Source organism: Acinetobacter sp. CIP 64.2 (genome assembly GCF_000369645.1).
In the GTDB taxonomy this organism is placed as follows: Bacteria; Pseudomonadota; Gammaproteobacteria; order Pseudomonadales; family Moraxellaceae; genus Acinetobacter.
In genome coordinates, this window is sequence record NZ_KB850122.1 from 1,559,242 (window position 1) to 1,674,584 (window position 115,343).

A 115,343-nucleotide genomic window follows, 5' to 3' on the forward strand; every position below is an offset into this window, starting at 1 on the left:
TTGTTACCCGCATTGATGCCTGTAGAACTGATGCTTGGACTATTCGCAATCGCTGTACCTGTGCCATCAACAAACTTGACACCATCTTTACTTATATTAATGCCACCAGCCGCATCTTTAATAACTAAACCACTGTTATCTAATTTACTATTCCCAGTGGTAACAGAAGTAAAGTTAGGGTTATCGCTGGTTGCAACGGTGATATCCTTACCATTTTGCGTAATTGCAACATTCTTACCTGCAATAAACTTCACTTCTTGGTCTGGGGAAACCTGCGTTGAAGCATTACCTGATACGGTTCCACCAGTTATAGCGCCAGTGTTAACTTTCCAACCTTTATTTGCATTACTTGCAACATCACTTACGATTTTTAATTGGTCTTCTGTTGCTGCTTGACCAGATGTGGCTGTACCACTCCAAGCCTTATTCGTTAATCCGCTAACTGTACCTGTTGTACCATTAATCGTTACAGGGTTCGTTCCGGCACCACTACCGATGGTAATGTTGTTCGCTAGGCCAAGTTGAACACCGCCTGCAACTGTTGTGCTGGTGATGTTACCGTCGCCTTTAACATTAATATCACTGCCCAACGCATAGTTGTTCTTGCCTGTTGTGCCACCAAAGTTGATGCCTTTATCTGCTGTTGTTTTAGCTGCGTCTGCTGTGCTTTTTACACTCGTGATCGCACCATCAATGGTGTTCGAGCTTGTGCCACCAATGTTACTTGTGGTGATTGCACCCGTCGTTGCATCAATGGTCGTGTTGCCGCCAATTGCGGTCTTAACACTATCCGCTACGCCTTGTAACTGACCACCATTCACCGCATCTTTAGAACCAGATGTTATCGCGCCATTCGCAACATTACTGATCTTATTGTTACCCGCATTGATGCCTGTCTTACTGATACTTGGACTATTGGTAACAGGTGTTGTTCCATCTGCCTGTACAAAACTCAAACCATTGTTGTTAATAACTGTACCACCAGCATTAACACTATCAAATTTTACAGAGTCTGCTGTTGCAACAGTAATGCTAGTTCCTGTCCGAGAAAGCTTAATATTTTTGCCATCAATAAATTTAACTTCTGCGTCTTTACCTACGACTGCAGCAGTATCCGAATTGGTGTTTAACTTCCATGTCTGATTTTCTAAGCTAGTTGTACGATTATCAATATTCGTAATAGCATCACCAACATTCGTTTTTGTAGTACCACCTACATTATAAGTTGGGGTTGTAACTGCCCCCGTCGTTGAATTATAAGTTGAACCACCACCTAAAGCAGCAGCAGTATCAGCACCTTGCTTATCTGTTATTACTTTGAATTGTTTTAATTGCGCAACTGTTACGCCATCAGAGTCTACGGCACCATCTGCCAAATTAGTTAGACGACGTTTAACATTGTTAGTGCCATCACCAACTGAAATTGTTCCTTGTGTTGTTGCCCCTACATTTGTTAAAAATGAAGAGCCTGTTTGTGCGGAAGCAACTGATTTTTGCCCTAATGCAATACTATTATCACCTGTGACTTTTGCCTCTGCTCCAATAGCAACACCTGACGTAACACTACTACCAGCTCCTCGCCCAATAGATACAGCATCCGTTTTTGTTGCAATAGAACCACTACCAATTGCAACAGAACCTTCTCCACTTGCTAACGATGTACTACCTATAGCCAAGGCATTATTTGCTAGTGCAGCTGTTGCAGTACCAATAGCAATCGCACGCTGTCCTAATGTGACTGACCCGCCGTGTCCTAAAGATTGATATAATGCATTCGCTTGTTCAGCGGTTAAAGTTTGTCCGTTGTATGATCCACCAGTAATCGCACCAACTGTACCTGTCGTTGCATTACCAGTTCCAGCAGCCTGATTAATTGTTATTGCAACACCATCCACTGTTCCAGTTAGCGTACCGGCAGTCCCTCCTAGGGTATCTTTTACTGTATTAGAACCATTAAAAACTCGAGAACCGACCGTTTTATTAGTTATTGTACCTTGCCCTAAAGACGTTGCTAATTGAATAGGTGCATTTGTACCGCTTGTAACATTCGTTGCACCATTACCAATAGATAAACTTTGTTGTCCCAATGCGGCACCACGGACACCAACCACTGCTGCACCTTGTTCTGTTGCACCAGAGAAGGCCCCTATAGTCATCCCTTCATCTTTTAACGATTGAGAACCACCACCAAAAGCAATTGCGTCCCGCCCAGATGCTTTCGTTTGCCCAACAGTTTGATATGCTGCCCCAGCTTGGCCAGCAACTACAGAAGCATTATCAATATCAGGTGAACCAATCGCAATACCACGATAACCTGTAGCTGTTGCTGAATGGCCAATAGCAAGAGCACCAGTTCCTGTTGCTGCAGCTACATTACCTATAGCTTGAGCATAATCTGCAGTTGCAGCAGATTGACGACCAATTGATAAAGATGTATTTCCTGTCGATAAAGCCGCGGCACCTATTGCTACTGCAGCAACATTATTTGCAGTTGCGTATGTCCCTATAGCAGTAGCTAATCCCTGATTTGCATTTCCAGCAGAAGCACCTGTACCAATCGCAGTATTACCACCAGATGTAGTATCAAAAGTTACTCTGCTGTTACTAGTACTAGTATTATATGGATTGGATCTATCCGCAATTACAGAGTCCTTTGCTCCAGCAATACTAGAACATCCTATTGCTACTCCATTTGTAGTAGTCGCAGATGCTGTACAAGTATTAATATTGGTAATATTAGACCCACTTTTAGTCGGGGTTCCACTAACCTCAGTACCTGCATAAACCCAATTAGGGGCAACAATAGTAATTACTGCTAATGATAAAGTCTTTAAATTTATTGTTTCGGAATGACTCTTCTCATTAGACTCTTCTACAGTCGAAATTCCCCCAACCTTCCCGTTACTACCTTTTACTTTTCCCTTAGCAAGTTCCGAAACCGCTACCCAAGCACCCAATGAGGCGTTCCATACAACCTTATAAACCTTATTCATAATATTTTTCCAAACGCAGATAAAAGTTACAACGTGTTCTGAACCGTACCGGGTTTGTCGGAGACTCAATATTCTGAGAGACTATTCCGATGAAAAAACCAAACTATACCCCCGAAATTAGAGAAAGAGCGGTTCAATTACTAATTGAATCTGAAAAAGATTATCCATCGAATTGGGCAGCAGTTTCCGCAATTGCTCCTAAAATTGGCTGTACTCCTGAAACACTTCGTGTTTGGTATCAAAAATACTTAGATCAACAAAATCCCGCCAAAGTACAACAGGTATCTGACCAAGAAAAAATGAAGCAAATGGAACGTGAAATTAAAGAATTAAAACGTGCCAATGAAATTCTACGTAAAGCAGCCGCTTTTTTCGCCCAGGCGGAGCTCGACCGCCCACACAAATAATGGTGGATTTTATCCATAACAATAAGGCGTTATATGGTGTTGAAGCGATTTGTAGAATTTTACCGATTGCAGCTTCGACCTATTATCGGGCTTTAGATTTCGTTGATAACCCAGAACATCGAGCGAAACGTGCTCTGCATGATTTACATCATGCAGAGCAAATCAAACGTATTTGGAAAGAAAGTTCAGGTCGATATGGTGTACGTAAAGTTTGGCAAAAATTGAAACGTGAGGGTTATGTTATTGCACGTTGTACAGTTGCTCGATTGATGCAAAAGCTAGGTATACAAGGTGTTTGGCGTGGTAAGAATAAACAAACCACCCGTAGCCGAGATGATCAAAAACGAGCAGATGATTTAGTGAAACGGAATTTTAGTGCTGATCGACCTGACCAATTATGGGTCAGTGACTTTACGTATATTCAAACACATTCAGGCTGGGTCTATACCGCCTTTATTATTGATGTGTTCTCACGAGCAATTGTTGGATGGAAAGTATCTACACGGATGAATACAGATATGGTGCTCGATGCATTGGAGCAAGCATTGCACGATCGAGGCATGCCAAAGAATGTGATTCATCATTCCGATAGAGGTGTTCAATATCTTTCTATTCGCTATACCAATCGTTTAGATGCTGCAAATTTACGAGCATCAGTCGGTACGACAGGTGATTCATACGATAATGCTCTGGCTGAAACGGTGAATGGCTTATACAAAACAGAGGTGATTGAATATTTAAAAGCAGATTGGCAAGGTTTAGCAGATGTACAACTTGCGACACTAAACTGGGTAGATTGGTTCAATAAAAAGCGTGTACACAGTGCACTGGGTTATGTATCGCCTTTTGAGTTTGAAGCAATGTACTATGATAAGATTAACCCGTTAGGTCAGGTGGCCTAACTTAAATAAAAAAGTCTCCGACAAACCCGGTACGGTTCAGTCTTTCTTGGTTGAAACTTCGTAGTTAGTACTACCATCTTTATTGGTCGTCTCTTTAACAACAATGTTGTCGCCTTCAGTCACTGTAGTTTTCGCTTTAGTTGCAGCGTCTTTCACATTGCTGATTGCATCATTGATGTTGTTTTCACCTGTACCACCAATGTTGTTGGTGCTGATGCTGCCATCTGGATTAACTGTTGTGTTTCCACCAATGCTGTTCTTGATGCTGTCAGAAATATTCTTGATCTGACCACCATTCACCGCATCTTTTGAACCATTCACAATTGAACCATCAGCAACATTGCTAATGACCTTATTACGAGAACTTTTGATTTGGTTTTTGTTTTGCTTTTTGCGAGTTCTGATGTTGCAACCCATGCGCCAATCGATGCATTCCAAACCACTTTATATACTTTATTCATAAAAATTCTCAGATAATTACTACAGTTATTGATGGTCTAAAAATGCCAATGAGCATTTTTAGTTCGGTGCTAAAAAAAGAGTCGCGGATGCTAATAAAACCAATGAAACTGGTAAAGTATGAATAAACATTTTTATCTATAAAGTGAGATATATTTCTCATATTAACAAAACAAACAATTGATTAAATATTTGATTAAAATAATAAAAATAATTATTTGTTTCATTTTGTTTTTATTGTGTTTTATTTTATAAAGAACATGAAAAATAGAGTAATTACTCTTTAATGTATTAATAAATAATATTCAATACCTCAAACACCCATTAATTATTGGAATAAATAATTAAAACCATATTTGTTAGAATAAATACAGATTGATATATAAGTTATTAATTTTACTTAAAAGTATAAAAAGCTTTGATTTTAGAATTCAGACAGTAAATCAGGTATGATTGCCTTTACCTCAAAACAGTTTTTTTAAACCTTATGAGTCAGACATTAAACACATTAAGAAAACAACTCCGTTCAAAAAGAAGACAACTCTCTCATTACGAACAAAAGAAAGCTGAACAACGTGTTTTGGTTCAACTTAGACAATTTACTCGATTTAAATCCGCATCAAAAATTGGACTTTATTTACATGCCTTTGGTGAAGTACATACCGATCAACTGTTAAAGCTTTGTTTTAGGCAAAATAAACACGTTTACTTGCCCATGATTTGTAATATGAATCAGCATTTAGTTTGGGTAAAAGTGAGCTCGAGACAATATTTAAATAGGAGATTTTCCCATCACCCCCTAGGAATGAAAGAGCCGATGGCAAGTCGTGGCAAACATGTTTCATATTTAGACTTACTCATTATGCCTTTATTGGCTTGTGATCAGTTTGGAACACGTATTGGCATGGGCGGCGGCTATTATGATCGAACCTTGGCATCAGCCAAACATCGTCCTTATCGTCTTGGTCTTGCTCACACATTTCAATATGTTGACACCCCGCTATTAAGGCAGAAATGGGACCAACCATTAAATGCCTTACTTTGCCCTAAAAAGTTTTATTATTTCATGCCTTAGCATGCTTTTTTTCTTATTTCCGCAATGAATCTTGAGTAATTTAGTCTTTTTTTTATATTTTCTAATCCCACCCCCTTGTATTTTTTCAAATGCACATCACTATAAAAAACATGGCAACACCGTTGTCACTCATTAGGAGTGCCCATGTCTGAATATATCTTAAACAATGAAACTAGCTTAGAGCCACAGGTTCCAAGTGTATTACCACTATTAGCGTTACGTGATGTTGTGGTGTATCCACACATGCAAATCGCGCTATTCGTGGGTCGTGAAAAATCGATCAATGCAGTGGATGTGGCTCGTAACAGTGACAATTTAGTATTTGTAGTTGCGCAAAAAGATTCGCTCACAGAAGAAATTGATCACGATAATCTCTATCAATATGGAACCGTGGCTAAGATCGTACAAGTAGTCAATCATGAAAATGATGAAAACTGCATTAAAGTACTTATTGAAGGTCTACATCGTTCTAAGTTAGAACGCATTATTGACGGAGAAGAATACTTAACAGCTGAACATCATTTAAGCCCAATGACATTACCTTTGGACGAAGAGACCCAAGAGACTCGCTTAAATGAATTACGTACCCTATTCGCTCAATATGCAGAAGCGAAACTACGTAATGCACGTGAACTCGTTGCAGCAGCAAACAAAATCGAAGACTTATTGCAATTGATGTTCTTCGTTGCAACTCGTGTACCTTTAAATATTGAAGTGAAACAAAAATTTTTAGAGCACGACGAGTTTGAAGATCACTTACAAGAGTTAATGAGCTATTTGATGAATCAATCTGCTGAACAGCAAATTGAGCAAACGCTGCATGACAGTGTAAAACGCCAAATGGAAAAGAACCAACGCGAATACTTTCTAAATGAAAAGATGAAAGTCATTCAACGTGAGCTTTCCGATATGAATGGCGGTGCTGAAGATGACGTTGCCGAAATTGAAAAACGTCTTGCTGAAGCTGATTTACCTGAACACGTCCGCAAAAAAGCTGAAGCTGAGTTTCGTAAACTGAAAGCGATGCAACCTGCGTCTAGTGAAGCGGCGGTGGTACGTAACTATCTAGAAGTGATTTTAGATACACCTTGGAACAAAGCCAGCAAAGTCAGTATTAACCTTGCGAAAGCCCAGGAAATTCTGGATACAGATCACTACGGCTTAGATGACGTTAAAGATCGTATTGTTGAATACTTGGCGGTTCAGTCTCGCGTTAAGAAACTCAAAGGCCCGATCTTATGCTTGGTCGGCCCTCCAGGGGTTGGTAAGACTTCTCTGGGTGAATCCGTTGCCAAAGCAACTGGTCGTGAGTTTGTTCGGATGGCACTCGGTGGTGTTCGTGACGAAGCTGAAATTCGTGGTCACCGTCGTACTTATATAGGTGCGATGCCAGGTAAAATCGTACAGTCATTGACCAAGGTTGGGGTGAAGAACCCATTATTCTTGCTCGACGAAATCGACAAGATGGCTCAAGACTACCGTGGTGATCCAGCTTCTGCATTGCTTGAAGTCCTTGATCCATCACAGAACAGTAAGTTCAATGATCATTACTTAGATCTTGATCTTGACCTTTCAGAAGTGATGTTCATCTGTACAGCGAACAGTATGAATATTCCTGAAGCCTTACTGGATCGTATGGAAGTGATTCGTCTACCGGGTTATACCGAAGATGAAAAAGTGAATATTGCTGAACGTTACCTTGTTCCAAAAGCAATCAAGAACAATGGCCTACGTACAAAAGAGCTAACTGTTCATGAAGAAGCAATCCGCGATATCGTACAACGTTATACACGTGAAGCCGGTGTCCGTAGCTTAGAACGTGAAGTCTCTAAAATTGCCCGTAAAGTCGTGAAAGAGGCCGTCAGCAAAAAGTCTAAAAACTTACAGATTGACGTCACTTCTGCCAATCTTCCTGAATACCTAGGTCCACATAAGTTTGACTTCGGTATTGCAGAAGATGAAGCACAAGTGGGTCGTGTCAATGGCTTGGCTTGGACTTCAGTCGGTGGTGAGTTACTCACTATCGAAGTAGCAGCAGTAAAAGGTAAAGGTAAATTCATTACTACCGGTTCACTCGGTGATGTCATGAAAGAATCGATTACCGCTGCGATGACTGTGGTACGTACCCGTGCCGATGAATTGGGAATTGAAGCATCACGTTTTGAAGAAACAGATGTCCACGTTCACTTACCTGAAGGTGCAACACCAAAAGATGGTCCATCTGCTGGTTTGGCACTGACCACTGCCCTTGTTTCGGCATTTACAGGTATTCCAATTCGTCCAGATATTGCGATGACAGGTGAAACGAGTCTTGGTGGTCGTGCGATGCGTATTGGTGGCTTGAAAGAGAAACTTCTTGCAGCTCACCGAGGTGGAATTAAACTGGTGTTTATTCCACAAGATAACGTCCGCGATTTAGCCGAGATTCCTGACAATGTGAAAGAAGGACTAGAAATCAAAGCAGTGAAAAGCATTGATGAAATCCTACCTTTAGCTTTGACAGACACGCCAAAACCTTTACCGAAGACACCTATTGTGAAACCGGTAGAAGATGCGAAAGCTGCACGTCACTAAGTAAATGATTGTAAATAAAAGAGAGCTTCGGCTCTCTTTTTTTGTTACACAATGCGGTTGAAAAACAACCAATATCTTGCATAATAAAATAGAGTCGATAAAAATAAAGGCTAAATTTGACTCTGAACTCATTTTAGCGTCATCCGAACTCCAGACGGATGACACTTTGATCGCAGCTCATACGCATTTTGAGCTGCGTTTTTTATGAGTCATTTATTTGAGTCTTTTGTATTATTTATGACTAGATAAACCACGCCCTTCCGCCATAAACCAGTAACAGCGTTATAATAGCTGTCATTTCTTTAATCAAACGCGCTTATGAAAATTCGCATTCTCACCATTGGTCAAAAAATGCCGGCTTGGGTGTTAACTGGGTTTGAAGACTATTTCAAACGTATTCAACCCTTTGTGCAAACGCAAGTCATTGAGCTCCCAATGGCAAAGCGTGGGAAAAATGACTCTGCAGCCGATATTTTAAAATATTGCCAAATTGAGGGTGACAGCATTTTAAATGCACTTAAGCCCAATGAGACTTTGATCGCTTTAGAGGTGGGTGGTCGCGAACTGAGTACAGAAAAACTAGCTGACACGATGAAGCAATGGATGCTCGAAGGCAACGATATTGCGCTTGCGATTGGTGGACCTGATGGTCATTCCGAAGCTGTCCGTAAAACTGCAGCTTGGCATTGGTCACTGTCAAAACTCACCATGCCACATCCAATGGTTCGAATTCTTCTCATTGAACAGCTTTATCGTGCCATGAGTATCAATCATAACCACCCTTATCATCGGGCTTAAACTGTTCTGATTTTAGAACAATATGTTGAATTTTAAGGGATATCATTGCTGTACAGAATTTGTCAGGATAATCATATATCCCCTTTCAGGTGTTTATTTATGGACTTGCAGACTTTACCCGGATTATTTATTTCTCATGGTTCGCCCATGCTGGCACTTGATCCCGAACAAGTGGGTCCTGCACTGTATCGCCTGAGTAGCAACTTACCCAAGCCTCAAGCAATTATCGTCATGTCAGCACATTGGGAAAGCCAAGCTTTAGAAGTCAATACCTCAACACGCCCAGAAACCTGGCATGACTTCCGCGGCTTCCCACCTGAGCTCTACAATATCCGCTATCCTGCAGCGGGTGCACCCAAACTGGCAGAAGAAATATTAGCTTTATTTGCCGAAGCGGGTATTCCAGCTCATGCAAATAGTACTCGTCCACGAGATCACGGCGTTTGGATGCCGCTTTTACACATGTATCCAAATGCGGATATTCCCGTGATTGAAATTTCACTGCCTCTTTATATGAGTGCTGATGATATCTACCGTATTGGAGAAGTGCTTTCACCTTTACGAGCACGACAAATTCTGTTGATTGGTTCAGGCAGCATCACGCACAATCTAGCTGAGTTATCATGGCATGCTGATGCCGATGTACCTACATGGGCCAGTACGTTTCGCAATACTGTCGTCAGTAAACTTAGTCACCAAGATTTTGATGCTGTACTGAATTGGCCATCATTGCCTTATATTGAGCGTAATCACCCAAGCCTTGAGCATCTTGCACCACTATTCTTTGCAATGGGTACGGGTCATCGTTTCAATATTGTGCATAGTAGCTTCTCGATGGGTTCATTGGGAATGGACATTTATCGTTTTGACTAAATAACCAACTACATCACAAAATTACAAAATAGGCTTGAACCAAATAGCAGCAAGCCTATAAATCTTCTATATTTTCCAAAATTTTACAAATAGAAACATTTAACGAACTTAACTCCTAAACGGATACCATGTTCTCTTTTTAAGAATACTTTAAGCTTATGTCTGTTATTTACTTATCGTTGTTTTGAATATGAAAATCAAATATTTAGTTCTTGCATTAATTCCGCTTTCGTTAATGGCGTGCCAAACTGTGCAAAATGTGACTGATAATGTAATTTCTCAAATTAATACAACTGCTGCAAAAAACTTAGTTGAATATAACTGGACTTATCAAGGTTCTAAAGCATCAAAACCTTTGGTTTTATCATTTAATGCTGATCAACAACTTGCAATCCAAACAGGTTGTAATAACCAAGGTGGTACTTGGAAAATTGAAGGCAATAAAATTGTAACCTCTCCACTTGTATCTACCATGATGGCTTGTGCTGATGATTTAATGCAGCAAGAACGTTTATCTGCTGACATCTTTAGTGAGAAAAAGGTACCATTTGAAATCAGCACAGTGAATGGTCAAGCTATTTTGACTGTAACAGATAGCAAAGGTCAAAAACATGTATTTACAGGTGCAAAAGTGGCAAATAGCAATGTATTAACCAACTACACATGGTCATATCAACCTGCTGATACTAAACGCCCGATCGTATTAAGCTTCTTGGACAATGATCGTTTATCTGTAAACACAGGTTGTAACCGTCTCAACACATCATGGAAAGTTGAAAATGGTTTGATCGTTACAGGTGATGGCGCATCTACATTAATGGCATGTGAGCCAGCATTGATGAAGCAAGAACAATTTGCAGGTGAGCTTCTACAAAAACGTCAAATCGCGTTTGAAGTCAATGCAGCGAATCCAGAGCAACCAACCTTAGTGATTGCTGATGCCAAAGGTCAAAAATATACTTTTGTAGGTAAAATGACACCTGAAGCAAAATACCAGTCTGAAGGTAAAACAGTTTTCCTCGAAATTTCACCAGAAACTAAATCATGCACAGGTGTTGCACCACAAACCTGTATGCAAGTTCGTGAAATTAAATATGATGACAAAGGTTTAAAAACTTACGCAGACAAAAACTGGTCATTGTATTACGGTCAAATCGAAGGTTTTGAGCACAATCCACAACAACGTGTGATTGTACGTGTTAAACGTTTTGACATTAAAAACCCTGCTGCTGACCAATCAAGTATTGCAGACGTACTCGATATGGTTGTTGAACAAGAAATTGTGAAAAAACCATAATTTAATCGTATATATAAAAAATCCGATGCTTTGTCATCGGATTTTTTATGGCAATCCCTCTTTAATAAAGAAGGATTGAGAGAGATTTTTAATAAATTCCCTGCGCGAGAATGGCATCGGCAACTTTTACAAAACCCGCAATATTCGCACCATCGACATAGTTGATCGTACCATCTTGCTGAGTCCCATATTTGACACAGTTGCGGTGAATCTCTTTCATAATCGCATGCAAGCGTTCGTCGACCTGTTCAAATGACCAGCCCAAACGATTCGCATTTTGCGACATTTCCAGACCCGAGGTTGCAACACCACCCGCATTCGAGGCTTTCCCTGGCGCATACAAAATCTTTGCTGCAATAAATTTTTCAACGGCAGCAAGCGTTGATGGCATATTGGCACCCTCTGCAACACAGATAACACCATTTGCCAATAAAGTTATAGCATCCTCAGCATCCAACTCATTCTGAGTTGCACAAGGGAGCGCGATATCAACTGGAATATGCCACGGTGTTTTTCCTTCAAAGTATTCAAAACCATGTTTCGAAGCAAACTCGGAAATACGACCACGTTGGATGTTTTTCAGATCCATGACTTCTTCCAGCAACGCTTTAGTAAAGCCATTTTTTAAATAAACCGTGCCATTTGAATCCGATAGCGTAATGACTTTAGCCCCTAAGAACATCGCCTTTTCAGCAGCATACTGTGCAACATTGCCTGAACCTGAAATCGATACTGTTTTATTGGCAAAGCTCTCACCACGGATTTTCAACATTTCTTCAGCAAAATATACTGTGCCATAGCCTGTCGCTTCTGGTCGTGCCAATGACCCCCCAAATGAAATCCCTTTGCCCGTGAATACGCATGAGGTGTCATTACTGAGCTTCTTCATCATGCCTGTCATATAGCCGACTTCACGACCACCGACGCCAATATCTCCTGCCGGGATATCTGTATTCGGACCTAGATGTCGATATAACTCAAGCATCAAAGCTTGGCAAAAACGCATAATCTCAGCTTCAGATTTGCCTTTAGGGTCAAAATCTGCCCCTCCTTTGCCACCGCCCATAGGTAAAGTTGTTAGTGAATTTTTAAAGGTTTGCTCAAAACCTAAAAACTTTAAAATAGATAAATTAACAGAAGGATGGAAACGCATCCCGCCTTTATATGGCCCAATCGCTGAATTGTATTGCACACGAAAACCACGATTGACATGAGTCTGGCCTTGATCATCCATCCATGACACGCGGAATTGAATCACCCGCTCAGGTTCAACCAATCGCTCTAACAAACCATACTGAGCATATTTAGGGTTCTTCTCAATAAATGGCCACAAGCTGGTCATGACCTCTTCAACCGCCTGTAAAAATTCAGGCTGATAAGGATCTCTTGCTTTAACATAATCCAGAAAGTCATTTAAGCTATTGTATTTCAACATTCACCCCCGAGTTAATGAATTATCTTGGTGCGAAAAATGCACCAAAACAGGATTCTGTCCCTATTAAATACAGATTACTATTTCATCACAATATTTTTTTTACATTCAACTTTTTTATCAATCAAAATCATAAACTTGAATCAAAAAATGTTCGTTATTTATATAATAAATATAAGTAAATTCAGTTTAAAAAATACCAATATTTTCATACCACAGCTCAAGAAACTCCATTTATACATAAAAATGCACCAAAAATTTTCACTATTAGCACCATTGTTAAGCATTCCATTTTTTCTATTTTTCATTTTGATATTTGAGATTGCGTCGCCGTGCTAAAGCATTATTTGCTATACTAAGCTCCCTATTTTTTTGCTTCATTCTTGATACATGTCACCTTCTGCACAACACGCACTTATTGTCCAAATTGACCAGCTTTTACCACAGACACAATGTGGTTTATGTGGACATCGTGACGGCTGTTTACCTTATGCAAAATCAATTGCTGAAGGTGAAGAAGCAAATAAATGTGTGCCTGGTGGACAGCCCGTTGCAGATGCACTCGCAGCGTTATTAAAACGTGCTCCCCTAACAGCTGAACCGAGTGTTTGGGATATTCAAGCTGATGGTCGACCACAACGGATCAAGGCAGTCATTCGTGAAGATGAATGCATTGGCTGTACCAAATGTATTAGTGCCTGTCCTGTCGATGCGATTATTGGTAGCGGCAAATTAATGCACAGCATTTTGACTGACCTGTGTACTGGTTGTGAATTATGTATTCCACCTTGTCCTGTGGATTGTATTGATCTGGTTGCAGATACCAAGCCATTACCAACCACAGACCAACGTACAGCTGAACAGGATGATTTAAGACAGCGTTATTACGCCCATATCCAACGCGAAGAAGCACGCCGTCTCAGCCGTAAAGGGCCAATTGTTCGTGCAGAAATTGATGTTGAATTCTTTGCTCAGTTCTCTCAAGCATTGAACAATGTTCCTGTGATTACCCTGACGGAGAAACCCAAAGAAAGCACGACGTTGGATGCAAAAACAACCATTGAACTGGCTAAACTACGCACCCAAGTTAAAAAACTGGAAAAGCAGCTCAGTGTTCGTGCCGATGAGTCAAAGCAAGCACAATTGCTTGCTTTACAACAACGTTTAAATGAATTGCAGGACATCTAAATGCCCGTAAAAAATATGACCAAAAAGCAGATTCAGACTTTTTTTGAACGTTTGCGTGAACAACGACCTCATCCACAGACTGAGCTGAACTATTCCTCTCCTTTTGAGTTACTGATCGCTGTGTTGCTGTCTGCCCAAGCAACCGATGTTAGTGTCAATAAAGCAACGGATAAACTCTATCCTGTTGCCAATACCGCTCAGGCTATATTGAATCTTGGGGTCGATGGGCTAAAACAATATATCAAGACCATTGGCTTATATAACTCCAAAGCCGAAAATGTGATTAAAACCTGTCAGATCCTGGTCGATCAATATCAAGGACAAATCCCAGAAACACGCAAAGAGCTGGAAGCCCTACCAGGCGTGGGACGTAAAACAGCAAACGTCGTGCTTAATACTGCCTTTGGTCAACCGACCATGGCCGTTGATACCCATATTTTCCGTGTAGGCAACCGTACCGGACTCGCGGTTGGAAAAAATGTTTTAGAAGTGGAAGATCGCTTGATTAAAGTGATTCCGAAAGAATTTATCATTGATGCACATCACTGGCTGATCTTGCATGGACGTTATTGTTGTATTGCACGTAAACCCAAATGTGGCGAATGTATCGTTTCCGATGTTTGCAATTGGCCTGATCGATTTGAGTTTGGCGCCAATAAAACCATTGCAATAAAAAACCTCAGTTAATCCTGAGGTTTTTTTTGCTGTTGCAGTTTTGGATGCAACTGGCGGGTTTTGCCATTTTTCTTATTTTCTAAAGCTTGCTGCTGTTGTACATGACGCAGCATTTTTTGGCTTTGATATAACAAAAATAAGAGTAATACAAAACTCAGGATAACCACTAAGATCAGAACAACTTTGAGCACGGGTTTTCTCCAAATAAAAAGAGCCCTACGTTAAGAGCTCTTTTAAAAATCAATAGCTTAAATTATTTATCTAAGATTGCAAATAAATCAGCTTGAACATTTTCAATTGGACGTAAACCATCTAACTTGTCATACGTCGGCGCATTTTCACCAGAAGCAGCACGGCCTTGATAGAAGCCAACCAATTGCTCAGTTTCGCTGTGGTAAGAGCCAAGACGCTTACGAATCGTTTCTTCTTGGTCATCTGGACGTTGAACAAGGTCTTCACCTGTTTCATCATCTTTACCTTCCACTTTTGGTGGGTTGTAAACGATGTGATAAACACGACCCGATGCTGGGTGTTGACGACGACCAGAAAGACGTTGCACGATTTCTTCGTCAGGTACAGCAATCTCAATCACGTGATCAATGCTAATTCCAGCTGTTTCTAATGCTTCAGCTTGTGGAATCGTGCGTGGAAAACCGTCAAAGATACAACCATTTTCACAGTCAGGCTGAGCAATACGTTCTTTAACCAAGCCAATAATCAGCTCATCAGAGACCAAACCACCTGACTCCATGACGCTTTTCGCTTTTAAGCCAAGTTCAGTACCTTCACGAATTGCAGCACGGAGCATATCACCGGTTGAAATTTGTGGGATATTGTAGCGCTTACAGATCAACTGAGCTTGAGTACCTTTGCCTGCCCCAGGTGGTCCGAGTAAAATAATGCGCATAAAAGAACATCCTCATTTAAAAACAATAAATCTTAAATTGAGCAATATCATACAGACTTATCACTCAACCAACATCAAATTAATTATAAGAAAGCAACAAATAAGTGAATTAAACCAGCAAAGAAACCAGTTACTCCACCCAGTACAATCAAGATCCACTCATCTTCTTGGAACGCAGGACGCAATAGGTTCTGGAACTCTTTCGGTGTTAGTTCACGGATGCGGTCTCTAAACATTTGAAAGATCTTCTGCGCGCGACTTGCATTCAGAGCTGGGTCACATACTGGTCCCATGGTAATTTCAATTGAGCGATCAATCAAGTCGGTCTTGAGTCTAGCATACTCTCTTGGCCCTAATGATAGCTGTAATGAGGTTCTGACCAATGGAGTTTCCATGATTTCATTGATATGACGCTTGACAATACGACGTGTTTTGTCTTTTTTACTGCCGTACATCATTTCTGTCATGATTGACTTTAAAGTAATTAAATCTTCAGTCACGACACTGGCAAACACATCTGAAACCTCCTCCTGACGCTTCATAAAGGCACCTTGAACATTATAAGTACCAATCTTCAAGACAGGCACAATCCAAGGAAATTTACGATCTTTAGTCAAGCGGAAAATCTGTGGGTAACGAATATAGTGCGGCTCAATTGGGTTAAACACCATCCAGATGGCAATCCAGTTGGTTAAAAAGCCCCAGATCGCCGCCCAAAACGGTACGGTCCAGTGCCAAGGCACCACAAACCATACGATCATTTGAAAAATACCAAAGAACATCCCGATTAAGGCGCTGATATGCCAAATAAAATTGATCTCTTTCTGACCCACTTTCAGAAACATTCGCACCATTAAACGGCGGTCACCTTCCATTTGGCTGACCACCATTTCACGCATATCCACCAGTGACTCAACGTTCATGGTCAGCTCAGTCACTAGTTCTCTTAAGGTATTTGGTAATTGTTTATGGGCTTGTGCATAGATACGGCGTTTAATTGAATAAGGCAGGTTTTCCCAGAGCACCGCATTGCGATCAATCATCACCTCATCAATCAGATGCTCAAGTTCAAAACCGACTTGTTCACCAATAATCATTGCCATATCTTCTGGGTCCATGGCTTCTAAAAATTCACGCAAGGAACCCAGTTTAGATAAAGTATTATCGGTAATAATGCCTGAAATACGTCCAGCTTTCCGTGGCACAATCCCTTGCCAACCTACAGGTAATGGTCCTAAATGGAATCCCCAAAAGTTGATTGGGTAAAATACCATTTTCAATGCCATCCACACGTGCGCCCATGTTACAAAGGCGGTCACAGGGATGATACTCAAGACTGCCAGATGGTCAGGTCGATTTAGGAAAATCTGCCACAATTCATTGACGTAATCAAACATGCATGACTCTCTGAATTATTGATACATGATGGCCTATAAAAGGATGAACGTTAATTTCCTCTTATAAACCAAAACTTAAGGTATAAGAAAACTGAAGGACCGGCTCGGATTTTTTCACCGTATTGCCATTGCCGTCTTCTATTTTTTCTCGTACCCCTGCGCCCACACTGAATGTACTAATACGTTCACTATTCAACCAAACATAAGCAATATCAGCACCCACACCTAAATTGCCCTTTTGCTTACCGCCGTAGTTCTTACTGTCGAGATGTCCCGCATAGACGCCCAGATAATAGCCATTTTTATCTGTTCCCGTTAAATAGTATGGATAGCGGAAGCCAACTTGCGCACCAGGCTCATTGTCATCATTTAAAAATGCGCCTGCTTTGGCATAAGCAATACCATAAGGATTTACCCATTCAAGGTTGGCATGTAATAACTTTTTGGTAAAACCAGCACCCACATTCCATGTTGAAACGTTTGCATCTTTTAATTTAGGCTCAGGCTTAAACGGATTTTCGTCAGCATGGGCTAAGCCTGTAAGTGTTAAAACCGATAATAAAAGGCAAATTTTTCTCATTATTTTCTCCATTTTCCCTAAGAGTGTATTGGAAAATCCTATTTCGAATAGTTTGTGACTTTAACAGAATTATTTTGCTTCTAATATACAAGACCATACAATTTTCATGTCTGCAAAGTCAAAAACTGTCGCAGCATCATTTGCATGATTTGTTGAAAATTCTACAGTATGATCATGCAACTTACGTTAAAATGCGTAGCCTTGTTCCTCTCTCCATTTTTGTAATTAAGTCGACACCCTATGAAACAGCACTTTCCTTTAAAAAATATGCAACAAGAAAAGCGCATTTATAAGGGTCGTATCTTTTTTGCAATCTTTCTGGTGGCGATTTTTCTACTTTTGCTCATCTGTCGTTATGCATATTTACAGATTGTTCATTACGATGATTTTACAACCGCCTCAGATAAAAACCGGATTCGTTTACAGCCTCTAGCACCGGCACGTGGTTATATCTACGATCGTAATGGCGTATTACTTGCCGATAACTACCCAGTGTTCACAGCAACACTTAGCCGTGCCGATGTAGCAGATATTGATGAAACCATTAACCGTTTAATTCCAGTTTTAGGTTTAACTCAGGATGATGTTGATCGTTTTAAAAGCCGTGTCAAAACCGCTCGCAAAACAGAACGTCTTGCAATTAAGCTAAATTTAACGGAAGCGGATATTGCCAAATTCAGTGAAGTCAAATATGCCTTTCCTGGAGTCAAGATCGAAACCCAAATGACGCGTTACTATCCACATGGTGAACTGTTTGCACATGTGATTGGTTATGTGGGTCGTATCAATGATAAAGAACTGAAATCGATTGATAAGGACTTATATGCGGGCACCAACCTGATTGGTAAAATCGGGGTCGAAAAAAGTTATGAAGACTTGTTGCATGGGACGCCAGGCTATGAATCGGTCGAAGCTGATGCACACGGCAATGTCTTGCGTAATTTAGGCCGTCAAAATCCAGCACGTGGTAATGATCTGTATTTATCACTTGATTATGGTCTGCAAACCATTGCAGCAAAACAATTGGCAGATCGTCGTGGCGCAATTGTAGCAATGGATCCACGCACAGGTGAAATTCTGGCTCTCGTCTCTAGTCCAAGTTTCAATCCGAACCTCTTCGTGACAGGCATTAGCTCCAAAGACTATAGCGGCCTCCGTGACAACCTCGACCAGCCCCTCTATAACCGTGCGGTTCAAGGTGCTTATCCACCAGGTTCAACGATTAAACCGATGTTTGGTTTAGGGGGGATTCATTATGGTCTAGTCGATTGGAGTACTGCAATTTCCGATCCAGGTTATTTTTCACTGCCAGGTGACAGCCATCGATTCCGTGACCATAAGAAGACGGGTCATGGTTCAGTGAACATGCATAAAGCTCAGATCGTTTCTTGTGATACTTATTTCTATGTCCTGTCTTATCGAATGGGTATTGAAAAAATGAATGACTGGATGCGTCAATTTGGTTTCGGTGAAAAAACAGGTGTCGACTTGCCAAGTGAAAGTACAGGTCTCTACCCAAGTCCAGAGTGGAAAATGCGAACACGCAAATCCAAATGGCTTAAAGGTGAAACCATCTCAGTCAGTATCGGGCAAGGCGCCTTTACCTCCACGCCTTTACAACTGGCAATGGCAACCGCCATCACTGCCAATAAAGGTTCACATGTGACACCACATGTGCTCAGAGAAACTAAAGGTGCGAAAAAATTTAACGTCCACAATGCACCTGATGGCAAAATTAACTTCAATGGAACAGAACAAGACTGGATCAATATGCATGAAGCCATGGTCGATGTCATTCAATCGGGTACAGGTCGTGGTATCAAAGGCGGATTACAATATTCAATTGCAGGTAAAACAGGAACCGCACAGGTTAAAAGTATTGCCCAAGGTAAACGCTATAACGAAGCTGCGCTGTCTTCTCGACAATGGGACCATGGTTTATTTGTTGGCTTTGCTCCCGCTGATAACCCAGAAATCGCGATTGCCGTGGTATGGGAAAATGGTAAGCATGGTGGTTCAGCCGCCCAACTGGCACGTCCAATATTTGACTACTGGTTAGTAACACGTAAAAAGAACCCACTTCGCCCTGCAGGCCATCAAGTCAGTGGAGGATTAATGACGGCAGGAATTAAACCTGGCGAACTACCAAGTGGCAGTATTGCAACGACGGAACAAAATACACAGGCTGCATCAAGCCCTGTAACGTCTGTATCTGCGGCGGCCTCTAGCCCTGCTGCGAATAATATGCCTCAACCCGCGGATGGAATCACTGAATAATGAAAAATCAATTGCGTATTATTGGTGGTGAATGGAAACGTCGTAGCCTTCCTTTTGCGAGTATTGAAGGTTTACGCCCAACACCAGACCGTGTCCGTGAAACATTATTCAACTGGCTCATGTGGGATATTCAAAATGCACAGGTTTTAGATCTGTGTAGCGGTTCGGGTGCACTCGGCTTTGAGGCACTCTCTCGCGGCGCAGCAAAAGTCGTTATGATTGAGCCCAATCCAGCCCAAGCACGCTTTTTAAAAGATAATATTCAACTGTTAAAAGCAGAAAATTGCCAGTTGCTGGTCACAACAGCACAGTTGGCATTAAACAAGTTAAAAAATAACTTTGATGTCGTATTTCTTGATCCACCTTATGACCTTGATTTATGGCAAGAGCTTGCTGAACTTAGCAATCCGTTGATTAGTGATAAAGCCTTGATTTATGTCGAAGCTGATCGCGACCTAGCGCAACTCAACTTGCCCGCAACATGGCACAAAATCAAAGAAACCAAAGCGGGGATCGTCAGAGCGGGTTTGTATCAAAAAATCAGTTAAAAAATCCGTAACCAGAAAAACCGGATCAGTTGTCCACGATCAAAAGGAAAACTGGACAAATATTCATAACCGATCCGGTTGGTCTGATTCAGTTGATACATCATTCCATAGCCCACTGAAATCGAGAAATCATCCAGAGAAAGACTGCTGGTATCACCCGTCAACATCTTATGGTTAAAATGATTGGTTTGATACGCAGTATAGTTATAGACTCGCCAACGTTCATTTTGAAAAAACTGGTTATGCAAAACGGAATATTCTGTTTTCATCTGAGGATAAGCTGAATCAAACATTTCTTCGGTATCATCATGATCCTCTGCAAAAAAATTGTAGCCATCTGCATAAGACCAAGTCGTGAGGCTGCTCAATAGAGCAAATAAAAAAATGTACTTCAGTTGCATAATCCAGATATTGCTAACGGCGCTTATCTAGCATAACGCTAAAAATTATTTTGTATCAATCAATTAGGGCTTGTTGAGAATTAACAAAGGGTACTGATTAATTTATAATAGTACTATGGATAGATACATACTTACTGATGCCCAATGGGCAAAAATGGAACCTTTTTGCCTAGGTAAAGTGACTGATCGAGGTCGTAGTGGAAAAGATAATCGATTATTTTTAGAAGCAGTCCTATGGATTGCCCGTACAGGCAGTCCATGGCGTGATCTACCTGCTCATTTTGGTAAATGGAATACCGTCTTTAAAAGATACCGTGATTGGGTGAAAGCTGGTGTATTTGAAGCTATTTTTGCATCTGTAAATGAAGATGTTGATTTGGAATACGCCATGATTGATGGAACGATTGTTAAAGTTCATCGACATGGCCAAGGTGCAAAAGGGGGACTTTCAAACAGTCTATAGGTAAATCTCGAGGTGGAATGAGCTGTAAAATTCTTGCCTTAGTGGATAGTCTAGGCAACCTCATTAAGTTTCGATTAATGCCTGGTCAATATCACGATTTAGTAGAAACCAAACCTTTAATCGAAGATGTTGATTTTCAAGCATTACTAGCGGATAAAGCATTTGATGCAGATTGGCTCATCCAAGAACTCAATGAACGTAAAGTGAAAGTGGTGATCCCACCTAAATCTAATCGAAAAGTAATGAGAGCATTTGATACGATTATGTATAAATGGCGTCATCTCATTGAAAACTATTTCTGTAAGTTAAAAGAATTTAAACGTATAGCGATGCGTAGTTGTAAAACAGATACGAGTTTTGAAGCCATGATTCAATTGTGCGCGAGTTTAATTAACTCTCGGTAATTCTCAACAGACCCTAAATCTATTTTTTATCTTTACATCTTGAACCGATTGAAATTTTGCTTAGATCAAATGACTGAGCATCAAAATTTTATCGTGTCAGACATAAATAATTAATTTATAAAATTCATCATATATACAATAATAGCCCCTTTAAAATTTCACTTGATCGATCATGAAACTTTTGTACTTGCTCATTGTCACTGTGGGCTTAACCGGTTGTCTGTTTGGAAAATCAAACGAGGTAAAACGTGCAGAAAAAGTCCTACAGAGTTTTCAATGTAATAATATTGAATCTAGTGAGTTAGCAAACTCATCTATCTCAAATTTTTATCAGCAATCATTGGCTGTCAACAAGGAAAAAGCGGCGTCTTATATCGAACAATATAAAAATGGTGAAGATCTTTTTGACATTCCACTCGATGAGGTTGTAAAACAAAAATATCAACTCTATAAACAAGCATGTCAGGCACTCGGTGGCGTCTCTACAAATAAGGAAAACGTCACTGTAATGGCAACAGAGTAAGCACTATAAATAATTTGCCTGACTGTAACTTAGGATACAGCATGATCGAAAAACAACTGGGGTTAAAACATTATCTTGCACTTGTAACTGTACTTCTGGCGGTTGCGATTGCAAGTATTCAGCCTCTTGAGTTTGAAGCCTATTTACTCCATCAAGCCGGTACCGTTTTGATGCTGATCATACTCATCATCGCGATGAAAAAGATTGGTCTCAGCTTTTATTGTTTTTGTCTCTACCTCGGCTTTCTTCTGATCCATATTTTGGGCGCGCACTACTTATATTCTTATGTCCCGTATAATGACTGGATTGGACAGATTTTTGATTTTGACTTGAATAAAAGTATGGGTTGGTCACGCAACATGTATGATCGGCTGGTTCATTTTGCGTATGGACTTCTGCTCTACCCTTTCTTTTACCGTGGCTTTCAAGTCTGGTTACCTTCAGCCAAATCATTGACCCTATTTTTACTTGTTATTCAATTTGTCATGGCATCCAGCATGTTTTATGAATTGATTGAATGGTGGATAGCAATCAGTTTGTCCCCTGAAGATGCTGAAAATTATAATGGTCAACAAGGCGATATTTGGGATGCACATAAAGATATGTTGCTTGCAACCATCGGGGCAATCTTGATGGGTAGCATCCAGCTACTCAAAGATAAAACGCTTATTCAAAAATAAGCGTTTCTATAGGACATCAGTTAAATAATGGAATGTTGCAGCACGGCCAGTTGATCCAGCGGATCCACCTTGACGGTTTGTGCATAATCAGAATGAACCAAAGCAGAATTACTTGTATTTGTTGTTACAGGCGTCACATTGTGGTTGCTAAGCAGTTGATCCAAAACGCTATCCAACTGATTTGATGTTTGAACTGAAGAAGGTAATAACTCATTCAAATTCGCTTTTTCAGTATTCATCACTGCAGTCTCTGGCAGATTACCGTGAAGCGAATTCAGATCAACCGTATCTGCCAAAGATGCTTTAGCAACGGGTGCCACCACATTAAAACTAAATGCATCACTGACTTCACTTATATTTCCCGCAGCATCAGTCAATGTTAAAGTAATTTTATGTGTCCCTAAACTTAAATCCTGATTAACATTAAAGCTCCATTTGCCATTATCTCCAACCGTTACAGTTCCAATTGGCTGACCATTATCATAGACCGTCAGTAGCGCCTTTGCTTCACCTATGCCTGATAAGGTTGGCTTTGTATCATCGGTATCACCACCAGCAACAATCGGGCCTTTTACTGGGCCAACGTCATCTGTCACCGTTTGTAGTATGGGTTTATTCGGTGCAATCGTGTCTTTTGTTCCAATAACATCAGTCGCATCAGAACGATTGCCGGCAGCGTCTATGATGTAAATTTTACCGATATTTTTATCGGTTAGCGCCGATGATAACGTAATCGTAAACTTTCCGTCTGCTCCCACCGTACCTGAACCATACAATGTTTTACCATCAGCACTTCTAATTTCAATCTTACTGTTTGCTTCTGCCGTTCCAGTCACAGTATCCCCAGCCGCATTGATTTCAGCAACAGCTTTATCAGGGGCAATGGTATCTTTTCCGGCTGTTATTTCAAGTGGCTTAGACTGATTGCCCGCAGCATCCTCTACAACAAGAGAAGCTTTTTGATCCGTCGTTAAGGCAGGTGAAAGTGTAATCTGAAATTTGCCTTGGGCATCTGCCGTTCCACTACCGATAATTTGTCCATCTGCATTTTTAATTTGTATTTTGCCATTGGCTTCTGTCCGCCCCTGAATAGAGTTCCCTTCTTTATTAACCTCAACTAGCGGTTGGTCTGGTGCTACAGTATCTTTTCCAGCAAAGACCTGAGAAGGTTTTGACTTGTTTCCGGCAGCATCTTCAGCAATAACGGTTCCGCCTTTTTCACTTGTTAATGCTGGTGACACATTGATTGAATATAAACCTTCTTTATTTGCGGTGACAGAGCCAAGGAGTTTACCGTCAGCATCATAAATGGATACTTTGGCATTTGCTTCTGCCTTACCTGTGACAATGGTACCGTCTGCATTGAGTTGTGCTGTTGGTGCGTCGGGTGCAATGGTATCTTTATTGCCTGTTACCACAGTTGCTTTCGAGACATTGCCTGCATTATCGACGGCAGTCACACTCACCTTTCCACCATTGACCAAAGGCTGATCCAATTTAACACTATAGTTTCCTTCTGCATCGGCTTGGCCAGTTGCAATCACTTTACCTACAGCGTCTCTAATTACAATTTTTGCTTGGGCTTCTGTTTTACCTGTAATCGTTTGAGTATCTGCACCTAAGTTTGCAGTTGGGGTAACTGGTGGTGTAATGTCAATTGGTTGCGTACTTTTGTTCTTGCCTGCATCATCATCTTTTACAGCCCATAGATACACACCTTCAGCGGCTAAGGCTGCCAGACCAACTTTGAGCAACTGTGATTTACTAATCCCCGATTCATCAGCAGCAGCCGAAGCAGATGCAGCTTGTGTCGTCATCGCTGTATGTTGAAGCTGAGTCGCTTGTGTCATCGTTGAATAACGCACAAACTTTCCTGAATCATCGAACTCCGCAACAGCATAAGTCCCATCACCTTTAGAAAGGGCCAAACTGTGCTCTGTGAGATTGGCTTCGTTATAAAAATCACTGACAATGATTTTCTCACCACTTTTTAGCGTAATAACAAGATCATTACCCTGTTTGACAATTGATTTAATATCACCCTGATTTACACCAATTTGCACAATTGAGGGCTGGTCTAATAGCACTTTTTGCAATTGCGCATCCTGTAAAACATTCGAGTTTTTCTTTGAAAAAACAACGACTCTTGTCATTATTATGCTCACTTATCAATTATATTTTTAAGTACTTTTTAGATTAATGAATAATTAAGTAATTCATCTTGCAGTTAAAATATCAAATGATCTGAATTGCCACAATCTCTTCGATCAAAAGTTTTGTCATGTTTGTTTAATTCACCAAACATTCAAATCCCAAGCATAAAATATACAGAAATTGATTCTGACTAAATAAAAAAACCAGCCCGATAGTACTGGTTTTTTAGCAAATTCGAATTAGAATTTTGGATCACGCATTTGTACCAGTGTACTGTTGGCTTTAGCTAAGCTATCTGTAATTTTACCCATGACAGCAGGAATCAAGTTCTCAGCCATTTGAGCCGCCTGTAAACCTAGTTTTTCACCCAAAGTTGGACGTTTACGCGTATTAATCACATAAATATCATGCTTGCCAAGCAAGCTTAATAAATACTCATCAGAGGTTTGCAGTTTGTCCACCAAATTCAACTCACGTGCATCCTCACCATACCAGTGTTCACCCGTTGCCACTTTTGCAACGTCCAACTGCGGACGATATTTTTCAACGAAGTGTTTAAATAGTGAATGTGTCTGCTGTAACTCTTCTTCAAACTTCGCTTTACCTTCTGGGGTATTTTCACCGAACATGGTCACAGTACGTTTATACTCACCAGCCGTGTAAAGTTCAAAATCGACATTATGCTGCTTGAGCAAACGATTGAAGTTTGGTACTTGTGCAACCACACCAATCGACCCAACAACTGCGAAAGGCGCAGAAATGATTTCATTGGCGATACATGCCATCATATAACCGCCACTTGCCGCCACTTTATCTACACAAATAGTGACATGGAACCCTGCGTCACGTAAGCGCACCAACTGAGCTGCAGCCAGACCATAGCCATGCACCATACCGCCTGGGCTTTCCAGACGAACCACAACACGGTCATGCCCTGCTTTCGCAGTTGCCAAAATCAAAGTAATTTCTTCACGAATGGTATCAACAGCGGAAGCCTGTACATCGCCCTTAAAATCGAGGACATAAATTTTTTGATCATTCTTTTTACGAACTTTCGCTTCTTTCGCTAATTGTTGAACCAGCTGTAATAACTCCAGACGAGATGCTGTAGTTTGCGCAATTTTTTTTCTTTGTTCATTCACACGCGCATTTAAATGACTAATACGTATTTCAGCAGGAAATTTAGGTAAATGGAATAACATAAAGTATGTGCTCTATAAGTTCGGCATTATTTACCTAAGATGTGGTCTGCTCAATAAAAATTCAATAGCGATTTTGCAAAATAGACTCATTTTCATCGCTATAACAAAAAAGGGCCCGCAGGCCCTTTGATTGATCTGATCCAGATTAACCAAAACGCCCTGTAATATAAGCTTCAGTTAACTGATGATCTGGTTGAGTAAATACTTTTTCAGTCGAGTTCACTTCAATCAAGTCACCCAAATGGAAATAAGCAGTACGGTCAGAGACACGCGCCGCTTGTTGCATTGAGTGCGTTACAATTGCAATCGTAAATTGTTCTGACAACTCAGAAATCAACTCTTCAATTTTTGCTGTTGCAATTGGATCAAGTGCCGAACATGGTTCATCCATCAAGATCACTTCCGGGCTCACGGCAATGGTACGCGCAATACATAACCGCTGTTGCTGACCACCTGACAAACCTGTACCTGGCTGGCTTAAACGATCTTTAACCTCATCCCATAAGCCTGCTTTACGCAAGCTATTTTCCACGATTTCTTCTAAATCATATTTATCACGTGCTAGGCCATGCAATTTAGGGCCATAAGCAACATTGTCAAAAATAGACTTTGGAAATGGATTTGGCTTTTGGAACACCATGCCCACTTGAGCACGCAGCAACACCACATCAAGGTTTGGATCATAGATATCTTGATTATCTAAAGTGACCTTACCCGTCACGCGACAGCTATCAATAGTGTCATTCATACGATTCAAGGTACGCAAGAATGTCGATTTACCACAACCTGATGGACCAATGAAAGCAATCACTTCATTTTGGTAGACATCTAGGTCAATCCCTTTAATCGCTTCAGAATCACCATAGTAAACATGAACATCTTTGGTACTGATTTTCACTTCACTGGTTTTTGGCTTTTTATTCGAAGCAGCCGTTTCGAACTGAGAAACAAATGCCGTGTTCGATTGCTGAACTTGCCCTTCAGGTGAAGTAAATTCTGTTTGCTGTGGATTCACTGATTTATCCTTTTCTACGGCGTTCATAATATCAATCGTATTCATTGTACTCTCCTCTATTACCAACGCACTTCAAATTTCTTACGGAGCCAAATAGCAAGGCCGTTTAAACCAATCATGAGTGCAAGTAATACAATAATCGCTGCTGCGGTACGTCCTTCAAAGAAGTTACGCAATTCATTACCTTGCCATAAATAAATTTGTACAGGTAAGGCCGTTGCTTGATCCAGCGGTGTGGCAGGGATATTGGCAACAAATGCACTCATCCCAATTAACAGTAATGGTGCTGTTTCACCCAAAGCTTGAGCGACACCAATAATTGCCCCAGTTAAAATACCTGGCAATGCTAATGGCAAGACATGATGGAAAATGGTTTGTACTTTTGATGCCCCAAGACCAAGTGCGGCTTGACGAATCGATGGCGGTACGGCTTTTAATGAGGCGCGTGTGGTAATAATCACAGTAGGCAAGGTCATTAAGCTAAGCACCAGCCCCCCCACCAATGGTGCAGATAGCGGTAAATGCATCCAGCCAATAAAGATAGCAGCACCTAACAAACCAAATACAATCGAAGGAACCGCAGCCAAGTTGTTAATGTTAACTTCAATGATATCGGTCATCATATTCTTGGGTGCAAATTCTTCAAGATAGATTGCACTCGCAACACCAATTGGAATCGAAATGGCAATAACAATGAGCATCATGAATAACGAACCCATGAAAGCACCAGCCAAACCACTTGTTGCTGGCGAACTTCGTGAGTCTGGACTGACAAATAAATTGGTATTAAAAGTACTCTTGATGATTCCTTCTGCTTTCAATTTATCTGCGAGTTGACGTACCTCAGGTTCAAGTTGCTGCTGATCATCTGGCAATGAACGATCAATATTGCCTGCTAACCAAACATCCACATTGGCATCAGCCAAGAATTTGATCTCTTGCTTACTGCCAACTAAAGCTGGATTTTTCAATACCATATCACGTAAACGATAGGCCTCAGAACTGGTATATAAACTGCCCAAATAATCGCGCTGAGATTCTAAAGTTTTATCTTTCGCCACCATACCATTGACGATTAAAGCATCCCAGTCCACCATCCCCATCTCAGTTTGCCAAGCCACAAAACGCTCTTCGAAATGTGCAGGTGTTTCACCTGGCGTTGGTTTTGGTTTTGCACCAGCATTGATAATGGCTGGGTCAAAATAGATAGGTACCGTAATACTGTTTTGCCAAAAGGCAGGTAAACCTTTACTTAAAATACTACTGAAGAGTAAAGCAACAAAGGCTAGACCAATCACAACTGCGGAGAAACCCGCAAAACGAAATGTTTTTTCACGGCGATGACGCTTGGCTAAAGAGCTTTGAATTTTTCTTTTGCGCTGTTCACGTTGTTCAGCAGCCACTTGTGGATCTAAGCTATTCGGATCCAGAGAAGTTGTATTTGATGAACTCATTCGTATTGCTCACGATATTTACGCACGATGTACAGTGCAATAATGTTTAAACCCAACGTGATGACAAACAACGTCAGACCAAGGGCAAATGCCACCAGTGCTTGTGGGCTGGCAAAATCAGTATCGCCAGTTAACTGGTTCACAATCGTCACTGTAACCGTAGAAACTGCTTCTAATGGATTAACGTGTAGTAATGGGCTATTTCCGGCAGCGAGTACCACAATCATGGTTTCACCGATTGCACGGGATGCCGCTAATAAAAATGCGCCAACAATCCCGGGTAATGCGGCAGGTAAAACTACCTGACGAATCGTTTCTGATTTTGTTGCCCCTAAGCCCAGTGAACCATCACGTAACGCACGAGGAACTTGCGTAATAATGTCGTCAGACAGTGATGAGACAAACGGGATAATCATAATCCCCATCACAAAACCTGCGGTGAGTGCACTGGTTGCATTAATATGTAATCCAACATGCTCCCCCAGCATTTTGAAGAATGGACCAATAATCATCAGTGCAAATACACCATAGACGATAGTTGGAATACCCGCCAACACTTCAATCGCAGGTTTAGCCCAAGAACGTAAACTTGATGATGCATATTCAGCCAAGTAGATTGCAATCATTAAGCCAATCGGCACGGCCACAAGTAAGGCTATACCACTCACCATCAAGGTGCCCCAAATTAAGGGTAAAATGCCATAACTGCCTTCTGCATTGCCTGATGTACTGAAACCTGGATTCCATTCAGTCCCGAAAAAGAAATCAAATGGACTAACAAAACGGAAAAAATGCAAAGCTTCATTCAACATTGATAAAACGATTCCGATCGTTGTCAAAATCGCAACACCAGAACACAGGATTAAGCCGACATTAATGGCTTTTTCAACTTGATTACGTGCACGGAATTGCTGGCTCACATGACGTTTTGCCCAGACCAAACCTGCAAGAGCTGCACTGATCACCACTGCGATCTTTGCAAAAGAACCAATCGTTTGAAATTTTGCCAGTTGTTGTGCTGCTACAATCTCATAAGCTGCAGGCTGGTCAGTCACCCCAAAACCAGATGCAATTGCCTTTACTCGACTGGTCAAGACATCGCGCCCTGCACCATCCAGAGTCGAACTTACAGAAGCTGGGATATTATTGAAAATAATATGTTGTAAAACGCTCGGTTCTACCAAGTTCCAAATGATCAAAATTAAAAAAGCAGGAACACCACACCACAAAGCAACCAATGTCCCATAATAACCAGGGCGAGAATGTAGTGCTGCTGAGTTATTTCCCTTACCTGCTAGGTTACGGCTTTTGCTCAGCCCGATTTGATATGCAATGGCCACAAGGGCTAATAACACACCGATAAGTAGCAGATTCATGTAATCTCCACTGTTTTCTCAATTTTCATGATTTGAAAAAACTTAGCTAGACAAAAAGGCTGATGAACCTAAGTCTCACCAGCCTCCCTTTTAACAATGTTACTTAACTGATTTACCGGCTTTGAAATCAGCAAGGATTTTGGCACGCTCTTTGTCGCTTAAAGGAATCAAGCCCGCTTTTTCTAACTTAGAACCTTTACCAGAAATTTTCTTGTTCAAGAAGAATTCTGCATATTGAGATAAGCCCTTGATCGATTTCAAATGTTCGCCTTTTACATAGAAAAATAACGGGCGAGAAACGAGATAGCTACCATCCAGTACAGTTTTCTCAGACGGTGTTACACCGTTCACTGTTGCTACACGTAACTTATCACGGTTTGAATCATAGAAACCTAAACCAAACACGCCCACCGCACTTGGAGAAGTTTTTAAGCGAGCAAGTGTTTCAGTATAGTCACCTGAAATTTCAATCACACGACCGTCTTTACGGAAGTTAGAGCATGCTTTCTTTTGCTCTTCTTTATCCAGGTTTTTAAAGTAATCAAATGATTCACAACCCGCATCGATCATTTTTTCTTGGAATACTTCACGAGTACCATGGTTTGATGCAGGAATAACCAAAGTAATTGGTTCATTTGGTAGTGATTTGTCGATTTGGTTCCAAGTGGTATATGGGTTTGGAACTAATTTACCATTTGAAGGTAATTGTGCTGCCAATGCAGTGAATACATGAACAGGTTTTAGTTTATATGCCGCTTTTTTTACATTTGAAGCGAATACAATCCCGTCGTAACCTACTTTGATTTCTTGTACTTGGTTTACGCCAGATTTTTTACACGCATCAAGCTCTGTATCTTTAATTTTACGCGAAGCATTTGCGATGTCGATGGTGTTATCGCCCACACCTTGACAGAATTGTTTCAAACCACCACCTGTACCGCCTGAGCCAACAACAGGTGCTTTAAACTGAGGGAAAGTATTGCCAAACTCTTCAGCAACAATACTTGCAAAAGGTAATACAGTAGATGAACCAGCAATTTGAATCGTTTCACGAGCTGCATTTGCAGTCGTTACAACAGTTGCCCCTGATACAGCTAATGCAATTGCGATGTGACGTGGATTTAAGCGCATTCTATTTTCTCTCATTTATGCAATTTGGTTTACAACTCTTTTCAAGTTAAGTGTTGTACTTTGGTTAACTGCATTTTGAGCAGATAATATGACAATTAAGTGACAACTTTATGACGCTTTTGTGATAGCCATTTTTCACAATTAGCTTTTGGCAAGTTATTCGTCACAAATGCTTGTTTTTCACTCCACTTTTGCAGTAAAGATGTTTTAGAGTCATTTAAAACAGATGATTAACAATTGATTTTATTGATAAATATAAAACTTAACATATATCTTTCTTCACAGAAAGCACCTTAATAACTGTGACTAGTTTATATATGTTTTATGACAATTCTCTATAAAAAAGGACAGCTACAATGCTAAATCCTGTCACAATTGAAACACAAATGCTGATTCGTAAACCCACCACCCAAGTTTTTACAGCCTTTATTAACCCTGAAATCACGTCAAAATTCTGGTTCAGTGCATCGACTGGTAAATGGCAAGGTGTTGAATGGACATGGAAAAAATATCAGCTTTCAACACCCATCTTTGTGAGGAAAATCATTAGCAATGAATTGATTCAGATTCAGTGGGGTGAACCGAGCAGTACCGTAGACTTTATCTTTGAAGCGATCAATGACGATCAAACCTATCTCAGAATTCAAAATTATAATATCCCCTTACAAGGTGATGAGCTGATTGCCTTTATTATTGATAATACTGGTGGCTTCACTACTGTCGTAGATAGCTTGAAAGCCTATTTAGAACATGGGATTCAACTCAATCTAGTTCAGGACAAGTTTCCACCCTTCTAGATCGATACAACATCGATGCAATAAAAAAGGCACATAACTGTGCCTTTTATGATTTATAAATTGGATTGCACTTCAGGTAAAACGACTATTTTTTTACGGTATTTAAAGAAATACATCGCTGCCAGAATCGCGAGCCAGATCGGACCAAGAATCACAGCCAAGCGCATATCAGGTGTCATGGCCATAATAATCAGAATGAAACAGACAAAGCCAATGGTGAGATAATTACTCCATGGGCTCAAGATGCTTTTAAACTTGGTTTGATGCTGCTTGAGTCGCATGGCCTTGCTAAATTTTAAATGCGTGACAGAAATCATTAACCAGTTGATCACCAGTGCTGCAACCACCAACATCATAAATAACTGAAATGCTTGACCTGGAATAAGATAGTTCACAACCACACAGATCGCTGTAATCGAAGCAGAAACTAGAGCCGCAGGCACTGGAATACCACGCGCATTGACTTTTTTCAGTATGGCAGGCGCATTACCCTGCTCAGCCAAACCGTGCAGCATACGACTATTACAATAAATACAGCTGTTATACACAGACACTGCAGCAATCAGCACCACAAAATTCAGCACATTGGCAACACCATTACTGTTCAGCGACTGGAAGATCAACACAAATGGGCTACCCCCTTCCGCTACCATATTCCACGGATAAAGGCATAGAAGAATCCCGATTGCACCAATATAAAAGATTAAAATGCGGTACACGATCTGATTGACTGCTTTCGGAATAGTGGTTTCAGGTTTTTTGGTTTCTGCTGCTGCAATCCCAATCAGCTCAAGTCCACCAAAAGCAAACATGATCACCGCCAGTGCCATAATAAAGCCATGCGTACCATGTGGGAAAAAGCCACCATGCTGCCATAAATTGGCAATACCAGCTTGAGGACCAGCCGAGCCGGAAAGCAATAGATAAGCACCAAAGCCAATCATACTTAAAATCGCAACAATCTTGATACAGGAAAACAGAAACTCAGACTCACCAAAGAATCTAACGTTCACCAGATTAATTCCGTTAATCAAGATAAAGAAAATCAAGGCAGTCAGCCATGTGGGCACATCTGGCCACCAAAACTGAATAAAGGTACCAATCGCACTCAACTCTGCCATACTGACCAATACATACAGCACCCAATAATTCCAGCCTGACATAAAACCAGCCATTCTGCCCCAGTACTTGTTGGCAAAATAACTAAAGGAACCACTGACAGGCTCTTCCACCACCATTTCGCCTAAATGGCGCATAATTAAAAACGCAATCACGCCTGCAATCGCATAACCTAATAAAATAGACGGTCCTGCCAGTTTGATGGTTTGGGAAAGACCTAGGAACAGCCCCGTCCCAATCGCACCGCCGAGCGCAATCAGTTGAATATGTCGATTGGACAGTCCTTGTTTTAACTCATGTGTATGATTTGCATCCATCAATTTATCTCCAATGTGTGTGTCACATCCTGTACACCTTTTTATGCAGCGCTGAATCCGAAGCTCAACATCGAACTTCGAATCAGATGCGCTCTCTTATGAATTTATAAATTTGAAGATTTTTCACTTTCCTTCAGATCAGAAGGAAATCGCTTTTTTACACGGCAATGCTTGGGCGCGTTGCTTTAATATTTCATAACCGCGATCACCATAATCAAAACGCGCAATCACCGACGCAAATTTTTTCAAGCTGGATGGGGCATCCATGGCAGGTAGTTTGAGTTCAATAAAGCTCATTCCGTCGAACTGATGCATATTGTCCAAGACCTGCTTTAACTGCCCTACGGTTTCTACGACACAACTTTTATAGTCTTGACTGCCATTAAACACCCGAGGAATCTCAGTATAATTCCAGTCCTGGATATCGTTATAAGCCGCATTTTCCCCCATGATTAAACGCTCAATGGTATAGCCGCCATTATTGAGTAAGAAGATAATCGGCTTTAATCCATGACGAATAATGGTCGAAAGCTCCTGCACAGTGAGCTGAAATGAGCCATCCCCCATAAATAGAATTTGACGGCGTTCAGGTGCCGCGAGCAAGCTACCCAACAAAGCAGGCAAGGTATAACCGATAGAGCCCCAAAGTGGTTGAGCAATATATTTTGCCGTTGCAGGTAACTTTAGCCCAGACAAGGCAGAGTTAGATGTCCCCACCTCACCAATAATCACATCATCTTCTTTTAGAAAACGTTCAACATAGTGCCAAAGGATGTCTTGACTGAGTTTTTGCTGTTCTGGCACATCTAGGGTCTGTTGTACTTGCTTCTCCAACATCGGCTGAGCTAACTTCCGTGGAGCAACTTTTTTATTCAGCTCCACCAGCAGTTGTCCGATTTCAATACCTGGAAAATCCTGCCCGAAAATCGTCAAACTATAAGGTCTGATTTCAATATAGTTTTCAGGGGCGATTTGATGGGTAAATACTCCTGTTCCGACATCGCTGAAACGGACACCGACACCAATCAGACAGTCGGATTGCTCAATGGTATGACGTACATGCGGCTGACTTGCGCCACCGACATAAGTGCCTACATAACGGGCTGAACCTTCATCCATAATATTCTTAGCGGTCAGCATACTGGCAAAAGGGATCGCACATTTTTGTGATAAATCACTAAGCAACGAAGTCACCCCAAAAACCGAAGCTTCATTATCAATCAGTAGCGCTGGACGTTTGGCTTGTGCAATCACTTCGCACAGTTTGCTCACCGCACTTTGCAACAACTCTGGCTCAACCGTTGGATAAGATAAATCGAGTGAACGTTCTGTAAGCTCAATTTTGACGTGCGTGATATCTGATGCCAATTGGATATGTACAGGACGACGTTCTAGAAAACATTGACGTAACACCCGATCAATTTCAGAGACGGCATTGGCTGGTGTCAGGCGCGTTTGGGCAACGGTAAACTCTTTCATGCAGTTCATGATGTTGTCATAGTTACCATCGATCAGGGTGTGATGGACTAAGGTCCCCTTTTGAACGACATGCAGAGGTGGAGTCCCTGAAATATGTACTACAGGCACATTTTCAGCATAAGCGCCTGCAATACCATTCATCGCACTTAAATCACCGACCCCATAGGTCGTGGTCAAAGCAGCAAAACCATTGATTCGTGCATATCCGTCAGCTGCATAAGCCGCATTTAATTCATTACAGTTACCGATAAATTCAAGTTCGGCATCGGCCTCAACTTGTTCGAGATAAGAAAGGTTAAAATCACCAGGTACGCCAAACAGATGCTGGATACCCATTTGTTTGAGACGAAGATTTAAAAAATCACCGATTTCTATGAACATTGCTTTATATCCTTTCAAGTCAATTTTTTATTCCATAGAAAAATAATATTTCATCTACCTGTTAAATTTCGTGCATAATAAAAACGCATTTTAATAAAAATACAATATTTGTGTATCATAAAAGGATTTTATGCAATGGATAAGTTCGACTGGCAAATCATTCAGGCCCTACAAAAGAATGGACGGCTCACCAATCAGGAAGTTGGAGATTTAATCGGTTTATCTGCTTCACAATGCTCTAGAAGAAGACAACTGCTTGAACAAAAAGGCGTGATTTTGGGCTATGCAGCACGCATTCATCAACAAGCCTTAGGCTTTGAGGTGACGGCTATGATTCATATTAATTTAAGGATCCACGAAGCAAAATCACAACAAGCTTTTCAGGATTTAATCGAAGCAGAAGACCATATTCAAGATGCTTTTTCAATCAGTGGCGATGCCGATTTTATCTTAAAAGTCGTTGCAGAAAATCTGGAACAATTGTCCCAGTTCGTCACGGAACGGTTATTGTCTTATGGCTTTATCGGGCATATAAAATCTTACATTGTGTTAAAAAAAATAAAAGAACAGAATCACTTCCTTAGCAAATCCAAAAATCATAACTATCATCCAGCCACTTAAACCAAGTGATTGAACAAAATAAAAAAGGCGGATATCACATCCGCCTTAAAAATAAGCTCAGTTAAAGTTTATTGATGTGTCGTGTTTGCCCAACGGTATTCTCCAACAAGCCTTCTATACCAAATTCGGCACCGACACCAGACATTTTCCAACCACCAAAAGGTGCATGAGGTACAATTTCAGCATGGGTATTGATCCAGACTGTGCCGCACTGTAATTGTGAAGCATAAAACTCTGCAGCATCTAGATTAGAAGACCAAATTGAACCGCCCAACCCGAATTCACTGGCATTCGCGCGTGCGATCGCATCATCAATGCTGGTATATTTTAGAATCGGCAACACTGGGCCAAACTGCTCTTCTTGTACGACGCGGCATGTTTCATCCAGTCCTGTGAGAATAGTCGGTGCAATAAAATAGCCCTGTTCAGGTAATGCTTGATCACCCGATAAAGCATTCGCTCCCTGTACAATCGCATCAGTGATCAAGGCTTTGACTTTCTGGTATTGCAACTGGTTTTGCACTGGCCCGAAGGTCGTTTCAGATGCCATGCCATCACCGACAACCTGCGCATTGGCAATATCAGCCAGTTTTTGTGCCAAAGCCTCATATTGGCTTTCATGTACATATAAACGTTTTAAGGCTGCGCAGGTTTGTCCAGCATTTAAGAATGCGACGTTAAAAATTCGATTGGCAATTTGGTCAAGATCGGCATCAGGTAAAACAATTCCTGCATCGTTGCCACCCAGTTCTAAGGTCAGGTGCTTTAAGGTTTTTACGGCTCCAGACATAATGTGCTGACCCGTCTTGGTCGAACCTGTAAAAACAACTTTCTGGACATCAGGATGGCTCGACAAAGCCTCACCAATATCACCTTTACCTACCACGATTGAAATCACGCCCGCGGGCACTTCTTGCTGGATGATTTCGCACAGTTTCAAAGTCGCTAATGGGGTAAATTCAGACGGCTTATTAATCACCACATTACCCGCACGCAAAGCAGGCATAATATGCCATACCGCAATCATCAGCGGCCAGTTCCACGGCGTGATTGAAGCCACCACACCCAAGGGCTGATAATGGCGTTCAATTCGCTTCTGTTCGCTGTCTTCAATAACATCAACTGGCAGCTCTAGACTTGCGGTATAACGTGTCCAGCCAATTGCACCCTGTACTTCCATTTGAGCCAACGCCAATGGTTTGCCCTGCTCGAGTACAATCAGTTCAGCCAAAGTTTCAGCATGTTGCTCAATCCCATCCGCAATCTTATTCAGTATGGTTTTACGTTCCTGATGGGAACTGTGTTGCCAAGATTTAAATGCTTGTTTTGCTGCATCGATGCTCTGATTCACTTGCGCAATCGAAGCTTGTGCACATTGTGCTGCAACTGCACCTGTCGCAGGATTGATAATCTCAAGTTCGCCTGCTTCACCCAGACAAGATTGACCGTTAATAATGAGTTTAAATGGGTTTTGCATATTCAAGTGTTGCATACCTTGTTCCTTCTATTCATTGTAATCATGATTTTTGCCTTATCTAACCTACGCGGTTGCAAGTACAAAATGGATGACATCTATCCATCAAAATATTGAGCATCTATCACTACAATATGGAATTTGTGCATCACAGTTTATGCATAATTATTTCTGATTGAGATTTAAAATGCACATTTTGTGCATAACAGCGACATTTTTCTACTGAGTTATTATAAAAAAGCATCGTATTAACTCTGGACAGAATCTATCTAAACAGCAAGTCAAATGCTCTTCCTTCTACAATGCCAGTTTCAGGCATTGCATCAAAAATTTCAGCCCAGCTTCTGCGTTCTAAAAGTTACGACACTTCATTCAATTAATTGAAATTTCTTAGAACAGCTGGCTTCGTTATATTCAATACAAATAAGCCAGAAGATAACAAGATGAATAGCAAAGTGATCACAAGCTTTAATCCTATAGATTTGCCCGTACATATGACGTTTTCAGAGCACGATTGGCAACTGCTTGCTCAGCACTGGTACCCCATCGCGCTTGCCCGTGATATTTCGGAACAGCCAACAGCAGCCATGTTGCTGGATATGCCATTGGTGATTTACAAAATGGCAGATGAACTGATTGTTGCAAAAGATATTTGTCCGCATCGCGGTGTGCCCCTCAGCTTAGGCCATAATGACGGTCAGGGCATCGTGTGTCGCTATCACGGATTACGCTTTGGGCATGAGGGAAAATGCAATCGCATTCCAGCACATCCACAGCATAAAATCTCTGAGCGCTTTCATCTCACCACCTATGCCGCCACTGAAAGGTATGGACTGATCTGGTGTTGCTTAGCTGCTCGCCCTGATGAGGAAGCGGTTATCCCCAACATGCCCTACTGGGAAGATTCAGACTACCAACAACTGGTATGTCCATTTGTCAATTTAAATTGCTTTGCGGGTCGCCAGTTAGAAGGGTTTATTGATGTCGCCCATTTTGCTTGGGTACATCCTGATACTTTTGGCGACCCTGACGATGTTGAAGTGCCAGACTATCACACCACAGAAACCAGTTATGGATTCAGTGCGGATTATGTCAGCAGTGTCGGTCGCTATCCGATCGGGACAGCGCAACGCGGGCAAGACAATTTTAACTGGCTCAGACATTTTGAAATCAGCCTGCCTTTTACGGCAACACTGACCATCCATTTCCCAAATCAAACTAAACAGGTCATCATGAATGCCGCTTCTCCCGTAAGTGCGCGACAAACTCGCCTATTTGCACCCATCTGCCGTAATTATGATAAAGATTTACCTGTTGAGGATGCCTATGCATTCAATTTACAGATTTTTGAAGAAGATCGCCTGATTGTCGAAACCCAGAAACCTGAATATCTCCCCCTGGATTTATCGATGGAAGCACACTTCCCCGCTGACCGTAGCTCAAGTATGTATCGTCGACTGCTAAGAAAAATGGGATTCAATCCAATTTTTGCGGCCTAGTCCATGCTTAAATTTAATCTTAAAATGCAATAAAAAAGAGGCCCCGAACGGACCTCTTTTTTATTTTGATGGATGTGCCAGACTGAAATTAATCAATCGCTGGAACATAAGTTCCCGCAGCAATTGCATCTTTAATACGATCAGCTTCAGCAAGCACAAGTGCAAGCAAGTTTTGAACGTTTTCAAGCGTTGCAACTGGGCTTAAAGTCGTCATTTTCAATGATTGAACATTACCTACTTTGGTTACACCAATATTCGCTTCACCACGAGCAAATAATTCATCTGCCACGTTTTGGTTTAAGCTATCGATGAACTCAGTAGGATAAGATTCTGGTACCACACGGAACAGGACTGAAGCGAATTGTGGTTCAACCAACAATTCAAGACCTGCAGTTGCTTTAATATAATCTGCAACTTCACGTGTTAATTTCACACCATGATCAATCATGGAACCATAAAGCTCTTCGCCTAATGCTTCAACCGTCATCCATAATTTCAATGCATCAAAACGACGTGTCGTTTGTAATGATTTAGACACAAGGTTAGGTACACCATGTTCTTCATCATAAGCAGAGTTTAGATATTCTGCTTCATAATGCATAAAGCGATAGTTTGCTTCGTCTTTCAACAAGAAAGCACCACAGCTAATGCTTTGGAAATAATGCTTATGGAAATCAAGCGTGATTGAGTCTGATAATTCAATACCATCTAACATTGCACGATGGTCATTTGAAAGAATCAGTGCACCGCCCCAAGCTGCATCGATATGCATCCATGAACCATATTTAGTGGTAATTTCACGGATTGTCTTGAGTGGATCAATCGCACCAGCATCTGTCGTACCCGCGGTTGCAACAACACAGGCTACGATTTTGCCTTCAGACTGAAGATGTGCCATGGTTTTTTCCAGTGCATCAACATCCATCTGTGCATTTTCATTCACAGGAACAGTGACAACAGACTGGAAGCCCATTCCCATCATGGCCATGTTCTTTTGCACAGAGAAATGTGCATTTTCAGAACAGATGACTTTGACGTTCTTCATCGCTTCTGCTGGGATACCATCGCGCTGAACCGACCATGGCTTGCCATTTTCGTCTTTCCAGTTTTTCGAGATACACCAGTCACGCGCCAGCAATACACCCATCAAGTTTGACTGTGTACCACCAGAAGTGAACACACCTGCTTGACCTGCACCATAACCCACTTTTTGACGAAGCCAATCAATGAGTTGTACTTCCATCAAAGAACCCGCTGGGCTTTGATCCCATGAGTCCATTGATTGGTTGGTTGCATTGATCAACACTTCCGCAATCTGGCTCATCACCATGGTTGGGCAGTGTAAGTGTGCAAGTGAATGTGGGTGATGTACTTTTAAGCTTTTGTTGAGAAAAAGCTCAACCATACGTTGTAATGATTGCTGTACACCTAAACCTTGTTTTGAAGGAGCAAAAGAAATTGCTTCGCGCAAATCTTTAATGCTGCCACCCGTGTACATTTTATCATTTTGCAACCATGCTGAAACGGCCGTTACCGCCTCGCCCATTGCTGACTGATAGTCAGCAATGGATTGAGCATCATTGCAGAGTAACGCTTTACGATGTTCTGCAAAATCAACCATGAATTAGCCTCGTACTGCTTTCAATGCTTCAGCAACAGCTTTCTTGAAGCGAGCAACCGCTTCTACGCACTCTTCTTGATTGATAATCAATGGGCAAAGTAAACGAATTACAGTACCGTTACGACCACCTTTTTCAAGCAATAATTTATTGTTGAAACAAGCCGTCTGGATCGCAGCAGCCAATTGAGCATCCGCAGGTAATGAACCCATATGGTCCGCAGGTTTACGCTCGTCAACGATCTCAACACCGATCATCAAACCACGACCACGTACGTTACCAATACATGGGAATTCTTGCGCAAGTTTCTTGAACTCGGCTTGTAAGAAATCACCACGCTCTTGCGCATTTTGAGCAAGGTTTTGTTCTTTGATCACTTGAAGTGATGCTAAACCTGTACCCATCGCAAGTTGGTTACCACGGAAAGTTCCCGTGTGACCTGCAGGCTGCCAAGCATCAAACTTGCGTTTAATACCCAATACTGCAAGTGGTAAGCTACCACCTACCGCTTTAGACATCACCACAACATCAGGCTCGATTCCTGCATGTTCAAAGGCAAACATTTTACCTGAACGTGCAAAACCAGCTTGAACTTCGTCCAAAATTAAAACGATGTTGTGCTTTTCAGTCACTTCACGGATTTTTTGCAACCATTTTACTGGTGCAGTAACAACACCACCTTCACCTTGAATCGCTTCAAGGATCACAGCTGCAGGCTTGGTGACACCACTTTCAACATCTTCAATGAAGTTTTCAAAGAAGTAAGTTAAAGCGTCAACACCTGCTTCCCCACCTAAACCAAGTGGGCAACGATATTCATGTGGGTATGGCATAAATTGCACGCCTGGCATTAAGCCATTCACCGCATTCTTGGCTGACAAGTTACCTGTCATTGCAAGTGCGCCGTGCGTCATACCATGGTAGCCACCAGAGAAACTAATCACTGTGCTACGACCCGTATAAGTTTTCGCTAATTTAATCGCTGCTTCTGTACCATCTGCACCAGATGGACCACAGAACTGTAGGCAATATTCTTCTTGACCACCTGGCAAATAAGCCAAAAGCGCTTCAGTAAACGCATCTTTTAAAGGAGTCGTTAAGTCTAAAGTATGCAATGGCAAACCACTTGCCAATGTGTCTTGAATACTTTGAATCACCGCAGGATGATTATGGCCCAAAGCCAATGTTCCTGCCCCAGCTAAACAATCAAGGTACTCTGTACCTTCAACATCAGTAACCCAACAGCCTTGTGCTTTTGCTATCGCTAACGGTAATTTACGTGGATAACTACGAACATTCGATTCCATCTGACTTTGGCGAGTCAGATAATATTCGTTAGTTGCATTAGCGGCAGGATTTACGGAAGTAACGCTCATATCGAATTACCATCTCTGATATGGGTAAAAGAAATAAGTCTGGTGACTTGCGGTCGTTTGACTCGGTGCTTTTTAGAATCTAGTGCAGACACTTGTTTATATCTTTCAACTAGGAGCGAGATGATACCTAATTTTGAAATAAAATAAACACTTTTTCTGTCTTAGCTGCATCTAAACGTATTGAAAAGATGTCTCATTCCAATCGTTATGATGAATTATCATCATACTATGTGACAAGCTAAAGAAAGTAAGCTTTTTTTAATCCTGCCTGCGTTTTTAGATAAATGGTCAAATCAATACATATAATCCTTTCATTTATAATAGTTTTTGTTTTATTTTTTAGTTGCAAAACACTGCTAATCCCTTACAAAGTCACCACAAAATATGCTGAAGTTCACCATCAGTTCTTTTTAATATCGAACGAGTAAAAATAATTTTTCGATACCCAATTCTAAGGACATTTTTATGCGTACTTTAGCACTTGCTACATTAATGATCGGGGCAGCATTAAGCCCAAACCTTTTTGCTCACGAGACTGAGAATTTGAACTACAACATCGTTAATATCCAGGCGGATGCCTCACGCCAAGTCGCCAATGATGAAATGCGTGCCGTATTATTTATTGAGAAAAGTAACAAACAACCTGCAGAGCTCTCTAGCCAGATCAACCAACTGATGAATCAGGCGCAAGCGATTGCCCGTAAATATCCACAAGTTAAAGTCGAAACAGGTGCACAAAGTACCTACCCGGTGTACGACAATGACAGCAATAAATTGAAAGAGTGGCGTGCTCGTGCTGAAATCCAGCTGGAAAGCAAAGACTTTAAAGCAGCAAGTCAGTTGATCAGCGAGTTGCAACAGAGTTTCCAAACTCAATCGGTTAACTTCACTGTCTCTGATGAACAGCGTAAAAAAGTTGAAAATGAACTCATGATTGAAGCATCGAAAAACTTCCAACAACGTGCTCAAGCCATTACCCAAGCATGGAATAAAGGCCAATATAATCTTGTGAGTTTAAACTTGAATACCAGCAATTATTTCCCGCAACCAATGATGCGTGGTGGCATGGCCAAGTTTGCAATGGCTGAAGCTGCACCAGCACAGGACATGGCTGCAGGTGAATCAAAAATCACGGTCAGTGCCAATGGTTCAATCCAGTTTAAATAAGTCAATATGGGTCGAGGGCGTAGTAGCGTATACGCCCTCTAAAATTGCGTGAGCAATATTTAATTTTTATCCAACGCTTCCAATTAGAAATAAATTGGTTGTTCTAAAGTTGAGTCTTATTGAATAACTAAAAAATATTAAAAACGATAGTCACCCTGATGAATTGCATCATAGATTACATGATCTATAGGGGAAAAATGGAGAGCTTTGGGCAATAGCACAAACAATCTATCATTGCCCACTTTTTCAGGATTAAAAGCCTCTTGTTTTAAACTATGCTTCTGATATTTAAATGTTGCCGTCGTTTCCACATTTTGCCGAATACGAACAAAAAGTGGGACCGCATAGTTCGGCAAATTGTCTTTTAAATGGTTTAACAGCACGCTTAATTTTATCTTGTCGATAGCAGATCCGCCTGCGAGTGTAATTGCGACCATCCCTGCGCGCCCATTCGTCCCCGCGATTTCAACACCATAGACCACTGCATCTTGCACAAATGGCAAACTGCTAATGATATTTTCAACTTCTGTTGTTGAGACATTTTCACCTTTCCAGCGAAAGGTATCCCCGGTACGATCGACAAATTGCGTATGACGGAAACCAATATTCTTGACCAGATCTCCTGTATTAAAGTAACAATCACCCTGTTTAAATACATCTGTAAGCATAGAACTCTGACTTTTACTGGCATCTGTGTAACCATCAAAAGGGGTTCTTTTGGTAATTTTACCAATCAACAGACCTGTCTCATTACGTTTAACACGAATTAAATGGCCTTGTTGATTGCGTAGCGGTTCGCCAGCCACCTCATCATATTTCACCACAGCATAAGGCATAGGTGAAAAGCCCATGGTATTATCAAAATTGAAAACATTGCTAAAACCAATGTTTCCCTCAGATGAGGCATAGAACTCCATCACCTGTTGCACACCAAAACGTTGCTTAAACTCCATCCAGATATTAGGACGTAAACCATTACCAATCATTTTAGTCAGTCGATGATTACTATCATATGCTGATGGGGGTGTCTCCAATAAATATCGGCATAACTCCCCAACATAACCAAAAGCAGTTGCCTGAAACGCAGAAATATCTTTCCAGAACGCAGAAGCCGAAAACTTACGCCGCAACGCAATGCCGGAATAACCAGCCAAAGCCGCCCCCCAACAGACCACCATCCCCGTTGCATGATAAAGCGGCAATGTAACATAAATAATATCGTCTTTATCAAGTTGCAAGGTATATCCGAAACCACCATAAGCTTTCATAAAACGGGCATGATTAAATATCGCAGCCTTTGGTAAACCTGTTGTCCCCGAAGTATAAATCAGAAATAAACCATCACTGCCACAAATACTATTGGTCGTAGCAGGGTTATGTTTTGCAGAATTTCTAATCAAATGCATCAAGTTTTGTGTATTTTCAGGTTCACAACCCACGTCAATACGAGTATCCGCATCCGCTACCCAATAGATTGCAGCCTGTGTCAATTCAATATTGTGTTGTGACTGAGCCAGTACTTCATACATTTCCTGCCCAACAATTGCTGCTCTTGGCTTAACCAGATTAATACTGTGTTCAAGTACTCGACCACTTTGTGAAGTATTAATCAGTGCAGCAACGCCCCCTATTTTGGCCAAACCCGCAACCAAAACCAATAATTCAGGCCGGTTTTCCATTAGAACAGCAACGACATCCCCTTTACGAAAACCCTGTGCCTTAAAATAGTTGGCAATCTGATTAGCCCAAGCATTAAACTCCTGATAGCTCAGTTTTACATCTTGATAAAGCACTGCCGTACCTTGAGGGTTTTTCTTGGCTGCCTTTTCTACAGCCCAGCCTAAACCAGTCTTGGACTTGGCATTGCTATTTTGAGTAATCAATAAGCCCTGCAACATTTTTGGCAGCTTCCTAGCAATAAATGGCAGCTGATAGGCAAAACGGTTTAGAGAAATGTAATTGGTCTTGCTCATGTTCTAACTCGATATTCTACAGATAGTAAAATGCCATTTGCTGAAATGACATCATTCAAAAGAAATGCATATAGATGCTGATGACGGGATTTGTTATAAACAACCATGTTCTGAATCTATGAAATTTGGCAAATCATGTGACTTCAACGATTGCCAAGGAAATCTCCCGAGTCGATGGCGTAATCGGTAAGAAACAGTTCCATGTAAATTTGTTGCAAGCCATCCGATTTGGCTTAATGGCGTTATTTTAAAAATCCAATATTGATCACGAATGGGATCAATAGGTTTTGGCATATCGATAGAAACATCAGCAGCAACGTGGCCTTCGCCATCATCGTAACCAAGTCTTACTAATATTTTCCCTGAAGAATCACATATCTGAGACTCACCAATCATTTCAGTTTGCCAGTTGACTACAGGCAGTAAAGGGGTATTGCATTGAATTTTTCCCACATGCGCAGCATGCGCCACGGGTACGCCAGTCAACCTAGCCACTTGTCCTGGTAATTGACGTTGTTGCTCGCGATACAACGCATGTTCCGCTCTCAAGAGGCGGCCTAGCGGGCCGTACCAATTCAAGGGCATTGACCACCAACACATACCACCAAGCACCAGTTGTACCTTTTCATTGCGCACACGGGCAGCTGTCCCCATACGGGCCCACTCCCAACCAGACATAAGGCCAACTTTGCAACCTAAGCTTTGGCATTCCACGACACCATTATCTTTGCCACCAATATAAAAGTTTTGCTCCCAGGCCGTAGGAATATCCTTGTCATGCAGATGCACGACCCCATTGGGTTCAGCTAACAGATAAGTGCCATACGTATGCTTCCCCCGAATCGAGAGGAAACCACCAGCCAGAACTACACCTAGTTCTCTTGCCAAATTTCTCATCAATTGAAATGGGCGGCCATCAATTGGCTGTGGCGTGGTTCGCAAGATAGGCGAATAAACATTAGGTGAAGTAAAAGCCTCAGGAACAACGATAATCTCGGGTGCATGTTCACGATTGGCGTCGCGAATTAAAGCCTCAACTCGTTTCAGATTCGCATCAACCTCACCCAGCAATAAAGATGGCTGAATTACTGCAATTTTCGTCATGCATTTTTCTCATCTAAGCGATTATCCATAATGTGCTTACACTTACACATCCAAAACCAGTCTGTCAGAGCGTGGCAGGCTGTTACAGGTAGTAATACGTGTATCAGGGCTAGCCTTATGCTCATCGAGGTGGGTCAAGCCTTCAAGTTTGTTACATACACACGCACGACACAGTCCTCTTTCACAGCCTGAGGCAATGTGAACCCCAGCTTGCCGAGCTGCTTCTAGTAAAGTTGTACCGCCATCGACAATAATCTCTACATCACTTCGCGCAAACCAAATGACATGGTCTTTGCCATCGGTCGGGTGCTCTACACTCGGTGCGGTAAAACTTTCAGTATGAAACTGTGTTTCAGGCAAACCCAAGTCTAATAGCATGGATTTTGACGCGGCGATGAATCCTGGCGGGGCACAAACATAGACTTCACGTTGCGTGATATCTGGCACCAGTGTTGAGAGCAGTTCAGGGCTTAATTTAGCCTGCTGCATCTGTCCCCGATGTGCATCTTCCGAATTGAGCGCATCACAGATAAACTGTACGTCAAACCCTGATGCATCAGCAATTTCACGTAGTTCATGTTCAAAAATAATTGAGCTTTCATTGCGGTTGAAGTACAACAATGTCCCTCGACTATCCGGCGCCTCGCGATGTGCTTTACGCAACATACTGATGATCGGGGTAATGCCCACACCACCCGCCAAAAACAATGATTGTTGTGGCACTTCTTTCATAATAAAATCGGGTGATGATTGCGGTGTACCGACGACAATCATTGTCGAATTGGTCTTGATGTGGCCATTGATATAGTTTGAAACCCGACCATCCGCAACGCGTTTAACGGTAATTTCCAGGCTATTCCCAGCATCAATACTGTCTTTTAATAAGCTATATTGGCGAACAAGCGATTGACCATCGACCTCGACACGGACTGAAATAAATGCGCCAGCTTCCCATGTCACCTCATCCCAGCCCAAAGGCTTTTGCAGATGTATTTTAAGGGCTTGTCCCTCAGCCTGTGGATAGGCCGCTACCACTTTAACTGGCACATTATAAAACGATGCTTTTTGTAAATAGGTCATGCTGTCGGGTTGTTTATAGCGAGTACCATAAGCAATGCGACGCAGCAGTTCCATCGGTTTTTTTAGAATTTTTGTCGGCTTCCCTTGTTCAAGTTCACCAGTTGGCAAAGTGAGTTTAAAAATATTTTTAATCATATAAGGAACAACCGTTTCAAACGGTGTCACGTTATAGGGCAGCCCATATTTTAAACAAAGCTGTTTAACCAGCGGTTGAATTTCACGTTGGCGATTACAGGGTAAATCGGGAAATAAATGGTGCTCCAGATGAGTATTTAAGCCGCCATAAAATACGTCAAATGGTGGCGGGTGATCAAACTTCACTTCTTCCGCAAGCAGTTTTTTAAAATAATTATCTAGGTCGGCATACGGCGTAAAATTACTGGTTGCTAAAATTTGACGACGGAAATATTCCTCTTCCGACTCATCACCAGGGTCACTAAATAATTCGACATTCGGGGCATGATGTTCCAGCAATAAAACTGCGGTAGTCAGAAAGTAGCCCAGTACCGTACTCGCATAATTCCCTGCAAAGGTCGGCAACACTCGCTTAGGGGAGACAGAAAGCGGTTCTTTTATAAAATTTTTTAAAGCATGTTGCTGAATAAGTTTAAACGATTGGGCTAAAGTCTCTTTACTTAACACACGACGCCCTTCTGTACGTGCAGCCGATGTTCCCGTGACAAAGGTAAAATAATAACTTGGTGTTAAAGCTATCGACCAGAGTAATGGAAATTGAATAATATTATGCCCATACCAACTCTGACCAGGTTTTAAACGCAGAAATGAATAGCCTATATCATGGTCTTTACCAACAATATTGGTAAAAGGATGATGATTTTGATGGTGCATCACACGCCATTCATGCGGATCTGCAACAATCTCCCACACCCAGCGCGCAGAATGGAATTCACCACAATTTGGCAAATGGTCATAACTACCATGCATAATGTTATGACCCAGTTCAGAAAACTCTAATAAGATATGCAACGCACCCAATACTGAGCCTCGCAGTACAGCATTGGGTTTTCCACCTTGTTGAATCAGCTTATCACTACGCGCTTTAATTGCTTTTGAATACGCAGCAACATTTCTGATATGAGCTAAATCTTCATCACCAACTTTTGCTTTAGTTGTATCATATAAAGCCTTTAACTCAAGGGCTAAACTTTGATTATTACTAGAGCCATCGTTGTGTGTGGCTAACATTTGCAACCTTCCAATCTAACTTGACAACATGGTCAAAGATATAAAGGATTGCATCACAAAAGAATGACTTTATAATAGAAAACATGACATTTCGTGACATAAGTATATGCAACATCACTGGGATTTTCCACGCCATATAAATGCTGTTCGTGTACTACTTGCCGTCGGGCAATCGCATGGTTTGACCGTTACACAATGTCTAAAAAATAGTGATATTACCCTTGAAGATTTATCGAAAATTCACCATGAAATTAATGTTCAGCAAGAATTTCAAGTATTACGTAACTTAATTGATTTATTAGGTTCTGAAATCCCTATAGGGGTTGAAGCTGGTTTAAGACATCATACCACCACCTTTGGGGCATGGGGGTTTGCCATTCTCAGTAGCCCAACCATCGAAGCAGCTTTACATCTCGCCTTAAGATATTTGCAGTTGAGTTCTTTTTTTTGCAAACTCGAAACCAGTAAAGTTGGGGAACATACTGTTATCACCTTTAATCATGATAGCTTACCGCAAGATTTGGTCTATTTTCTCGCTGAGCGGGACTACACCACCATCATGTCACTACAAAAGGATATATTGCCGCTCTCACTTCCTGTCATGGAAATTAATGTCGCTCTCCCCACTCCGGTGTATGCGGATCGATTTGTAGAACTGACAGGTTATGCCATTAATTTTGACCAACCTCGCAGTTGCATTATTATTGAGACCCGTCTGTTAAATTTACCTCTGCCTCAAGCCGATCACTTTACCCGTACCTATTATGAAAAAGAATGTCAAAATCTTTGGATACGTAGAAGTACCATCGGCAAGTTTAGCCAAAAAATTCGCAATATCCTGTTATTAAAACCCTCACAAATGCCTAATATAGAGGAGATAGCAACACAGCTTGAAATCACCGTTCGGATGTTACAACGGCATCTAGCAAGTGAAGGCATTACCTATGAGCGCTTAGTGAGTAATATTCGTGAAGATTTAGCAGAAGATTTACTTACCACAACAGAATTAACCATTGAAGAAATTGCCGCACAGTTGGGCTATTCTGAAGCTTCTGCCTTCTCTAGAGCATTTAAACGCTGGAAGAACGTTTCACCCAAATATTTTAGAGCTAACTCATCACAACTTTAAATGAATTATTTAATTTATATTGATTAACCAAGATACTATTTAACAGTGTAGCTTCGAATGATTTGCTGTCATCATTTATGCCCCTAATGCTCTTGATCTGATGGAACTTTGCTTAAATGTTGTAAGGAATCCCAAGCCGCCTGCGCCAAGCTTTCTCTATACATTTTAGGATTGGTTACTACTTTTTCAGACAACCAAGCGCGACAATAGCTTTCTGTTGCACCAATCACCAAAGACATCATTAACTCGGTTGGTACTGATTTGAATAAACTGGCATCTGCATAATTGGAAATATAACCGGCAATCTTTTGATTCCTGAGTTTATTTTTATCATTTAAGCTTTGCCCATACTCACCCTGCCGCACATTATAATGGGCAAGTAATAAAAACTGTGCAAACTTGGGCTGATCAGAGACCCAATCCGTATAACTATAAATCAGCGCATAGAGCAGTTCTTTCAGCGATTTTGCTTGTTGTAAATATTGATCTCGCAATTGTGCCTGATCATCTAAAGCCGCAAATACCAATGCTGCAACGACCCCATCTTTATTCTTAAAATGATGATAAATCGCCCCCACACTACTGTCAGATTTTTCCCTAATCATTTCAATACTGGTGGTTTCCAAACCATGTTCAAGAAAACAAGACAATGCATCTAACAAAATTTGTCTTTTTAGCAACGATCGACGTTGTGGATATAAGCGTTCCAATAACTGCTGTGCCGTTTGCATAGTTCAATCAAATTTACCAATGGTCGGAACTATTGTGTATGACTTGACCACGACTTGTAAACAGAATTATATTCTGTAAAAGAATTTAATTCTGCAAAAGGAAATCTAACCATGGCTTCAACCTTAGAATTATGGAATAAAGTCTCAGTCTTACCTGCAGGAAAGTGGACATTCACTCGACTACTGTGTGTTAAAGCCCCTTATTTCAGTAGCATCTCGCCTTTGTTTGAAGAACTAAAACCCAATTTTTGTAAAATCAGCATCAAGAAAAAGCGCTCTGTGCTGAATCATATTGGTACGGTACACGCAATTGCGATGTGCAATATGGCCGAACTGGCAGGTGGTACCATGACTGAAGTCACGGTTCCAGCAACACATCGCTGGATTCCCAAAGGTATGACCGTTGAATATTTAAAGAAGGCCGAATCTGATCTGGTTGCAATCGCTACCCCTGTTGATGACCATTACGATTGGGACAAAGCTGGAGAATACTTGGTGAATGTCGATGTCCTTAATCAGCACAATGAAAAAGTTTTCCATGCCACCATTACCATGTGGATTTCCAAAAAGAAGAAATAAAATAAAATAAAAAGCCCTGAAGCAAATGTATTCAGGGCTTTTTTTAAGGCTTTATGGCTTACTTTTTAAAAGGCAGTGCATATTTAAAAATACGCCCAACCACTTCACTAAACTGCTTCACAAAGCTGGCATTGTTATAATGCAGACCATATTTTTCACACACGGCTTGCACTTTGGGAGCAACTTGGCGATAGCGACGTGCAGGAATATCTGGGAATAGATGATGTTCAATCTGATGACTCAAATGCCCAGTTAGGATATGGAAAGCTTCTGATCCCGTAAGATTAGATGAGCCACGGATCTGACGCATATACCAATGTCCGCGGCTTTCATCTTTTAAAATCGACTTCGGAAAAACCTCAACATCCTTGGTAAAATGGCCACAGAAAATAATACTGAATGTCCAAACATTACGAATCCCATTCGCCACCAAGTTACCTGCAAATACAGGGAGTGCTGCTGGGCCTGCAATCAATGGGAAAAATACATAGTCCTTAAACACTTGTTTCATGATTTTCTTTTGTGCAGGCTGCCATTCACGTTTAAATTCAGCCATGCTTTTACGCTTATACAGCACTTTACCCAATTCAAGGTTTTGAATTGCGACGCCCCACTGGAATAACAGACTAAAAGGCACAATATAAATAGGCTGAATTAAGGTAAATTTCGACCAACGCTGTTCTGGGAATAAACGAAATACACCATAACCAACATCGTCATCCATGCCTTTTACATTGGTATAGGTATGATGTTTATAATTATGGGTTTGGCGCCAGTTATCTGACGTTCCAACCGTATCCCATTCATAGGTTTGACCGTTAAACTTCGGATCATTCATCCAGTCATATTGACCATGCATGACATTATGACCCAACTCCATGTTTTCCATGATTTTGGCAAAGCCTAATAACCCAGTACCTAACAACCATGCTGGTGGAAACCATCCTAAGAACAGGCAAGCACGTCCAGCCAAACTGCTATAGCGAATGGTAGAATAAACACGGCGGATATACCGAGCGTCTTTTTCACCCAAATCATCCAGTACCTCTTGTTTGATTTGATCCAATTCACGAGCAAAAGCATCTAGTTCTGCAGTCGTTAAATCCCGATTTTTTGGATTTTTAAAAAATTCATTTTTAACAAGCATGTTCATAATCAATGACTCTCTTATAGATCAATCACAAGATCAGACTGGGCTGAATTGACACAAATTTTTAATAACTGCGTTGGTTCATTATTGACAGCTCCATTCAACAAGTTCTTGGTTGCCCCCTGCACCTTATTACATGCACATTTATTACAAATGCCCATCCGACAACCATGATCCGGCTTGATCCCTTGATGTTCCAAGCTTGTAAGAATCGACTGCCCTTTAGGAATGGCAATGGTTTTATTGGATTGCGTCAACGTAACGTTAATAAAGCCAGTCTCGGATTGCTCTTGCTCAAATTGGCTTAAGCTAAATGCTTCTGTGTGCAGTGCGGCAGCATTCTGAAACAGACTTTCTGCTGTTGCAGCAAAACCTGAGGGACCACAGGCATACACGGTGGTTTCATTTAAAGATACCAATTGATCAACATGACTCTGATTTAAACGTGAGTCCTGCTCTTGGGTATATAAAATTTGAGCGCTAAATTTTGAAAAATTTTCTGACACTTCTTTCAGATATTCAGCATAGGCCGCATCTGCATGAGTTTTTACCCAATACATCAATTGGACCGTCGTAGTATTCAATTGTTTTGACTGACATAAAGCTTCAATCAAACTCAACATGGGCGTGATACCACTTCCTGCAGCCAGCAATAATAAGTGAGGGGTTACAACAGATTGCTGCATCTCGCCGTAGGGATGCCCTAAGCGTAAAATGTCACCTGCTTGGCTTTGCTCAACCAACCATGAACTCACCAAACCTTGATCCACTTTTTTCACGGTTAAACAAAGATGATCTGCATCGACTTGCATCATGCTATAAGTCCGTTCGTAATGACGCCCTGCAATCTCGAGCGTCACAGGGTGATGCTGCCCTGCAACCCCTCGAATAACATGTCGGTTGCATTGCAACATTAGACTGACCGTATCTTTTGCCACAATTTGTTTTTCTACGATTTTGGCAAGAGGCTGATTAATGGACCACAATGGATTGATTTTCTGTAACCAAAAATTGGCGTCATGGCTATTCATGACACTTTGAGCCAACGAATTAAATAGAGAATTTCTCTTTTCAATTGCTTGCATGAGCAGTTTTACTCTGGTTGTTTGCTAATTATTATACATATGTATATATATTTGTATATACACTCGTATAAGAATTTACATTTCACAAGTCCACAGACAATCGTTATAATCCCGAGTAGCTTACTTATATATTGAAAACAATGGTTCATTCTTCTTTTTTACCGCTCGGCAATGACAACGTAAATGAACAAGATGTCATTCCCATGAAATCTCCTGTGCGCTCTGTAGGTAGAAAAGCAACCATTACCAAAGAAGAGCTGTTTCAGGCCACACTGAATCTGATCGGCCCACAAAAAAGTATTGCCTCTCTCAGCTTACGTGAAATTGCACGTGAAGCTGGTATTGCACCCAATAGTTTTTATCGCCATTTCAAGGACATTGATGAACTGGCTATTGCCTTGATTGATCAATCTGGCTTGGTGCTGCGCAGAATTATTCGTGAAGCTCGCTTGCAGGCTTCAAAGCAACACAGCGTTATCCGCAGCTCGGTAGAAGTGTTTATTCAACAATTGAATACCGATGAAGGCAACCTGAGTTTGTTATTACGCGAAGGCTATACGGGCTCAACCTCATATAAAGCAGCGGTTGATCGGCAACTCAACTTCTTTCAGCAAGAGCTTCAAGAAGACCTGATTCGTTTAGAACAAATGAACAACAGTAAAATCAGTCATGCCGATCTTGTCGCTAAGGCCATTACTCAATTGGTGTTCAATATGGGGGCAAAAGTGCTGGATTTGCCTGTTGAACAGCGTACCGAAGTCGCTGAACAGACCATGGTGATGATCCGTATGATTCTAGAAGGCGCACGTCATATTGATAAAATGGAAATTGATTAAGCTCAATTATCGGCTTAAACTCTCCGAATGTAATCAAAATCATACTTTTGTCCTTTAGCATAACAACAACTCAAATCAGGCATATAGATCATGAATCTACTTAATGACCGTCAAAGTATCATCGCCAGTTTTATTCTGATGTCTTTATTTTTAATGATGGTCATTCCTTTACATCTGTTACCGAGTTTTTTTGCTGGTTTTCTGGTCTTTGAAATTATTAATAGCTTAAGTTCAATTGTTGAGAAGCATATTGATGGACAACGGGCACGAATCTTTATCAGTATTATCTTAGGCGTAGCCACTATCGTTTTGCTTGGTTTCTTTATTACCAGCCTGATTAGTTTTGTGATCTATGATCTAAAAGGAACCGGGCTTAATTCATTTAACTTTAAAATTGATCAAACACTGATTAAGTTTCAGACGGAGATGAGCCAGTATTTACCAGGTTATCTACCGCATAGTGTTGCCGATATCAAGAACCAGATTTTATCCTTTATCAAAAATAATATTTCGATTGTCAAAAATACAGGCACAGATATTCTGCACAACCTTGCGACCATGGTCATTGGCCTGATTGTCGGTATTTTGGTATCGATTCAGAATTTTAAACAACATGCGCCACAACCTGCATTTAAAGCTGCAATTTTGCATCGCATTCAAAAGCTCTCAATTTCATTTAAGAATGTGGTATTTGCCCAAGTAAAGATCTCCCTGATCAATACTGGTCTGTTTATCATTTTCGTTTTTATCGTTTTACCGATTTTTAATATCCACTTGCCTTTTGCGAAGACGCTGACCATTCTGACTTTTATTTTTGGCTTACTTCCTATTATTGGTAACCTGATCTCAAATACCTTGATCATCATGGCAGGCTTAACCATTTCGCTGTCTGTGGCAGCCATCGCTCTTGCCTATCTGGTGATTATTCACAAGCTTGAATACTTCATCAATGCCAAGATTATTGGTACTAAAATTAATGCCAGTGCATGGGAAGTGTTATTGGCAATGCTGATTTTTGAATCCATTTTTGGATTAAGTGGTTTAATCGTTGCCCCTATTTTCTATGCTTATATCAAATTGGAATGCAAAGATGCGGGGCTGATCTAAGCAATGCTTAACATGCAAAAAGACCCTTTTTCGAATGCAATGATCCATGAGTCTGAATTAAAACAGCTATTATCAAAAAGAGAATAGATGATAAGCAAACTTACAAAAGCCTAGACAACAAAAACACTCAAGTGCACATTCAAGCGATAAGCTAGTGATGTAATGAATGGTTTTTATTCACAATGTTTCATCACATTAGAATTGAATGAGGTAACTATGAATTCTTCAACAGCAAAAGCTTTAAAAGTATATACACGTAATAATTTAGATGACTCGATCAAAGAGTCCACCATAAAAATCTTAAATCAAATCCTTGCCAACTTAATTGATCTTTCCTTGCTAACCAAGCAAGCACATTGGAATATGCGGGGGAGCAACTTTATTGCAGTGCATGAAATGTTAGATATGTTTAGAACATCACTCATCACTCACTTGGACAATGTCGCCGAACGTGCCGTACAGATCGGTGGGACCGCACTGGGCACAACGCAATCGGTTGCTAAAAGTTCACATCTCAAACCTTATCCCGTCACGATTCATGCCGTACAGGATCATTTAAAAGAACTGGCTGATCGCTATGGCGTGGTCGCCAATCATTTACGTGACACGATTGACGAAATTCAAGATCCCATTTCTGAAGATATTATCCATGCAGCACTCGAGGATCTGGATCAATATTTATGGTTCTTGGAAGCCAATATTGATCACTAAAAAGTATTGAAAATAAACAAGAGGACTGTAATGGTCCTCTTTTTTTATTGCTAAAACTTAAAAACGATATCCTATTTTTAGTCCGTAGCCTAAAAGATGGTTATTTTCAAATTTTGCAATCGATTTTGACGTTCCAAATACTGATGCGGTTTGAGCATCTGCATCGCCAACTTTAAGATATTTCATCCCGCCTGCGATGAAGTACTGATTATTGGGGCTATACTGCACACCTAAACCTGCTCCCCAATACCCCTTGGTTGGCCCTAGACTAGAGGCTGGATGCCCTGCTCCAGAGTCCCATAATAGAGAACCATTAGCAGACCAGTGTTGATTCATCTTATAACTCAAACCTATTGAGGCTGAGAGCTGATCTTTCGCATAGGTCAATAAATCAAAACCATTCGGATTATCAGGCGCTAAACCTTGTTTTCCTAAAACTTCAGAAATATCTCCAAATTTTGCAGGCCTAAAGGAAAACTGCTTCCAGTTCACCCATCTAATGGAACTCAACATGATCAGTTGCGGAGCTAATGCAGTTTGCAAATCAAGATTCACAGATTGTGGCGTAATAACTTTGGTTTTTGATCGCTCATTAAAATAAGCAGCTTCAGGATTGTTATCTTCAATTGCTAGAATATTACTTTGCCCAAACTCATTTGTGGCTAATTGATGGGTTATTTGGGAACGATAGCTTATTGTAGCTTTTGAGGCACTCCGTGGAATTTGGTAAGAAATACCTGCGATATATCCTGTTGCTCCTCCCTCCTGTAAGTTTGCATTATAGTGTCCTAATGCATTAGTTCCGCCACCTGCGGTTCCACGAACCTGTATATTGGTTTGAAACGTTTGATAGGCACCACCTAAAAACAAATTCCAATTCTCATCGGGCTGATAACCAGCCAAAAACGAAATATTTTTTGCACTGGCCTCCACCTTCGTATTCTGCCTACCACTATAAAATAACCCAGATTCATCAGTTCGATGCGGATCAGAGGTTGCAAAGGCAACATTTGCTCCAAAAGGCTCATCATAAATCAAGCCAAAAGAAAAATGCGGATTCAGTTGAAGCTTAAGTGCCATCTGGACCGAATAATAACTTTCAGCCATATCACTGATGACACCACCACCATTTGCATTATTGGCTCTGCCTGAGATTGTGGGATCTACTACGGAAAAGCCTGCTTCAAAATAGTTATGATTCTGTAAAAAAGCAGAAATCGGTTGTGCTGTTCTTTCTAAGCCTGCTGCAAAAATAGAAGTTACAGGCAAACAGAGGGTAAGAGTGACCAGCTTTATTCTGTAATTCATCACCATCGCATTTCCTTTATTAAAATAATTTTAGTTATTCCATTCAATTAAAGGGTAAATATATTTATATCTGTGTGGAAAATGGCTAAATAAAAGGAAAAATCCATTTCTTTTTTTAAGCGCAATGACTTATTTTTTTATTCCCACACAATGGATCTTTTTTGATTTGCCCAAGATTCAAGATAAGGTTCATATTTTTCTTCGATCTTATTCCGTTTTATTTTCATGGTCGGGGTCAACAAATCGTTTTCCATTGTCCACGGTTCATCAATCACAACCATAAAACCGAGTTTTTCATGAGGCTCTAAGGATTTATTTATACTTTCTTTTAATTCATTAATTGCTAATTCAATCACCTCACGTTTATTCCCATGATTCAGCTGAGCTCTAACCTCTTCAGCTAACATCATAAATGCCACGGGTTGATGCTGACTTGAGCCCCCGACACAAACAGATTCAATGAAATCATGTGCAGCTATTTTTTGTTCAATCGGTACTGGCTTAACATATTTTCCTTTTGATGTTTTAAAAATATCTTTGACTCGCCCTGTAATTTTTAAGCAACCTGTATCATCAATTAATCCCATGTCACCCGTCCTAAAAAAGCCATCCTCCGTCATATCTTCAGCTGTTTTTTCAGAATTCTTGTAATAACCCAACATGGTTCCTGGGCTCTTGACCAAAATCTCACCATTACTATCAATTCTACACTCCACTCTAGAGTGCGCATGTCCAACATAACCACTCTGATATTGTCCAACCCTTGTAAGATGAGAATAACCACAGTTTTCAGTCATCCCATAAATTTCAAGCAGTTCCAATCCTAAATTTCGGTACCATTTAATGACGCTTGCAGGTAATGGTGCTGAACCAGTAAGTGCCACTCGAATATGATTTAAGCCTAACTTACTCAATAATTTTTTCTTTAATACACCACTCAAGATTGGCAACTTAAAAACCATACGTTGCATTGATGGGGAAATCTTATGATTAATTCCAGATTGAAATTTAATCCACAAACGAGGTACTGTAAGAAAAACCGTTGGTTTCGCTCGCTTTAAATCTTCAATAAATGTCTCTTGAGAATTAGAAAAATAAATAGTGCAAGCATTAACAATTGGAATAGATTGAACTAATATCCGTTCCGCAATATGAGCAAGAGGCAAATGTGAAAGTAGACGATCATTTGAATTAATTTCAAATGCATTTTTCAACTCTTCTACAGGTGAAAGTAAAGTCTCAAAACTTTGCATCACACCTTTCGGCCTTCCTGTACTACCCGAAGTATAAATAATAGTTGCAACCTCTTTGGCATTAGGAAAATCGATTTGTTTCAAAGGATCAGTTATAGAAACTATTTCTTTCCATGTTAATCCATCAAACTCAGGTGCTTGTGGCAAAAAAATACATGGCATATTTTTTGAAATTACATTCTTTACCTCATTCCAGCTATCTCCTACGGCATCCAACTTTCCAATAAATAAAAGTTTTGCTTCACTATGCTCTAACACATATTTAATGCCTTCACTATTGAAGGTACTATATAATGGAACTGAAATATGCCCTGCCAGCCAGATTGCTAGGTCAGCCATGATCCAATGAGCACTATTTTTTCCAAAAATAGCAATTTTACTTTTTGGCTCAAGCCCTAATTTATTGATATATGTTGCCATACAACGCACTTGGTACGCTACTTGAGCCCATGTGTAGTGCTCGACCTTTCCATTAGGTAAAGGTTGTATCAAATAATTTTTATGAGGCTTTTCCTTTTCCCAATGAGCTAAATAATGAATATGTGTAGATGAAGCATCTAAAATGACATCCGTAGTTTTTATTTCCATTAAAAGACCCTACCACCTTAATAATAAAAATAAATGCATTTATTTTAAATCCATCAAAATTAAAAATGCACTCAGAGAATAAAAATCACATAAATTACCCAATATGATTCAACCTATGTTTCAAACATCTTAATAAATTAAAAAATTACCGTCTAAAACAAAGTTCAAATCATTCAACATTATTTAAAAATAAATAAAAATGACAAAAAATTCCAAAAAAACACATTAATTTTGTCAAAAAAACATTATATGCCAAACATATATACACATTAGGACAATACTTAAGATCCCTTGAAAACTGAATCAAAAAACATTATTAATAGGCATATACAAATCATTAATATCTATCAAAACCGTTAACAATGATTCTTAATTCTAGATTTAAGAATGAATTTCTATAATTTTAATTACAAGGTATACCCTAATGTTGGATTATTTAAAAAATCAGACCCCACATCTAAATTTTGATTTAATCGATGGTATTTTAACTATTTCAATTCTGCGCCCCAAAGCTAAAAATGCATTAAATAGTGAAATGTATACACAACTCGCTCAAGCATTTATTGATGCAGATGAAGCAACCGATATACATGTGATTATTCTACGAGGTAATGAAACGGATTTCACCGCAGGCAATGATATGAGCTACTTTTTATCTTTGGCTCAAACACAAGCAACCACTTTGGATGAAGATATCTTTCCTCCATTTCATTTCTTAAAGGCATTAGCGCAATGCTCAAAACCAATTATTGCTGCAATTCGAGGATGCACTATAGGGGTTGGTGTAACATTACTGTTTCATTGTGATTTAGTCTTTGCAGAGGACAATGCTATATTCCAACTTCCATTTGTCAATTTGGGTCTCTCTGTCGAAGGTGCCACAAGCTTATTTATGACACCTCAAGCTGGCTATCATCTTGCCGCGGAATTACTCCTGACTGGCGAAAAGTTTAATGCTGAGAAGGCACTCACAGCTCGGCTGATTAACCAGATTGTTCCAGATGCTTATACGTATGCTCACCAACAAGCGCAAAAAATGGGGCAACTCTCATTAACCTCACTTAGAATCATCAAAAAACAAATTAAATTTCCAATTGAACAAATTCTTCAATGTATCGATCAAGAAGCAGAAATTGTAGCAACACGGATTAAATCGGCTGAAACGCTAGCAGCAGTGAGTTCCTTTTTACAAACGCGTTCACTAGAGTTTCCACAATTTCCTAAAAACTATTCATAAATAAATCACTGCGTCTCAATCAAACCCATCAATTTAAAAACCTTGAAAATAAAAAAGCACCTGATTTTTCAGATGCTTTTTTATTGCATTTCGTCGTGTTAAGGTTTAACAACAACCAAAACTTGAATTGCTTCTGGCGTCACAGAAAGACCATCTAGGAGACCTAGGCCCTCTTTCTGGAATTTCTGTAAACGCTCAATTTCATCTTGACGAATACTTGGATTAAATTGCTTGAGATAGCTTAAACGATCAATTTCATACTGCCATTTGCCGCTGTAATGCTCTTTGGCTTGCTGCATTAACTCTGGTAATGATCCTTTTGCAATCTCTAAAGCTTGTGCATAACGTGACTCAATCACTTCACGGCGTGCTTTCACCACTTGGCGACAGCTATTGCCATCAAGATGATGCAGATATGGACGTAAAATGCTTGGATCGATCTTGGCAGACAAGTCCTGACCATTTTCACTGAGTAATACACGAATCAATTGTTTCGGTAAACTTGATGGCAAGTTCAATGCCTTTGGTGCAACCACATCAACTTTGAACCAGACTTCAAGTAAAACTGAACCTTGTTTCAAAGCATTGGATTTCAGCAAAGCCACATTGGTACTACCGAATGATTGTGTACGGATCATTTCCATCACACTTTCAATAAACGGATGTTCCAAAGTCAAATATTGCGCATCTTCACGGATCTGTGCCTGATCACGATAGAAGGTTGCTGTCATACCTTCTTCGTCCAAAGTGAGACCTTGAACCTGCATTTGATCCGTTGGCTTGATGATCACTGTACCGTTGCTCTGCTCATCAAAGTCAATATTGGTGGATGACATGAAACGCTTCACAAACATTGGCAGAGTGGTATTGTCATCATAATCTTCAAGCGCTTGGACAATCCCCTGCGCCACGATTGGACGACAAGAGTTATACTCGAGCAAACGGTCACGACCTGCCTGTAGTTCTGCTTCCAAGGCTTGACGTTGTACATTGACTTCTTCCAGTAAATCTTCAAAAGTCTGGCCTTGATCTGCCAATAAACAATCCTTCAATTCAACAATGAAGTTCTCTTGTAACGTTTGTGCAGTTGGAGAAATATTGCTGAAAATATTGAGCGCTTCGTTATACCAGCGGAACATACGCTCCTGTGCTGTACCCATCAGATAGGGCACATGAATTTGAATCCGGTTTTCCTGACCAATACGATCCAGACGACCAATACGCTGCTCCAATACATCCGGGTTTGCAGGCAGGTCAAATAAGATCAAATCACTGGCAAACTGGAAGTTACGACCTTCCGAACCAATTTCCGAACAGAGGAGAATCTGAGCACCATAGCTATCTTCAGCAAAGTAGGCTGCCGCTTGGTCACGTTCCAATAAGCTCATGCCTTCATGGAACATCGCGGTACGAATACCCGCATGTAAACGCAGTACATTTTCAAGTGCTTCAACTACAGGGCCGCTACGCGCGATCAACAACACTTTTTTGTGTTTTAACTCTTTGCGTAGCACTTCCATTAACCACGGCACACGCGGATCATTTTCCATCCATGCACCATCGAGTTGACCTTCTTCTGGCCACATTTGCTCGCGCATTTTGCCATCAAATGACCAGTCTTCTGGTGCTGGCAAAGGCGCTGGCTGGCAATCACGACCAGGGAAGCCTTGAATCGCTTCACGGGTGTTACGAAACAAGATACGACCTGTGCCGTGACGGTCTAATAATTCGTGAATCGCACGCATACGCTGTTCAGGCTGATCATCAATACGATGACCCAATAAGCCATCCAATGCAGCAAGATGCTCTTCTGTCAACGCTTGATCTGACATCAACACTTCAGCAATTTTAGCGGTATGTTGATATTGCTCTTCCTCATCAAGGAAACGGTCAAGACTACTGAAACGTTGCGGATCAAGTAAACGAAGACGGGCAAAATGGCTTTCAACCCCTAACTGTTCCGGCGTTGCCGTGAGCAGTAATACGCCTGCGGTCTGTTCTGCCAGTTCTTCAACAAGGTCATAGCGATCATTACCGCCCTCTTCCTCACTCCACATCAAGTGGTGCGCTTCATCCACAACCAGCAAATCAAAACCAGCTTCCATGGCTTGCTCACGCAAGTCATCATGGTCAACCATCAGGTCGACACTGGCAATAATGCATTGTTCAGTCAGGAATGGATTCAGCTCAGGATCATGTTCTTTGATCGAAGCAGTGCGGGTTAAATCGAATAGCGAGAATTGCAAATTGAAACGGCGACGCATTTCAATCATCCACTGATACTGCAATGAATCAGGCACTAAAATCAGGATACGTTCTGAACGTCCTGTTTTCAGTTGTTGGTGGATAATCAAACCTGCTTCAATGGTTTTGCCTAGGCCCACTTCATCCGCTAACAAGACACGTGGTGCAAAACGCTTACCGACTTCATGTGCGATATAAAGCTGATGTGAAATCAAGCCCACACGTGCACCGAGAAAACCACGTAAAGGGCTGGTATGCATTTGTGCTTGCAACAACATCGCTTCAATACGCAGGTCATACCATTCTTTATAATCGACTTGGCTGGCCAACAGACGTTCTAAAGGTTTTGACAGTTGGATTTGTGCACCGATACGGGTTTCGTTCAGTGACTTGCGCTCTTGTTCGCCATCTTCCAATGTACGAACCACATCATAACGAAGTACGCCATGACGATCTTCAATCGACTCAACAATCCACTTAAGGCCTTCTTGGTCTTGGACTTCATCGTTTACATTAAAGATGATGCGAGATAAAGGCGCATTGTTGCGTGCATAGACGCGAGTTTCATCACTTTTAGGGAATAAAATGCTGATAGAACGTTCATCTACATCAATAAGAACCCCTAAACCGAGTTCAGTTTCAGTATCTGATAACCAACGTTGACCAATAGCAAACTGCTGCAATTTTTCCACCTTTATCTCAAGTTAGCCTACACATTTTATGCCCTGACCCAAATAAAAGTTAAGGCATTTTATGTAGTTTTCAACGATGTATTTTGACACAAAGCGCAATCAAATAGCGTGCATCACATCGTGTTTCATAAAAAAGTTTTTAGACTAAAACGGTACAGGACAATCGAATGTCAATTGTGCACCTGTTTTAGGATGAGCGAAGCTTAATTGCGTTGCATGTAAGCACAAACGCGCATAAAGCTGCTGCTGTTCGGGTGTGGCATATAAGGTATCACCCAGAATCGGATGACCTAAATATTGCATATGCACACGAAGCTGATGCGAACGCCCTGTAATCGGAATCAGTTGAACTCGAGTTACAGTTTGTCCTTGAATTTCTAAATGTTCGATCGCTTGCCATTCTGTTAATGCAGGTTTGTGATAAGAGGCATCCACAATATGTAAGGGTGGACGGCTTGGATCATAAATTACAGGAATATCGACGGTGCCCTGACCTTCTAAATGCCCAGCAACCAAAGCTTGATAAATTTTGGAAGTCTGACGATCCTGAAACTGACGTGAAATCGTGCTCTGTCCAAATTTGGATAGGCCAAAGACCAAGATACCTGAAGTGTCACGATCTAGACGATGAATCAGTAAGGTTTTGGGTTCTAGTTCTAATAGACGATTGATTAAACAATCTTGTAAATCTGGCGTTTTCCCTGGCACAGTGAGTAAGCCTGCAGGTTTATGGATGACCATAAAATCTTCATCACGATGAATCAAATGTTCACTTAGAAAATCACTCAAGGTAGCCTTCCAACGACTGGATGAAAACAAGCGGGCAATCATAAAAAGCTTAGCGCTGAATTACAATGCATGACACGTATTTTTACTAATTTTTTTCGTGTTTCTCTCGATATTTCATCCAGAATCGAATTTAAATGATGATTTAGGTTTGTTGCTCTAGAAATTGTTGAATTGCATACTGGGCAATTTCTGCATCTTGAAAAGATTGTACCCCCGAAATCCCTACAGCACCGACCACCTGTGCTTGATACACAATCGGCTCTCCGCCTTCTAGCATGCCTTTTGCCGCATTAATCGTTAAAAAGCCAACTTTTCCATCACGGATCATATCTTCTGATACCTTGGTTGCTCTACGGCTGACCGCAGCAGATTTGGCTTTTTCTTGACAAATCTCTGTTGAGAGTACCGACGCACCATCCATGCGCTTCATCATTAACAAGGTTCCACCGTCGTCCACAACTGCAATGCTGACATTAAAGCTATGCGCTGTTGCATATTGCAAGGCTGCATCAACCAGAATTTCCACATCAGCGGACGTTAAATAATGTTTAGTTTTCATGTTTTACTCCATTCCTATGGGTTTCTTATAAAAAAGCTTTTAGATGTGATACAACTGCAATCTACAGCCTACGCAAGCCCAAAGCACAGCCTAAGACCAGCGCAAATATAGTTTATTATTCAAGCATTATTTTAGCTGGCGGTACAATAAAGATTATTTATCTTTTTTGTTCATCGCTAAGGTTTATCCTATAAACAGGTAGCAAATCAGTACGGTTGCATTAAGGCCAATCCTTATTTTTTTAATACCTTAAGCTTTCTATTCATTTCAGATTAAAGATATATCCATTAAAAAAGCCCGAATAAATCGGGCTTATGTATGTATCGCAGCGTTATTTCATTTCAGCAAAGGTTTCTTTTGCTGCCTGAATGGTCTCTGCAATATCCTGATCAGAATGCATTGATGAAATAAAACCAGCTTCAAATGCTGATGGTGCAAGATAGACGCCACGCTTTAACATGCCGTGGAAGAATTTCTTGAATGCTTCAACATCACAAGCCAACATTGAATCAAAGCTGGTGATATCTTCTTGATCGGTAAAATACAAACCAAACATACCGCCAACTTGCTGGGTTTTAAATGGAATCCCCGCTTCGTCTGCCGCAGCCTGTAAACCTGCCAGTAATTTGGCTAACTGTGCTGAAAGCTTGTCATAAAACTCAGGTTCACGAAGATGCTTGAACATCGCAATGCCTGCACGCATGGCCAATGGGTTACCCGACAAAGTTCCTGCTTGGTAAACACCACCTAATGGTGCAATGCATTCCATGATTTCACGTTTACCGCCGAAAGCACCGACCGGTAAACCCGCACCAATAATTTTACCCAAAGTGGTTAAATCTGGTTTCACGTTATAGACCGATTGCGCACCGCCCAAAGCGACGCGGAAACCCGTCATCACTTCATCAATAATGAAGACTGATTTGTATTCATCACACACATCACGAATCGCCTGCAAGAAACCATCGATTGGTGTCACCAAGTTCATGTTACCTGCAACAGGCTCAATGATCACACCTGCAATCTCATGACCAAACTTGCTAAAGCATTCTTTCAGCGCTTCGATATTATTATATGGCAGCGTTAAGGTATGTTTGGCAAAATCAGCAGGCACCCCTTTTGACGTTGGCTCACCTTCGCCTAAAGTCAGTAAACCTGAACCTGCTTTTACCAATAGTGAATCGGAATGACCGTGATAACAGCCTTCAAATTTCACAATTTTGTCACGGCCAGTATAGCCACGTGCCAGACGAATCGCGGTCATGGTTGCTTCTGTACCTGAACTGGTCATACGCACCAACTCAATGGATGGCATAATGTCACAGATCGTATCTGCCAGCGTCGTTTCGTGCACAGTTGGCGCACCAAAACTTAAACCATCTTCCGCCGCAGTTTGTACTGCTTGAATAATATCTGGATGTGCGTGACCCAAAATCATTGGGCCCCATGAACCGACATAGTCTACGTAGCGTTTGCCATCAACATCCCACAAATACGCCCCTTTTGCCTTTTCGATAAAGACTGGCGTACCGCCAACACCGTTAAATGCACGTACAGGTGAGTTAACCCCACCTGGAATATGTTTATTTGCTTGTTTAAATAGCTGTTCTTGCTTTGGAGATAAGCTCATAAAAGACTCAACCTAGAATCGAGGACGAGGAACGTTGTCGTTCCGAGAAACAATAAAGGTTCCGCGAAGCGGATACATATAATTAGTCAAATAACTTTGCCCATGCATCTACACGAGCAGGAATTTCGGCTGTTGATCGGCCTAATATATCACTAATTACTGCACAAAGGCTCGCACCAGCCTCAATCACCACTTGAGAATTTTCAACGGTCAACCCGCCAATCGCACAAATCGGTACAGCAAACTTTTGTTTCGCCTGCTGAATGACTTCGATGCCTACATTACCCGCTTCTGGTTTGGTTGAGGTGGCATAGACCGCACCAAATGCCACATAAGTCGCCCCATCCGCAATTGCCTTTTCAGCCAGTTCTAATGAGTTTAGACAAGTCCGCCCAATAATCACACCTGATGGCAAACGTGTAGCCGCATCGCTAATTTCACCATCGGACTGTCCAAGATGCACACCTAAACCAAATTGTTCAGCCAGTGCCAAATTATCATTAATCACAAATGGGACTTGATGCTTTTCACAAAGTGCTTTGATCTGTTCGACTTCACTTGGCTGATCAGCTTTTGCTACTTTTTTACGACGATATTGCAGAATCGCAATCTGTCCTGTTGCTAGAGCCACATCTAATTTTTCTAATAATAGTTGGATTGGATCATCATTGGTAATGAGGTATAGACCGCGCATAAATCACTCAGTTAGAACACTTTTCAATTGATACTGTAAAGAATATTGATGTCATAAGCTATATTGATTGTGCATAGAAGCTCTGATTGCTACCAAGATCAATAAAGCACTTTAAATTTTGCTATTGGTGAAACTACAGTACAGTTCGATCTATATTACATTTCATCGGATAGTTGTCTAAACGAGTCATTTTTTTATTTTTGCTCATTTTCGTGCTCATGAAGCTATTATAAAATAACTGAAATCATTTGATTTCTTTCCGTGGTTTTAGATGGATCTAATCAAGCAAAGAGCAGTCATGAAAGTCTTGGAAAAAGTTCAAGATATTGATGACTGGGTCATGTTTTTGGAACATCTGAATCATGCTTTTAATATACAATTGTCTCAGCTTCTAGCAGTTGATCTGCAAGTCCAAGCACTGTCTTTTAGTGTACATCATGGTCTTAGTATTGATGCAGATTATCTCAATCAAGTGGCTTTGACCAATGTACGCCTAGAAATTGACGATGACCCACGTTTAAAAAAATCAATCTCAGCCCCATTTCAGGGCTGGATGCATGATTCACAACATTTTACAGAACAAGAAATTAATCAAACACAAGTCTATCAGCAGGTCTTACAACCACTGAATATACAATTTGGTTCTGCAATCCAACTCATTTATGATCAAAAAATTTGTGTGATCTTGGCACTCCTGACCAGCCCGCATCGTGGGGCGTTGAGCAGTTCAGAATTACAACCTTTTTATGACATGCTACCGATGTTGCAACAAAAAATTCAGCAGCATCGTCATCATTTTGAATATTCAACGCGGACTCTATTAGGCTCTCAGCTGATCCAAAAAATTAAACAACCAATTGCAATCATCAATTTGAATGGAACTGTCTTAGAGTTAAATGATGAAGCAAGACAATTATGTGAAAACAATCCGCACCTACGTATTGATCAACGAAGCTTCACTTTTAATGAATATTGCCAAAGCCTGTTTAGTCGGCATTTATTTGAGTTAGAGCACAATTACAATCATTATCAAACATTGGATTATGCTCAACGGACTAAAACAATGATGCTTGACCATGATTTATTTTTAACCTTGGATTTACTCATTCCTGAAAAAGCGCATAAAATTTTTGGTTTACGTCCTGTCGTATTAGCGACCTTTTCTTGTTTGAAACACAAGGCTAAATATCAAAGAGAGCTATACACACAGATTTTCCTCTTTACACCTGTAGAAAATAAAATCTGTGAACAGTTGTTGGACTCCAAAACATTAAAAGAGATTTCGCATACTTTCAACATTCAACTGGATACTGTCCGAAAACATTTACAATCAATTTTTACCAAAACCAGAACACATCGACAAAGTGAGTTGGTACAGTTATTAATGAAGTTTGTCTGAAATTTAAAAGTTCTAACGACAAACACTTTTTCACAATCTCAGTTGATAAAATTAGATTAGCTGACATTGCATTGTCCATCTTCGATCAAGTTTTGCAAAAGTCGAATTCATAGGACAAGCTACATAAATAATACTTCGTTTAGGCTTTTGGATTTCATCCGTACGTAAGTTAGTTGTATTTAAGTGAACAAAATCATGGCTACCAGAAGCATAACCATCTCCTTCCCACCATAAAATTTTAATATTTTGTCCACAATTATTAGGGTCTGTTGAGAATTACCGAGAGTTAATTAAACTCGCGCACAATTGAATCATGGCTTCAAAACTCGTATCTGTTTTACAACTACGCATCGCTATACGTTTAAATTCTTTTAACTTACAGAAATAGTTTTCAATGAGATGACGCCATTTATACATAATCGTATCAAATGCTCTCATTACTTTTCGATTAGATTTAGGTGGGATCACCACTTTCACTTTACGTTCATTGAGTTCTTGGATGAGCCAATCTGCATCAAATGCTTTATCCGCTAGTAATGCTTGAAAATCAACATCTTCGATTAAAGGTTTGGTTTCTACTAAATCGTGATATTGACCAGGCATTAATCGAAACTTAATGAGGTTGCCTAGACTATCCACTAAGGCAAGAATTTTACAGCTCATTCCACCTCGAGATTTACCTATAGACTGTTTGAAAGTCCCCCTTTTGCACCTTGGCCATGTCGATGAACTTTAACAATCGTTCCATCAATCATGGCGTATTCCAAATCAACATCTTCATTTACAGATGCAAAAATAGCTTCAAATACACCAGCTTTCACCCAATCACGGTATCTTTTAAAGACGGTATTCCATTTACCAAAATGAGCAGGTAGATCACGCCATGGACTGCCTGTACGGGCAATCCATAGGACTGCTTCTAAAAATAATCGATTATCTTTTCCACTACGACCTCGATCAGTCACTTTACCTAGGCAAAAAGGTTCCATTTTTGCCCATTGGGCATCAGTAAGTATGTATCTATCCATAGTACTATTATAAATTAATCAGTACCCTTTGTTAATTCTCAACAAGCCCTAGTGAAATAGTCATAATTATCAGATGAAGTATCGTCATATTTAATACAATAATTTAGATTACTAAATGTCTTTTTTCCTGTTTTTATCTGCTGCTGTGCGATTTGTTGACTTGCTACACCAGTCCAAAGGGTTGTACTTTGTTCAGCATCCAATGTCCCACCCAATGTAACGACATCTACAACTGGACCAACAATAAGTGAATATGCCCCATAAAATGTTCCCCATCCATAATTTCCTTTTTTAATCTCATCCTTGCTTTCTCCAAGCATTTGCATGGTTGTACATCCACTTAACAAATTTAAAATCATTACAGATAAAATAGTTTTTGAAAGATTTAACATATATGCTCCTTTTTTTAAATCATTAAAACTTCGTATTAAAATTTTTAAGTGTACAAATACCTGATTGCTCCTCAATTTTTGTGGTCCTAGCAAATTCAGTTTTTCCAAACTCTCGACCAATATATTTAAAACTTTCGTCAATTCTTGATATTTCAAGATCCTACGTTCTCTCACAACTTAAGCGAGCAATTACTTCATTAACTGTGCTAGGTTATATTGTGGTTGACCGTGCCGATAAAAATGGCTTGAGAATTGCTGTAACTCATCTTTATCAAAAGACATAAATTCCGGAATGCAATCATCTCCATAACAGCTATCATTTACTTGATTAAAAACTTCATTATTTTTATACGTTGTCGTGCTCTTTGTTACTTTACAAACGAAAGCCTCTGCTGCTTCAGCTAAAGCAGTTTGATTTAAAAGAAAAACAAAACTATATAATACGAATTAAATACTTCATTTTAACTTTTTCAAGGTATTTTCACGCATATGCTTTTCTTTATTAATTAGTTGAAATAAAAATAATTTTTGGTAAAAATAAATTTGGGACTTATCATGAACTCAAATAAGTCCCATCAACTTAATTAATCTCTGCTTTCTGCTGCACAAACCCAAGTTCCATTACTATTTTTTGAGCAGTCACAATCACTTTTAGGTTTACCTCCTCCAGTCGTTTCAAGAAGTTGTTTAGCTCCAGTGCATGCTTCAACTCGTGTAAGACTTTCCCAAGTCACCACTTTAGCCGTAGCCAAAGATGACAAGGTTGCACATAAAATAAATACTAATTTTTTCATCTTCTTATCCTTAATTAGCTGATTAATTTAATTAATTACAGATACAAAAATGTACCTGCGTATTAAATTATGGAAGGCTCTAATAAACCTGTCCATTCCATAAACATGGAATAGACTTTGTCTATTTTTTATAGTTAAACTTTTTAGATACTTGATTTGTCTTCTTTTTAAGCAATAAAAAGCCGCATCAAAAATACGGCAGAAGATAGATGTAGTACTTATTTTTTACACAAGTCTACATCTGCTTGATAATTCTTAAATGCTTGATTTTGTAGTTTCCCCCATTCTATTGGGTTTGATGCTGAGTAATTTGTACTATAGTTATTCATACTATTAGTAGCCACAATACCGATATTATCATAAGGTTTTGAACCACAAGTACTTACTAATTTATCAATTTTATTTAGAACATTAGGCCAGTCAGAATTCACTCTACGACAAGCAGCTGATTTTATAGTTTCACCAGATACCACAACTTGATCAGAAGGCCTTACATACTCAAAATTTTGACCAAAATCAGCATATGCACTTGCACATGACATAGATATATTAAATCCACCATTCTGTGGAATAGGATATGATGATAGTGGAGCAGAAACAGTAATAAAATAATTTTGATTTTGAGTTCCAAACGTATTCATTTCTGTATTAGGTGAGGTAGTTGGTTGAGTTACACCATTACTATTACTTAGTGTTCCAACCACATTAATCATTTCAAAATCATCATAATCCCCAGATGCGGGCTGTGAATTTATCTGCAAACGAATAGTTGAATCACTATTCTTATTTAGGGCAAATGTTGATAAAGAAAAACAGTGGGAAATATTAGTAAAGGCACCAGAAATATCACTATCCTTAAGTATTTGGACTATATATGTACCAACCTTGCCATCTTCAGACAAACTAATATTATCGTTTGACGGTTGTCCTTGATTACCTTGACTATTTATTCCTCTGGCAGTCATGTTAATACAAATTTGATCATATTTATTTTTTAAATTTGAAGTAAATTTAAATGTATCAAGCCAAACTTTTCCTTGTGATGGAACTTGTAATTGTGAATTAGATGAACCTTGAAAGCTATCATCTCCCAAATGAATAATATCCAAACCTTGAAAGAAAATAACATCGCTCTCTCGTATTAAAGGTAACTTTGGATTCGCTGAGTTTACATCTTTTGCTAACGCACCATTACTATAACTAAACAGTAATGTTGAGGGCATATAACCATCCTTTTTTATAATTCCAGCAAAAGTAGAAGGATAATTATATTCTTTAGGTGTCTCAAGATTATATGTTCCATCATCGTGAGATTTTGTAGCATATGTAACTTTTCCCAATCTCACCGAAATATCAGCATTAGCGATTGGGCTACCTTTCTCATCAACAATTTTTCCGCTTGTTTTCCAGACAGCTCCATCAATTCTCCCCTCTGTATTTGAGCCTCCACCACCACACCCAACCAACAATAAACTACCCACTAAAACACTTAATATTGAATATTTCATGTTGCTCTCCTCACTAAAAGCATAGTTCTAGTGTTAGAGAATTTTTTATTTTCGTCTATTCCATAAATGAGGAATAAATCTCATGAAATAAATAAAAAAACTGCCGAAGCAGCTTTGCGACACCGAATGTCGCTTTATAATTTTTAAATATACGTTGATTTACGACTCAATTTTATCAAACTTACGATCAATCAGACTTAAACGACCACGTGCAACATCAGACAACATGCGCCAATCCGAAATAAAGCTATACAGCGGTTGTTTAAAGCTGGCAGGCTTATTATGTTCAAAGAAGAAGTGCCCAACCCAAGCACAGGCATAGCCTGATACTAAACCATATACCGCATATTTTGCCTGACGTTTACGGATGGCTTGACTAAAGAAATATAAACCAATCGAACTGCCTGCTGCATGTAAACGGCGACTGGCGATATTGCGGTGTTCGGTTAAATAAAAATGATAAAATTCGTCATAGTTTTTAATGGGTAATGAAAATTCCACTGGCTGGGTAATATTCGCTGGTGCATTCATTTTAAGATCATCCTAATCGTGCAAGACTCTCCACACGTTAATGCATTTTCTGTACAAAATAAAGTCATTGCGTGCCATCCTTTCCCTGCTTAAAACAACTTTACAATGATTTTTGAGATCAACAAGTTATACTATTTTTATATTTATCATTCTCGGTGGTCAGGAGTCATAACATCATGGAAATAGAGCTAAAATTTCAACTCCCTGAATCTAAGAAAAAAAGTGTGTTGCAGCTTTTAAGCAAACAAAAAGCACAAAAAATTCAGCTACAAGCCAAATACTATGACACTGCTGACCGTTTACTGGCAAAAAATTATGTGGCTATTCGTTTGCGTCAGGAAGGTGAACATTGGGTGCAAACCTTTAAAGCTGCCAGTAAAAACCATTTACAACGCATCGAAGAAGATATTTATTTAGGCAAATGTACAGAAGAACCTGAACTGGATTTATCTTTATATCAACATAATCAAACGGTCCAAAACGTACTTCGCGATGTGTTAGGTGAAGAACCTGCTGAACTACAGTTGCAATTTCAAACTGACGTACAGCGTACATTTCATGTGTTCGAGTTTGAAGGGACTCAAATTGAAGTCTGCTTGGATGATGGCGAAATCCGAACTCCAACTAATCAAGCTAAAATCTGCGAAGTTGAATTTGAATTAAAACAAGGCTCAGCACAGTCTCTGATTGATTTTGCTAAAACCTGGGTAGATAAATATCAACTCTGGCTCGATGTGCGCAGTAAAGCTGAACGTGGCAATTTATTGGCTATGGGCAAAACGGTATCCCCTGCCAGCAAAGCGAAATCACTCAGCCTACAGAAAAATGTCAGTGCTGAACAAGCAATCAAACTGATTATCGAAAATACGCTTAATCATATCTTACCTAATGCAGCCGCAATTGCCGATGGTGTAGCCGAAGCAGATCATATTCACCAAGCTCGTGTTGGTTTACGTCGTTTACGTTCTGCTTTAAAACATTTTTCGAACTGGTCTGCGCAAATTGATCCTAGTTGGGAAAGCCAATTGGCTGATATTTTTAGAGCATTAGGTCAATCACGCGATAATGATGCGATTCAAGATTCTGTTATTCCTTTAGTAAAAAAAGTCTGTGATTTTGACTTCCCATTCCCTGAAAATGTTGACAGTGGTGTTTTTCAATTATTAAGCCACACTAAAACCACACAGCTATTTTTAGCATTACTCAGCTTCACCTATAGTGAGCATGAGTCTAAATCTAAACTGTCTAAACAAGCAGCTAAAAGCTTAACCAAGTTGTATCAAAAAATTCTTAAAGATACCTCTCAATTTTCGAAGCTAGAAGTCGAGCAACAACACCGTACCCGTAAACGCGTTAAACAATTGCGTTATTGCATCGACTTTATTGCAGGGATTTATCCTGAAAAACAAGTTCAACAATTCTTAAATAAGTTGCAGCCGATTCAGGAGTATTTAGGTTTTTATAATGATCTCTTTGTCGCCGAACAGATCTTTGAACAACAGGCTGTGAAGCATCCACAATTTTTATTTGCTTTAGGTTGGGTCAAGGCACAACAACCACATGTGGCCAAGAAAGCGAATAAAAAGCTACAGGGTTTATCTGCTAAAGATATTTTTTGGGATGAGGATTGATTGCTGCACAAGGGAAAATCACCTCACTCTGTTATCGTGCTGGCGGCATGGATGCCGCCGTTAAGCTGTGGCATCAAGGATGTGCCATCAGCTTAACAGAGGGGTTTTGTTACTTTTGCCCAGTCAAAAGTAAGGCACCACCTATACAAAAGGTATTCGGTTATTCATAATTTTTGAGGTCTTACTCACCTTAACGGAAAATGAAAATTAGTTCTTTAGCAGGCAGATAATATCTCCATATTAAGCTTAAATCATTTACCGATATTTCCCAAAAATCTTCCACGTACCATTATCAGCAATCGGATCACTATAACTATCATTACGCTGCTTACGTGGCTTGTCCCGTGCATCCACCAATTTAAAATGCGGCTCTACACTTAAAATCACGCCATTCATATAAAACCGAGTACGGGTATAGTCACTTTGCCCATGCTGAAATACATAGGTACGTAAATCAATAAATTCACGATGTGCAACTAAGGCCGCAGTATCGTCACTGCCCAACCATTCCTGCATCGCAAAAATCTGATCGGTCTCAAACTGGCCACATTTTTCTAACAAAGCCGCCACACCGCGAAAAGTTTTAGACTCTTTGGCACGGGTTTTATTGATCCGAATCCGATCCACCTGAAAGAAAAAAAGCGGCAGATTTAAGTGACTGGGTAAGTGAATCGCATCCACAATTTCGTCTTCCATAAAAGGCTGACATAACTGTTGTGCTCTTTCAATCAGCGGTTGCCACTGCCGATAATACTCATCTACATCCTCTTTCAGCCCATAATAAATCGGCAAGCCTTCGACATGCTCTAAATATTGGGGTGGATAAATATGCTGGCGTAATAAAGCAATATCCGTTTTTAAGCTTTGAATCGCGATTGCATCTTGCATAGTGGTTATTCTAATTGCTTAGGCTATTTTAGGTTAAGGCAAAGGTTTAGTTTCGACAAGGCTTTGTCTATAATAATGTGTCTTAACTTGTCGCTGGGAAAAACCATGTCTCAAAAAATTAACGCCACTGATGTGACGGAAGAAGAAGCTTTAAATGCAGTCTTTTTTGAGCGTGCAGATGAGTTCATTAAGCTTGCCAATGATTTCTGCCGACCACCCAAAGGTCAGCAAGCTAAACCAGAAGAATTACGTGGTCAAGTCAGTGCAGCCATGTTATTCGCCACTGCCCGTTTTAATACCTGGGTTGCAGCCAATAACTTTAAAGACGGCGAAGAAATGCGTGATGCCAAAGAGCAAGTAATGTCTTATCTACTGCAACAATTCCAAATGATGCTGGAAGACAACTTTGACGAATACTGTGAACAGTTTGAAAACTACTTACGCTTCCGTAAGAATGAAGATTTTCATGCGCATAAACATGATCATTAAACATTTCTGCTAAAAATAAAGCCACCGATTTGGTGGCTTTATTTTTATGATTTATTTCAGATCTTGTGCTTGCCCGTATTGGTCAGCCATGACTTCGACAAACTGATCAAGTTTGATGTATTTCTTGATTACCGCATTGACATCTTCTTTGCTCAGTTTCGCAAGTTCTTGATCTCGCTCAGCACGATCCAACAAAGTCTTGTTACGCTCTAACTGCCCCGTGAGCATGCCATGAATATTGCGCTCGTCCTCTAAAGCGGTCACCCGTTTTTTCATGATATCGGCTTTGGCTGCTTCCACTTCCTGCTCAGTCACGCCTTTGCTCAGTAACTCATTCAATACCTTATGTACCGATTGCGAAACTTGCTCAGAACGACCAGAAGTATAATTTGCAGTGATACTCAACGTACCATCATCAATATCTGGATCAAGATCTAGGCCACTACCAAAGCCATATACCAAGGCGTTCTTCTCACGTAACTCTTGTGCCAAACGCGATGAGAGTTGCGAGTTCCCCAAGATATGACTCAGGATAATCAAAGCTGGTGCATCTTTATGGTATGAACCAACAGGCAACGCCAGTACACTTTGATAACTACCAAATTCACGCTGTTCCGATAAAGCATGTACTTTCTGCGCTTTATACACCGTATATTGACCTGTCACTTTCGTGAACGGCTGCTTTGCTTTCCAAGAACCAAAGGCCTTTTGTAAGGTCTTCTGCATTTTCTTAGCATCAAAATCACCTGTCACAGCGATTTGGGCATGATCCGTCACAAAGAATTGCTCATAGAACTGTTTAATTTGTGGCTGAGTGACTTCACTGATCTGCTTTTTCGCAAGTTCTGGTTCAAAGTGATAACGGATATCTCCTGGTTTATAGATTTCCAGAATTTTAGATAAAGTCATCGATGACACAACCGCAGGTTCTGTATATGGACGATCCAGTACCGATAAGCTCTGATTTTTTGCCAAATCAAACTCAGTTTGCGAGAATTTTGGTTGTTTAACCACATCCACAATAAAGTTGAAGAAATCTTCAAACTTGTCTTTCTTCGCCTGAATCACAATGGTAAAACCATTGCCATTCGAACTGACCGATGCCCCACCACTTGCAGCAATGGCTTTATCCGTAATTTCTTGCAAAGTATGCTTTTCAGATCCACGTAACATCAAATAACTGGTTAAATCTAAGGTCACACCTTTGCCAAATAATGTTTTTTCATCACCAAAATCTAAACTAATGGTGGCATAGGTTTTATCATCACGTGTAGGCGTTGGGAATAGCGCGTAGCGAATACCATTCTTTAACTCGCCACGCTGAATTTTCTGCTCATTCTTTTGCAATTGTTGAGCAGACTGCGTCATAAACTGGCTGACTTCCTGCTGATAAACACTGACATCCTTTAATGGTTCAGGTTTTTCTGCACTTTGATCTAGCGTTTTTGGCTGATTATCGGCTTTTAACGTCATCGCCTTCTTCTGATCTTCAGGTGTTGGTAAAATATCACCTGAAATACGATGTGATGACACTAAAAACTCTTTTAAACTTTGATTGGCATCTTTTAATTTTAAATCTTTAACTGATTGTAAATCTTTAAAGTACTGATCCCACTGACCATGAGATGAAACGGCATAATCACTCAGACGTGAGCCTAATGCCACCGCATCATTCATAATGGTATCCGCATCATTTTGTGTGATATTTTTAATCCGTTGTAACTCGGCCTCACTAAATTCATGGCTATTTTCTACACCCGCCGTGAGCGCGTCATTAACTTTTTTGGCATCATGATTCGGTGCATAAATTGCGCCCATAAACACCAAATTAAAATCTTGATCTAACCATGTGGTTGACTGCACTGCAGTACTAATCCCCGTCTCCACCATACTTTTATACAGGATACCACTAGGTTGCATGGTATAGAGTGCCGGTGCCAATGCTAACGCAGGCTGCAGCTTGGTATTTTTACCATTCATATAGATGTGGAATTTGGCTAAATCACTGCCCTTTTGCACGGTAAATTGGCGCTGTTCAATTTTGCTTGAATCCAGAACAGGCACTTGTACCTGGGCAGGCACAGCACGTGCTGGTATTGGACTAAAATATTGGTCAACTTTATTTAAGACTTCGGTCTTATCAAATTTACCTGAAATCACCATCACCGCATTATTCGGCGCATACCAAGTTTTATAAAACTGATTCAATTCATTCAGCTGAATGGACTTTAACTCGGGTAGATCACCAATCGGCAAACGACCCAAATATTGGTTGCCATAAGCGGCTTTCCACATTTGATCCATCAATACCGCAAAAGGTTGATCCATACGGATTTCACGTTCACGTTTGACGATCTCAATTTCAGAAGGCACAAATTTTTCTTGCAGTACCAATTTGTCCATACGCTCAGATTCGAGGTACAGAATTTCATTCAATGCATTCTTTTCAGGACGAACAATATTTAAATATTTAGTCGAGTAGTAATCGGTGCTGGCATTGGTCATCAGGGTAAATTGATCCAGGCGACGCTGGAACTCATCGCCTTTCACATTCTGCGTGCCTTTAAAAGCCAGATGTTCCAATAGATGTGCCAGACCGCCTTTACCCTTCGGGTCATTCAGTGAACCCGTAAAATAAACCGTATTTACATAGACTTTGTTTTCTTTATCATTTGGCGCAAGAATTACACGAAAACCATTATCTAATTTATATTCTTCGATATTTTTTTCACTTTTTACGAGTACTGTCTGAGACCAAGACGTCGCACTCAACCCGATCAAACAAAGAGAGAGAGTAAGCTGCTTAAACCGCATTAACATAATTTATCCAAGTAATTTTGGTGATTTAAATAAAAACGTCAAGCTATAGTAGAGAACGATTCGCATTTTTAATAGTTATGTTTTGAAAAAAGCTGTTTATTTAAACAGCTTTTATCTTTGTTTTTGCACAATTTAAGCTAAAAATCAGATTAGCAATTCAGCTTGCATATATAATTTTGCATAACCTGAAATTTCAATACGCTGTTCAGATTCAATCACACAGTCCAGAATCCCGCCACGTGCAGAAGCTTGAAAAGCCACCAATTGTTTCTTGTTTAATTTATCGGCCCAAAGCGGGACAATCGCGGTATGGATCGAACCCGTGACTGGATCTTCATCAATGCCAATTGCGGGTGCAAAATAGCGAGAAACGCAATCAAACGTCCCTTCGCCGCGTGCGGTAATGGCAACATCCGGCTGTGAAGCAGTAATTGCTGTACGAACCTTGCCAAGTTGTTTTAATTTTTCCAGATCAGGTTGTTCATCCAATACATCCTGCACGGTTTCATATTCAACAATATAAGCTTGAGCATTACGATAAACAGCTTTAAATGGTTTCGTCAGCGCCTCACGTAGTTCCTGAGGAAAATCAGAGACTAATTCAGCTTTTCGAATTGGAAAGTTCATTTTGATTTTGCCATCAGCAGCTTGGCTGACAATAAAAATTCCGAGCTCGCGCACATGGAACTGAATGGTTGTGGCTTGAGTGAAATCTTTAAACAGTACAAAAGCACTGGCTAAAGTCGCATGCCCACAAAAAGCCACCTCATCCAGTGGAGAAAACCAGCGAATCTCATAATTACTGTCATCAAGTGTTCTGACAAATGCGGTCTCTGATAAATTATTTTCCATCGCAATATTCTGCATCAAATGGTCATCTAACCATTCATCCACCACGATAACCGCGGCCGGATTTCCTTTAAATAATTGTTGGGTAAAAGCATCAATTTGATACATCTTCATGACACAACACTCTCTCTATTTTCCAGTTATTTTGAACATCTGGTCTAGAAATGATAGATACAGATTTTTCTAAATTTACGATACACCACAGTTTTTCTAATTCAACCAGCTTAAATGTTTAAAATTTAAGCTAAAAATATGTTCCGCTTGCTAACAGATCAGGCCAAAAGTCCACTGATTTAGCATAATTCAAAATAAGCCATACAGAATATTCACAATAAAAAATTTGCAGCTCTCTATGGTATTACGCAGATTAAACAAGTGAGAAAAGCAATGCGTATCCCCGTTAATGCCATCGTCTTTGAAGATTTTGAAACCCTCGACATCATGGGCCCTGTCGAGTTGTTTGGCTTATTGCAAGCGCACTACCAAGTGCAGTTTTATAGCCTAAATGGTGGCTTGGTTTCCAATAAGCATGGTGTCTGCATCCAAACCCAAGCTTTTAGTGAAATTGAAACCAATGCACAAAGTATTCTATTGGTTCCGGGGGGGATCGTGACATTTGAACTGATGAATAACCAGCAGTTTCTTGATGAGCTTAAAACTTTAGCGACCCAAAGTGCACACGTACTCACAATATGTACAGGCAGTTCATTAGTTGCAGCGACTGGTCTTTTAAATGGACTTAAAGCAACGTCGAATAAAATGGCATTCGAGTTTGTACAAAAACTCAATGACCAAGTGTTATGGCAAGCCCAAGCCCGTTGGGTAATTGATGGAAAATTCTATACTTCATCAGGTGTGAGTGCAGGTATGGATATGACTCTTGCCTTTATTCATAACACTCAAGGTGAACAGGTTGCGCAACTTTGCGCGGAAGAGGCTGAATACATCTGGAACAGTAATCCTAAAATTGACCCTTTCTGCAAAGCAAAAGTGGACTAAGACCTACCAAATATGAAGATTTATTTATTGTCGCTAGCTGTCGGTGTATTGGTTGGCGTGCTGTATTACCTCCTTGATGTGAAAGCTCCCGCACCGCCAATTGTTGCATTACTGGGTTTATTGGGTATCGTGATTGGCGAACAATTGGTACCTTTTATCCGACTCTATCTGTCCTAGCCTAAAGAAAACTGATTTTATCTCCCATAAAAATGAGTGGTACATCCCACTCATTTTTATCAACACCATTACACAGCAACTCAATCGAGCCTGACATCAAAGCCCAAATTTTCTGCAATCAGCAAGGTTTGATCAAGTTGAATAATTGCATCCTTAATTTGGGACTCTTTCGGGTCTAGGGCACTCAGGTCACTCCCCCTTAAATCGCATGCAGTAAAATCTGCACGGTGTAACCACGCCCCAGATAAATCACTGTTCCGAATTGAACTGCCTTGACAACGGGCGCCGGTCAAATCTGCTTCTCTTAAACGGGTTCTTAAAAATGCAGCCTTTTCTAAATCTGCACCGGGCAATCCCACAAAAGCCCAATCACTATCTTCAACCCGCATATAATGAAACTGACAATCACTGAAGATACTTCCAACAAATTTACAGTCGGTAAATTTACTGTCAAAGAAATTACACGAGATAAAGGTACAATTTAAAAATGCACTACTTTGATGAACGGATGCATTAAACCGTGCTTGTCGAAATGTACATTCATTAAAAATTACCCCAGTGCTTTTCGCCTCAGACAGATCCAGATCAACAAAGAGTACCTTTTCATATTTCTGATTATTCAGCTCTTGTCCATACCAGTCCAAGCTGGAGAATGTTTCGATCGTTTTAGCTGCAGCCTGACCATATTTTCGTTCTGCCATAATGCCCAGATTTTATTTTATAAAACCCTAACATAGGTTATATCTGCAGTTTTGTATATTATTTTAATATGACTTCGTTCACTCATTTAAAAATAAAAAGAGCGGTATAACCGCCCTTTCTCTGCAAGTGAAAATTAATCTTTCATATGTTCAATAATGGCTTGAGCAAATTGCGAACACCGCAACAAAGTTGCATTTGACATGAGACGCTCAAAATCATAGGTCACTGTCTTGGCTGAAATCGCTCCAGAAATACCAGTAATGATGAAGTCTGCTGCTTCCGTCCAGCCCATGTCACGCAGCATCATTTCAGCAGACAAGATAATCGAACCCGGATTGACTTTATCTTGTCCCGCATACTTGGGTGCTGTGCCATGAGTGGCTTCATACATGGCAATCGCGCCGCCAATATTGGCACCCGGTGCGATTCCAATTCCACCCACTTCTGCCGCCAGTGCATCAGAAATATAGTCCCCGTTTAAGTTCAGGGTCGCAATCACCGAGTAGTCTGCAGGGCGCATTAAAATTTGCTGCAAGAACGCATCAGCAATGACATCTTTAATAATGATGTCTTTACCATTTTTGGGATTTTTAATTTTTACCCACGGGCCACCATCCAGTAACTGACCACCAAAACGTTCTATAGCCAGTTCATACCCCCATTCTTTAAATGCACCTTCGGTGTATTTCATAATGTTGCCTTTATGCACCAAGGTCACCGAAGGCTTGTCATTATCAATTGCAAACTGAATCGCTTTACGCACTAGGCGCTGAGACCCCTCTTTAGACACTGGTTTAATCCCGATACCACAATCTTTAGGAAAACGGATTTTGGTGACGCCCATTTCTTCTTGCAGAAATTTAATTACTTTTTTCGCTTCGGGAGAATCTGCTGGCCATTCAATCCCAGCATAGATATCTTCCGAATTTTCACGGAAGATCACCATATCGGTCAGTTCAGGATGCTTCACGGGTGAAGGTACTCCTTTAAACCAACGAACAGGCCGCACACAGACATATAAATCAAGTTCTTGGCGTAATGCCACATTTAAAGAACGAATCCCACCACCAACAGGTGTGGTTAATGGCCCTTTTATTGATATAATAAACTCGCGTAAAGCATCAAAAGTTTCTTCTGGCATATAGTTGCCGTAAATTTTGTCTGCTTTCTCACCGCTGTAGACTTCCATCCATTCGATAGAACGTTTGCCACCGTAAGCTTTTAGCACAGCGGCATCTACTACTGCTTTCATTGCTGGTGTAATATCCACACCAATACCATCACCTTCAATAAAAGGAATGATCGGACGATTTGGAACATTTAGTGACAGATCTGCATTTACTGTGATTTTGTCTCCATCCGTAGGAACCACGATCTTCTGATAACCCATTTTGTAGGTTCTCCCTCATGTATTTTAGCGATTATGTCTATGCCTTCTCTGGCATACTTTCGTTTTTTATTGCATGAAACAGTTTAGTTCAAAACTGGTTTTTTTGAGATTTATACGGGAAATAACAACATTTTCCCATTAAATAGAAACCGTTATTGTTATGATGCCGCCCATAACCAAAGTAGTATATTCATATGAAAGTAGTCGTATTTAACAAACCTTTTGACGTTTTGTCACAGTTTCGCGAAGATGAAAAACATCTAACAGTTTCAAGTTTTATCAAAGATCCTGAACTTCGTATTGCAGGACGTTTAGATTTAGACTCTGAAGGTTTAATGTTTCTTACGGATCATGGTGGTTTAAATCAATTCATCACCCATCCAGACAATAAGAAATATAAAACTTATCTGGCTCAAGTTGATGGTGATGTCACAGAAGAAGCCATTGAAAAACTGCAAAAGGGTGTTGAACTTGCAGATGGGATGACCTTACCTGCCAAAGCCCGTAAAGTCGATCAACCTGAATGGCTATGGGAACGTAATCCACCTGTGCGTTACCGTGCCAATATTCCAACGACTTGGATCGAATTACAAATCTGTGAAGGCCGTAACCGTCAAGTGCGTCGTATGACCGCTGCTGTGGGTTTCCCAACTTTACGTCTGATTCGTACTCAAATTGGTACAATTGATCTGGTTAAACTAGGTTTACAGCCTGGTGAACAACTGGAAATCGAACCTTTGCTTTATCCAGATTTTAAAGATGTTCCAGCCGATAAGCCTTATGAAGGTCGTTCTTTCGCGAAAAAATCGAATAATAAACCGCATTTCTCTCGCGCCAAAGATAAAGCACGTGAAGAAAAAGGTGAAAAACCATTTAAAGGCAAGAAAAAAGCAGGTGGTGGTACAACCCGTATCTGGCAAACTGACGAAGCAGATAAACCACGTCGTAAGACCAATGGCACAACCCGTCCAAACACCAAAGCACCGCGCGGTCGTAACCGTAATGGCCGTTAGAATTTAGATGTTTTAAAGCCCACTTTCGTGGGCTTTAAAACATGCGCTAAACAACAGATGATTCAGAATACAAAAGAATAAATATCAAAAATACATTTTATGAAATAACCCAACATAAGTAAGGGACAACCATAAATTATAAAGTAATCATATTTATATTTATTTAACTGTCTTTCACGAAGAATTTTACACCAATAAATCAAGATCGAAAGATTTACGCAGAGAGCAAAAATAAGACTGATCATTAATTTACCAACAAGTGTTGATAATGATGGAGAAAAAAACTCCCTATTATTTATAATTTTATATTTATCATTATTAATTAAGTCAAAATATTTAACTCTAACCGACTTCACCTCACCTAAATCATTCACTCGGGCTTCGTAGGCTAAATTTTCGACTTTAAAGCCATACTGATAATCACTCCACTCCCGACATAAATGAATCATAGTAGCACCACAGAAAATATCTCCGAGATAAGAACCATCATTGTAAAGCTCAAAATAGTATGTCGTTTTTTTAGCCTGATATTTTTCTACATAAACTCTTATTTTCTCATCTGCTTCAACATATTCTTGTTTCTTTTGATAAATATGATTTTCAATAAAACTGTAAGTGGATTCCGAAACGATATAATAAGCTAGATGTAACAATAAAAAAGCTGCCATAAAAACAGAGGAATGCGTATCAGCCCGAGTTTGTTCCATCTTTTACTTTAAAACCCCAAAAATCGAAAAATCCGACTCATATTAATAAAAAGCCGATGCTTTCGCATCGGCTTTTTTCACGACCAACAAAATGTCAGTAATATTTTAAAACTTAAGCTGTTTCAAGTGCTGCATTCAATGTAGAACTTGGACGCATTACAGCACTGACTTTCGCAGGGTCAATGGCGTAGTAACCACCGATATCAGCAGCTTGACCTTGTACTTGCGCAAGCTCAGCCACAATCTTCTGCTCATTTTCAGCCAATGCTTTTGCAAGTGGCGTAAATTTCGCTTTTAACTCAGCATCTTCGTCTTGAGCTGCTAATGCTTCAGCCCAGTACAATGCTAAGTAGAAGTGGCTGCCACGGTTATCTAATTCACCTGTACGACGTGATGGAGACTTGTCGTTATCAAGAAGTTTGCCTGTTGCTTGATCAAGTGTCTTGGCAAGCAATTTCGCACGGTTATTGTCTTCTTTGATACCAAGCTCTTCTAAAGACACTGCCAATGCAAGGAACTCACCGAGAGAATCCCAACGTAAGTGGTTTTCTTCAACCAACTGCTGAACATGCTTCGGCGCTGAACCACCCGCACCTGTTTCGTACATGCCACCACCGGCCATTAACGGCACGATTGACAACATTTTTGCTGAAGTACCCAATTCCATGATCGGGAACAAGTCAGTTAAGTAATCCCGTAAGATATTACCCGTTACTGAAATGGTATCTAAACCACGCGCAACACGTTCAAGCGTATAACGCATTGCACGTACTTGTGACATGATTTGGATATCAAGACCTGCGGTGTCATGATCTTTCAAGTATTTTTCAACTTTCTTGATCAATTCATTTTCATGTGGACGGTACGGGTCTAACCAGAAGATTGCAGGCATGCCAGAGTTACGTGCACGTGTAACTGCAAGTTTCACCCAGTCACGGATCGGTGCATCTTTCACCTGACACATACGCCAGATATCGCCTTCTTCTACATTCTGACTCATTAACACTTCGCCAGTATCTAGATCAGTGATGTTGGCAATACCCGCCTCAGAAATTTCGAAAGTCTTGTCGTGTGAACCGTATTCTTCAGCTTTTTGCGCCATCAAACCAACGTTTGGCACAGTACCCATGGTACGTGGGTCGAAGTTACCATTCCACTTACAGAAATTGATCATTTCTTGGTAAATACGTGCGAATGTCGACTCAGGCATGACCGCTTTACAATCATAAGGTTTGCCGTCAGCACCCCACATTTTACCACCACCACGGATCATTGCAGGCATAGAAGCATCGACAATCACGTCATTTGGTGAATGGAAGTTGGTAATGCCTTTTGCAGAATCAACCATTGCAAGCGCAGGACGGTGTTCTTGGCAAGCATGTAAGTCTTCGATAATTTCTTCACGGAGTGAAGTCGGTAAAGTTTCGATCTTTTCATAAAGACCCGCCATACCGTTGTTCACGTTAATACCGAGTTCGTCGAATAATTTACCGTGTTTTTCGAAAGCATCTTTATAGTAAATTTTCACACAGTGACCGAAAACGATCGGGTGTGATACTTTCATCATGGTTGCTTTAACGTGCAATGAGAACAGGATGCCTGCTTCACGACAGTCTTCGAGTTCTTTCTCGTAGAAATCGCATAGGGCTTTTTTGCTCATAAACATCGAGTCAATGATTTCACCGTCTTGAAGCGCAACTTTAGGCTTAAGCACAATGGTTTCACCTGACTTGGTGATGAGTTCCATTTTCACATTACGCGCACGGTCTAAAGTCATAGATTTTTCACCGTGGTAGAAGTCGCCTTCGTCCATGTGAGAAACGTGAGTTTGAGACCATTGTTTCCACTCGCTCATTGAATGCGGGTGTTTTTTTGCATAATTTTTCACAGCAGCTGGCGCACGGCGATCAGAGTTACCCTCACGCAATACCGGATTCACTGCCGAACCAAGGCATTTACCATAGCGTGCCTTGATTTCTTTTTCTTCTTCAGTTGTTGGGTTTTCTGGATAATCAGGAATTGCATAGCCCTTCGACTGGAGCTCTTTGATACAAGACACTAACTGCGCAACAGAAGCACTGATGTTTGGAAGTTTAATAATGTTTGTATCTGGATCTTGGGTAAGACGACCTAACTCAGCAAGGTTATTGTTTACCTTTTGCTCATCTTTAAGGTAATCTGAAAATTCTGCGAGTACACGTGCTGCAACAGAGATATCACTTTTTACAATCTCGATGCCAGCAGGTTTGGTAAAGGTCTCAATGATCGGTAGCAATGAATAAGTCGCTAATAACGGCGCCTCATCAGTCAGTGTGTAAATGATTTTTGACTTTCCACCAGCCATATATAGCCCCTTGTGTTGGATTGAGTTACGGAAAACTGCGCTTTTGGCCCAGTTCCTAGAACCGATTTGCTGAAACAAACTTGAGAGTATCAGCGTTCATCACATGCGAGTCAACGCAATATCCTGTGATAACGACATTTCGATAAAAAATACTACAAAATGATATAATAGTAGCATTGTACGATGTATATATGCGGTCAAGTTTTGTCTTTTCAAATACAAACCGCTACCAGCCTTAAAGCTACACACCGAATTGATCATTTAGCAAACAAATACATAAGTCACTAAATAAGCAGGCTTATTCTGACAGACTTAGATGAATAATTCGTTAATTCTTTAGTGGTAGGATCAATTTAAATGCGATACCGTTATGGTGATTTGCGACGGCTGCTATACCGTCATGCTGTTGCATAATTGACTTCACAATAGCTAAACCTAGCCCTCCCGTTCGTGCTTTTTGATGCCGACTCTGATCGACTTGATAAAATCGGTCAAATAGATGTGGTAAATGTTTTTCCTCAATAAAAACACCTTCCGTCTGCACAATGATCCCCACATGTTGATCAGATTGATAGGCCTGTAATGCAATAGTCCCCTGTTCTTTACCATGCAATACCGCATTACTGATTAAATTCGCAATCGCTCTCTGCATTAAGGCTGCATTTGCCACAATACTCAAATCATCTGGCAGATCAAACACCAATCTCATTTGACGTTCTTCAATTACGCAATCAAAATAATCCGCAATCGTCTCGATTAGCTGTTTTACATTTAACGCCTGTTTTTCCAGTCCGTATTCTGCATGCTCCGAACGGGCAATGAACAACATACTTTCAATCATCTTGGTCAGCCGTTCATATTCTTCTAAATGTGAATATAATAAATTTTCCAACTCTTCGACCGGACGAGACTGGGATAATAAGATTTGAGTTTGCCCCATTAAATTATTCAGAGGAGTTCTGAGTTCATGTGCAATATCTTCTGAAAACTGCGATAGTTTTTGATAATCCTGCTGAATCTTATCTAGCATTTCATTCATCGCCTGACTGAGTTGCTGAACCTCAATGTTGTTTGATTTTATGGATACGTGAATTAAGCTTTTGAACATTGATATTATTGGTCTCAGCGATCAAATGCCGCATCGAACGGAACAGATAATGTCCTACCATAAAACCCAACAAACTCGATAATAAAATGCCCAAACCACTATAAAATACAATTTTCCAGAAATATTGTTTGAGCATCGTATTGACTGCTGCCCATTGCTGACCTGCAATTAAATAATACTGTTGTTGGCGGCCATATTGAATTGTTTGGAAAGCAAAACGAGTACTTGGATATTCCGTTGTATTATTCGCATACTGAATTTGATTTGAATAATTGAATGCTGGAATACTGACCTGCAGCGGATTGATCTTTATCAAATCATGTTGTGCATCTTTGACGATAAATATACTGTCTTCATGCCCCACCATATTTTCATAAAGCTTGGGATATTTTACTAAAATATTGGCTGAATGAGCATCAGTCAAAAAGACGTCCATCCGCCTAATTCGCGCAGCTAAGGCTTTATCTTGTTGGGTATAGACTATTGCTTTGAAGTTTTGGTAAGACAACCCGCCAATACTGATAAAAACCACACAAGAAATCAGACTAAAAGCCAGACTCAGGCGCGAAGCCAAAGACAATTTACCCATTATGTCCATCTTTTAAATCGACCTTATAGCCCATGCCCCGCACGGTATATATCAACTTGGGCGCAAAATGATCATCAATCTTTGCCCTTAGGCGACGTATTGCAACGTCCACCACATTAGTATCCGTATCAAAATTAATATTCCAAACCATTGAGGCTATTTGCGTTCGTGTTAACACTTCTCCACGATGTTGAAGTAACAGTTGTAACAACACAAACTCTTTGGCTGTTAAATCAATCTTGGTGTCGGCTCGATGAACTTCCCGACTCAAGCGATTTAAACTCAGGTTAGCAATTTGATAAACCTCTTTTTCGACCTTTGGCACACGACGTAATAAACTTTTAATTCGTGCCAATAATTCTACGTATGAAAATGGTTTAACCAGATAGTCATCTGCGCCAAACTCTAATCCTTTCACCCGATCCAGAACATGATCTTTTGCCGTCAGCATTAATACTGGTATTTTCGAAAAAGTCCGTAACGTTTGCAAAACTTGCCAGCCGTCCAATTGTGGCAACATCACATCCAAAATCAATAAATCAAATACTTCTTGTTGCAAACGTGACAATGCTTCTATGCCATCTGCTGCAACGGCACAGGTATAACCAGACTCATGTAATCCTTTCGCTAGAAACTGTGCGATTTTGAATTCATCTTCAACAATTAGAATATGCATTCCACATCTTAACCTTGTTTATCCCTCGCTAAGATTACAAATCGGTAATCCAATTGTCATCATGATCAAATTCATTTCTTTTTACCATGTCCTGAGGAAATAAAGATTTTCTATTACTCAGTCGCCTTGTTTGATTTTGGGAAAATGAATATGGACAACCTAATTACTCGCCTTACTTTTTCTTCTATTTTACTTACCAGCGTATCACTCAGCTCTGCCCAAGATACCAATCTTACGGGCTATTTTGTCTCGGCAAAAGTGACTGCTGCGGAGCTAAAGGCGAAGAATATGCAAACCAGTTTACGCCCAGGGATTGGTCAATTTGTAACAGGTAACGATCAGGATGATTTAATCAATACATCTCTTGGATTTGGCTATGATTTTGGCAATGGCTGGCGTACAGAAGCTGAATACACCTTTAAAAATGATGCTGAGTTTACTAGCGGCTCAACCAATTTTCCCACGAGTTTCAATCATCACAAAGTTGAGACACAACGTTTAATGCTAAATGCTTATCGTGATTTCGAAGTAATCCGAAATGTAGCGATTTACGGCAATCTCGGCTTGGGAATAGCACGTACACAATCATCCGGTTGGCAAGGCAATATATCACGTCAATACCTTGCCAATACCGAAACACAATTGGTTTATAGCTTAGGTGCAGGCACAACCTACACAGCCATTAAAAATTTAAATCTAGATTTGGGTTATCGCTATGTCGATTTAGGCAAAGCCGAGAGTGGTTTAAATAACTTTACGAATGCCCGCACTCTTCAAGATGAACAGATGAAAGCACACCTATATTCAAGTGACTTTTATTTAGGCGCAAGATATTCATTTTAAAATTTTAAAGCACTGATTAGCATTGTTTTTTGCACTCTTATCCCATGCCCATGTATTGCCCTCACAACAACTGACGGCAATACAGACGAAAACATTGATCAACAAAGGTAGAATATTGTTATGTATAAAAATCTATTCACCATCGCCGCACTATCGGCTTCAAGCAGCTTATTCGCAGCAACAAACCCATTGAGTGTGCATGTTCTCAACCAGCAAAATGGTCTACCTGCTGCTGATGTCACCGTTGTTCTCGAAGCACAACAAAAAAATCAGTGGATAGAGATCAATCAGGCCAAAACTGATCAAAATGGCCGAATTACTGCCCTTTATCCGACGCAACAACAATTAAAGTCGGGTATTTATAAAGTGACTTTTAAAACAGGTGACTGGTATAAAGCGCAAAAGCAAAGTAGTTTTTTTCCTGAAGTTCCAGTTATTTTTGAAGTTGATGGAACCTTACCGCACTATCACATTCCATTACTGCTCAGCCCCTACGGATATTCGACTTATCGTGGGAGCTAATAAAAAGGACGCTTATCGCGTCCTTTTTACTAAGTCTTAGCTCTTCAACCAACGATCAACTTTTTGCTGATCTTCAACGTTTAATTCAACCGTGGTCAATTCATTTTCACCCGCTTGAAGTTCAAATTGCAAAAGCTCATCACGACGGAATGCATAGACCGTAAATGTGCCGTGTTGTTTTGCGTACTTGGCTAAAAGCTTCTCCGAAGCCTTGATACCATCAATCGCAACAATCACATCATTGGCAGATAAACCCGCTTGTGCTGCTGCACTATCACGACGAAGCTGTTGCACTACAACCCCTTCAGCTTTATCTACAACTTTTAAGCCAAACGGTAAAGCCTTGTCACTTTTAACGGTGTAGCTCAAACCAAACTCTGGGAACAGTTGATCAAGTGGTAATTCATCAGTCGTGTTAATTAGATGATTGATCTGCTCAATCCAGTTATCGCCTGTCAGTTCACTACACAATTCAAAAATGGTGCGATCATTGACTTGAATTCCATTCTGGGTGTTTTCATATAAACGACGCATTAAAGCATCAAGGTTTGAACCACGTAAACGTAGTCCTAAATCTAAACAAAGTGCCACTAAACTGCCTTTGTTATAATAGCTGGTTCCAGCATTATTCGAATTTTCATCTTGACGATAGAATTTGATCCACGCATCAAAGCTCGACTCTGAAACCGATTGAATCATACGCCCAGGATTTTGCAGATAACGATCAATTTGTGCTTTTAATAAATCTAAATATGATTGTTGTGAAATCACTCCACTACGCAACAAAACCAGATCATCATAATAAGAAGTAAAACCTTCAAAAATCCATAATAAGCTGGTATAGGCTTCTTTATGTAAATCGTAATGGCTAAAGTTTTCAGGACGAATAAACTTCACCAACCATGAATGAAAATACTCATGACTACATAACCCTAAGAAACGTTGGTAATCTTTTGATGGTTCTACTGCTTCATCTGCCTTCGGGAGATCATCACGTGGCGTAATTAAACTGGTGCTATTGCAATGTTCCAGACCACCATAGCTACTTCCTGTCGCCATGGTCATAAAGGTATAGTTCTGGAAGGGTGCTGAACCAAACATCTGAATTTCAGTTTGACAGATCTTTTCAATATCCGTTTGTAAACGGGTCAAATTGGTGCTGTGTTTTCCTGAAATCACAAACTCATGCGGAATGCCATGGGCTTGAAAACTAAAGCGAGTCTGATCAGCCAATTCAAATGGGCTATCAATCAACTGGTCGTAATTGTCTGATTTTAAAGTAAAGCGTCCTTTGACCAAGCTTTTGTTTGGCAAACCAGTCGCAATTTGAAAATGCTTTAACTCATCTGGTAGAAAAATTTCCAGCTCACATGGCGATTGCTCTTGATCTTTTAATCCTAAACAGACACAAGCAGGGTTCACGTACAAACGAGTTTGATCGACATAGGCACCGCGTACTGACAGATCATACGCATAGACATCATACTCAACCGTAATCAGTTCATGATCGGTATTGAATAAGCGCCAACGGTTTTTCTCGGTTTTTTTAATACTCAGTAATCGTCCTGCTTCATCAGAGGCCTTCACTGATTCAATGTGCTTGGAAAACTCCCGAATCAAATAACTGCCAGGAATCCAAGTTGGCAACCACAATTCTTGGTTTGGATTGGCAAGAAAGCGTAAGGTGACATGAATCAGGTGTTGGCGATAATCGTCGAACTCAATTTGATAGTGCAACATAATTTCTAATCATGAAAATGGGAACAATTTCGCACAGCTTAGCATTTTTTTACAAAGTCATGCGTAGATGTCGTAATTGTCAGCAAAAGTTTAGGGGCTATTGTCACTTTATCTATGGTTGCGACAGTGGAGATTTTTTAGGCGATACAAGGCATGTCTTGTGAAATTTAGTCATTCTAAATGAACAAGGTATAACGTAGTAGCGACAAAAAATGCCCCTGTCCCAAAGGGTTGGGGCTAAAATACCCTCATACTTCGTTATGAAACTTGGCAAGGGAATAGCCATTCCCTGCGTTTCATGTCTCGTCTGATGAATTTTTAGCCTACAACGCAATTCATATATAAAATGTCAATAGCCCCTAGATTCTTCAACAAAAAAGTCATAGCATTCTCCTCTCACATTTAAGGCCACTGGATCGGCTATACAAGGTATTCACGTGAAATTTCTTCTCCCCCTCTTTACATTGTTGAGTCTCATCTGTGCAAATCTGGCACATGCAAATTTACTGAGCATTGCTCCTGAAACAGTTGAAGCTCAAGCTTGGTCGGTGATTGATGCCCAGTCAGGGCAAATCATTGCAGAACATAATAGCCATGTTCAGCGAGCCCCTGCATCTCTTACTAAAATGATGGTGGCCTATATTGCCTTAAAAGAGATTGAAGCCGGTAAATTACGTAAAGAAGAAGTTCTAACCGCAACACCAGTTGTGAGTACTGTGATGTGGGATGAATCACAAATGTATCTGAAAGCTGGTGAACAAATTTCGGTTGATCAACTTTTGGCAGGGCTGATCGTGATGTCTGCGAATGATGCAGCTGTGACTTTAGCTGAAAAAATCTCGGGCAGCGTGCCACAATTTGTTGCGCGAATGAATCAGGAAGCACAAGCCTTAGGTATGAAAGATACCCATTTCAGCAACCCTGCTGGGATTACCATGACCGATCATTATTCAACTGCGGCAGATCTCAGCTTGTTGGCAAAAGCGATTGTGAAGCAAACTCCTGAATACTTATATTATTCAAAAATGCCAAGCTTTAGCTATAACCAGCATTTTCACCATGCTACCAACCTTGCCTTGAAAATGGATCCAACTGCAGATGGTTTAAAGACCGGCTTCACCAAGGCAGCCGGTTATAACCTAGCCTTAACCGCTGAACGCCCGACCTTGAATTCACCAATTGAAAAGCGTCGCCTTATCGTTGTTGTTTTAGGTACACCAAGCGCAGTGAAACGTGCTGAGGTTGCACACAAGTTAATGAACCTGGCTTATACCTATACCCGTGATGAAGAAGTTATTCCTAAGCAAAGATTGATTGCAGAACTGCCCGTGATTAAATCAACCTTGAAAATATTTAAGGTCGAAACACAGCAGCCGACCATTGTGACAACCTCTTTATATGGTCAAACAACACCAATTGACTTAAATACCTTTGATTTATTGACTCAACGCATTCATTTGAGTGATGCCAATCAACAAGTCACCACGGTTGAACCTCTTGAAACTACCAATACACGCATTAATATTGAATTGAATGAACAACGCTTAACTGCACCTTTAAAACAAGCTATGAACTTGGCTACCGTATCAATTTATCAAAACAACCAGTTGATCCGCAGCTTACAAATCGAGAATGATGTACAGATTGAGGAAGCCAATATTTTCCAGAAAATCATGATCTGGTTTTCTAATCTGTTCAGTTTTTTTTCAACAAATGACACTAAAAACCCAAAAGTTTACCCTTTAAATCAAGGTTAAAAAAAACCTACTTTTTCTATCAAGATTACCAATACAATCTTGAAAAAAGGATGGCATAATCCAGCCATCCTTTCACAAAAAAATTAGGTTAATCATGAGTAAAACCTTACATCATATCGTGATTGTAGGCGGTGGTGAACCGTACCGGGTTTGTCGGAGACTTTTTTATTTAAGTTAGGCCACCTGACCTAACGGGTTAATCTTATCATAGTACATTGCTTCAAACTCAAAAGGCGATACATAACCCAGTGCACTGTGTACACGCTTTTTATTGAACCAATCTACCCAGTTTAGTGTCGCAAGTTGTACATCTGCTAAACCTTGCCAATCTGCTTTTAAATATTCAATCACCTCTGTTTTGTATAAGCCATTCACCGTTTCAGCCAGAGCATTATCGTATGAATCACCTGTCGTACCGACTGATGCTCGTAAATTTGCAGCATCTAAACGATTGGTATAGCGAATAGAAAGATATTGAACACCTCTATCGGAATGATGAATCACATTCTTTGGCATGCCTCGATCGTGCAATGCTTGCTCCAATGCATCGAGCACCATATCTGTATTCATCCGTGTAGATACTTTCCATCCAACAATTGCTCGTGAGAACACATCAATAATAAAGGCGGTATAGACCCAGCCTGAATGTGTTTGAATATACGTAAAGTCACTGACCCATAATTGGTCAGGTCGATCAGCACTAAAATTCCGTTTCACTAAATCATCTGCTCGTTTTTGATCATCTCGGCTACGGGTGGTTTGTTTATTCTTACCACGCCAAACACCTTGTATACCTAGCTTTTGCATCAATCGAGCAACTGTACAACGTGCAATAACATAACCCTCACGTTTCAATTTTTGCCAAACTTTACGTACACCATATCGACCTGAACTTTCTTTCCAAATACGTTTGATTTGCTCTGCATGATGTAAATCATGCAGAGCACGTTTCGCTCGATGTTCTGGGTTATCAACGAAATCTAAAGCCCGATAATAGGTCGAAGCTGCAATCGGTAAAATTCTACAAATCGCTTCAACACCATATAACGCCTTATTGTTATGGATAAAATCCACCATTATTTGTGTGGGCGGTCGAGCTCCGCCTGGGCGAAAAAAGCGGCTGCTTTACGTAGAATTTCATTGGCACGTTTTAATTCTTTAATTTCACGTTCCATTTGCTTCATTTTTTCTTGGTCAGATACCTGTTGTACTTTGGCGGGATTTTGTTGATCTAAGTATTTTTGATACCAAACACGAAGTGTTTCAGGAGTACAGCCAATTTTAGGAGCAATTGCGGAAACTGCTGCCCAATTCGATGGATAATCTTTTTCAGATTCAATTAGTAATTGAACCGCTCTTTCTCTAATTTCGGGGGTATAGTTTGGTTTTTTCATCGGAATAGTCTCTCAGAATATTGAGTCTCCGACAAACCCGGTACGGTTCAGTGGCGCAGGTGGTTTAGAACTTGCGACACAACTAGGTGAACGTTTTGGGAGACGTAAGAAAGCCCGAATTACCCTAGTCGACCAAAACCTCACGCATATATGGAAACCTCTCCTTCACGAAATCGCAGCTGGCTCGCTCAATCCCCACGAAGAACAAACCAATTATTTTGCCCATGCCGAAAAACATCATTTTGAGTTTGTCCTTGGTACTCTCGTTGATGTTAATAAAGATAAAAAACAAATTACACTTTCTCCTCCACAGCTTTCCAAAGAACATACCCCTCTTATCCAGACGCTAAACTACGACACACTTGTGCTTGCTGTCGGTTCCGTATCCAATGACTTCGGCACAGAAGGTGTACGTGAACATTGCCATTTTCTCGATAGTCGTCAACAGGCCGATATCTTCCAACAAGATTTGTTCCATCTCTATATCGAAGCACAAAGTCAGCCAAATGAACGTGCCTTAAATATTGGAATCGTAGGTGCAGGTGCAACGGGGGTTGAACTGGCAGCAGAACTGATTGAAACCACCAAAAACTTCTATCGGTATGGTCTAAAGAAAATTGACCCTAAACAAGTCAAAATTACCCTGATTGAAGCTTCTGATCGTATTTTGCCTGCCCTCACAGAGAAAACCGCTGCACATAGTGCCAAACAACTGAAGAAAATGGGGATTGAAATTCTGACCCAACATAAAGTACAAAAGGTTGATGAATCAAATGTCTATTTTAGTAATGGCAGTGTCTTACACTCAGATATTACAGTATGGGCAGCCGGTGTAAAAGCACCCAAAGTCCTAGAATCCTTCCATGATTTTAAACGTGACAAAATCAATCGCTTAATGGTCTATGCAACCTTACAAACCTACTCTGATCCCAATGTGTTTGCTTTCGGTGACTGTGCCAACTGTCAACTTGATGCACGTCAGCCACCATTAGGACCACGTGCCCAAGTAGCAAGTCAGCAGGCCACTTTTTTGGTCGATGCAATGGCTGCACGTTTATCTGGCTCGCCTCAACCAATGTTCACATTTAACGAGAAAGGATCTCTAGTGTCACTTAGCCACAATCAAGCTGTAGGAGAGTTGCTGGGTGATGTAAGCGTACAAGGTTTTATTGCCAAAACCATGTACGTCTCGTTATATCGACTGCATCAGGCCAATATTCATGGCTATACTCAAGCAGGCATGCTCACCATGAAAGATTTTTTAACGCGTCGTGTCCGTCCAAAAATTAAACTGTATTGAGTTGAAATTTGATATTTCGTCTCAATATTTGACTAAATCGTTTCAAAAAGTGGAAAATGGTCAACAAAATCTGTTTTTCACTTTATGATATTACAGTTTAAAACTATTGATGACATGGATTCAAAACATGACTGCTATTGCAAATAACCACGTGGTTTCATTCCACTACACTTTAACAAACGCTGAGGGTGAAACACTTGACCAATCTCAAGGTGAACCACTTGCATATTTGCACGGCGCGGGCAACATCATTCCTGGTTTAGAAAATGCACTTACAGGTAAAACTGTTGGTGAAAAATTCACTGTAAACGTTCCAGCTGCTGAAGGTTATGGCGAATATAACCCAGACTTAGTTCAAGAAGTTCCAGCTCAAATGTTCCAAGGCGTGGACAACATCCAACCAGGTATGCAGTTCCAAGCTCAAACTGATGACGGTGTTCAAATCGTAACCGTTAAAGCAATTGAAGGCGACAACATCATCGTTGATGCGAACTTCCCACTTGCTGGTCAAGATCTTACTTTCGAAGTTGAAATCGTTGAAATCCGTGATGCTTCTCAAGAAGAATTAGATCACGGCCATGTTCATGGTGCAGGTGGTCACCACCACTAATTCTTTTTGAATTAGATGGAAAAGCAAAGCTTCGGCTTTGCTTTTTTATTGCCAATACTTTTACAAAATTAAAAAATCGCTTAAGGTCTAGATATTCTCTTCTTAAAATAGCTTAATGATGTCTACTGCTTATCAATTGATTTGGTTCCGTCAGGACCTAAGAATTCATGACCATGCTGCACTTTGGCATGCGACTCAAGCTGGCCCCTGTATTGCAATGGTGATCCTCTCACCGGAACAATGGCAGTTACATCACGATGCACCCATTAAAATTGAGTTCTATCTACGCCAACTCCAAGCCTTAAAACAGCAACTTGAACATTTGCATATTCCCTTATTAGTGCAAATCATCCCACTCTGGAAGGACATCCCTGATTTTCTCAAGCAACTTGCCCAACGCATTCCTATCCATAATATTTATGCCAACATCGAGCTAGCAGTTAATGAATTAAAACGGGACCAGTCTGTACAAAAATTTTTGAATCAGCAACAAAAAGAATTGATACTTTTCCATGACCGAACCCTATTTCCTGTCGCTTCGATTCGCAACCAATCTAATCAACCCTATCAAGTTTTTGGTGCATTTAAGAAAACCTGCTATCAACGTTTACAGCATGGTTTGCCACAATGCTACCCAGCACCTCAGACTCAACACCCTATAGCACTGGACGATTCGCTTTTTCAACAGAGTGATCTTCAGCAACTGCATAGCAATTATATTCAACAGATATCAACCACTCGCTATACTGAATGGCAAGTGGGCGAGCAACACGCACTCATGTTACTCGATCAATTTATTGATAAACAATTGGCTGGCTATAAAACGGCACGAGATTTTCCTGCTGTAGCGGGAACTAGTCAGCTTTCAGCCTATTTAAATATCGGAATTATTTCCATTCGCCAATGTCTACAAGCGCTATTTCGGCAACAGCATGGCCATTTTGAAATTCAGTCTGAAGGCCAACAAACATGGTTAGATGAATTACTTTGGCGCGAGTTTTATCAACATGTCCTGTTTGACTTCCCTCAGGTTTCAAAACATCTGCCCTTTCAAGCTGCCACTAAAAAAATCCGCTGGCGGGATGATCCTATTGCTTTAAAAAAATGGCAACAAGGCCAAACTGGAATTCCAATTATTGATGCAGGCATGCGGCAAATGCTCGCAACAGGTTGGATGCATAATCGTGTTCGTATGATCTGTGCCATGTTCTTAAGCAAAAACTTGCTGATTGACTGGCGTAAAGGCGAACAGTGGTTTATGCAGCATTTGATTGATGGGGATTTGGCTGCCAATAATGGTGGATGGCAGTGGTGTGCCTCCACAGGAACCGATGCTGTACCCTATTTCAGAGTATTTAATCCTATCACTCAATCACAGAAATTTGATCCAGAAGGTGAATATATTCGTCAATGGGTTCCAGAACTGGCCCAGCTTGATCACAAAACAATCCATGAACCTTATGCAAAGCATCAGGGCTTATCGATAAACTATCCTCAGCCAATCGTTGATTTAAAAATGAGCCGTCTTCGTGCAATTGAAGCATTTAAGCTTCCTTCCTGAAGATTACATAAAATAAAAAAAACTGTTATCTTGGATGTTTTTTGTTCTAAAGAAATACATACTATACTGTATGTAACTGTTTATAAAATTATTTTACAAAGCCAACAACAGAAAAACTGTCGTAAAAACCGTAAAATAATGCTAACTTGGTTATAAAAGACATTTATTAAAATAAAATTATTATGCAAAAAAATCCAGCTCCTGCACTCGTCTTATGGATTATTTCAGCTCAAATCTTTATGGGTATAGTGGCGTATGAGTGGTTACCCGCAAGTTATCGTGGAAGTTGGGTTTTTCTACTTTTACTCTTAATCGCTGGCGCATTCCTCAACGTTGGCATGGCATTACTGCTAGGGCTCATTACCTTTATTGGCGTTGCAGTATATTTCTTTCTTGATTTGGCCAATCAAACCTATATTGAACGCCAACTTTTGTTATTGTTTGTTCTGCCAATTACTCCAATTTTTCTCAGCGCAATCCGTCATAATATTCAAAATGCCCTTAAAAGTTTCCGTGCAATCCAAAGCTATGACCGTAATTATCAACATGATATTTTGCCATTAACAGCGCTAACGCATTTTCAGGTTGAACTCAGAAAGCTTTTAAAATTAACGCAGAAAGATCATTATAAAATTATTAGTACCCATATCAACAATACTGTACTTATTCGTGAAATGCTGGGTGAGGATATCTGGAAAGAAACGCAAAATAAAATTATGGCAATCCTGTCTAATGAACGAGATAGTGTAATTTACCATTTTATTAATGAAGAACTCAGTGAAATTAAAAGTATTGTCATACACGATTCAACACTTGATGAACATCAAAGCTACCCCTTATTTATTCAAGATCTTCAGGCACTCACTGTACTTAAACTCAACATTGAACAACATATAGAATACCTGGCTCCTGCAAGCAGTGAGGTGCGCTAATGTCTTTACTGCTCAACATTTGCGGTATCTTGGTCGCCACCAGCCAGTTTCCTGATACGACCCTACAGCAATTTTATCAACAGTACTATCATTGTAATATTCAGCTTGCCAAAACGGACTCGAGTACTCAGCTTGAAACCCCACAAACCGTTGCGGAACTTTTCCCCCAACCCGCTACATGGTGGCCAATATTTACATCTGACCAATTAAACTCAGAAAGTTTTAAGCAATTGATTGCCAAAGGGATTAGGCCTGGTGTGATTTTACCAAATGAATATTTTAGTGCGATTAAATATTATGAAATCAAAAAAGCGGTCAATCAAGGCGCCATTCCCATAGCTTTCTATCAAATGACCCATTCAAAATATTTTGCTGCCAAAGCCACTTTTTCAATGGCAATTGGATTACGTCCTCTCGCTGCACTAATTGAAACAGGTTGGGATGAAAACATCATTGCTCAACCTGCTGGCAGCTATATCATTCAATCGAATAGCCCTGATGAATTGCCGATTCCTGCACGAAAAATTCAACATCATCAACACTATTTTTATCAGGCTATTACCGATCCCTCACAAAGTACGGGGTACCAAGTCGTGATTAATCCACCGCTCGGTATGCCGCTCAATAACATCGAATACCCTCAGCTTGGGATTTCTTGGGATTTGAATCGTACCCAGTTTACCAGTACCCAAGAGGGTATAGAAACGAGCCTATGGGGCTATATCCTGATTACTCTGAGTACTGTCGTTATCCCGCTCGACTATATTTATTCAGCGCATTATCCAAGCCTGCTGAGTACTTTTGGAAGTTCAATTTCTTGGATTTCATTATTACTTGGTGGTGGACTATTGCTGATCCTGATTATTTCAATTATCCGCAGGAGAAGAATAAATGCCCGCAATTGATATTCTTTTCTTATTTGGCTTTCTTGGGATCTGGATTCCACAAGCATTCTGGGCTTGGCTAAGTTTTCAGGCATGGAAATACTCTAAAAATGCGGCGAAAGAACTCGAAAATTTGCCTGTGCCTGAACATTGGCCCGTTTTAAGTGTCTTGATTCCCGCTTATAACGAAGGAGTCGTCATTGAAGATACCTTACATGCCATTGCACAGCAGGATTATCCAGCACATGCCTATGAAGTACTACTGATTAATGATGGTTCTAAAGACAATACTTTGGAAATTGCCGAACGTATGGCTGCCATTTACCCCTGCATTAAAATTGTCAATGTGCCCAAAGGAATGGGAGGTAAAGGAAAATCCCGTACCCTGAATAATGGTTTACCCCATGCCAAGGGGGAGCTGATTGTGGTCTACGATGCTGACAGTACTCCAGAACCTGACTGTGTCCGTCTCTTAGCTCAAACCTTAATGGCAGATAAAAAATTAGTTGCAGTAAATGGTAAAGTTCGTACCCGTAACTGGCGAGACAGTATTTTGACCCGTTTTATTGCGATTGAATTCATTTTCTTTCAGTGGATTTTTCAAGGCGGCCGTTGGCAGCGTTTCGAACTTTCCACCCTCATGGGGACAAACTATGTCATTTGGCGAGATGCTTTGGAAACGCTGGGAGGATTTGATGAAAAATCCTTGGTAGATGATACAGAGATGAGCTTTCGTATCTTCCTTGGACAAAGACGCATTAAGTGGGTTCCTTATGCCGTGGGTTGGCAGCAAGACCCTCCATCATTAAGTGTCTTTATCAAACAGCGCTCACGCTGGACTCAAGGTAACTTCTACGTCACCAGTAAGTATCTTCCAATTGCGCTCAGAAAACCTTTTCCAATTGGTATCGAAATCTTCAATAACATCATGTGCTATGTGTTGTTTGTTCCAGCGCTGATCTGGAGTCATATCACCTTAGCTTTAGGTCTACTTGGTATCGCAGGGATTACTGTTCCAGGGCCATTTACCCTGCTCTGGGGCTTATCCTTCTGCTTATATGTGGCGCAAATGTGGTTCACTCTATCTTTAGAAAAAGCCAAACCTCAACTCTATTTCTTCTCAGTCTTATCTTACGTTACGTATTCACAAGTGTTCTTATTTATCGTGTTTAAAGCTGCTTATGACATGCTCAAAAATAAGATCCAAGGCAATTCATTACAATGGTATAAAACTGAGCGTAGCAAGGAGAAAAAATAAATGAAAAATAAAACTTTACATCATCCGCTCTTCAAAGTCTTCGTTGCAAGTGTTGCTCTCTCCTTGCCCATCTTTGCATCGGCAGATACCTTGAATACATGGAAGTTTGATAATATCAATACCTCCAATAAATACACCATCGAGCCACACTTCTTTTATGTGGGGAAAGGTTCTGAATGGCAAAATATCCGCTTCATCAGTGATTATTCTACTGAGCATTTCACCACCCTTTTGGTCAAACTGGATGATAAACTGATCTACAACACCACTGAACCGTACCGGGTTTGTCGGAGACTCAATATTCTGAGAGACTATTCCGATGAAAAAACCAAACTATACCCCCGAAATTAGAGAAAGAGCGGTTCAATTACTAATTGAATCTGAAAAAGATTATCCATCGAATTGGGCAGCAGTTTCCGCAATTGCTCCTAAAATTGGCTGTACTCCTGAAACACTTCGTGTTTGGTATCAAAAATACTTAGATCAACAAAATCCCGCCAAAGTACAACAGGTATCTGACCAAGAAAAAATGAAGCAAATGGAACGTGAAATTAAAGAATTAAAACGTGCCAATGAAATTCTACGTAAAGCAGCCGCTTTTTTCGCCCAGGCGGAGCTCGACCGCCCACACAAATAATGGTGGATTTTATCCATAACAATAAGGCGTTATATGGTGTTGAAGCGATTTGTAGAATTTTACCGATTGCAGCTTCGACCTATTATCGGGCTTTAGATTTCGTTGATAACCCAGAACATCGAGCGAAACGTGCTCTGCATGATTTACATCATGCAGAGCAAATCAAACGTATTTGGAAAGAAAGTTCAGGTCGATATGGTGTACGTAAAGTTTGGCAAAAATTGAAACGTGAGGGTTATGTTATTGCACGTTGTACAGTTGCTCGATTGATGCAAAAGCTAGGTATACAAGGTGTTTGGCGTGGTAAGAATAAACAAACCACCCGTAGCCGAGATGATCAAAAACGAGCAGATGATTTAGTGAAACGGAATTTTAGTGCTGATCGACCTGACCAATTATGGGTCAGTGACTTTACGTATATTCAAACACATTCAGGCTGGGTCTATACCGCCTTTATTATTGATGTGTTCTCACGAGCAATTGTTGGATGGAAAGTATCTACACGGATGAATACAGATATGGTGCTCGATGCATTGGAGCAAGCATTGCACGATCGAGGCATGCCAAAGAATGTGATTCATCATTCCGATAGAGGTGTTCAATATCTTTCTATTCGCTATACCAATCGTTTAGATGCTGCAAATTTACGAGCATCAGTCGGTACGACAGGTGATTCATACGATAATGCTCTGGCTGAAACGGTGAATGGCTTATACAAAACAGAGGTGATTGAATATTTAAAAGCAGATTGGCAAGGTTTAGCAGATGTACAACTTGCGACACTAAACTGGGTAGATTGGTTCAATAAAAAGCGTGTACACAGTGCACTGGGTTATGTATCGCCTTTTGAGTTTGAAGCAATGTACTATGATAAGATTAACCCGTTAGGTCAGGTGGCCTAACTTAAATAAAAAAGTCTCCGACAAACCCGGTACGGTTCACCACCTTAAATGGTGACGGTACTCTAAGTTTCAATATTCCAGTTACTCAAAGTGGTTTTCATCGTTTAGATTTTATTTTACAGCAATACTCCCCCACAACCTCTCCAGCTGCTGATAAAACCACGTTCTGTAGTGAAGATGTGGATCAAGTGACTTATTTAAGTAATTCCAAAATTGAGTATATTCGTCACCGACCGATTTATCGCCTCAAAGATTTACCTGACGCTTTGTTTAACCCTCAAGTCGTTCGTCCTGCACCTTTTGTCGGGGTACTGAAATACAACCTAGCAAATGTCAATGAAGCTTCGATGTTAGGACGTTTAATGAGTGCTTGGGGTTCTGTCACTCCGATTCAGTGGTATGAACAGAATGCGCCCGCAGAACAAAACCCAAACTTTTATATTGAAATTATCAAATCAGCAACTGCCTTACCAAAAGGAACACTGGTTCAAATCAGTAGCACAAATGATATTCCTACATTACAAATTCAATATGATCAGCCAGAAAAACTGGTCTCGGCAATCAATGGCTTACTCAATCCAGATTATTTACAACAACTGGATACCTCTGCAACGTTCCTGCCAAATAAACTTGCCGCACCAGAGTGGGCTAAAATAAGACAAATCCATACCTTGGCAGACTTAGGTATCAGTGATTTCCGTTTAAATCAGGCTGAAAAAAACCTGTTCCTGAATTTCCCTGCCGTCTGGCAACCCACAGATATTTTACAAGGGCAAATTGCGCTACGAGTCCAAAGTGGATTACTGGAAGGTTCCAACATTACCACATGGATTGATGGTGGACTGGCAGGCAGTTTAAAAACAGCCAACTTAGATTCAGATCCAGTGAATCGCCAATTTAACTATTTTGCGAAAACCATTTCAAATAACACAACCTTTAATCTAAAACTTGAAAATTCTGTGATTGTAAACTCACAATGTTTACCAACAGCCAAAGGTTCTCTGTGGATTGATACACAAAAATCGACGGTAAAATTACCCCATAAGCTTAAAAATGGGGTTGCTTCACTGTCAATGAGCTTTGCAACACATCCAACCATCGCCATTGATGGCAATGCTGGAAGTCTGGAAATTGCGATGACCACCAGTCAAGTGGCAAAGAAAATGCTCATGACCAATGATCCAATTCCCTTAAATCTGGTGAAATTGGATCCGAATAAACCAGAGCTTCTCAATGTTCAGGTGAATGCCAATATTTATCGTCAACAAGTTTTAATGCATCAAAATACACTTTACCCACCTGCAACAGCGAATGGTTTTTTAGTCAGTTTCCATGACCAACGGTTTGATATTATTACCGACTCCATTCAAGGTGCGCAAAACTTCAGCAAATTATGGGAGAAAATTCAACAGAATATTCCCAACAATGCCAGTAAAATACTGGTCACCGAAAGTGGGCAAGTCTTTATTTTACAAAAGATTCTTGTCGGAAATCAAAAAGCGCCTCTTATTAAACAATCATCATTCTTTATCTTGGTTGTTATAATCTCTGCTATCATGGTTTTGGCAATCTTGCTCTGGTACTGGCGAAAAAGACCAAATGCTAAAAATAAAGCTGAATAAATCAACAGTTTTAACTACACTCGCTTTATCAACCCTCTTGTTTTTAGGAGGTTGTGCTCATATTGAAACAGATGTGCAGCCTCCACACATTGAAGGTATATTTTGGCAGCCAGACTTAGACACAACCCCACCAAATGGTAACTGGGATCTGCTCGGTGTCTCTACGTTTGTTCCCCAATGGTCTGTGGTGCAATCCAGATCATGGCTAGACCATGATCTTGGTCTGGAAAAATGGGATAAAAATATTAATCTAAAAAAGCTCCAGCAAAAAACATGGGCACAAAATATTCTGCTCGGCTTAGCTGGAGAGTATGATGAAAAACAAGCACGTTCCAATGTATTACAACTTGCCGAACAATCCAAAAAAATTATTCAGAATACAAATAATATCGCACTTAAGGGATATTATTTTCCAGTCGAGGCCGATCCCACCTGGATCTGTGTGGATGACCTTGCCAAAGCAATTCGAACTTTACCAAAACCACTCTGGATTAGTATTTACAGCGCTGAACAAATGCCAGAGCACTTGGATTCTTGGTTAAAAAGCTGGTTACCCAATCACACTGGTGTATTCTTTCAAGATGGTGTTGGTGTCGGCACCCGTACCCCTCAGCAAGCACGGGCAGTTTTAGATGACTTACAAAAAGAGTTTGGGAAAGATAAAATCGTGATTGTCCTAGAAGCCTTCCGTCCTGTAAAGGAAGGACAATTCCGTTCAGCTTATCCATGGGAAATCATTCAACAGCTCAAGGCCTATGAAGGACAAACCGTATATATTTTTGATGGTCCACATTATATGAACCGTTTCAGCGTCTATAGTGTTGCCTTATGGTATAAGCTTAAATATGGCTTTAGCACAAAGACAACATCATAAATTAACCTAAAGCGATCTGGTCCAGAATTCGCTGTGATGCTTTGCCATCACCAAATGGATTTGGCACATTTGCCATTTTGGCATAATGAGCTTGATCCGATAATAATTTTTCTGCTTCCTGAACAATCTTGTCTTGATCAGTTCCAACCAAAATCCCCGCTCCCACCTGCACAACTTCTGGGCGCTCAGTTGTTTCCCTTAAAATAAGTACGGGCTTATGGAATGAAGGACTTTCCTCTTGTAAGCCACCCGAATCTGTCAAAATAAAGCTCGCCCGATCAATAACGGCAAGTAGACTTGGATAATCCAGTGGTTTAACTAAGTGTATTTGAGCATGTCCATCAAATCTTGCATGAACAACATCATGCACAGCAGGATTTAAATGCACAGGCCAAACGAAATGGACATCCGGATATGTTTCTGCCAAATACGCTACAGCATTACAAATATTTTGAATCCCTGTCCCAAAGTTTTCACGACGATGTGCAGTAATCAGCACAACGCGTGCCTGTGCTGGAAAGCTGAGTCCATGTTGCTGTAATTGATTCAGTTGCGTACCCTGCTGCTGGATGAGTTCACGACCTAAATAAACAGCATCAATCACAGTGTTACCGGTTACTGTAATTCCTTCCGCAGCAATATGCTCTTGTCGTAAATTTTGTTTCGATTGCTCCGTTGGTGCAAAATGCCACTTGGTAATTCTGGATACCAGTTGGCGATTTCCCTCTTCTGGAAATGGATGCTCTAAATCATATGAACGTAAACCTGCCTCTACATGTGCCACAGGAATTTTCATAGAAAAAGCAACTAAGCCTGCGGCTAGAACTGTAGTGGTATCACCTTGAATGACAATTGCACTACGCTGTTGACCATCATTAAAAATATCTTCTAACTGGCTTAAACCCTGTATCAGTAACTGATTTAAACTTTGCCCAGCATTCATCATTTTCAAACGATGATCAATTTTTATTTGAAAAAATTCAATGGCATCTCGGACCAATTCGTCATGCTGCCCCGTAAAAATAACCTCAACCTGAAAACGAGCATCCTGTTGAGCCAGTAGAATAACTGGTGCTAATTTAATCAGTTCAGGTCGTGTTCCAAAGACAATTGAAATGAGTTTTTTCATTGTTAGAAATCCTTATAAAATACAAGTTCAGTACGTGTGTTGTTATAATTTTCTGTTCCATCGGCTAGAGCATCTTTTAAATAACGGCCGTATAAACGCTCAACCCGCAATTTTACAGGAACATAGTTAAAAGGCTGCCAGGCAAGCCCTGCCCCATATTCAAATAAATTATTATAATTTTCGCCCTTAGAGTCCGCGAGGGTATGCAGTTTGCCATAGGCCTGTACCGTACCCGCCTCACCGCGATAAAGATTAAAACCAGAACGTAATCTCAGGTCAGCAATGATGTTATAATTTTCTCGTGAATAACTGGCGACATTGCCATATAAATCAGTAAAGTAATCATTCCAGATTGTGCGTTGTTCTAAGGCTGGATTGGCGTACCATTCCTGATAACCGGTAACACCGCCGACTACACTTTCACGAAATTTATCCCGATTACGGTCAATCAAATCATAGCTACCACCCACTTCCAGATAAGCACGGACTGGAATAGATTGCCAAGGCTGATAATTTGCCCCGACACCGAGTGTTACAGCATTTTCATCAATAATTTCTGGGCGTACCCCACCTTTGGATTTGGTGTCACGATTCAAATTCACAAAGCCATACACTTGGGCTCGACCACCCTCCAAGTTTTTCCCGTAACGCATTTTTAATGGGAAAATGAAATCGTCATAGCGTGACTCATAGGAAGGAGCAAAATAAATATCTTTAAAAGTCGATTGCACGGCTGGACCACTTAAGTTCTGTACGGCTTGTTGTGATTTTGCGGCGATCTCTGCATCTGATGAGGTCGATAAATGTTTAAAAATGACCAAAGCCTCTTGATTTCTTTTCTGCTGATTCAATAAATAGGCTTCTTGCAGTTTGAGTTGCTCATCTTGCGGCGCTAACTGTTCAGCTTTACGTACGCTTTGAATTGCGTCCTTTTGCTTATTGAGACGAATCTGCAAATAAGTCAAGCTCTTCCATACCTTAATATCTTGCGGTGTCAATCGCCCTAATTCGATCAGAATTTTTTCAGCTTCTTCTGGCTGGCTTTGCTCAATTTTATAAAATTTATCCCAACGGTCATAAATTGGATTGCCTGGTTTATATGCTGCATCCCCTTCTTTAACGAAATCAGGCTCGGCACTCATGACCTGTATCGGTAAAGTGAGACCTAAAAGTAATAGCGTATGGCTCAGCAGCGTATTTTTGGAATTTTTCATCGCAGATCTCAACTAAAAATACTCATAATATGGACAATAAAAAATCAATGTAACCCAAAAAGTTAAAGTGTTAAATTATTCATATATAATAACCAAATCATGGTTATGCTATCGTTAAAATAAGTTATTTTATAATAGATTAAGTTTATGAATCATCAATAGAATTTTACAAACAAATCATACATTACCCTGTAAAACCAGATTAGATTAAACCCTGTTTAAAGAGCAAAATTATGTCTTTTTCTCAACATGCAGAACCTCATGTGATACAACGTTCAGGCTGGCTACGGGCCGCTGTTTTAGGCGCCAATGATGGCATCATTTCCGTAACCAGTTTAATTATGGGAATGGCTGCCAGTGGTGCAAGCTCACATACTCTATTGATTACTTGTATTGCTGGGTTAATTTCAGGTGCAACATCAATGGCAGCTGGAGAATACATTTCCGTCAAATCCCAAGAAGATATTGAAAAATCAGATCTTCGTTTTGAAGCCAAAGAGCTGGAAAAAAACCCACATGCTGAACTCAAAGAACTCACACAAATCTATATTTCGCGCGGCCTAAACCCTGAACTTGCCCATGAGGTTGCCACGCAACTTACTGAGCATGATGCGCTTGGCGCCCATGCACGCGATGAGATCGGTATCCATGAAAATACCGCAGCCAATCCTGTCCAAGCAGCGCTTTCCTCTGCCGCTTCTTTTTCTTGCGGTGCTGCCTTACCTATGCTGGCAATTCTGCTTAGTCCAAGCACATGGATCGCACGTTCAGTCCTGATCACAGGCATTATTTCACTGGCACTGCTCGGTGCTTTATCCAGTTATTTTGCACGCACCTCGATGTTAAAAGGTAGTCTGCGGATTACAGTATGGGGCATTTAGGCGATGGCATTCTCAAGTTGGGTCGGTTCACTCTTTAATGTCACCCCGATTTAAAATACTTTTTAAGTCTAAAAGTCTGTCTATATTCAATACTTAAATAGCGATTATTATTTGCATGGTTTTTTGTTTTTACGTTAAGGTGATACAAAATGTAATGAGTCTTGCTTCATGTCAATTTTAGAATTATTAGAAATCAGGCATCCAATTTTACTCGCGCCAATGGCAGGTGTTTCTACACCAGAACTCGCAGCAGAGGTTTCCAATCAAGGCGCTTTCGGTTCTTTAGGATTAGGAGCCAATACAGCAGAAAGTGCCAAAGCACAAATCTTAAAAACTCAAGAACTGACAGATCAGCCCTTTCAGGTTAACTTTTTTTGCCATCAATCGGTCTCCCTGCAGCAGGAAATAGCTCAACAGTGGATTGATTATCTTCGCCCCCAATTTGAGAAATTTGCAGCGAAAGCGCCAACTCAGCTCAACTGTATCTATCCCAGCTTTTTAGATAATGATGATTTCCTCAATATCGTACTGGAAACACGCCCCAAAGCAGTCAGCTTTCATTTTGGCATCCCCCACCCACATCAAATACAGGCCTTAAAAAATGCGGGTATTGTCACACTGGTTTCTGCAACCAACTTACTTGAAGCACAAGCGATTGAAGCCGCAGGTATTGACATTATTATTGCTCAAGGAATCGAGGCAGGCGGGCATCGTGGTATCTTCAATCAACATTTTGATGCTGCGATAAAGACTGCTGATCTGGTTCAACTCATCACCCAGCACTGTCATCTTCCGGTGATTGCAGCAGGTGGTATCATGAATGGTGACCATGCCAAAGAAATGCTAAAACTTGGTGCATCAGGTGTACAACTAGGAACCGCTTTTGTTCAATGTAAAAGTTCAAGTACCAACAACGCCTATCGTAAAGCCCTGTTCAGTCAACCATTAACCCAAGTCAGTGCCAGTCTCTCAGGCCGTCCGGCACGCGGTTTAATTGGTACATGGCATACCCAAATCGATTCACCGCATCGACCCGCTACACCACCATATCCTTATACTTATGATCTGGCCAAACAGCTCATGAGCATTGCCAATGCACAGCAGGATTTTAGTTATGGCGCCTTTTGGGCAGGCAGTAATGTAGCACAAATCAGAGAATTAGAAGCAGCTGATCTGGTCAATCAACTGGTCCTAGAAATGAAAACCAACTAAATCTCGACAATAAAAAAACCGACCTCATCAAGGTCGGTTTTTTTATGAACTTATTTAATTGCTTCTAGCAAAGTATGCTGTGCATTATGCGGCTCTTCACCTTCCACGGGTCGTGCACGATCCCAAACACCATCGCCTTGTAACACCCATGCTTGCTGATTATCTTTGAGATAATTCAATAAACCGAGTTGGTAGATCCGCTTTTTCAATGCAGGATCTTCAATCGGGAAACAGGCTTCAACACGGTTGAATAAATTGCGATCCATCCAGTCCGCACTTGAACCATAAATACGTGGATTACCATTATTACTAAAATAGTAAACCCGAGTATGTTCCAAGAAACGCCCGACAATCGAACGAACACGAATATTTTCCGAAAGATTTGGCAGACCAGGACGTAGACAGCAAATCGAACGAATGATCAGGTCAACCTGAACACCGGCCTGCGATGCTTCATAGAGTTTATTAATCAATTGAACTTCGGTTAAGGCATTCACTTTAATAATGATTTGTGCAGGTCGGCCTTCTTTGGCATTGACAATTTCTTCATCAATATAATTGATCAATTGTGCATGCAGAGTGAAAGGCGCATGGAGTAGCTTTTTCGGCTTCGCCATTTTCCCCATACCCGTTAATTCCTGAAAAATACGGTGTACATCTTCACACAAGTCTTTATCGGTGGTCATCAAACCATAGTCGGTATAAATACGTGCATTGGTGGCATGATAGTTCCCCGTCCCCAAATGCACATAACGTACCAGTTTATTGTTTTCACGGCGTACCACCAGAATCATTTTGGCATGCGTTTTATACCCAACGATGCCATAAACGACCACTGCACCCGCTTCTTGCAAAACGTTGGCCACTTCGATGTTTGATTCTTCATCAAAACGGGCACGCAGTTCAATTACTGCCGTCACCTCTTTACCATTGCGGGCTGCTTCTGCAAGTACCTGTACGATTTCTGAATCAGCGCCGCTGCGGTAAAGGGTTTGCTTAATCGCCAACACCTGGGGATCACGGGCCGCTTCACGCAACAATTGAATCACTGGTGCAAATGATTCAAACGGATGATGTAGCAAAATATCCTGTTTTTGCATTGCGGCAAAAATACTTTCCGACTTTTTAAATGGTTTTGGAATCACAGGGGTATGCGAGTCATAACGTAAATGTGGACGTTTAAAATTCGACAGTAACCGCGCCAAATTCACTGGCCCATCTACTCGATACAATTGCTCTTCGTTCAAATCGAACTCATCCAACAAGTATTCATAGATATGCTTTGGACAGTTATGTGTGACTTCCAGACGTACTGCACGGCCAAAACGACGCGAGCTCAGCTCCCCTTTCAACGCTTTGGCCAGATCCTCTACATCTTCGTTCAAGGCCAGATCGGCATTACGAGTAACACGGAACTGGTAACAACCTGTTGCTGTCATCCCAGGGAATAAATCAGAGACATGTTCATGAATAATCGCTGACAGCATCACATGATGTTCTTTACCATTAGTAAGTTCATCAGGTAAGCGTACTACACGTGGTAAAGAGCGCGGAGCTGGGACAACTGCGAGATCAATCTGACGTCCAAATGCATCTTTCCCTTCCAAAGTCACAATGAAATTTAAACTTTTGTTGACTAAGCGTGGAAATGGATGTGCGGGATCAAGACTAATTGGAGTGAGTACAGGAGCAACCTGCTCTTGGAAATACTTCTTAATCCATGCCGATTGCGCAGGCGTTAATTCACCACGGCGCAAGAAGCAAATATCTTCTTCACGTAACTTCGGCAATATTTCTTCATTTAAAATCCGGTATTGACGTTCAATCGCAGCATGTGTGGTTTTTGAAATTTGTTCTAACACCTGTTTTGGGGTTAAACCATCTGGAGTACGACTTTCATTGCCTAAGGTTAATTGCTCCATCATCCCTGCAACGCGAATCTCAAAGAATTCATCGAGATTGCGTGAAAAAATCAGCAGGAAATTCATCCGTTCTAATAATGGGTGAAGTGGATCGACAGCCTGCTCAAGTACTCGAAGATGGAAATCGAGAATTGAAAGTTCACGATTAATATAACGATCGTTATAACTATATTCTATTGGCGCTGTTGTCGTCACTGCAGTATTCATACTGAACCTTGTCGCATTATCATTCATCAAGTGATGCTTTTAGTATGCTGCAAAATTATGTCAATTTGGTAAAAAAAGCCCAAAAATATTGAGCTTTTTTTGAAATTCAGCAAATTATTGCGGAAGTTGTATGGCATTCATATATTTTAAAATCACACGTTTACGATACTGCAGCTTACGATCATTGCGATTGTCTTGATAATACTTTGGATTTGGGAGTAAAGCCGCCAAGAAAGCCGCCTGCTCTCGACTTAGACTTTTCGAACTTTTGCCATAATAGAATTGAGCTGCGGCCTCAACGCCATAGATATTTTGACCAAATTCAACCGAATTCATATACACTTCTAAAATACGGCGTTTTGACCACATCCGTTCCATCATCCACGTTGCAACTGCTTCTTGACCCTTACGGATGAAGGAGCGCTGATTATAGAGAAATAAATTTTTAGCCAGCTGTTGTGAAACCGTTGAACCGCCTGCCACCAGCTCACCTTTTTCAGTATTTTTTTCTAATGCAAATTGAATTCCCGCCCAGTCAAAACCATGATGATGAATAAACTTGGCATCTTCGCCCGCTAAAATAGCACGCTTGAAATTATCACTAATATCATCGTAATCACGCCATTCCTGTTTGATCGGTTTAAAGTCGGTTAAATAGTCCCAACGCATAAACATCGTGGTTTCAACAGGGTGGGTACGCCACCATAGCAAACTACTAAAAATCCACAGTTGGATCAGGAGAATGACGCCAATAACCAACATTACTAAGCGTGCTAAAAAGGCTTTCATTAAACTGCATCACTCCATCGTGCAATAAATTCATGCTAAGCTATTTTATATATCAATAACTAGCCTAAACATATGACTGAAACGACTCCACCACAAATCAATCAAAAATTGCAAATACAAACCTGGTGGTTTACTGCGCTACTGATTGCAGTCAATGTCGGATTATTTGGCTGGCAAATTCTTTCAGGTGTGAATATTACCGACCCTGCCCCAGTAGATGCAATTGCCTGGGGTGCAGATTTTACTCCACTGACTTTTACTGGTGAACCAGAACGCCTATTCAGCAGTATGTTTTTTCATTTTGGCATGATTCATTTGATGTTGAATATGTGGGCGCTGTATATCTTTGGCAGTATTGCGGAACAACTGTTTGGACGAAGTTATTATGTTGGACTATATTTTCTTGCAGGTTTAATGGGCAGTGTCCTATCAAGCTATTTAAGCATTCGTGATGGCTATGAACTGTTGCAGCACTTTGATCCAAATCTCTTACCACGGATCAGTGCAGGTGCATCAGGTGCAGTGATGGGTCTCGGTGCAGCACTCACCGTAGTGTCCTTATTTCCGCCCTTACCGCAGCAACGTTTCTGGCTCGATAAAAAATCATTACTGATGATTATGGGGATTAACCTCATCTTTGGTTTTACCGTTTCAGGTATTAATAATGCCGCACATATCGGTGGCATGCTGATGGGTGCTTTACTGGCAGCAACATGGTATTTCAGCCAAAAAATGCAGAATAAAGTTGTATTCCAAATCATGGCTTTAATGATTGGATTTATTTTACTTGCTGCATTTTATTGGTATTGCACGGCGTTAAGCACAGGACTCAATCCTTTATGGCATGAAATCTTGCGCCAGAACCAGTCAACATTCTAAGACTGATGGATTTCTCTTCGGCGTTGTAGAGCGAAAATTACAATGATAGCAGTAGGAATCCATCATGGAGTGCGCTGTGTTGAGCCTCATAAAATACATGAATACACTGTTCTTATTGACTAAATTTTCACCTCTGATTATGCTGATTGAGTCTAAAACAGATTAGGTTTGGGAAGGTTGGCCCATTCCCCCGTCAATACGAGTTCTTCCGTTATTCCATGAACGGCCCATGACGAATAATACACTTATGCTGGATAAGTGTATCTATGAAATCAAAAGGGATATAGATATGAAACCACGAATTTCTGTTTTAACACTTGGTGTTATCGACCTAGAACAATCTCTAATTTTTATCGTGATGGTCTTGGATTTCCAACTGAAGGCATTATTGGACGAGAGTTTGAACATGGCGCTGTCGCCTTCTTTGATCTTCAAAATGGACTCAAGCTTGCAATCTTTGCGCAAGATGATCTCGCTCGGGATGCAGGATTAATCAAACATCCTATCAGTTCAACTGCCATGTCGATTGGACATAATGTCATTCACAAGAATGAAGTTGATGAGATCATGCAGCACGCAAAAGAAGCTGGAGCCACCATCATCAAAGAAGCTCAAAGTACATTTTATGGCGGTTATGCTGGATATTTTACCGATCCCAATGGGCATCTATGGGAAATTGTCTGGAATCCGCAGCTCATCCCCTTAGAGGGCTAATCTTTACAGTGACCGTATGATCACTCCTCATTACACCAGCACAGGATTCGACCCGTTAAGGCATAGAATCCTGTGCCAAAAAAAGTAGTTAAGCCTCTAAGACTGATTGATTTCTCTTAGACTTTGTAAAGGTGGGATATCGCATAAATAGCTCAGGCGATAACGACCAATCAAGGTACAAATGATCATCATACTCAGCGGTAAGATTAGCCAAATCTCAGGATGCCATTGCACTGCCATTTGCATCCTGTGACTGGCAATCGCACTAATCACTTCGGCGAACAAACACGCCACCACACCGGCCAACAGGCCAATAAAACCAATCTCCAGACTAAGCATACGTTTTAACTTACTCTTGGCAACGCCAAATGAACGTAGTAAAGCAACCTCTTTACGGCGTTCATCCATCAGCACATTCAGACATGCAATCAATACCAATACGCCAGAGAAGCCGACTAAGGCAGCCAGTACCGTTATGATCTGTACCAGCACATTCACCAAGCGTTTAATTTCATCCAGCACCCGCCCCACATCAATAAATACTGTATTAGAAAACTGTTGAATCAATTGCACCATTTTCGGTTGATCCGCAGGGGGCAGATAAAAACTGCCCAAATAACTTCCTGCATTTTCATCCATGGTTTTAGGTGAGAAGATAAAGAAAAAATTCGGACTAAAGCTCTCCCATTCAACGGAACGTAAATTCACTACCGTTGCTGCTAATGTTCCTTCTGGCAAACTAAAACTGAGTTGATCCCCAATTTGAATACCAAGCTCCTGTGCGGTTTTTTGCTCGACTGACACTTG

Annotated in this window: 95 protein-coding genes, 5 pseudogenes and 3 other annotated features (1 of these 103 running past the window's edge); of the genes and pseudogenes, 46 read left to right on the plus strand and 54 right to left on the minus strand. The window is 40.5% G+C overall.

Features of this window, described 5'->3' with window-relative positions:
- The coding region (locus F895_RS20120) for an ESPR-type extended signal peptide-containing protein (protein ID WP_005243305.1) at positions 1-2,993 on the minus strand (2,993 nt) is incomplete at its 3' end.
- An 89-nt stretch (positions 2,994-3,082) separates the two neighbouring features.
- On the opposite strand from F895_RS20120, the gene F895_RS03785 reads away from it, so the two are divergent.
- Positions 3,083-4,302 (plus strand): IS3 family transposase gene (locus tag F895_RS03785; protein WP_107114716.1). Its coding sequence is split into 2 segments (ribosomal slippage): positions 3,083-3,359 and positions 3,359-4,302, totalling 1,221 coding nucleotides; the frame shifts between segments, so codons are not numbered across the junction.
- Positions 3,358-3,474, plus strand: a sequence feature (AL1L pseudoknot). Its footprint overlaps the gene before it by 117 nt.
- 39 nt (positions 4,303-4,341) lie before the next feature.
- Here F895_RS03785 and F895_RS03780 read toward each other — a convergent pair.
- Positions 4,342-4,674 (minus strand): annotated as a pseudogene (locus tag F895_RS03780) (hypothetical protein); the annotation flags it as partial.
- Positions 4,620-4,763 (minus strand): ESPR-type extended signal peptide-containing protein, encoded by a 144-nt coding sequence (locus F895_RS20350; protein WP_081401931.1) that lies wholly within the window; start codon positions 4,761-4,763, stop codon positions 4,620-4,622. The pseudogene F895_RS03780 and the gene F895_RS20350, both read right to left, overlap by 55 nt.
- 485 nt (positions 4,764-5,248) lie before the next feature.
- Between F895_RS20350 and F895_RS03775 the strand changes: the two genes are divergently transcribed.
- The 5 genes from F895_RS03775 to F895_RS03755 all read left to right on the plus strand — a co-directional run bounded on the left by F895_RS03775 (position 5,249) and on the right by F895_RS03755 (position 11,378).
- Positions 5,249-5,836 (plus strand): 5-formyltetrahydrofolate cyclo-ligase, encoded by a 588-nt coding sequence (locus tag F895_RS03775; protein WP_005243307.1) that lies wholly within the window; start codon positions 5,249-5,251, stop codon positions 5,834-5,836.
- Between the two features lie 144 nt (positions 5,837-5,980).
- On the plus strand, positions 5,981-8,410 hold the full coding sequence (gene lon, locus F895_RS03770) for an endopeptidase La (RefSeq protein ID WP_005243308.1): 2,430 nt from the start codon (positions 5,981-5,983) through the stop codon (positions 8,408-8,410).
- Positions 8,411-8,728: 318 nt separating this feature from the next.
- Positions 8,729-9,208, plus strand: coding sequence for a 23S rRNA (pseudouridine(1915)-N(3))-methyltransferase RlmH (gene rlmH, locus F895_RS03765; protein WP_005243309.1), 480 nt, complete (start codon positions 8,729-8,731; stop codon positions 9,206-9,208).
- A gap of 99 nt (positions 9,209-9,307) precedes the next feature.
- Positions 9,308-10,081 carry a DODA-type extradiol aromatic ring-opening family dioxygenase gene (locus F895_RS03760; RefSeq protein WP_005243310.1) on the plus strand — a complete coding sequence of 258 codons (774 nt, stop codon included), beginning with the start codon at positions 9,308-9,310 and terminating at the stop codon, positions 10,079-10,081.
- A 190-nt stretch (positions 10,082-10,271) separates the two neighbouring features.
- Positions 10,272-11,378 (plus strand): META and DUF4377 domain-containing protein, encoded by a 1,107-nt coding sequence (locus F895_RS03755; RefSeq protein WP_005243311.1) that lies wholly within the window; start codon positions 10,272-10,274, stop codon positions 11,376-11,378.
- 88 nt (positions 11,379-11,466) lie between these two features.
- Here F895_RS03755 and gdhA read toward each other — a convergent pair whose 3' ends face one another.
- Positions 11,467-12,813: an NADP-specific glutamate dehydrogenase gene (gene gdhA, locus F895_RS03750; RefSeq protein ID WP_005243312.1), complete on the minus strand. Its 1,347-nt coding sequence runs from the start codon at positions 12,811-12,813 to the stop codon at positions 11,467-11,469.
- Between the two features lie 387 nt (positions 12,814-13,200).
- Here gdhA and F895_RS03745 point away from each other — a divergent pair, with 387 nt between their 5' ends.
- A complete protein-coding gene (locus tag F895_RS03745; RefSeq protein WP_005243313.1) occupies positions 13,201-13,998 on the plus strand; it encodes an RnfABCDGE type electron transport complex subunit B in 798 nt (265 codons plus the stop codon).
- Complete coding sequence (nth, locus tag F895_RS03740) at positions 13,999-14,685, plus strand: endonuclease III (RefSeq protein ID WP_005243314.1); 687 nt, start codon at positions 13,999-14,001, stop codon at positions 14,683-14,685. It begins immediately after the preceding gene.
- Here nth and F895_RS03735 read toward each other — a convergent pair.
- The 4 genes from F895_RS03735 to F895_RS03720 all read right to left on the minus strand — a co-directional run bounded on the left by F895_RS03735 (position 14,682) and on the right by F895_RS03720 (position 17,557).
- A complete protein-coding gene (locus F895_RS03735) occupies positions 14,682-14,864 on the minus strand; it encodes a hypothetical protein (protein WP_005243315.1) in 183 nt (60 codons plus the stop codon). The two genes, nth and F895_RS03735, sit on opposite strands and share 4 nt — an antisense overlap.
- Before the next feature lie 62 nt (positions 14,865-14,926).
- On the minus strand, positions 14,927-15,580 hold the full coding sequence (gene adk, locus F895_RS03730; RefSeq protein WP_004652141.1) for an adenylate kinase: 654 nt from the start codon (positions 15,578-15,580) through the stop codon (positions 14,927-14,929).
- 83 nt (positions 15,581-15,663) lie between these two features.
- Positions 15,664-16,977, minus strand: coding sequence for a DUF445 domain-containing protein (locus F895_RS03725; protein ID WP_004652140.1), 1,314 nt, complete (start codon positions 16,975-16,977; stop codon positions 15,664-15,666).
- Between the two features lie 61 nt (positions 16,978-17,038).
- On the minus strand, positions 17,039-17,557 hold the full coding sequence (locus F895_RS03720; RefSeq protein ID WP_005243317.1) for a hypothetical protein: 519 nt from the start codon (positions 17,555-17,557) through the stop codon (positions 17,039-17,041).
- 240 nt (positions 17,558-17,797) lie between these two features.
- On the opposite strand from F895_RS03720, the gene mrdA reads away from it, so the two are divergent.
- Both mrdA and rsmD read left to right on the plus strand, forming a co-directional pair.
- A complete protein-coding gene (mrdA, locus tag F895_RS03715) occupies positions 17,798-19,834 on the plus strand; it encodes a penicillin-binding protein 2 (RefSeq protein ID WP_005243319.1) in 2,037 nt (678 codons plus the stop codon).
- The gene (gene rsmD / locus F895_RS03710; protein WP_005243320.1) at positions 19,834-20,382 is read left to right on the plus strand and encodes a 16S rRNA (guanine(966)-N(2))-methyltransferase RsmD; all 549 of its coding nucleotides are present in this window, start codon (positions 19,834-19,836) and stop codon (positions 20,380-20,382) included. The genes mrdA and rsmD overlap by 1 nt, the downstream gene beginning before the upstream one ends.
- On the opposite strand, the gene F895_RS03705 is transcribed toward rsmD, so the two are convergent.
- Entirely contained in the window at positions 20,379-20,783 is a 405-nt protein-coding gene (locus F895_RS03705; protein ID WP_005243322.1) for a hypothetical protein, read from the minus strand. The two genes, rsmD and F895_RS03705, sit on opposite strands and share 4 nt — an antisense overlap.
- Before the next feature lie 115 nt (positions 20,784-20,898).
- Between F895_RS03705 and F895_RS19655 the strand changes: the two genes are divergently transcribed.
- From F895_RS19655 to F895_RS03685, 3 genes are all read left to right on the plus strand, one after another.
- Positions 20,899-21,650, plus strand: a protein-coding gene (locus F895_RS19655; RefSeq protein ID WP_111828215.1) for an IS5 family transposase whose coding sequence is annotated in 2 segments (ribosomal slippage) — positions 20,899-21,235 and positions 21,235-21,650 — 753 coding nt in all. Because the reading frame shifts where the segments join, the coding sequence is not laid out codon by codon here.
- A gap of 172 nt (positions 21,651-21,822) precedes the next feature.
- The gene (locus F895_RS03690; protein ID WP_005243328.1) at positions 21,823-22,173 is read left to right on the plus strand and encodes a hypothetical protein; all 351 of its coding nucleotides are present in this window, start codon (positions 21,823-21,825) and stop codon (positions 22,171-22,173) included.
- 41 nt (positions 22,174-22,214) lie between these two features.
- Entirely contained in the window at positions 22,215-22,853 is a 639-nt protein-coding gene (locus F895_RS03685) for a DUF2238 domain-containing protein (protein ID WP_005243330.1), read from the plus strand.
- A 20-nt stretch (positions 22,854-22,873) separates the two neighbouring features.
- Here the strand turns inward: F895_RS03685 and blp2 are convergent, their stop codons facing one another.
- From blp2 to F895_RS03655, 6 genes are all read right to left on the minus strand, one after another.
- Positions 22,874-25,006 (minus strand): Ig-like repeat protein Blp2, encoded by a 2,133-nt coding sequence (gene blp2, locus F895_RS03680; RefSeq protein WP_005243332.1) that lies wholly within the window; start codon positions 25,004-25,006, stop codon positions 22,874-22,876.
- Positions 25,007-25,246: 240 nt separating this feature from the next.
- Positions 25,247-26,209, minus strand: coding sequence for a protease SohB (gene sohB, locus F895_RS03675; protein WP_005243333.1), 963 nt, complete (start codon positions 26,207-26,209; stop codon positions 25,247-25,249).
- A gap of 145 nt (positions 26,210-26,354) precedes the next feature.
- On the minus strand, positions 26,355-27,269 hold the full coding sequence (gene pstB / locus F895_RS03670; RefSeq protein ID WP_005243335.1) for a phosphate ABC transporter ATP-binding protein PstB: 915 nt from the start codon (positions 27,267-27,269) through the stop codon (positions 26,355-26,357).
- 14 nt (positions 27,270-27,283) lie between these two features.
- Positions 27,284-28,678, minus strand: coding sequence for a phosphate ABC transporter permease PstA (gene pstA, locus F895_RS03665; protein WP_005243337.1), 1,395 nt, complete (start codon positions 28,676-28,678; stop codon positions 27,284-27,286).
- On the minus strand, positions 28,675-30,054 hold the full coding sequence (gene pstC, locus F895_RS03660) for a phosphate ABC transporter permease subunit PstC (protein WP_005243339.1): 1,380 nt from the start codon (positions 30,052-30,054) through the stop codon (positions 28,675-28,677). The genes pstA and pstC overlap by 4 nt, the downstream gene beginning before the upstream one ends.
- A gap of 99 nt (positions 30,055-30,153) precedes the next feature.
- Entirely contained in the window at positions 30,154-31,185 is a 1,032-nt protein-coding gene (locus F895_RS03655; protein ID WP_005243341.1) for a substrate-binding domain-containing protein, read from the minus strand.
- Positions 31,186-31,541: 356 nt separating this feature from the next.
- On the opposite strand from F895_RS03655, the gene F895_RS03650 reads away from it, so the two are divergent.
- Complete coding sequence (locus F895_RS03650; RefSeq protein ID WP_005243342.1) at positions 31,542-31,982, plus strand: SRPBCC domain-containing protein; 441 nt, start codon at positions 31,542-31,544, stop codon at positions 31,980-31,982.
- 53 nt (positions 31,983-32,035) lie between these two features.
- Here the strand turns inward: F895_RS03650 and F895_RS03645 are convergent, their stop codons facing one another.
- Positions 32,036-33,418 (minus strand): amino acid permease, encoded by a 1,383-nt coding sequence (locus F895_RS03645; RefSeq protein ID WP_005243343.1) that lies wholly within the window; start codon positions 33,416-33,418, stop codon positions 32,036-32,038.
- A 138-nt stretch (positions 33,419-33,556) separates the two neighbouring features.
- Entirely contained in the window at positions 33,557-35,278 is a 1,722-nt protein-coding gene (locus F895_RS03640) for an alpha-keto acid decarboxylase family protein (protein WP_005243344.1), read from the minus strand.
- Between the two features lie 135 nt (positions 35,279-35,413).
- Here F895_RS03640 and F895_RS03635 point away from each other — a divergent pair, with 135 nt between their 5' ends.
- Positions 35,414-35,899 (plus strand): Lrp/AsnC family transcriptional regulator, encoded by a 486-nt coding sequence (locus F895_RS03635; protein WP_005243345.1) that lies wholly within the window; start codon positions 35,414-35,416, stop codon positions 35,897-35,899.
- A gap of 61 nt (positions 35,900-35,960) precedes the next feature.
- Here the strand turns inward: F895_RS03635 and F895_RS03630 are convergent, their stop codons facing one another.
- Positions 35,961-37,391 carry an aldehyde dehydrogenase family protein gene (locus F895_RS03630; protein WP_005243346.1) on the minus strand — a complete coding sequence of 477 codons (1,431 nt, stop codon included), beginning with the start codon at positions 37,389-37,391 and terminating at the stop codon, positions 35,961-35,963.
- A 425-nt stretch (positions 37,392-37,816) separates the two neighbouring features.
- Here F895_RS03630 and F895_RS03625 point away from each other — a divergent pair, with 425 nt between their 5' ends.
- Positions 37,817-38,872: an aromatic ring-hydroxylating oxygenase subunit alpha gene (locus tag F895_RS03625; protein ID WP_005243347.1), complete on the plus strand. Its 1,056-nt coding sequence runs from the start codon at positions 37,817-37,819 to the stop codon at positions 38,870-38,872.
- Between the two features lie 88 nt (positions 38,873-38,960).
- Here the strand turns inward: F895_RS03625 and F895_RS03620 are convergent, their stop codons facing one another.
- The gene (locus F895_RS03620) at positions 38,961-40,493 is read right to left on the minus strand and encodes a pyridoxal phosphate-dependent decarboxylase family protein (RefSeq protein WP_005243348.1); all 1,533 of its coding nucleotides are present in this window, start codon (positions 40,491-40,493) and stop codon (positions 38,961-38,963) included.
- Positions 40,494-40,496: 3 nt separating this feature from the next.
- Positions 40,497-41,867, minus strand: a complete 1,371-nt coding sequence (locus tag F895_RS03615) for a diaminobutyrate--2-oxoglutarate transaminase (RefSeq protein ID WP_004652118.1) — start codon at positions 41,865-41,867, stop codon at positions 40,497-40,499.
- 465 nt (positions 41,868-42,332) lie between these two features.
- Between F895_RS03615 and F895_RS03610 the strand changes: the two genes are divergently transcribed.
- Entirely contained in the window at positions 42,333-43,034 is a 702-nt protein-coding gene (locus F895_RS03610; RefSeq protein ID WP_005243350.1) for an SIMPL domain-containing protein, read from the plus strand.
- 137 nt (positions 43,035-43,171) lie between these two features.
- On the opposite strand, the gene F895_RS03605 is transcribed toward F895_RS03610, so the two are convergent.
- From F895_RS03605 to F895_RS03595, 3 genes are all read right to left on the minus strand, one after another.
- Positions 43,172-45,007, minus strand: a complete 1,836-nt coding sequence (locus tag F895_RS03605) for a long-chain-acyl-CoA synthetase (protein ID WP_005243352.1) — start codon at positions 45,005-45,007, stop codon at positions 43,172-43,174.
- A 93-nt stretch (positions 45,008-45,100) separates the two neighbouring features.
- On the minus strand, positions 45,101-46,111 hold the full coding sequence (locus tag F895_RS03600; RefSeq protein WP_005243353.1) for a carbon-nitrogen hydrolase family protein: 1,011 nt from the start codon (positions 46,109-46,111) through the stop codon (positions 45,101-45,103).
- A 42-nt stretch (positions 46,112-46,153) separates the two neighbouring features.
- Positions 46,154-48,397, minus strand: a complete 2,244-nt coding sequence (locus F895_RS03595; RefSeq protein ID WP_005243354.1) for a fatty acid desaturase — start codon at positions 48,395-48,397, stop codon at positions 46,154-46,156.
- A 106-nt stretch (positions 48,398-48,503) separates the two neighbouring features.
- Between F895_RS03595 and F895_RS03590 the strand changes: the two genes are divergently transcribed.
- A complete protein-coding gene (locus F895_RS03590; RefSeq protein WP_005243355.1) occupies positions 48,504-49,526 on the plus strand; it encodes an AraC family transcriptional regulator in 1,023 nt (340 codons plus the stop codon).
- A gap of 83 nt (positions 49,527-49,609) precedes the next feature.
- On the opposite strand, the gene F895_RS03585 is transcribed toward F895_RS03590, so the two are convergent.
- Entirely contained in the window at positions 49,610-50,257 is a 648-nt protein-coding gene (locus F895_RS03585; protein ID WP_005243356.1) for a TetR/AcrR family transcriptional regulator, read from the minus strand.
- A 111-nt stretch (positions 50,258-50,368) separates the two neighbouring features.
- Between F895_RS03585 and F895_RS03580 the strand changes: the two genes are divergently transcribed.
- Positions 50,369-50,836 (plus strand): hotdog fold domain-containing protein, encoded by a 468-nt coding sequence (locus F895_RS03580; RefSeq protein WP_005243357.1) that lies wholly within the window; start codon positions 50,369-50,371, stop codon positions 50,834-50,836.
- 58 nt (positions 50,837-50,894) lie between these two features.
- On the opposite strand, the gene F895_RS03575 is transcribed toward F895_RS03580, so the two are convergent.
- Positions 50,895-51,989 (minus strand): fatty acid desaturase family protein, encoded by a 1,095-nt coding sequence (locus F895_RS03575; protein ID WP_005243364.1) that lies wholly within the window; start codon positions 51,987-51,989, stop codon positions 50,895-50,897.
- A 14-nt stretch (positions 51,990-52,003) separates the two neighbouring features.
- Positions 52,004-53,071 (minus strand): ferredoxin reductase, encoded by a 1,068-nt coding sequence (locus tag F895_RS03570; RefSeq protein ID WP_005243366.1) that lies wholly within the window; start codon positions 53,069-53,071, stop codon positions 52,004-52,006.
- Positions 53,072-53,211: 140 nt separating this feature from the next.
- Here F895_RS03570 and fabR point away from each other — a divergent pair, with 140 nt between their 5' ends.
- The 3 genes from fabR (at position 53,212) to dps (ending at position 55,725) form a co-directional block, all read left to right on the plus strand.
- On the plus strand, positions 53,212-53,907 hold the full coding sequence (gene fabR, locus F895_RS03565) for an HTH-type transcriptional repressor FabR (RefSeq protein ID WP_005243368.1): 696 nt from the start codon (positions 53,212-53,214) through the stop codon (positions 53,905-53,907).
- A 90-nt stretch (positions 53,908-53,997) separates the two neighbouring features.
- Positions 53,998-55,014: an AI-2E family transporter gene (locus F895_RS03560; RefSeq protein WP_005243370.1), complete on the plus strand. Its 1,017-nt coding sequence runs from the start codon at positions 53,998-54,000 to the stop codon at positions 55,012-55,014.
- Between the two features lie 216 nt (positions 55,015-55,230).
- The gene (dps, locus tag F895_RS03555) at positions 55,231-55,725 is read left to right on the plus strand and encodes a DNA starvation/stationary phase protection protein Dps (protein ID WP_005243372.1); all 495 of its coding nucleotides are present in this window, start codon (positions 55,231-55,233) and stop codon (positions 55,723-55,725) included.
- A 57-nt stretch (positions 55,726-55,782) separates the two neighbouring features.
- On the opposite strand, the gene F895_RS03550 is transcribed toward dps, so the two are convergent.
- Complete coding sequence (locus tag F895_RS03550) at positions 55,783-57,039, minus strand: OmpP1/FadL family transporter (RefSeq protein WP_005243374.1); 1,257 nt, start codon at positions 57,037-57,039, stop codon at positions 55,783-55,785.
- Positions 57,040-57,170: 131 nt separating this feature from the next.
- The gene (locus tag F895_RS03545; protein WP_005243376.1) at positions 57,171-58,874 is read right to left on the minus strand and encodes an AMP-binding protein; all 1,704 of its coding nucleotides are present in this window, start codon (positions 58,872-58,874) and stop codon (positions 57,171-57,173) included.
- 424 nt (positions 58,875-59,298) lie between these two features.
- On the opposite strand from F895_RS03545, the gene F895_RS03540 reads away from it, so the two are divergent.
- Complete coding sequence (locus tag F895_RS03540; protein ID WP_005243377.1) at positions 59,299-60,111, plus strand: enoyl-CoA hydratase-related protein; 813 nt, start codon at positions 59,299-59,301, stop codon at positions 60,109-60,111.
- A gap of 98 nt (positions 60,112-60,209) precedes the next feature.
- Here the strand turns inward: F895_RS03540 and rapA are convergent, their stop codons facing one another.
- The 5 genes from rapA to thiE form a co-directional block, all read right to left on the minus strand.
- The gene (gene rapA, locus F895_RS03535; RefSeq protein WP_005243380.1) at positions 60,210-63,047 is read right to left on the minus strand and encodes an RNA polymerase-associated protein RapA; all 2,838 of its coding nucleotides are present in this window, start codon (positions 63,045-63,047) and stop codon (positions 60,210-60,212) included.
- 144 nt (positions 63,048-63,191) lie between these two features.
- On the minus strand, positions 63,192-63,836 hold the full coding sequence (locus F895_RS03530; protein WP_010590054.1) for an RluA family pseudouridine synthase: 645 nt from the start codon (positions 63,834-63,836) through the stop codon (positions 63,192-63,194).
- Positions 63,837-63,978: 142 nt separating this feature from the next.
- Positions 63,979-64,395 carry a GlcG/HbpS family heme-binding protein gene (locus tag F895_RS03525; protein WP_005243384.1) on the minus strand — a complete coding sequence of 139 codons (417 nt, stop codon included), beginning with the start codon at positions 64,393-64,395 and terminating at the stop codon, positions 63,979-63,981.
- Between the two features lie 331 nt (positions 64,396-64,726).
- A complete protein-coding gene (gene hemL, locus F895_RS03520; RefSeq protein ID WP_005243386.1) occupies positions 64,727-66,025 on the minus strand; it encodes a glutamate-1-semialdehyde 2,1-aminomutase in 1,299 nt (432 codons plus the stop codon).
- 82 nt (positions 66,026-66,107) lie between these two features.
- Positions 66,108-66,719: a thiamine phosphate synthase gene (gene thiE, locus F895_RS03515; RefSeq protein WP_005243388.1), complete on the minus strand. Its 612-nt coding sequence runs from the start codon at positions 66,717-66,719 to the stop codon at positions 66,108-66,110.
- Positions 66,720-66,990: 271 nt separating this feature from the next.
- Between thiE and F895_RS03510 the strand changes: the two genes are divergently transcribed.
- Positions 66,991-68,118 carry a helix-turn-helix transcriptional regulator gene (locus F895_RS03510; protein WP_026040195.1) on the plus strand — a complete coding sequence of 376 codons (1,128 nt, stop codon included), beginning with the start codon at positions 66,991-66,993 and terminating at the stop codon, positions 68,116-68,118.
- Between the two features lie 276 nt (positions 68,119-68,394).
- Here F895_RS03510 and F895_RS19660 read toward each other — a convergent pair.
- From F895_RS19660 to F895_RS03485, 5 genes are all read right to left on the minus strand, one after another.
- Positions 68,395-69,146, minus strand: a protein-coding gene (locus F895_RS19660) for an IS5 family transposase (RefSeq protein WP_111828215.1) whose coding sequence is annotated in 2 segments (ribosomal slippage) — positions 68,395-68,810 and positions 68,810-69,146 — 753 coding nt in all. Because the reading frame shifts where the segments join, the coding sequence is not laid out codon by codon here.
- A gap of 38 nt (positions 69,147-69,184) precedes the next feature.
- Positions 69,185-69,694: a hypothetical protein gene (locus F895_RS0119095; RefSeq protein WP_010590158.1), complete on the minus strand. Its 510-nt coding sequence runs from the start codon at positions 69,692-69,694 to the stop codon at positions 69,185-69,187.
- Between the two features lie 428 nt (positions 69,695-70,122).
- Positions 70,123-70,332, minus strand: coding sequence for a hypothetical protein (locus tag F895_RS03495; protein ID WP_005243393.1), 210 nt, complete (start codon positions 70,330-70,332; stop codon positions 70,123-70,125).
- A 218-nt stretch (positions 70,333-70,550) separates the two neighbouring features.
- Positions 70,551-71,840 (minus strand): carboxypeptidase-like regulatory domain-containing protein, encoded by a 1,290-nt coding sequence (locus F895_RS03490; protein ID WP_005243394.1) that lies wholly within the window; start codon positions 71,838-71,840, stop codon positions 70,551-70,553.
- A gap of 159 nt (positions 71,841-71,999) precedes the next feature.
- On the minus strand, positions 72,000-72,371 hold the full coding sequence (locus F895_RS03485; protein WP_005243395.1) for an Mpo1-like protein: 372 nt from the start codon (positions 72,369-72,371) through the stop codon (positions 72,000-72,002).
- A 176-nt stretch (positions 72,372-72,547) separates the two neighbouring features.
- Between F895_RS03485 and F895_RS03480 the strand changes: the two genes are divergently transcribed.
- On the plus strand, positions 72,548-74,002 hold the full coding sequence (locus F895_RS03480) for a CYTH and CHAD domain-containing protein (protein ID WP_005243396.1): 1,455 nt from the start codon (positions 72,548-72,550) through the stop codon (positions 74,000-74,002).
- A gap of 255 nt (positions 74,003-74,257) precedes the next feature.
- On the opposite strand, the gene F895_RS03475 is transcribed toward F895_RS03480, so the two are convergent.
- Positions 74,258-74,890 carry a hypothetical protein gene (locus tag F895_RS03475; RefSeq protein WP_005243398.1) on the minus strand — a complete coding sequence of 211 codons (633 nt, stop codon included), beginning with the start codon at positions 74,888-74,890 and terminating at the stop codon, positions 74,258-74,260.
- Between the two features lie 105 nt (positions 74,891-74,995).
- On the opposite strand from F895_RS03475, the gene F895_RS03470 reads away from it, so the two are divergent.
- The gene (locus tag F895_RS03470; protein ID WP_005243400.1) at positions 74,996-75,379 is read left to right on the plus strand and encodes a DUF3144 domain-containing protein; all 384 of its coding nucleotides are present in this window, start codon (positions 74,996-74,998) and stop codon (positions 75,377-75,379) included.
- A gap of 51 nt (positions 75,380-75,430) precedes the next feature.
- Here the strand turns inward: F895_RS03470 and F895_RS03465 are convergent, their stop codons facing one another.
- Positions 75,431-78,199: a M16 family metallopeptidase gene (locus F895_RS03465; protein ID WP_005243402.1), complete on the minus strand. Its 2,769-nt coding sequence runs from the start codon at positions 78,197-78,199 to the stop codon at positions 75,431-75,433.
- Positions 78,200-78,343: 144 nt separating this feature from the next.
- Positions 78,344-79,162, minus strand: coding sequence for a PhzF family phenazine biosynthesis protein (locus tag F895_RS03460; RefSeq protein WP_005243404.1), 819 nt, complete (start codon positions 79,160-79,162; stop codon positions 78,344-78,346).
- A gap of 273 nt (positions 79,163-79,435) precedes the next feature.
- On the opposite strand from F895_RS03460, the gene F895_RS03455 reads away from it, so the two are divergent.
- Both F895_RS03455 and F895_RS19665 read left to right on the plus strand, forming a co-directional pair.
- The gene (locus F895_RS03455) at positions 79,436-80,047 is read left to right on the plus strand and encodes a DJ-1/PfpI family protein (RefSeq protein WP_005243406.1); all 612 of its coding nucleotides are present in this window, start codon (positions 79,436-79,438) and stop codon (positions 80,045-80,047) included.
- A gap of 12 nt (positions 80,048-80,059) precedes the next feature.
- Positions 80,060-80,224, plus strand: a complete 165-nt coding sequence (locus F895_RS19665) for a DUF1427 family protein (protein ID WP_005243408.1) — start codon at positions 80,060-80,062, stop codon at positions 80,222-80,224.
- Positions 80,225-80,304: 80 nt separating this feature from the next.
- On the opposite strand, the gene F895_RS03450 is transcribed toward F895_RS19665, so the two are convergent.
- Positions 80,305-80,925: a pentapeptide repeat-containing protein gene (locus F895_RS03450; RefSeq protein ID WP_005243410.1), complete on the minus strand. Its 621-nt coding sequence runs from the start codon at positions 80,923-80,925 to the stop codon at positions 80,305-80,307.
- 134 nt (positions 80,926-81,059) lie between these two features.
- Complete coding sequence (gene icd / locus F895_RS03445; RefSeq protein WP_005243412.1) at positions 81,060-82,316, minus strand: NADP-dependent isocitrate dehydrogenase; 1,257 nt, start codon at positions 82,314-82,316, stop codon at positions 81,060-81,062.
- 194 nt (positions 82,317-82,510) lie between these two features.
- Here icd and F895_RS03440 point away from each other — a divergent pair, with 194 nt between their 5' ends.
- Entirely contained in the window at positions 82,511-83,329 is an 819-nt protein-coding gene (locus F895_RS03440) for an rRNA large subunit pseudouridine synthase E (RefSeq protein WP_005243414.1), read from the plus strand.
- Between the two features lie 62 nt (positions 83,330-83,391).
- On the opposite strand, the gene F895_RS03435 is transcribed toward F895_RS03440, so the two are convergent.
- The 4 genes and pseudogenes from F895_RS03435 to F895_RS03415 form a co-directional block, all read right to left on the minus strand.
- Positions 83,392-84,036 (minus strand): hypothetical protein, encoded by a 645-nt coding sequence (locus F895_RS03435; protein WP_005243415.1) that lies wholly within the window; start codon positions 84,034-84,036, stop codon positions 83,392-83,394.
- Positions 84,037-84,148: 112 nt separating this feature from the next.
- Positions 84,149-86,380 carry an NADP-dependent isocitrate dehydrogenase gene (locus F895_RS03430; protein WP_005243418.1) on the minus strand — a complete coding sequence of 744 codons (2,232 nt, stop codon included), beginning with the start codon at positions 86,378-86,380 and terminating at the stop codon, positions 84,149-84,151.
- Between the two features lie 328 nt (positions 86,381-86,708).
- Positions 86,709-88,086, minus strand: a pseudogene (locus F895_RS19970) (heavy metal sensor histidine kinase).
- Positions 88,070-88,753, minus strand: a complete 684-nt coding sequence (locus F895_RS03415; protein WP_005243423.1) for a heavy metal response regulator transcription factor — start codon at positions 88,751-88,753, stop codon at positions 88,070-88,072. The pseudogene F895_RS19970 and the gene F895_RS03415 overlap by 17 nt, the downstream one beginning before the upstream one ends.
- A gap of 150 nt (positions 88,754-88,903) precedes the next feature.
- On the opposite strand from F895_RS03415, the gene F895_RS03410 reads away from it, so the two are divergent.
- Together F895_RS03410 and uraH are read left to right on the plus strand one after the other, a co-directional pair.
- Positions 88,904-89,596 carry an outer membrane protein gene (locus F895_RS03410; RefSeq protein ID WP_005243425.1) on the plus strand — a complete coding sequence of 231 codons (693 nt, stop codon included), beginning with the start codon at positions 88,904-88,906 and terminating at the stop codon, positions 89,594-89,596.
- Positions 89,597-89,716: 120 nt separating this feature from the next.
- Positions 89,717-90,118 carry a hydroxyisourate hydrolase gene (gene uraH, locus F895_RS03405; RefSeq protein WP_005243427.1) on the plus strand — a complete coding sequence of 134 codons (402 nt, stop codon included), beginning with the start codon at positions 89,717-89,719 and terminating at the stop codon, positions 90,116-90,118.
- A gap of 36 nt (positions 90,119-90,154) precedes the next feature.
- Here uraH and F895_RS03400 read toward each other — a convergent pair whose 3' ends face one another.
- Complete coding sequence (locus F895_RS03400; RefSeq protein ID WP_005243429.1) at positions 90,155-91,858, minus strand: M61 family metallopeptidase; 1,704 nt, start codon at positions 91,856-91,858, stop codon at positions 90,155-90,157.
- A 437-nt stretch (positions 91,859-92,295) separates the two neighbouring features.
- On the opposite strand from F895_RS03400, the gene F895_RS03395 reads away from it, so the two are divergent.
- Positions 92,296-93,615, plus strand: coding sequence for a D-alanyl-D-alanine carboxypeptidase PBP6B (locus F895_RS03395; protein WP_005243433.1), 1,320 nt, complete (start codon positions 92,296-92,298; stop codon positions 93,613-93,615).
- Between the two features lie 174 nt (positions 93,616-93,789).
- Here the strand turns inward: F895_RS03395 and F895_RS03390 are convergent.
- Positions 93,790-95,009 (minus strand): IS3 family transposase gene (locus F895_RS03390; RefSeq protein ID WP_107114716.1). Its coding sequence is split into 2 segments (ribosomal slippage): positions 93,790-94,733 and positions 94,733-95,009, totalling 1,221 coding nucleotides; the frame shifts between segments, so codons are not numbered across the junction.
- Positions 94,618-94,734 (minus strand) — a sequence feature (AL1L pseudoknot). It overlaps the preceding gene by 117 nt.
- A gap of 19 nt (positions 95,010-95,028) precedes the next feature.
- Between F895_RS03390 and F895_RS0119100 the strand changes: the two genes are divergently transcribed.
- The 10 genes and pseudogenes from F895_RS0119100 to F895_RS03335 all read left to right on the plus strand — a co-directional run bounded on the left by F895_RS0119100 (position 95,029) and on the right by F895_RS03335 (position 105,589).
- Positions 95,029-96,309: an NAD(P)/FAD-dependent oxidoreductase gene (locus F895_RS0119100; protein ID WP_026040236.1), complete on the plus strand. Its 1,281-nt coding sequence runs from the start codon at positions 95,029-95,031 to the stop codon at positions 96,307-96,309.
- Between the two features lie 127 nt (positions 96,310-96,436).
- A complete protein-coding gene (locus F895_RS03380; RefSeq protein ID WP_004652066.1) occupies positions 96,437-96,919 on the plus strand; it encodes an FKBP-type peptidyl-prolyl cis-trans isomerase in 483 nt (160 codons plus the stop codon).
- Between the two features lie 118 nt (positions 96,920-97,037).
- Entirely contained in the window at positions 97,038-98,480 is a 1,443-nt protein-coding gene (gene phrB / locus F895_RS03375) for a deoxyribodipyrimidine photo-lyase (protein ID WP_026040237.1), read from the plus strand.
- A 182-nt stretch (positions 98,481-98,662) separates the two neighbouring features.
- Positions 98,663-99,412 (plus strand): hypothetical protein, encoded by a 750-nt coding sequence (locus F895_RS03370; protein ID WP_005243436.1) that lies wholly within the window; start codon positions 98,663-98,665, stop codon positions 99,410-99,412.
- Positions 99,412-100,317, plus strand: a complete 906-nt coding sequence (locus tag F895_RS03365; protein WP_005243438.1) for a hypothetical protein — start codon at positions 99,412-99,414, stop codon at positions 100,315-100,317. The genes F895_RS03370 and F895_RS03365 overlap by 1 nt, the downstream gene beginning before the upstream one ends.
- Entirely contained in the window at positions 100,304-101,554 is a 1,251-nt protein-coding gene (locus tag F895_RS03360) for a glycosyltransferase family 2 protein (RefSeq protein ID WP_005243439.1), read from the plus strand. The genes F895_RS03365 and F895_RS03360 overlap by 14 nt, the downstream gene beginning before the upstream one ends.
- A pseudogene (locus tag F895_RS03355) lies at positions 101,555-101,824 on the plus strand (hypothetical protein); the annotation flags it as partial.
- Between the two features lie 49 nt (positions 101,825-101,873).
- Positions 101,874-103,093 (plus strand): IS3 family transposase gene (locus F895_RS03345; protein WP_107114716.1). Its coding sequence is split into 2 segments (ribosomal slippage): positions 101,874-102,150 and positions 102,150-103,093, totalling 1,221 coding nucleotides; the frame shifts between segments, so codons are not numbered across the junction.
- Positions 102,149-102,265, plus strand: a sequence feature (AL1L pseudoknot). (Overlaps the previous gene by 117 nt.)
- Positions 103,094-103,131: 38 nt before the next feature.
- Positions 103,132-104,715 (plus strand): annotated as a pseudogene (locus tag F895_RS03340) (hypothetical protein); the annotation flags it as partial.
- The gene (locus tag F895_RS03335) at positions 104,693-105,589 is read left to right on the plus strand and encodes an alpha-amylase family protein (protein ID WP_005243444.1); all 897 of its coding nucleotides are present in this window, start codon (positions 104,693-104,695) and stop codon (positions 105,587-105,589) included. The pseudogene F895_RS03340 and the gene F895_RS03335, both read left to right, overlap by 23 nt.
- Position 105,590: 1 nt before the next feature.
- Here F895_RS03335 and wecB read toward each other — a convergent pair whose 3' ends face one another.
- The gene (gene wecB, locus F895_RS03330; RefSeq protein ID WP_005243446.1) at positions 105,591-106,718 is read right to left on the minus strand and encodes a non-hydrolyzing UDP-N-acetylglucosamine 2-epimerase; all 1,128 of its coding nucleotides are present in this window, start codon (positions 106,716-106,718) and stop codon (positions 105,591-105,593) included.
- Between the two features lie 2 nt (positions 106,719-106,720).
- Positions 106,721-107,932: a tetratricopeptide repeat protein gene (locus tag F895_RS03325; RefSeq protein ID WP_005243449.1), complete on the minus strand. Its 1,212-nt coding sequence runs from the start codon at positions 107,930-107,932 to the stop codon at positions 106,721-106,723.
- Between the two features lie 233 nt (positions 107,933-108,165).
- Between F895_RS03325 and F895_RS03320 the strand changes: the two genes are divergently transcribed.
- Positions 108,166-108,813, plus strand: coding sequence for a VIT1/CCC1 transporter family protein (locus F895_RS03320; RefSeq protein WP_005243451.1), 648 nt, complete (start codon positions 108,166-108,168; stop codon positions 108,811-108,813).
- A 168-nt stretch (positions 108,814-108,981) separates the two neighbouring features.
- Positions 108,982-110,025 (plus strand): NAD(P)H-dependent flavin oxidoreductase, encoded by a 1,044-nt coding sequence (locus F895_RS03315; RefSeq protein WP_005243453.1) that lies wholly within the window; start codon positions 108,982-108,984, stop codon positions 110,023-110,025.
- A gap of 50 nt (positions 110,026-110,075) precedes the next feature.
- Here F895_RS03315 and ppk1 read toward each other — a convergent pair whose 3' ends face one another.
- Positions 110,076-112,154, minus strand: coding sequence for a polyphosphate kinase 1 (ppk1, locus tag F895_RS03310; RefSeq protein WP_005243456.1), 2,079 nt, complete (start codon positions 112,152-112,154; stop codon positions 110,076-110,078).
- 114 nt (positions 112,155-112,268) lie between these two features.
- Positions 112,269-112,943 (minus strand): monofunctional biosynthetic peptidoglycan transglycosylase, encoded by a 675-nt coding sequence (mtgA, locus tag F895_RS03305; protein WP_005243470.1) that lies wholly within the window; start codon positions 112,941-112,943, stop codon positions 112,269-112,271.
- Between the two features lie 72 nt (positions 112,944-113,015).
- Between mtgA and F895_RS03300 the strand changes: the two genes are divergently transcribed.
- Positions 113,016-113,822, plus strand: coding sequence for a rhomboid family intramembrane serine protease (locus F895_RS03300; RefSeq protein WP_005243471.1), 807 nt, complete (start codon positions 113,016-113,018; stop codon positions 113,820-113,822).
- A gap of 289 nt (positions 113,823-114,111) precedes the next feature.
- Positions 114,112-114,536: pseudogene (locus F895_RS19670) on the plus strand (VOC family protein).
- A 96-nt stretch (positions 114,537-114,632) separates the two neighbouring features.
- Here the strand turns inward: F895_RS19670 and F895_RS03290 are convergent.
- Positions 114,633-115,343, minus strand: partial view of an ABC transporter permease gene (locus F895_RS03290; RefSeq protein WP_005243480.1) — the end only. 1,773 nt of this gene lie beyond the right edge of the window; 711 of the gene's 2,484 nt are visible here — the last part of the coding sequence; the start codon falls outside the window, past its right edge; its stop codon occupies positions 114,633-114,635.

Bases quoted from the DNA above. Each gene is read 5' to 3' on its own strand.
- F895_RS03490 (WP_005243394.1), bottom strand. From the start codon at position 71,840: ATGAAATATTCAATATTAAGTGTTTTAGTGGGTAGTTTATTGTTGGTT.
- ppk1 (WP_005243456.1), bottom strand. From the start codon at position 112,154: ATGAATACTGCAGTGACGACAACAGCGCCAATAGAATATAGTTATAAC.
- F895_RS03335 (WP_005243444.1), top strand. From the start codon at position 104,693: ATGCTAAAAATAAAGCTGAATAAATCAACAGTTTTAACTACACTCGCT.
- F895_RS03690 (WP_005243328.1), top strand. From the start codon at position 21,823: ATGAAACTTTTGTACTTGCTCATTGTCACTGTGGGCTTAACCGGTTGT.
- F895_RS03440 (WP_005243414.1), top strand. From the start codon at position 82,511: ATGAAAGTAGTCGTATTTAACAAACCTTTTGACGTTTTGTCACAGTTT.
- F895_RS03510 (WP_026040195.1), top strand. From the start codon at position 66,991: ATGGATCTAATCAAGCAAAGAGCAGTCATGAAAGTCTTGGAAAAAGTT.
- fabR (WP_005243368.1), top strand. From the start codon at position 53,212: ATGGTTCATTCTTCTTTTTTACCGCTCGGCAATGACAACGTAAATGAA.
- F895_RS19665 (WP_005243408.1), top strand. From the start codon at position 80,060: ATGAAGATTTATTTATTGTCGCTAGCTGTCGGTGTATTGGTTGGCGTG.
- F895_RS03460 (WP_005243404.1), bottom strand. From the start codon at position 79,162: ATGAAGATGTATCAAATTGATGCTTTTACCCAACAATTATTTAAAGGA.
- adk (WP_004652141.1), bottom strand. From the start codon at position 15,580: ATGCGCATTATTTTACTCGGACCACCTGGGGCAGGCAAAGGTACTCAA.
- F895_RS03605 (WP_005243352.1), bottom strand. From the start codon at position 45,007: ATGAGCAAGACCAATTACATTTCTCTAAACCGTTTTGCCTATCAGCTG.
- rsmD (WP_005243320.1), top strand. From the start codon at position 19,834: ATGAAAAATCAATTGCGTATTATTGGTGGTGAATGGAAACGTCGTAGC.
- pstA (WP_005243337.1), bottom strand. From the start codon at position 28,678: ATGAGTTCATCAAATACAACTTCTCTGGATCCGAATAGCTTAGATCCA.
- F895_RS03475 (WP_005243398.1), bottom strand. From the start codon at position 74,890: ATGCAAGATGCAATCGCGATTCAAAGCTTAAAAACGGATATTGCTTTA.
- phrB (WP_026040237.1), top strand. From the start codon at position 97,038: ATGTCTACTGCTTATCAATTGATTTGGTTCCGTCAGGACCTAAGAATT.
- F895_RS03415 (WP_005243423.1), bottom strand. From the start codon at position 88,753: ATGCATATTCTAATTGTTGAAGATGAATTCAAAATCGCACAGTTTCTA.
- F895_RS03545 (WP_005243376.1), bottom strand. From the start codon at position 58,874: ATGGAAATAAAAACTACGGATGTCATTTTAGATGCTTCATCTACACAT.
- F895_RS03480 (WP_005243396.1), top strand. From the start codon at position 72,548: ATGGAAATAGAGCTAAAATTTCAACTCCCTGAATCTAAGAAAAAAAGT.
- lon (WP_005243308.1), top strand. From the start codon at position 5,981: ATGTCTGAATATATCTTAAACAATGAAACTAGCTTAGAGCCACAGGTT.
- F895_RS03485 (WP_005243395.1), bottom strand. From the start codon at position 72,371: ATGAATGCACCAGCGAATATTACCCAGCCAGTGGAATTTTCATTACCC.
- F895_RS03300 (WP_005243471.1), top strand. From the start codon at position 113,016: ATGACTGAAACGACTCCACCACAAATCAATCAAAAATTGCAAATACAA.
- F895_RS03580 (WP_005243357.1), top strand. From the start codon at position 50,369: ATGGCTTCAACCTTAGAATTATGGAATAAAGTCTCAGTCTTACCTGCA.
- F895_RS03380 (WP_004652066.1), top strand. From the start codon at position 96,437: ATGACTGCTATTGCAAATAACCACGTGGTTTCATTCCACTACACTTTA.
- F895_RS03635 (WP_005243345.1), top strand. From the start codon at position 35,414: ATGGATAAGTTCGACTGGCAAATCATTCAGGCCCTACAAAAGAATGGA.
- F895_RS03610 (WP_005243350.1), top strand. From the start codon at position 42,333: ATGCGTACTTTAGCACTTGCTACATTAATGATCGGGGCAGCATTAAGC.
- F895_RS20350 (WP_081401931.1), bottom strand. From the start codon at position 4,763: ATGAATAAAGTATATAAAGTGGTTTGGAATGCATCGATTGGCGCATGG.
- F895_RS03755 (WP_005243311.1), top strand. From the start codon at position 10,272: ATGAAAATCAAATATTTAGTTCTTGCATTAATTCCGCTTTCGTTAATG.
- F895_RS03720 (WP_005243317.1), bottom strand. From the start codon at position 17,557: ATGAGAAAAATTTGCCTTTTATTATCGGTTTTAACACTTACAGGCTTA.
- F895_RS03705 (WP_005243322.1), bottom strand. From the start codon at position 20,783: ATGCAACTGAAGTACATTTTTTTATTTGCTCTATTGAGCAGCCTCACG.
- F895_RS03400 (WP_005243429.1), bottom strand. From the start codon at position 91,858: ATGTTGCACTATCAAATTGAGTTCGACGATTATCGCCAACACCTGATT.
- F895_RS03495 (WP_005243393.1), bottom strand. From the start codon at position 70,332: ATGAAAAAATTAGTATTTATTTTATGTGCAACCTTGTCATCTTTGGCT.
- F895_RS03640 (WP_005243344.1), bottom strand. From the start codon at position 35,278: ATGTTCATAGAAATCGGTGATTTTTTAAATCTTCGTCTCAAACAAATG.
- F895_RS03585 (WP_005243356.1), bottom strand. From the start codon at position 50,257: ATGCAAACGGCACAGCAGTTATTGGAACGCTTATATCCACAACGTCGA.
- F895_RS03455 (WP_005243406.1), top strand. From the start codon at position 79,436: ATGCGTATCCCCGTTAATGCCATCGTCTTTGAAGATTTTGAAACCCTC.
- F895_RS03595 (WP_005243354.1), bottom strand. From the start codon at position 48,397: ATGTTAGCCACACACAACGATGGCTCTAGTAATAATCAAAGTTTAGCC.
- F895_RS03775 (WP_005243307.1), top strand. From the start codon at position 5,249: ATGAGTCAGACATTAAACACATTAAGAAAACAACTCCGTTCAAAAAGA.
- F895_RS03620 (WP_005243348.1), bottom strand. From the start codon at position 40,493: ATGGTTGATTTTGCAGAACATCGTAAAGCGTTACTCTGCAATGATGCT.
- nth (WP_005243314.1), top strand. From the start codon at position 13,999: ATGCCCGTAAAAAATATGACCAAAAAGCAGATTCAGACTTTTTTTGAA.
- wecB (WP_005243446.1), bottom strand. From the start codon at position 106,718: ATGAAAAAACTCATTTCAATTGTCTTTGGAACACGACCTGAACTGATT.
- dps (WP_005243372.1), top strand. From the start codon at position 55,231: ATGAATTCTTCAACAGCAAAAGCTTTAAAAGTATATACACGTAATAAT.
- F895_RS03685 (WP_005243330.1), top strand. From the start codon at position 22,215: ATGATCGAAAAACAACTGGGGTTAAAACATTATCTTGCACTTGTAACT.
- F895_RS03725 (WP_004652140.1), bottom strand. From the start codon at position 16,977: ATGTTTGATTACGTCAATGAATTGTGGCAGATTTTCCTAAATCGACCT.
- F895_RS03320 (WP_005243451.1), top strand. From the start codon at position 108,166: ATGTCTTTTTCTCAACATGCAGAACCTCATGTGATACAACGTTCAGGC.
- F895_RS03315 (WP_005243453.1), top strand. From the start codon at position 108,982: ATGTCAATTTTAGAATTATTAGAAATCAGGCATCCAATTTTACTCGCG.
- mrdA (WP_005243319.1), top strand. From the start codon at position 17,798: ATGAAACAGCACTTTCCTTTAAAAAATATGCAACAAGAAAAGCGCATT.
- F895_RS03655 (WP_005243341.1), bottom strand. From the start codon at position 31,185: ATGCGCTTAAATCCACGTCACATCGCAATTGCATTAGCTGTATCAGGG.
- F895_RS03410 (WP_005243425.1), top strand. From the start codon at position 88,904: ATGGACAACCTAATTACTCGCCTTACTTTTTCTTCTATTTTACTTACC.
- pstC (WP_005243339.1), bottom strand. From the start codon at position 30,054: ATGAATCTGCTACTTATCGGTGTGTTATTAGCCCTTGTGGCCATTGCA.
- rlmH (WP_005243309.1), top strand. From the start codon at position 8,729: ATGAAAATTCGCATTCTCACCATTGGTCAAAAAATGCCGGCTTGGGTG.
- F895_RS03760 (WP_005243310.1), top strand. From the start codon at position 9,308: ATGGACTTGCAGACTTTACCCGGATTATTTATTTCTCATGGTTCGCCC.
- hemL (WP_005243386.1), bottom strand. From the start codon at position 66,025: ATGAGCTTATCTCCAAAGCAAGAACAGCTATTTAAACAAGCAAATAAA.
- F895_RS03550 (WP_005243374.1), bottom strand. From the start codon at position 57,039: ATGGTGATGAATTACAGAATAAAGCTGGTCACTCTTACCCTCTGTTTG.
- F895_RS03450 (WP_005243410.1), bottom strand. From the start codon at position 80,925: ATGGCAGAACGAAAATATGGTCAGGCTGCAGCTAAAACGATCGAAACA.
- F895_RS03600 (WP_005243353.1), bottom strand. From the start codon at position 46,111: ATGACGAAAATTGCAGTAATTCAGCCATCTTTATTGCTGGGTGAGGTT.
- F895_RS03365 (WP_005243438.1), top strand. From the start codon at position 99,412: ATGTCTTTACTGCTCAACATTTGCGGTATCTTGGTCGCCACCAGCCAG.
- F895_RS03745 (WP_005243313.1), top strand. From the start codon at position 13,201: ATGTCACCTTCTGCACAACACGCACTTATTGTCCAAATTGACCAGCTT.
- F895_RS03540 (WP_005243377.1), top strand. From the start codon at position 59,299: ATGTTGGATTATTTAAAAAATCAGACCCCACATCTAAATTTTGATTTA.
- icd (WP_005243412.1), bottom strand. From the start codon at position 82,316: ATGGGTTATCAGAAGATCGTGGTTCCTACGGATGGAGACAAAATCACA.
- F895_RS03525 (WP_005243384.1), bottom strand. From the start codon at position 64,395: ATGAAAACTAAACATTATTTAACGTCCGCTGATGTGGAAATTCTGGTT.
- F895_RS03630 (WP_005243346.1), bottom strand. From the start codon at position 37,391: ATGCAACACTTGAATATGCAAAACCCATTTAAACTCATTATTAACGGT.
- F895_RS03325 (WP_005243449.1), bottom strand. From the start codon at position 107,932: ATGAAAAATTCCAAAAATACGCTGCTGAGCCATACGCTATTACTTTTA.
- gdhA (WP_005243312.1), bottom strand. From the start codon at position 12,813: ATGTTGAAATACAATAGCTTAAATGACTTTCTGGATTATGTTAAAGCA.
- F895_RS03645 (WP_005243343.1), bottom strand. From the start codon at position 33,418: ATGGATGCAAATCATACACATGAGTTAAAACAAGGACTGTCCAATCGA.
- F895_RS03625 (WP_005243347.1), top strand. From the start codon at position 37,817: ATGAATAGCAAAGTGATCACAAGCTTTAATCCTATAGATTTGCCCGTA.
- mtgA (WP_005243470.1), bottom strand. From the start codon at position 112,943: ATGAAAGCCTTTTTAGCACGCTTAGTAATGTTGGTTATTGGCGTCATT.
- sohB (WP_005243333.1), bottom strand. From the start codon at position 26,209: ATGTTATTCCATTTACCTAAATTTCCTGCTGAAATACGTATTAGTCAT.
- F895_RS03590 (WP_005243355.1), top strand. From the start codon at position 48,504: ATGCAACATCACTGGGATTTTCCACGCCATATAAATGCTGTTCGTGTA.
- F895_RS03650 (WP_005243342.1), top strand. From the start codon at position 31,542: ATGCTAAATCCTGTCACAATTGAAACACAAATGCTGATTCGTAAACCC.
- F895_RS03570 (WP_005243366.1), bottom strand. From the start codon at position 53,071: ATGCAAGCAATTGAAAAGAGAAATTCTCTATTTAATTCGTTGGCTCAA.
- pstB (WP_005243335.1), bottom strand. From the start codon at position 27,269: ATGAATACGATTGATATTATGAACGCCGTAGAAAAGGATAAATCAGTG.
- F895_RS03435 (WP_005243415.1), bottom strand. From the start codon at position 84,036: ATGGAACAAACTCGGGCTGATACGCATTCCTCTGTTTTTATGGCAGCT.
- F895_RS03465 (WP_005243402.1), bottom strand. From the start codon at position 78,199: ATGTTAATGCGGTTTAAGCAGCTTACTCTCTCTCTTTGTTTGATCGGG.
- F895_RS03575 (WP_005243364.1), bottom strand. From the start codon at position 51,989: ATGAACATGCTTGTTAAAAATGAATTTTTTAAAAATCCAAAAAATCGG.
- F895_RS03430 (WP_005243418.1), bottom strand. From the start codon at position 86,380: ATGGCTGGTGGAAAGTCAAAAATCATTTACACACTGACTGATGAGGCG.
- thiE (WP_005243388.1), bottom strand. From the start codon at position 66,719: ATGCGCGGTCTATACCTCATTACCAATGATGATCCAATCCAACTATTA.
- blp2 (WP_005243332.1), bottom strand. From the start codon at position 25,006: ATGACAAGAGTCGTTGTTTTTTCAAAGAAAAACTCGAATGTTTTACAG.
- F895_RS03615 (WP_004652118.1), bottom strand. From the start codon at position 41,867: ATGAGCGTTACTTCCGTAAATCCTGCCGCTAATGCAACTAACGAATAT.
- F895_RS03370 (WP_005243436.1), top strand. From the start codon at position 98,663: ATGCAAAAAAATCCAGCTCCTGCACTCGTCTTATGGATTATTTCAGCT.
- F895_RS03360 (WP_005243439.1), top strand. From the start codon at position 100,304: ATGCCCGCAATTGATATTCTTTTCTTATTTGGCTTTCTTGGGATCTGG.
- uraH (WP_005243427.1), top strand. From the start codon at position 89,717: ATGTATAAAAATCTATTCACCATCGCCGCACTATCGGCTTCAAGCAGC.
- F895_RS03560 (WP_005243370.1), top strand. From the start codon at position 53,998: ATGAATCTACTTAATGACCGTCAAAGTATCATCGCCAGTTTTATTCTG.
- F895_RS03470 (WP_005243400.1), top strand. From the start codon at position 74,996: ATGTCTCAAAAAATTAACGCCACTGATGTGACGGAAGAAGAAGCTTTA.